General features: G+C 64.9%; 108 protein-coding genes, 5 tRNA genes and 1 pseudogene (2 of these 114 cut by a window edge). 45 read left to right on the top strand and 69 right to left on the bottom strand.

Annotated features, from left to right (window positions below):
• Positions 1-608: the 5' portion of a UDP-3-O-(3-hydroxymyristoyl)glucosamine N-acyltransferase gene (gene lpxD / locus EI545_RS20215; RefSeq protein ID WP_125327153.1), read on the bottom strand. 484 nt of this gene lie to the left of the window's left edge; the window shows 608 of its 1,092 coding nt (coding positions 1-608); the start codon lies at positions 606-608; its stop codon lies beyond the left edge, outside the window.
• 33 nt (positions 609-641) lie between these two features.
• Positions 642-2,243 (bottom strand): L,D-transpeptidase family protein, encoded by a 1,602-nt coding sequence (locus EI545_RS20210; RefSeq protein WP_125327152.1) that lies wholly within the window; start codon positions 2,241-2,243, stop codon positions 642-644.
• 359 nt (positions 2,244-2,602) lie between these two features.
• Here EI545_RS20210 and mepK point away from each other — a divergent pair, with 359 nt between their 5' ends.
• Positions 2,603-3,172: a peptidoglycan L,D-endopeptidase MepK gene (mepK, locus tag EI545_RS20205; RefSeq protein ID WP_125327151.1), complete on the top strand. Its 570-nt coding sequence runs from the start codon at positions 2,603-2,605 to the stop codon at positions 3,170-3,172.
• A gap of 148 nt (positions 3,173-3,320) precedes the next feature.
• Here mepK and EI545_RS20200 read toward each other — a convergent pair whose 3' ends face one another.
• Both EI545_RS20200 and EI545_RS20195 read right to left on the bottom strand, forming a co-directional pair.
• Positions 3,321-4,043, bottom strand: coding sequence for an RlmE family RNA methyltransferase (locus EI545_RS20200; protein ID WP_125327150.1), 723 nt, complete (start codon positions 4,041-4,043; stop codon positions 3,321-3,323).
• Positions 4,040-5,182 (bottom strand): Ppx/GppA phosphatase family protein, encoded by a 1,143-nt coding sequence (locus tag EI545_RS20195; protein WP_125327149.1) that lies wholly within the window; start codon positions 5,180-5,182, stop codon positions 4,040-4,042. Before EI545_RS20195 ends, EI545_RS20200 begins: the two co-directional genes overlap by 4 nt.
• A 289-nt stretch (positions 5,183-5,471) precedes the next feature.
• Between EI545_RS20195 and EI545_RS20190 the strand changes: the two genes are divergently transcribed.
• From EI545_RS20190 to EI545_RS20175, 4 genes are all read left to right on the top strand, one after another.
• Positions 5,472-5,774 (top strand): virulence factor, encoded by a 303-nt coding sequence (locus EI545_RS20190; protein ID WP_125327148.1) that lies wholly within the window; start codon positions 5,472-5,474, stop codon positions 5,772-5,774.
• 49 nt (positions 5,775-5,823) lie between these two features.
• Positions 5,824-6,738 (top strand): methylenetetrahydrofolate reductase, encoded by a 915-nt coding sequence (locus tag EI545_RS20185; protein ID WP_125327749.1) that lies wholly within the window; start codon positions 5,824-5,826, stop codon positions 6,736-6,738.
• 2 nt (positions 6,739-6,740) lie between these two features.
• A complete protein-coding gene (locus EI545_RS20180; protein WP_125327147.1) occupies positions 6,741-7,721 on the top strand; it encodes a methyltetrahydrofolate cobalamin methyltransferase in 981 nt (326 codons plus the stop codon).
• 108 nt (positions 7,722-7,829) lie between these two features.
• Positions 7,830-8,861, top strand: a complete 1,032-nt coding sequence (locus EI545_RS20175) for a hypothetical protein (RefSeq protein WP_125327146.1) — start codon at positions 7,830-7,832, stop codon at positions 8,859-8,861.
• A gap of 106 nt (positions 8,862-8,967) precedes the next feature.
• On the opposite strand, the gene EI545_RS20170 is transcribed toward EI545_RS20175, so the two are convergent.
• On the bottom strand, positions 8,968-9,696 hold the full coding sequence (locus tag EI545_RS20170; RefSeq protein ID WP_245990218.1) for a GNAT family N-acyltransferase: 729 nt from the start codon (positions 9,694-9,696) through the stop codon (positions 8,968-8,970).
• A gap of 59 nt (positions 9,697-9,755) precedes the next feature.
• Between EI545_RS20170 and msrB the strand changes: the two genes are divergently transcribed.
• Entirely contained in the window at positions 9,756-10,148 is a 393-nt protein-coding gene (msrB, locus tag EI545_RS20165; RefSeq protein WP_125327145.1) for a peptide-methionine (R)-S-oxide reductase MsrB, read from the top strand.
• A gap of 8 nt (positions 10,149-10,156) precedes the next feature.
• Here msrB and EI545_RS20160 read toward each other — a convergent pair whose 3' ends face one another.
• Complete coding sequence (locus EI545_RS20160; RefSeq protein WP_245990216.1) at positions 10,157-10,579, bottom strand: outer membrane protein assembly factor BamE; 423 nt, start codon at positions 10,577-10,579, stop codon at positions 10,157-10,159.
• Positions 10,580-10,794: 215 nt separating this feature from the next.
• On the opposite strand from EI545_RS20160, the gene EI545_RS20155 reads away from it, so the two are divergent.
• The 8 genes from EI545_RS20155 to EI545_RS20120 all read left to right on the top strand — a co-directional run bounded on the left by EI545_RS20155 (position 10,795) and on the right by EI545_RS20120 (position 16,271).
• Positions 10,795-11,358, top strand: a complete 564-nt coding sequence (locus tag EI545_RS20155) for a YceD family protein (protein WP_125327144.1) — start codon at positions 10,795-10,797, stop codon at positions 11,356-11,358.
• 172 nt (positions 11,359-11,530) lie between these two features.
• Positions 11,531-11,737, top strand: coding sequence for a 50S ribosomal protein L32 (gene rpmF, locus EI545_RS20150; RefSeq protein ID WP_125327143.1), 207 nt, complete (start codon positions 11,531-11,533; stop codon positions 11,735-11,737).
• A gap of 26 nt (positions 11,738-11,763) precedes the next feature.
• Positions 11,764-12,903, top strand: coding sequence for a phosphate acyltransferase PlsX (plsX, locus tag EI545_RS20145; RefSeq protein ID WP_125327142.1), 1,140 nt, complete (start codon positions 11,764-11,766; stop codon positions 12,901-12,903).
• Positions 12,900-13,871, top strand: coding sequence for a beta-ketoacyl-ACP synthase III (locus EI545_RS20140; protein ID WP_125327141.1), 972 nt, complete (start codon positions 12,900-12,902; stop codon positions 13,869-13,871). The genes plsX and EI545_RS20140 overlap by 4 nt, the downstream gene beginning before the upstream one ends.
• Before the next feature lie 102 nt (positions 13,872-13,973).
• Positions 13,974-14,276, top strand: coding sequence for an integration host factor subunit alpha (gene ihfA, locus EI545_RS20135; RefSeq protein WP_125327140.1), 303 nt, complete (start codon positions 13,974-13,976; stop codon positions 14,274-14,276).
• Positions 14,277-14,290: 14 nt separating this feature from the next.
• Positions 14,291-14,968 (top strand): MerR family transcriptional regulator, encoded by a 678-nt coding sequence (locus EI545_RS20130; protein WP_125327139.1) that lies wholly within the window; start codon positions 14,291-14,293, stop codon positions 14,966-14,968.
• A gap of 72 nt (positions 14,969-15,040) precedes the next feature.
• A tRNA-Pro gene (locus EI545_RS20125) sits at positions 15,041-15,118 on the top strand.
• 70 nt (positions 15,119-15,188) lie between these two features.
• The gene (locus EI545_RS20120; protein WP_125327138.1) at positions 15,189-16,271 is read left to right on the top strand and encodes a 2'-deoxycytidine 5'-triphosphate deaminase; all 1,083 of its coding nucleotides are present in this window, start codon (positions 15,189-15,191) and stop codon (positions 16,269-16,271) included.
• Here the strand turns inward: EI545_RS20120 and EI545_RS20115 are convergent.
• The 11 genes from EI545_RS20115 to epmA all read right to left on the bottom strand — a co-directional run bounded on the left by EI545_RS20115 (position 16,268) and on the right by epmA (position 25,825).
• Entirely contained in the window at positions 16,268-16,468 is a 201-nt protein-coding gene (locus EI545_RS20115; RefSeq protein ID WP_125327137.1) for a hypothetical protein, read from the bottom strand. The two genes, EI545_RS20120 and EI545_RS20115, sit on opposite strands and share 4 nt — an antisense overlap.
• A 7-nt stretch (positions 16,469-16,475) precedes the next feature.
• Positions 16,476-17,114, bottom strand: a complete 639-nt coding sequence (scpB, locus tag EI545_RS20110) for an SMC-Scp complex subunit ScpB (protein ID WP_125327136.1) — start codon at positions 17,112-17,114, stop codon at positions 16,476-16,478.
• On the bottom strand, positions 17,111-17,902 hold the full coding sequence (locus EI545_RS20105; RefSeq protein ID WP_125327135.1) for a segregation and condensation protein A: 792 nt from the start codon (positions 17,900-17,902) through the stop codon (positions 17,111-17,113). Before EI545_RS20105 ends, scpB begins: the two co-directional genes overlap by 4 nt.
• Positions 17,895-18,890: a glycoside hydrolase family 3 N-terminal domain-containing protein gene (locus EI545_RS20100; RefSeq protein WP_125327134.1), complete on the bottom strand. Its 996-nt coding sequence runs from the start codon at positions 18,888-18,890 to the stop codon at positions 17,895-17,897. The genes EI545_RS20105 and EI545_RS20100 overlap by 8 nt, the downstream gene beginning before the upstream one ends.
• On the bottom strand, positions 18,887-19,921 hold the full coding sequence (locus EI545_RS20095) for an SPOR domain-containing protein (RefSeq protein WP_125327133.1): 1,035 nt from the start codon (positions 19,919-19,921) through the stop codon (positions 18,887-18,889). The genes EI545_RS20100 and EI545_RS20095 overlap by 4 nt, the downstream gene beginning before the upstream one ends.
• Positions 19,922-19,995: 74 nt before the next feature.
• Positions 19,996-21,738 carry an arginine--tRNA ligase gene (argS, locus tag EI545_RS20090; RefSeq protein ID WP_125327132.1) on the bottom strand — a complete coding sequence of 581 codons (1,743 nt, stop codon included), beginning with the start codon at positions 21,736-21,738 and terminating at the stop codon, positions 19,996-19,998.
• Between the two features lie 61 nt (positions 21,739-21,799).
• The gene (locus EI545_RS20085) at positions 21,800-22,270 is read right to left on the bottom strand and encodes a holin family protein (protein WP_125327131.1); all 471 of its coding nucleotides are present in this window, start codon (positions 22,268-22,270) and stop codon (positions 21,800-21,802) included.
• On the bottom strand, positions 22,261-22,872 hold the full coding sequence (locus tag EI545_RS20080) for a holin-associated N-acetylmuramidase (RefSeq protein WP_125327130.1): 612 nt from the start codon (positions 22,870-22,872) through the stop codon (positions 22,261-22,263). Before EI545_RS20080 ends, EI545_RS20085 begins: the two co-directional genes overlap by 10 nt.
• Before the next feature lie 66 nt (positions 22,873-22,938).
• Positions 22,939-23,415 carry a cytochrome c maturation protein CcmE gene (gene ccmE / locus EI545_RS20075; RefSeq protein ID WP_125327129.1) on the bottom strand — a complete coding sequence of 159 codons (477 nt, stop codon included), beginning with the start codon at positions 23,413-23,415 and terminating at the stop codon, positions 22,939-22,941.
• 104 nt (positions 23,416-23,519) lie between these two features.
• Positions 23,520-24,548, bottom strand: coding sequence for an N-acetyl-gamma-glutamyl-phosphate reductase (argC, locus tag EI545_RS20070; protein WP_125327128.1), 1,029 nt, complete (start codon positions 24,546-24,548; stop codon positions 23,520-23,522).
• Between the two features lie 224 nt (positions 24,549-24,772).
• Positions 24,773-25,825 (bottom strand): EF-P lysine aminoacylase EpmA, encoded by a 1,053-nt coding sequence (epmA, locus tag EI545_RS20065; RefSeq protein WP_125327127.1) that lies wholly within the window; start codon positions 25,823-25,825, stop codon positions 24,773-24,775.
• Between the two features lie 96 nt (positions 25,826-25,921).
• Here epmA and efp point away from each other — a divergent pair, with 96 nt between their 5' ends.
• Both efp and EI545_RS20055 read left to right on the top strand, forming a co-directional pair.
• The gene (gene efp, locus EI545_RS20060) at positions 25,922-26,488 is read left to right on the top strand and encodes an elongation factor P (protein ID WP_125327126.1); all 567 of its coding nucleotides are present in this window, start codon (positions 25,922-25,924) and stop codon (positions 26,486-26,488) included.
• 161 nt (positions 26,489-26,649) lie between these two features.
• Positions 26,650-27,438, top strand: a complete 789-nt coding sequence (locus EI545_RS20055; protein ID WP_125327125.1) for a formate/nitrite transporter family protein — start codon at positions 26,650-26,652, stop codon at positions 27,436-27,438.
• 117 nt (positions 27,439-27,555) lie between these two features.
• Here EI545_RS20055 and EI545_RS20050 read toward each other — a convergent pair whose 3' ends face one another.
• Positions 27,556-28,299, bottom strand: a complete 744-nt coding sequence (locus EI545_RS20050) for a DUF1684 domain-containing protein (protein ID WP_125327124.1) — start codon at positions 28,297-28,299, stop codon at positions 27,556-27,558.
• The gene (locus EI545_RS20045; protein ID WP_125327123.1) at positions 28,296-29,108 is read right to left on the bottom strand and encodes a glutamate racemase; all 813 of its coding nucleotides are present in this window, start codon (positions 29,106-29,108) and stop codon (positions 28,296-28,298) included. The genes EI545_RS20050 and EI545_RS20045 overlap by 4 nt, the downstream gene beginning before the upstream one ends.
• A 192-nt stretch (positions 29,109-29,300) precedes the next feature.
• Between EI545_RS20045 and EI545_RS20040 the strand changes: the two genes are divergently transcribed.
• Positions 29,301-30,206, top strand: coding sequence for a LysR family transcriptional regulator (locus EI545_RS20040; RefSeq protein WP_125327122.1), 906 nt, complete (start codon positions 29,301-29,303; stop codon positions 30,204-30,206).
• 205 nt (positions 30,207-30,411) lie between these two features.
• On the opposite strand, the gene EI545_RS20035 is transcribed toward EI545_RS20040, so the two are convergent.
• Both EI545_RS20035 and EI545_RS20030 read right to left on the bottom strand, forming a co-directional pair.
• Positions 30,412-31,614 carry an RNA polymerase sigma factor gene (locus EI545_RS20035; protein WP_125327121.1) on the bottom strand — a complete coding sequence of 401 codons (1,203 nt, stop codon included), beginning with the start codon at positions 31,612-31,614 and terminating at the stop codon, positions 30,412-30,414.
• Positions 31,615-31,620: 6 nt separating this feature from the next.
• Positions 31,621-31,968 (bottom strand): YciI family protein, encoded by a 348-nt coding sequence (locus EI545_RS20030; protein ID WP_125327120.1) that lies wholly within the window; start codon positions 31,966-31,968, stop codon positions 31,621-31,623.
• 176 nt (positions 31,969-32,144) lie between these two features.
• On the opposite strand from EI545_RS20030, the gene purL reads away from it, so the two are divergent.
• From purL to grxD, 7 genes are read left to right on the top strand one after another with little or no spacing between them, the layout of a single operon-like run.
• Positions 32,145-34,307 (top strand): phosphoribosylformylglycinamidine synthase subunit PurL, encoded by a 2,163-nt coding sequence (gene purL, locus EI545_RS20025; protein ID WP_125327119.1) that lies wholly within the window; start codon positions 32,145-32,147, stop codon positions 34,305-34,307.
• Between the two features lie 16 nt (positions 34,308-34,323).
• A complete protein-coding gene (locus EI545_RS20020) occupies positions 34,324-34,833 on the top strand; it encodes a GNAT family N-acetyltransferase (RefSeq protein ID WP_164517357.1) in 510 nt (169 codons plus the stop codon).
• A gap of 59 nt (positions 34,834-34,892) precedes the next feature.
• Entirely contained in the window at positions 34,893-35,129 is a 237-nt protein-coding gene (locus EI545_RS20015; RefSeq protein ID WP_125327117.1) for a BolA/IbaG family iron-sulfur metabolism protein, read from the top strand.
• Positions 35,126-35,299 (top strand): hypothetical protein, encoded by a 174-nt coding sequence (locus tag EI545_RS21460; protein ID WP_164517356.1) that lies wholly within the window; start codon positions 35,126-35,128, stop codon positions 35,297-35,299. Before EI545_RS20015 ends, EI545_RS21460 begins: the two co-directional genes overlap by 4 nt.
• A 4-nt stretch (positions 35,300-35,303) precedes the next feature.
• The gene (locus EI545_RS20010) at positions 35,304-35,615 is read left to right on the top strand and encodes a hypothetical protein (RefSeq protein WP_125327116.1); all 312 of its coding nucleotides are present in this window, start codon (positions 35,304-35,306) and stop codon (positions 35,613-35,615) included.
• Positions 35,616-35,645: 30 nt separating this feature from the next.
• Positions 35,646-35,903, top strand: coding sequence for a hypothetical protein (locus tag EI545_RS20005; RefSeq protein WP_125327115.1), 258 nt, complete (start codon positions 35,646-35,648; stop codon positions 35,901-35,903).
• Positions 35,900-36,259 carry a Grx4 family monothiol glutaredoxin gene (gene grxD, locus EI545_RS20000; RefSeq protein WP_125327114.1) on the top strand — a complete coding sequence of 120 codons (360 nt, stop codon included), beginning with the start codon at positions 35,900-35,902 and terminating at the stop codon, positions 36,257-36,259. The genes EI545_RS20005 and grxD overlap by 4 nt, the downstream gene beginning before the upstream one ends.
• 62 nt (positions 36,260-36,321) lie before the next feature.
• Here grxD and EI545_RS19995 read toward each other — a convergent pair whose 3' ends face one another.
• From EI545_RS19995 to EI545_RS19985, 3 genes are read right to left on the bottom strand one after another with little or no spacing between them, the layout of a single operon-like run.
• Positions 36,322-36,645, bottom strand: coding sequence for an MliC family protein (locus tag EI545_RS19995; protein WP_125327113.1), 324 nt, complete (start codon positions 36,643-36,645; stop codon positions 36,322-36,324).
• Entirely contained in the window at positions 36,642-37,007 is a 366-nt protein-coding gene (locus EI545_RS19990) for a cell division protein ZapA (protein WP_125327112.1), read from the bottom strand. The genes EI545_RS19995 and EI545_RS19990 overlap by 4 nt, the downstream gene beginning before the upstream one ends.
• Positions 37,008-37,019: 12 nt before the next feature.
• Complete coding sequence (locus tag EI545_RS19985) at positions 37,020-37,532, bottom strand: hypothetical protein (RefSeq protein WP_125327111.1); 513 nt, start codon at positions 37,530-37,532, stop codon at positions 37,020-37,022.
• A gap of 225 nt (positions 37,533-37,757) precedes the next feature.
• Between EI545_RS19985 and tkt the strand changes: the two genes are divergently transcribed.
• Positions 37,758-39,773 carry a transketolase gene (gene tkt, locus EI545_RS19980; protein WP_125327110.1) on the top strand — a complete coding sequence of 672 codons (2,016 nt, stop codon included), beginning with the start codon at positions 37,758-37,760 and terminating at the stop codon, positions 39,771-39,773.
• 126 nt (positions 39,774-39,899) lie between these two features.
• A complete protein-coding gene (locus EI545_RS19975; protein ID WP_245990213.1) occupies positions 39,900-40,910 on the top strand; it encodes an HPP family protein in 1,011 nt (336 codons plus the stop codon).
• Between the two features lie 4 nt (positions 40,911-40,914).
• Here the strand turns inward: EI545_RS19975 and EI545_RS19970 are convergent, their stop codons facing one another.
• Both EI545_RS19970 and EI545_RS19965 read right to left on the bottom strand, forming a co-directional pair.
• Complete coding sequence (locus EI545_RS19970) at positions 40,915-41,289, bottom strand: DoxX family protein (protein WP_125327108.1); 375 nt, start codon at positions 41,287-41,289, stop codon at positions 40,915-40,917.
• Positions 41,286-42,260 (bottom strand): DUF808 domain-containing protein, encoded by a 975-nt coding sequence (locus EI545_RS19965; RefSeq protein ID WP_125327107.1) that lies wholly within the window; start codon positions 42,258-42,260, stop codon positions 41,286-41,288. Before EI545_RS19965 ends, EI545_RS19970 begins: the two co-directional genes overlap by 4 nt.
• Before the next feature lie 123 nt (positions 42,261-42,383).
• On the opposite strand from EI545_RS19965, the gene EI545_RS21455 reads away from it, so the two are divergent.
• From EI545_RS21455 to EI545_RS21450, 3 genes are all read left to right on the top strand, one after another.
• Positions 42,384-42,527, top strand: a complete 144-nt coding sequence (locus EI545_RS21455; RefSeq protein ID WP_164517355.1) for a hypothetical protein — start codon at positions 42,384-42,386, stop codon at positions 42,525-42,527.
• A gap of 88 nt (positions 42,528-42,615) precedes the next feature.
• Complete coding sequence (gap, locus tag EI545_RS19960) at positions 42,616-43,617, top strand: type I glyceraldehyde-3-phosphate dehydrogenase (RefSeq protein ID WP_125327106.1); 1,002 nt, start codon at positions 42,616-42,618, stop codon at positions 43,615-43,617.
• Between the two features lie 176 nt (positions 43,618-43,793).
• Positions 43,794-43,964 carry a hypothetical protein gene (locus EI545_RS21450; protein WP_164517354.1) on the top strand — a complete coding sequence of 57 codons (171 nt, stop codon included), beginning with the start codon at positions 43,794-43,796 and terminating at the stop codon, positions 43,962-43,964.
• Between the two features lie 53 nt (positions 43,965-44,017).
• Here EI545_RS21450 and coaD read toward each other — a convergent pair whose 3' ends face one another.
• From coaD to EI545_RS19940, 4 genes are all read right to left on the bottom strand, one after another.
• The gene (gene coaD / locus EI545_RS19955) at positions 44,018-44,509 is read right to left on the bottom strand and encodes a pantetheine-phosphate adenylyltransferase (RefSeq protein ID WP_125327105.1); all 492 of its coding nucleotides are present in this window, start codon (positions 44,507-44,509) and stop codon (positions 44,018-44,020) included.
• Positions 44,510-44,673: 164 nt separating this feature from the next.
• Complete coding sequence (locus EI545_RS19950) at positions 44,674-45,108, bottom strand: CBS domain-containing protein (protein WP_125327104.1); 435 nt, start codon at positions 45,106-45,108, stop codon at positions 44,674-44,676.
• 55 nt (positions 45,109-45,163) lie between these two features.
• Positions 45,164-46,069 (bottom strand): LysR family transcriptional regulator, encoded by a 906-nt coding sequence (locus EI545_RS19945; RefSeq protein ID WP_125327103.1) that lies wholly within the window; start codon positions 46,067-46,069, stop codon positions 45,164-45,166.
• A 1-nt stretch (position 46,070) separates the two neighbouring features.
• Positions 46,071-47,234: a glycosyltransferase family 4 protein gene (locus EI545_RS19940; RefSeq protein ID WP_164517353.1), complete on the bottom strand. Its 1,164-nt coding sequence runs from the start codon at positions 47,232-47,234 to the stop codon at positions 46,071-46,073.
• A 136-nt stretch (positions 47,235-47,370) separates the two neighbouring features.
• Here EI545_RS19940 and EI545_RS19935 point away from each other — a divergent pair, with 136 nt between their 5' ends.
• Positions 47,371-48,870 carry a CoA-acylating methylmalonate-semialdehyde dehydrogenase gene (locus EI545_RS19935; RefSeq protein ID WP_125327101.1) on the top strand — a complete coding sequence of 500 codons (1,500 nt, stop codon included), beginning with the start codon at positions 47,371-47,373 and terminating at the stop codon, positions 48,868-48,870.
• A 178-nt stretch (positions 48,871-49,048) separates the two neighbouring features.
• Positions 49,049-49,387, top strand: coding sequence for an excinuclease ABC subunit A (locus tag EI545_RS19930; RefSeq protein ID WP_125327100.1), 339 nt, complete (start codon positions 49,049-49,051; stop codon positions 49,385-49,387).
• Here EI545_RS19930 and uvrA read toward each other — a convergent pair whose 3' ends face one another.
• The 8 genes from uvrA to EI545_RS19890 all read right to left on the bottom strand — a co-directional run bounded on the left by uvrA (position 49,388) and on the right by EI545_RS19890 (position 61,966).
• Positions 49,388-52,252: an excinuclease ABC subunit UvrA gene (gene uvrA, locus EI545_RS19925; RefSeq protein WP_125327099.1), complete on the bottom strand. Its 2,865-nt coding sequence runs from the start codon at positions 52,250-52,252 to the stop codon at positions 49,388-49,390.
• Between the two features lie 85 nt (positions 52,253-52,337).
• Entirely contained in the window at positions 52,338-53,498 is a 1,161-nt protein-coding gene (locus EI545_RS19920) for an MFS transporter (protein WP_125327098.1), read from the bottom strand.
• 76 nt (positions 53,499-53,574) lie between these two features.
• Entirely contained in the window at positions 53,575-54,132 is a 558-nt protein-coding gene (locus EI545_RS19915; protein WP_125327097.1) for a methyltransferase domain-containing protein, read from the bottom strand.
• Positions 54,132-55,529 carry a dihydrolipoyl dehydrogenase gene (gene lpdA, locus EI545_RS19910; RefSeq protein WP_125327096.1) on the bottom strand — a complete coding sequence of 466 codons (1,398 nt, stop codon included), beginning with the start codon at positions 55,527-55,529 and terminating at the stop codon, positions 54,132-54,134. The genes EI545_RS19915 and lpdA overlap by 1 nt, the downstream gene beginning before the upstream one ends.
• A 113-nt stretch (positions 55,530-55,642) precedes the next feature.
• A complete protein-coding gene (locus EI545_RS19905) occupies positions 55,643-56,212 on the bottom strand; it encodes a DUF924 family protein (RefSeq protein ID WP_125327095.1) in 570 nt (189 codons plus the stop codon).
• Between the two features lie 60 nt (positions 56,213-56,272).
• The gene (locus EI545_RS19900; RefSeq protein ID WP_125327094.1) at positions 56,273-57,517 is read right to left on the bottom strand and encodes an MFS transporter; all 1,245 of its coding nucleotides are present in this window, start codon (positions 57,515-57,517) and stop codon (positions 56,273-56,275) included.
• A 31-nt stretch (positions 57,518-57,548) separates the two neighbouring features.
• Positions 57,549-58,592, bottom strand: a complete 1,044-nt coding sequence (queA, locus tag EI545_RS19895) for a tRNA preQ1(34) S-adenosylmethionine ribosyltransferase-isomerase QueA (RefSeq protein WP_125327093.1) — start codon at positions 58,590-58,592, stop codon at positions 57,549-57,551.
• Positions 58,589-61,966 carry an AsmA-like C-terminal region-containing protein gene (locus EI545_RS19890; protein ID WP_125327092.1) on the bottom strand — a complete coding sequence of 1,126 codons (3,378 nt, stop codon included), beginning with the start codon at positions 61,964-61,966 and terminating at the stop codon, positions 58,589-58,591. The genes queA and EI545_RS19890 overlap by 4 nt, the downstream gene beginning before the upstream one ends.
• Positions 61,967-62,114: 148 nt before the next feature.
• Between EI545_RS19890 and EI545_RS19885 the strand changes: the two genes are divergently transcribed.
• The 5 genes from EI545_RS19885 to EI545_RS19865 all read left to right on the top strand — a co-directional run bounded on the left by EI545_RS19885 (position 62,115) and on the right by EI545_RS19865 (position 66,910).
• On the top strand, positions 62,115-62,576 hold the full coding sequence (locus EI545_RS19885; RefSeq protein WP_125327091.1) for a peroxiredoxin: 462 nt from the start codon (positions 62,115-62,117) through the stop codon (positions 62,574-62,576).
• 29 nt (positions 62,577-62,605) lie between these two features.
• The gene (locus EI545_RS19880; RefSeq protein ID WP_125327090.1) at positions 62,606-63,400 is read left to right on the top strand and encodes a ferritin-like domain-containing protein; all 795 of its coding nucleotides are present in this window, start codon (positions 62,606-62,608) and stop codon (positions 63,398-63,400) included.
• 219 nt (positions 63,401-63,619) lie between these two features.
• Positions 63,620-64,957 carry a M23 family metallopeptidase gene (locus tag EI545_RS19875; RefSeq protein WP_125327089.1) on the top strand — a complete coding sequence of 446 codons (1,338 nt, stop codon included), beginning with the start codon at positions 63,620-63,622 and terminating at the stop codon, positions 64,955-64,957.
• A complete protein-coding gene (locus tag EI545_RS19870) occupies positions 64,947-65,459 on the top strand; it encodes a bactofilin family protein (protein ID WP_125327088.1) in 513 nt (170 codons plus the stop codon). Before EI545_RS19875 ends, EI545_RS19870 begins: the two co-directional genes overlap by 11 nt.
• A 44-nt stretch (positions 65,460-65,503) precedes the next feature.
• Positions 65,504-66,910: an MFS transporter gene (locus EI545_RS19865; RefSeq protein ID WP_245990210.1), complete on the top strand. Its 1,407-nt coding sequence runs from the start codon at positions 65,504-65,506 to the stop codon at positions 66,908-66,910.
• Here the strand turns inward: EI545_RS19865 and EI545_RS19860 are convergent.
• From EI545_RS19860 to EI545_RS19840, 5 genes are all read right to left on the bottom strand, one after another.
• On the bottom strand, positions 66,903-67,670 hold the full coding sequence (locus tag EI545_RS19860; protein ID WP_125327086.1) for a DUF2189 domain-containing protein: 768 nt from the start codon (positions 67,668-67,670) through the stop codon (positions 66,903-66,905). The two genes, EI545_RS19865 and EI545_RS19860, sit on opposite strands and share 8 nt — an antisense overlap.
• Before the next feature lie 45 nt (positions 67,671-67,715).
• On the bottom strand, positions 67,716-68,741 hold the full coding sequence (locus tag EI545_RS19855) for a hypothetical protein (protein WP_125327085.1): 1,026 nt from the start codon (positions 68,739-68,741) through the stop codon (positions 67,716-67,718).
• 69 nt (positions 68,742-68,810) lie between these two features.
• Positions 68,811-69,938: a peptide chain release factor 2 gene (gene prfB, locus EI545_RS19850; RefSeq protein ID WP_125327084.1), complete on the bottom strand. Its 1,128-nt coding sequence runs from the start codon at positions 69,936-69,938 to the stop codon at positions 68,811-68,813.
• 106 nt (positions 69,939-70,044) lie between these two features.
• The gene (locus EI545_RS19845) at positions 70,045-72,594 is read right to left on the bottom strand and encodes a penicillin-binding protein 1A (protein WP_125327083.1); all 2,550 of its coding nucleotides are present in this window, start codon (positions 72,592-72,594) and stop codon (positions 70,045-70,047) included.
• 120 nt (positions 72,595-72,714) lie between these two features.
• Complete coding sequence (locus EI545_RS19840) at positions 72,715-73,932, bottom strand: N-acetylmuramoyl-L-alanine amidase (protein WP_125327082.1); 1,218 nt, start codon at positions 73,930-73,932, stop codon at positions 72,715-72,717.
• A gap of 201 nt (positions 73,933-74,133) precedes the next feature.
• Here EI545_RS19840 and EI545_RS19835 point away from each other — a divergent pair, with 201 nt between their 5' ends.
• Positions 74,134-74,895, top strand: a complete 762-nt coding sequence (locus EI545_RS19835; RefSeq protein WP_245990208.1) for a DsbA family protein — start codon at positions 74,134-74,136, stop codon at positions 74,893-74,895.
• A 23-nt stretch (positions 74,896-74,918) separates the two neighbouring features.
• Here EI545_RS19835 and ispG read toward each other — a convergent pair whose 3' ends face one another.
• The 3 genes from ispG to hemA all read right to left on the bottom strand — a co-directional run bounded on the left by ispG (position 74,919) and on the right by hemA (position 78,735).
• A complete protein-coding gene (ispG, locus tag EI545_RS19830) occupies positions 74,919-76,058 on the bottom strand; it encodes a flavodoxin-dependent (E)-4-hydroxy-3-methylbut-2-enyl-diphosphate synthase (RefSeq protein ID WP_125327081.1) in 1,140 nt (379 codons plus the stop codon).
• 94 nt (positions 76,059-76,152) lie between these two features.
• The gene (locus EI545_RS19825; RefSeq protein WP_125327080.1) at positions 76,153-77,385 is read right to left on the bottom strand and encodes a helix-turn-helix domain-containing protein; all 1,233 of its coding nucleotides are present in this window, start codon (positions 77,383-77,385) and stop codon (positions 76,153-76,155) included.
• Positions 77,386-77,505: 120 nt separating this feature from the next.
• Entirely contained in the window at positions 77,506-78,735 is a 1,230-nt protein-coding gene (gene hemA, locus EI545_RS19820; RefSeq protein ID WP_125327741.1) for a 5-aminolevulinate synthase, read from the bottom strand.
• A gap of 232 nt (positions 78,736-78,967) precedes the next feature.
• Here hemA and EI545_RS19815 point away from each other — a divergent pair, with 232 nt between their 5' ends.
• Together EI545_RS19815 and EI545_RS19810 are read left to right on the top strand one after the other, a co-directional pair.
• Positions 78,968-80,341, top strand: a complete 1,374-nt coding sequence (locus EI545_RS19815) for a M20/M25/M40 family metallo-hydrolase (RefSeq protein ID WP_125327079.1) — start codon at positions 78,968-78,970, stop codon at positions 80,339-80,341.
• Positions 80,342-80,351: 10 nt separating this feature from the next.
• Entirely contained in the window at positions 80,352-80,792 is a 441-nt protein-coding gene (locus tag EI545_RS19810) for a GNAT family N-acetyltransferase (protein ID WP_125327078.1), read from the top strand.
• A 22-nt stretch (positions 80,793-80,814) separates the two neighbouring features.
• Here EI545_RS19810 and EI545_RS19805 read toward each other — a convergent pair whose 3' ends face one another.
• The 12 genes from EI545_RS19805 to tgt form a co-directional block, all read right to left on the bottom strand.
• The gene (locus EI545_RS19805; protein WP_125327077.1) at positions 80,815-81,033 is read right to left on the bottom strand and encodes an RND transporter; all 219 of its coding nucleotides are present in this window, start codon (positions 81,031-81,033) and stop codon (positions 80,815-80,817) included.
• An 81-nt stretch (positions 81,034-81,114) separates the two neighbouring features.
• Positions 81,115-81,191, bottom strand: a tRNA-Asp gene (locus EI545_RS19800).
• A 214-nt stretch (positions 81,192-81,405) separates the two neighbouring features.
• A tRNA-Asp gene (locus EI545_RS19795) sits at positions 81,406-81,482 on the bottom strand.
• 83 nt (positions 81,483-81,565) lie between these two features.
• Entirely contained in the window at positions 81,566-82,504 is a 939-nt protein-coding gene (locus tag EI545_RS19790; RefSeq protein ID WP_125327076.1) for a pirin family protein, read from the bottom strand.
• Positions 82,505-82,799: 295 nt separating this feature from the next.
• A tRNA-Val gene (locus tag EI545_RS19785) sits at positions 82,800-82,875 on the bottom strand.
• Between the two features lie 154 nt (positions 82,876-83,029).
• Positions 83,030-83,173, bottom strand: a complete 144-nt coding sequence (locus EI545_RS21440) for a DUF4287 domain-containing protein (protein WP_164517352.1) — start codon at positions 83,171-83,173, stop codon at positions 83,030-83,032.
• Between the two features lie 24 nt (positions 83,174-83,197).
• Entirely contained in the window at positions 83,198-83,734 is a 537-nt protein-coding gene (locus EI545_RS19775; protein WP_125327075.1) for a dihydrofolate reductase family protein, read from the bottom strand.
• Between the two features lie 67 nt (positions 83,735-83,801).
• Positions 83,802-83,876, bottom strand: a tRNA-Val gene (locus EI545_RS19770).
• A 22-nt stretch (positions 83,877-83,898) separates the two neighbouring features.
• Entirely contained in the window at positions 83,899-84,357 is a 459-nt protein-coding gene (locus EI545_RS19765) for an HU family DNA-binding protein (protein WP_125327074.1), read from the bottom strand.
• A 163-nt stretch (positions 84,358-84,520) separates the two neighbouring features.
• The gene (gene lon / locus EI545_RS19760) at positions 84,521-86,926 is read right to left on the bottom strand and encodes an endopeptidase La (protein WP_125327073.1); all 2,406 of its coding nucleotides are present in this window, start codon (positions 86,924-86,926) and stop codon (positions 84,521-84,523) included.
• A gap of 197 nt (positions 86,927-87,123) precedes the next feature.
• On the bottom strand, positions 87,124-88,218 hold the full coding sequence (locus EI545_RS19755; protein WP_125327072.1) for an alkene reductase: 1,095 nt from the start codon (positions 88,216-88,218) through the stop codon (positions 87,124-87,126).
• Between the two features lie 142 nt (positions 88,219-88,360).
• A complete protein-coding gene (gene tgt, locus EI545_RS19750; protein ID WP_125327071.1) occupies positions 88,361-89,491 on the bottom strand; it encodes a tRNA guanosine(34) transglycosylase Tgt in 1,131 nt (376 codons plus the stop codon).
• Between the two features lie 174 nt (positions 89,492-89,665).
• Here tgt and EI545_RS19745 point away from each other — a divergent pair, with 174 nt between their 5' ends.
• From EI545_RS19745 to EI545_RS19735, 3 genes are read left to right on the top strand one after another with little or no spacing between them, the layout of a single operon-like run.
• The gene (locus tag EI545_RS19745; RefSeq protein WP_245990206.1) at positions 89,666-90,280 is read left to right on the top strand and encodes a TetR/AcrR family transcriptional regulator; all 615 of its coding nucleotides are present in this window, start codon (positions 89,666-89,668) and stop codon (positions 90,278-90,280) included.
• A 6-nt stretch (positions 90,281-90,286) separates the two neighbouring features.
• Positions 90,287-91,477, top strand: a complete 1,191-nt coding sequence (locus EI545_RS19740) for an efflux RND transporter periplasmic adaptor subunit (protein WP_125327070.1) — start codon at positions 90,287-90,289, stop codon at positions 91,475-91,477.
• 10 nt (positions 91,478-91,487) lie between these two features.
• Positions 91,488-94,811 (top strand): efflux RND transporter permease subunit, encoded by a 3,324-nt coding sequence (locus EI545_RS19735; protein WP_125327069.1) that lies wholly within the window; start codon positions 91,488-91,490, stop codon positions 94,809-94,811.
• 76 nt (positions 94,812-94,887) lie between these two features.
• On the opposite strand, the gene EI545_RS19730 is transcribed toward EI545_RS19735, so the two are convergent.
• The 7 genes and pseudogenes from EI545_RS19730 to EI545_RS19700 form a co-directional block, all read right to left on the bottom strand.
• Entirely contained in the window at positions 94,888-96,567 is a 1,680-nt protein-coding gene (locus EI545_RS19730; protein WP_125327068.1) for a hydantoinase B/oxoprolinase family protein, read from the bottom strand.
• A 91-nt stretch (positions 96,568-96,658) separates the two neighbouring features.
• Entirely contained in the window at positions 96,659-98,689 is a 2,031-nt protein-coding gene (locus tag EI545_RS19725; RefSeq protein WP_125327067.1) for a hydantoinase/oxoprolinase family protein, read from the bottom strand.
• Positions 98,690-99,271, bottom strand: coding sequence for an amino acid synthesis family protein (locus tag EI545_RS19720; RefSeq protein WP_125327066.1), 582 nt, complete (start codon positions 99,269-99,271; stop codon positions 98,690-98,692).
• The gene (locus tag EI545_RS19715) at positions 99,264-100,226 is read right to left on the bottom strand and encodes a UPF0280 family protein (protein WP_245990205.1); all 963 of its coding nucleotides are present in this window, start codon (positions 100,224-100,226) and stop codon (positions 99,264-99,266) included. The genes EI545_RS19720 and EI545_RS19715 overlap by 8 nt, the downstream gene beginning before the upstream one ends.
• Positions 100,227-100,240: 14 nt before the next feature.
• A pseudogene (locus EI545_RS19710) lies at positions 100,241-101,676 on the bottom strand (6-hydroxynicotinate reductase).
• Positions 101,677-101,764: 88 nt separating this feature from the next.
• Positions 101,765-104,434 carry a molybdopterin-dependent oxidoreductase gene (locus EI545_RS19705; RefSeq protein WP_125327065.1) on the bottom strand — a complete coding sequence of 890 codons (2,670 nt, stop codon included), beginning with the start codon at positions 104,432-104,434 and terminating at the stop codon, positions 101,765-101,767.
• Positions 104,431-105,303, bottom strand: a complete 873-nt coding sequence (locus tag EI545_RS19700; protein ID WP_125327064.1) for an FAD binding domain-containing protein — start codon at positions 105,301-105,303, stop codon at positions 104,431-104,433. The genes EI545_RS19705 and EI545_RS19700 overlap by 4 nt, the downstream gene beginning before the upstream one ends.
• A 107-nt stretch (positions 105,304-105,410) precedes the next feature.
• Here EI545_RS19700 and EI545_RS19695 point away from each other — a divergent pair, with 107 nt between their 5' ends.
• Positions 105,411-105,842 (top strand): MarR family winged helix-turn-helix transcriptional regulator, encoded by a 432-nt coding sequence (locus EI545_RS19695; RefSeq protein WP_125327063.1) that lies wholly within the window; start codon positions 105,411-105,413, stop codon positions 105,840-105,842.
• Here the strand turns inward: EI545_RS19695 and EI545_RS19690 are convergent.
• Positions 105,790-106,458 (bottom strand): TetR/AcrR family transcriptional regulator, encoded by a 669-nt coding sequence (locus tag EI545_RS19690; protein ID WP_125327062.1) that lies wholly within the window; start codon positions 106,456-106,458, stop codon positions 105,790-105,792. The two genes, EI545_RS19695 and EI545_RS19690, sit on opposite strands and share 53 nt — an antisense overlap.
• A 126-nt stretch (positions 106,459-106,584) precedes the next feature.
• Between EI545_RS19690 and EI545_RS19685 the strand changes: the two genes are divergently transcribed.
• Both EI545_RS19685 and EI545_RS19680 read left to right on the top strand, forming a co-directional pair.
• Positions 106,585-108,618, top strand: a complete 2,034-nt coding sequence (locus tag EI545_RS19685; protein WP_125327061.1) for an NADH:flavin oxidoreductase — start codon at positions 106,585-106,587, stop codon at positions 108,616-108,618.
• 63 nt (positions 108,619-108,681) lie between these two features.
• Entirely contained in the window at positions 108,682-109,170 is a 489-nt protein-coding gene (locus EI545_RS19680) for a flavin reductase family protein (protein WP_125327060.1), read from the top strand.
• Here EI545_RS19680 and EI545_RS19675 read toward each other — a convergent pair.
• The 3 genes from EI545_RS19675 to EI545_RS19665 all read right to left on the bottom strand — a co-directional run.
• Positions 109,167-109,586: a Fur family transcriptional regulator gene (locus EI545_RS19675; RefSeq protein ID WP_125327059.1), complete on the bottom strand. Its 420-nt coding sequence runs from the start codon at positions 109,584-109,586 to the stop codon at positions 109,167-109,169. The two genes, EI545_RS19680 and EI545_RS19675, sit on opposite strands and share 4 nt — an antisense overlap.
• 266 nt (positions 109,587-109,852) lie before the next feature.
• Complete coding sequence (locus tag EI545_RS19670) at positions 109,853-110,080, bottom strand: DUF2188 domain-containing protein (protein WP_125327058.1); 228 nt, start codon at positions 110,078-110,080, stop codon at positions 109,853-109,855.
• 210 nt (positions 110,081-110,290) lie between these two features.
• A protein-coding gene (locus tag EI545_RS19665) for a vitamin B12-dependent ribonucleotide reductase (protein ID WP_125327057.1) crosses the window boundary here: on the bottom strand, positions 110,291-111,800 show its 3' portion. The gene runs 2,189 nt beyond the window's last position; only the last 1,510 of its 3,699 coding nucleotides appear in the window; its start codon lies beyond the right edge, outside the window; it ends in the stop codon at positions 110,291-110,293.

Below are 111,800 nucleotides of genomic sequence, written 5' to 3'. Positions count from 1 at the left end.
CTGCCCAAGGTTTCGCGGATCTCCTCCACCCCCGATTTTTCGGGTGTCACAAAGCTGAATCCGTCCGCGCCGATCACCGCCCCGGGCTGGCAGATGAACCGGTCACCGATGGTCACCCGCGCCCCGATCCGCGCGCCGTGCAGGATCAGGCAATCCGCCCCGATCCGCGCACCCTCGGCGATTGAGGTGTGCGACGCGATCCGCGCATTAGGTCCGATCACTACACCCGCACCGATGGTGACGAACGGGCCAATCGCCGCCCCGCTCCCGATAACGGCTGAGGGATGCACAATCGCCATCCCATGCACGCCGGCGTCAATATCCGGCCCCGGGTCCATCAGCCGCGTCAGCCCCGCCATGGCCAGCCGCCCGCGCGGGGCAAAGATAGCGGCCTTCAGGCCCATCGCCTGCCAATCCGCCCCGGGCCACAGCATCGCGGCTTGCGCCTGCCCCTTGGCAATCCCGTCCGCATAGCGCGGGTCCATCGCCAGGGCCAGATCGCCGGGCCCCGCCGCCTGCGGTTCGGCCGCGCGGGCCACGGTCAGGTCAAGATCACCCGCCGCCTCGGCCCCCAGGGCCAGCGCGATGTCGCGGATCGTATGCGGCATGGGGAACCTCCGTCTCAGCCCGTGACGGAAGGATTAGCCCTGAACCCCGCCCAAGGCCACCCCGGCCTCTTCCAGCGCCCGAAACAGCGCCGCGTCCCGCCCATAGACGTCACGACGATAGCCGATGCGGCCCTTGCTGTCCGGATAGGCGGTGAAATAGACCAGATGCACCGGCACGGTCTTGTCCAGCTTCACCGTGGTTTCGTTACCCGTGTCGAGATGCGCCTGGAACTCGGCTTCCGGGTCATCGGATTGCAGCGCCAGCAGCGCATAGGCAAGGTCAAACGGATCGGCCACCCGGATGCAGCCATGGCTGTAGGCGCGCACGTCATTGCCGAACAACGACTTGGACGGGGTGTCGTGCAGGTAGATGTTGTACTTGTTCGGGAACATGAACTTCACCAGCCCCAGCGCATTGCCGTCCGAAGGCGGCTGACGCAGGCCATAGGGAAAGCTGCGCGCTGAATAGGCCGAGAAATCGACCGACCCGCGCGGCACGACCCGTCCACGCCCGTCGATCACCTGCAAATGCCCCACGGCATTGGGGTTCTGCTGCAAAAGCGGCAGGTATTCCTTGACGATGATCGACCGCGGCACCCCCCAGGACGGGTTGATGACCATATGCTCCATCTCGTCGGAAAACTCGGGGCTGCGCTGGTCGGGCACGTTCTTCCCGATCACCACGCGCGTATCAAAGACCGTGCGGCCGTGCTCGATGATCTTGGCGCGGAAGTCCGGCAGGTTGACCCAGATGTGGCGCACCGACTGGTCGATATCCAGCCAGCGTTCCCGCTCCAGCGCCACGATGACCGATTTCAGCCGGTCCCCGGCGCTGATGTTCATCTCAAGGATCGTGCCTTCGCCGGCGCGCCCATCGGCCACCAGCCCATGCGCCAGTTGGAACGCCTGCACCGCCGCCTGCACGGCGCGGTCATAGCTTGCCGTCGCTGTCGGTGCCAGATAGCCCATCCGCACCAGCCGGTCGCGCAGCGCCACGACGGCAGCGCCCGTGTCGCCCGGCTCAACCGGAGTCACCGCCAAAGGTTCCCCCCAACCCCCCGCGGCAATCTGCGCTTCAAGCCCGATCTTGGCCTTCATCAGGTTCAGATAGGCCGGAGATTTCGGCATCAGCCAGGTCATGACCGCCTTGGGGTTCCCGGCGGCAATGCGCGTCAGCAGGATCTGCGGATCAATCCGGTCGATCTCGCGCACGATACCCGCATCCACCTTGGCCGGATCAATCGCGCCCGAGGTCAGATCCCGCGCCCAGGCCAGATAGGCCCGGGTCATCGCCACTTCGATCCGGCCCCGGTCCCCTTCGGATTCCGCCGCGCGCAGCGCGTTGGTCAGGGCCACCGCATCATAGCGCTGCACTGGCAGGCCATGATCGGCGGCACTGGCGATCGCCGCCAGAAACGCCTGCCGGCGTTCGGCATCATCGCTCCCCGTCCACAGGGGTTCATACCCCGTCTTGCCATACCAGTCGGCAATGACCGCATCATCGGTCGCCGCGGCGGCAAGGGATTGAGAAAATGCGCTCGGTTGCGCCGCAGCCGGAGCCGACAGGAACGCCCCCAGGGTCAAGGACAGCACGATGGTAAGGGCAGGCAACTTGTAAGGGGCAGACCGGGTCATTCAACTCTCATTTCCAAGGACTTGGCAGCGTTTGGGCAGCGTTTGGGCAGCGTTTTGTCATCGTTTCTTGAAAATCGCGCCGCTGTCCATTCACAAACCGGTAGGACAGTGACTTGACCCCTTGACTGTGTCCAAAATCGCGACAGTGACCGGGCAAACCGATGCAGCGACACAACACTGGGCAACTTTCAGGCACGTTCAGCGAAAATTTGCCGATTCAGGTTGTGGTGGGGAACCAAGGAACAATCGAGGCTTGGGCTTCGATTCGACTTGTGCCATAACCCAGTGGCACTTGGGGAAGAAGTTGCACGAAAGCTGCACTAAGGCAGTCGAAGACAGCAACGGGGACAGGCGTAAGAATGACTGACCAGACAAGTTTCGGCGTCACACGGCGTGGCCTATTGGGTGCGTTTGCGGCAACGGCCGTGATTGCGGCCCCGACCTACTCGAATGCCTTCGGGCTTTTGAAAGGGTCCGGCGACATTCGCCGCATCCGCATGTACTCGGGCAGAACCGGGGAAAGCATCGACACGATCTACTGGATCGAAGGGGAATACATCCCCGAAGTCATGAAGGAAATCAATTACTTCATGCGCGACTGGCGGTCTGATGATGCCATCGGGATCGACATGCGCACAGTGGACATCATGGCCGCGTCGCACCGGCTGATGGATGTCAGCGAACCCTACATGCTGCTGTCGGGCTTCCGCAGTCCCAAGACCAACGCGATGCTGCGGTCCAAGTCGCGCGGCGTGGCGAAGAACTCGCTGCACATGAAGGGCCAGGCGGCAGACCTGCGGCTGAAATCGCGGTCGGTCGGCCAGATGGCCAAGGCGGCGGCGGCCTGTGCTTCGGGCGGCGTCGGCAAGTATTCGCGGTCGAACTTCGTCCACATGGATTGCGGCCCGGTCCGCAGCTGGGGCGGCTGACACCCCGAACAATTGGAAAAGCGGCGCCTTCGGGCGCCTTTTTCATTTCTGCACCAGCCTCCCGCTCGTCGTCGACTTCGTCGCTCCTCGCTCTTCCCGACGAGAAGACGAAGTCGAACGAGGAGGGTTAGGAGGATGAGGAGGATCGTCAGCCCTCGCCCACCTCGCGCCCGCGAAAGCCCATCGCCACCACGAACTTCTCCGAACTGTCGGCGCGGCTGGCGGGTGGTTTGACGTTCGCCACCTTCTTGAAGTTCTTCTTCAACACAGCCTGCATCTCGTTCTCGGCCCCGCCTGCCAGCACCTTCGCGACAAAGGTCCCGTCATCCTCCAGCACGTCGAAGGCGAAGGCCAACGCCGCCTCGACCAGCGCCACAATCCGCAAGTGGTCCGTCGCCTTGTGTCCGCTGGCCGCCGCCGCCATGTCGGACATCACCACGTCGGCCCGGCCCCCAAGCCAGCCCTTGACCAGATCATCCGCCTGATCCGACAGGAAATCGAGCTGGTGGAGTTCGGCCCCCGCAATCGGCTCCACCTCTTGCAGGTCCACGCCAATCACCCGGCCCACCGGCTTTTTCGGGTTCTGCCCCAGCGCATTGACCCGGACCACCGCCACCTGGCACCAGCCCCCCGGCGCGCAGCCAAGATCCACCACCCGCGCCCCGGGCTTCAGAAACCCGTAGCGGTCGTCCAGATCCATGATCTTGTAGGCCGCCCTGCCCCGGTAGCCTTCCTTCTTGGCGCGGATCACATAGGGGTCATTCAGCTGCCGCTCCAGCCACAGCGTCGAAGACAGCTTGCGCCCCTTCGCCGTCTTGACCCGCACCCGCAATTCGCGCTGGCCCCGGCCCGAGCCTGGTTTTTCCGTCATGTGTAAGGCCCGTCCTCAAGAATGCCGTCGCTGCTCATCTGCGCGTACAAGAGGCCCTCCCTAAGGCCCCTGTCGGCCACCGACAAGCGGTCCGTCGGCCAGATCCGCATCAGGGCCTGCAGGATCGCAGCACCCGACATGATCAAGGCGTGGCGATCGCGGCCGATCCTCGGGTCATTCCGCCGCCCTTCCGGGCCCAAAGACAGGTAATCGCGGATCACCGTGTCGATCTGGTCGGATGTCATCTGCAGCCCGTCCACCTTGGTCCGGTCATAGCGCTTGAGGTTCAGGAAACTGGCCGCGACCGTGGTCACCGTGCCGCTGGTGCCAACAATCTGAAACCCCTCACGCGGGTTTTCGGCGTTGTAGGGGCTGAAGCTGGCCAGGTTCTCCTCGAAAAACCAGCTCATCAGGGCAAAGCGCGCGGCATCGTCATCCACGTCGATGAACTGGTCCTTCAGCGTCGCCACACCAAGCGGCACCGAAATCCAGTCCACCACCCGGGCCACGGCCCCCTCGCCCTGCGCGTCAAACCCCATGTGCAACCGCATGATCGCTTTGGGCCGGTCCGGCGGGGCCACAGCGGACAGGTCGATCCAGACCAGCTCCGTCGATCCGCCGCCGATGTCCACCACCAGCAACTGCTCGGTCGTGTGGCTGACCAGAGGCGCGCAAGAGATGACCGCCAGCCGCGCCTCTTCCTCGGGGGCGATGATCTCCAGCTGCAGACCCGTCTCGCGCCGCACCTGACGGATGAAGTCGCGGGCGTTGCGCGCGCGGCGGCACGCCTCGGTCGCGACCAGCCGCATCCGGCGGACGTTGTGCTTTTCCAGCTTCTTCTCGCAGATCCGCAGCGCCTGAATCGTGCGCGCCATCGACGACCGGCTCAACCGCCCGGACGCTTCCAGCCCGACGCCCAGCTGGACCGACTTGGAAAAGCTGTCAACGATCACGAACTGACTGCCCGTGGGTTGGGCAATCAGCATCCGGCAACTGTTGGTCCCAAGATCAAGCGCCGCATAAAGCGGAGCTGACCCCGGGTCAGATAGGGCAGACGGTGCATCAGCGCGGGAAACATCCAGGGAAGTCTCGACCTGCGCGTCAGTCGCGTCCGCCCTACGGGGACGCTCGGGCGTCATGATCGCCCTCCATGTGTGGTTGAGGAAAAGGTAGTCGGGAACCAAGGATGGTGCAAGTGGTGTGACAGCGCCCCAAGGCGGCAGTGCCGCGCGGGCAGGCGACCCTGGGGCCCGGCCTGCGCGTCCCGACATGATGTTCATGGGAAGATTTCATCTTCGAACCCATGGCAGGGTCTTGCGCAATCGGGATAGGATGCCAGCGTCGCTTGACGCCTGTCCAAGGTCGGAAATCGACATGGGGCGTCGCCGCCCGGCGATTATCTAGCAGGAAAGTCAAAGGATCTGCGCCATGACCACCGTCACCATCGTTTACTGGCGCGACATCCCGGCGCAGGTCATCGTCGGCACCGGCCGCCGCGCCTCCAAGGTCCAGCTGTCCGAACGCTTCGAACAGGCCATCGACCGCTGCGCCATGAAGATCGGCGCCAAGGACGCGGACGCCTACCTTGCCGAATGGCGCAAAGCCCCCATCGGCGATGTCGAGGGCGAGCCTGACACGATTGCCGCGACCGAAGCCGCCCGGCTTGAGGCCGAATTCGACACTGACCGCCTGAAAGCCCTGATCGCAACGGATGGTTGGGCCAAGGCCTGACCAGATGCCCCTGCCGCCCGCCAAGCCCCTGACACTCAAGGAAACCGTGATGGCCCTGTTCAACTTCCGCCGCAAGGACGAACCCGCCGCCGCCCCGCTGGAGGCGTTCCTCAAGGGCTACTCGATCGAGGTGATGCCCCGCACCGCCGAAAAGGTGGACAGCCTCCGCGACATCCTCCCCACCGGCACCCGCGTCTACATCGCCCATATCGACGGCACGCCGATCGAGGATATGGTGGCCACCGCCGCGCGGGTCACGGCGGAAGGCTACAGCGCCATGCCGCACTTTCCCGCGCGGATCATCAAGGACAAGGCCACGCTGACCGACTGGGTCGCGCGCTACAAGGACGTGGGCGTGCGGCAGGGCCTTCTGCTTGCCGGCGGTGTCGCCCAACCCGTGGGCGACTTCGCAACCTCGATGCAACTTCTTGAATCCGGGGCCTTTACCGGCTTTGACCGCCTTCATGTCGCAGGCCACCCCGAAGGCAACAAGGATATCGACCCCGATGGGTCCGACCGCATGGTGATGGAAGCCGCGCGCTGGAAATCCGCCTTCATGGACCGCACTGATGCGCAGATGGCCATGGCCACCCAATTCTGCTTCGAGGCGCAGCCGGTCATCGACTGGGTGAACCGCCTGCAGGCCGAAGGCGTCAAGCTGCCGGTCCATATCGGCATCGCTGGCCCCGCGAAACTGCAGACCCTGATCAAATTCGCCATCGCCTGCGGTGTGGGGCCAAGCCTCCGCGTCTTGCAGAAACGGGCGATGGATGTCACCAAACTCCTCCTGCCCTATGAGCCGACCGAGGTTCTGGCCGATCTTGCCGCCCACAAGGCCGCAAACCCCGGCTTTGGCATCGAACAGGTCCATTTCTTCCCCTTGGGTGGCATCAAGACCAATGCCCAATGGGTCACCGACAATGGCGGCGCCTCGGGCGTCCCTGCAAACGCTGAAAAGGTTTAAGAATGACCCGTACTGTCATTGAATCCAAAACGAAAACCGTCATCATCGGTTTCGACGAACCCTTCTGCGTGATCGGCGAACGGATCAACCCCACCGGCCGCAAGAAACTCGCGGCCGAGTTGGAGCAGGGCAATTTCGAAACCGTCATCAAGGACGCGCTGGAACAGGTCGCCTGCGGGGCCACGGTCCTTGACGTGAACTCCGGCGCTGTCTTCACCAACATGATGGCCACCGACCCGCGCTATGCCGACAACAACTTTGTCGAACCGCCGCTGATGAAGGCTCTGATCGAGATCATCCAGCAGACCGTCGACGTGCCGCTCTGCATCGATTCGTCGGTTCCCGGGGCGCTGGAATCCGGCCTGATGGCCTGCGAAGGCCGGCCCCTCCTGAACTCCGTCACGGGTGAGGAGCACCGGCTGGAACTCGTGCTGCCGCTGGTCAAGAAATACAACGTGCCGGTCGTGGCGATTTCCAACGACGACACCGGCATTTCCGAAGACCCCGACGTGCGCTTTGCCGTGGCCAAGAAGATCGTCGAACGCGCCGCCGATTTCGGCATCCCGGCGCATGACATCGTGGTTGACCCGCTGGTGATGCCGGTCGGCGCCATGGGGTCCGCTGGTCAGCAGGTCTTTACCCTCGTCCGCCGCCTGCGGGATGAGCTTGGGGTGAACACCACCTGCGGGGCGTCCAACATCTCCTTCGGCCTGCCCCACCGCCATGGCATCAACGGGGCCTTCCTGCCCATGGCCATTGGCGCAGGCATGACCTCCGCCATCATGAACCCCGTCCGCCAGCAGGAAATGGAAGCGATCCGCGCCGCCAACTTCCTGATGAACCACGACCCGAACGGCGGCGAATGGATCCGCTTTGCCAAAGTGCTTGAGGCGGTCGAGGGCGGCATGACCTTCGCCGAAGCGTCCGCTGCGGCCAGCCAGGCCTCGGCCGGGCGGCGTGGCGGGCGTAAAGGCCGGGGGTAGGCAACACCCCTAACCCGCTAAAGATGAACGCAATTCACGCGTTTATCCTTGCAGTTGCGCTGCCCGATCCGCTAGGCTTTTGCTGACCAGCACGGATCGGGCCGCCCTATGTCCAACTCGGATTTCGAAGAGCGGCTCAACCGGATCAGGTCTGGCGCGGGACAGAACCCGAACCAGCCCTTCGCCGCGACAAAGACGAAACGCCGTTTGCCCAAGGGCTTATTTTTCGGCCCGATCATGGTCAATGCCGGAGCGTATCTGGTCGCAGTCATCAACCTCAACTACGAATCGATCAAGGACCAGTATGGCCTTGCTGCCGCCCTGGGCCTGGGATTTGGCAGCATTGCGATCATTATATTTGGCGTGGTGCTGACGATCCGCGCAATTGGCGGTGTTCGCAAAGCGCATTCCGAGCGTTCCTCTAATGCGCCGGCCGTCTATTCCCCGCAAGCTTCTGCGACGGCTGCCTCGCCGATCCAGATGCAGCCGACACGTTCGCGCTTTCGCTGGCGGTACCGGTTTGGCCTTGTCATTCTTGGGGGCTTAGGCTGTGCAGTGGGCATTCAAATGGCAAGGATTGCCATGGATGACTACGTGGTGATCCGGGATGACTATGGTGGGGGGGCAGCAGCGGGTTTGGGGCTTGGCGGCATTGCGATCGTGTCGCTTGGCGTGGCGTTGTTCATCCGGGCGATCTTTCCCGGCAACACCGCGCCAGCTGAACAGGGGGCGCCCGTATACACAGTCGCGATGACCAGACCTCCGGTGCAAACCTCCGGAGGCGCGCGCGCAATCTTCTCGCTTCTTGGGCTCGCGATGGGCGGAATTGCCTGCTTCTTCTTGTATTTCGGCAATGTTGTCGCGCACTTGCGTGCCATCGGTGAGGTGGACGCGAGGACGGCAAATGCTGTGCAAATGGGCAGCGCTGTCATCGCGTTCGCGCTGGTGGCGCTGGCGCTGTTGATCGGATTTCTGGGCATTTTCTTCCGCGGACTGCCGCTGCGGCGCGTGCCGGTGTTTTTCCTTCTGGGCAGCATGCTGCTTTATGTAAGCTTCCAGACCCTGCGCATTCATCCGTTGAACTGGCCAAGCTTCATGGCCGAAGTCACCAGACAGTTGAATAGCCGGTCCGCCGAATAGGCACCTTGCGGCGGCTGGCTGCGCGTTCAAACCCTAAGAAAGTCTGAACGGCGACCTGTAACCCCTTGATTCGCCACAAATGAGCCCCTGTCCCTGCCCGGGACACCTACCCCGCCACCACCCGCAAACTCGCAGCCCGCGCCTTCGGGACCTTGTCGACCTCGACACAGGTAAAGACGTGCAGGGTATCCAGCTCCCGGTCCACCACCGCGTGGTCGCTGACCCACCCCCCCATCCCCAGATAGGTCCGCAGCAAGGGCGGCAGCGCGGCCAGCGACGCCCGCCGGTCCGTGACCGGCCCCACCAGCGCGGGATAGTTGACCACCTCAGCCGCCTTCCGCCCGGGCCGGTGTTCCTCTGGCCCCAGATGACCCGCGGCCAGCAAGGCAAGCCCCGACCGGTGCAGCCCCCAGTCCGCCCCCCGGAACGAGGTGCAGCCGACCAAGAGCCCCGCCTGCCCCTCATCCACCAGCCGCGTCATCGCCCCCCAGGCCATGCGCAGCACATCGGGGTGGACGCCTCCGGGGGCCAGGCAGAACCGCCCCATCTCGGCGATGGGAAGCGCGTATCCGGCAAGCGGGGTCACATCATAAAACCGCGCGGCATAGCCTTGCTCCAGCCCGGCCCCCCAGCCGAACAGCATGACGCGGAAGTAGCCCAGCAGCTCACCCTCGGCGGATTCGACCATGACATGGGCCGACAGCGCGTCCTGCGCGTCCTCTTCTTCGCCGACATGCCGGGGAAAGGCGGCGCGGCGAAAGTCCATGATCCGGCCCAGATCCCCCGGACCCTCCGCCAACCGCGCGATCAGTCTGCCCCGTACCAAAGGCTGCACGCCCTTTTCCCCCGCTGCACCACGCCCTAGATAGAACCTGTAAAACAGGAGTCCCCGAAATGGACAAGATCATCAAGACCGAAGCCGAATGGCAGGCCCAACTGTCCGACCTCGCCTACAAGGTCACGCGCAAGCACGGCACTGAACGCGCCTTCACGCATGATGACTTCCCGAAAGCGCCCGGCACCTTCCGCTGCATCTGCTGCGACGCGCCCTTGTTCGATCATACCACAAAATTCGAAAGCGGGACCGGCTGGCCGTCGTTCTATGCCCCGCTTGACCACGAGATGGTGGGCGAGCAGTCCGACAACAGCTGGTTCATGCGCCGCACCGAAGTACACTGCAACCGCTGCGAGGCGCATCTTGGACATGTGTTCCCGGACGGTCCGGCCCCGACGGGCCTGCGCTACTGCATCAATGGCGTGGCCTTGCGGTTCGAACCGGAGGATTGACCTCCGGCCTATTCGCCGATGAAGTCACTCGCCTGGAAGCGCCCGAAGTTGCCCAAAAGCTGCCGGATCAGCGAGATGCCCTTGATGTTCGTCTCGGTCACGCGGCGTGAAATCTGCACGACCTTGCCGTCTTCAAGGCCATAGCGCGCAATGTTTTCCACCGTGCCGGAGGCGTTGAAGGTGACGGCCAGAACCTCACGCTCGATCTCGCGGGGTTGGCGGGGGCCGCGATGTTCATAGCGGCTTTGGACATAGAACCAGCCTTCGTCATTCAGAAGGCCCGAGGTCGAGGGGCGGCCGATCTTCTGGCCAACAGTCTCGCGCGTGTCGACACCCACTTCGACGAGGGCGAGTTCATCCTCAGCCGGCACATAGCCATGGTTGCGATAGACCGACGAACAGGCGGCGATGCCTGCCACGAGGACCAGCATTGCACCTTGCTTGCGCGTCCTATGGCACATCGCCAGGACCGTCCGCGCCAACCGGAATACCGCCATACCTGCCCTCATGCCCGCCAAAAACGCCGCTCGCGACGCGGGTTCTTCAAAACCCTTTGCAAAGGGGATAACAGAAGGGTGGCCCCTTGTTCAAGAATGGAACGCCTGACCGGGGCTGCCTGCCATCATTCCCTTGTGAAGGCCCCACCATGACCGATGCCGCCCCTGCCCGCCCGACCCGGTTTCGCACCGGCGGCCTTAGCCCGCGCAAGCCGACGCGCTTTCACTATGCCCCCGATGCCGAGGTGCAAGCCAGTCTGGCGCAGGACCTGGGCCTGCTGGCGCTGCGCAAGCTGGAGTTTGCGGGCCAGATCACGCCGGACGGGCGTGACGCAATGGTGCTGACCGCCACGCTGACGGCCGAATGTGATCAGGCCTGCATCGTGACCCTGGCCCCGGTGCGCGCACGGATCAGCGAAGAGGTGCGGCGCAGATATGTCGTCGATCTGCCCGCGCCCGATGCGGATGAGATGGAAATGCCCGAGGATGATACCGTCGAACCGATGCCCGAGGTCATTGATATTGCCGACATCGCGGCCGAGGCGCTGATGCTGGCGCTGCCGCTTTACCCCAGGGCGCCGGGGGCGGAACTGGGCAACCTGACACTGGCGCCGGACGGGGTGACGCCGCTGGAGGACAGCGACCTGAAGCCCTTTGCGGGGCTTGCCGCCCTTGCCGGACGGATGGCGGCAAAGCCTGACAAAGAGGGCTGAAACCCGCCGCCTACCGGGCGAAAAGGGCTTGCGCATGCCAGAAATGCGAGTATGTATCGCGCCTCATTCAAGCTGTGAAGCAGCACCGGTCGGCTATTGCCGAGGCATCCTCTGACCGCGTTGCTTTGCAAAGGAAATCCAGGGGCCTGTCCCCACTGCCTGAGGTTGTGACATGGCTGTCCCGCAGAACCGCACTACGAAATCCAAGCGCAACATGCGCCGCGCGCATGACTCGCTGGTTGCCGCGAATCCGAACGAATGCCCGAACTGTGGCGAGCTGAAGCGCCCGCACCATGTGTGCCCGTCCTGCGGCCACTATGATTCGCGCGAAGTCGTGTCGATGGCCCGTGAAGTGGATCTTGACGAGGATGCGGCGTAAGCCGCGCCTTTCGCGCGACATATCCCATGGCCACCGGACCCGATTTTGCGTCTGCCACGGCCTCTGTATCGGCTTCTGATCGCGTCGTCATTTCGGTAGATGCCATGGGGGGTGATCGTGGACCGGCAGCGGTTGTTGCCGGTCTTGCTGATTCCATGGCCCAACATCCCCAGATGGACGCGATCCTGCATGGCGACGAGGCGGTGGTTGCACCGCTGGTCGCCCGCCATCCGATTCTGAGCGGTCGTTGCACCTTGCGGCACGCCCCGCGCGTCGTGACGATGGAGGACAAGCCCGCCCAGGTGATGCGCCACGGGGCCGGCACGTCGATGTGGTCGACGATCGACAGCGTCAAGGACGGCGAGGCGACGGTTGCCGTGTCCTGCGGCAATACCGGTGCGCTGATGGCCGTGTCGATGCTGCGCTTGCGGAAGTTGCCTGGGGTGAACCGGCCAGCGATTGCCTGCCTTTGGCCGTCGCGCAATCCGGGCGGGTTCAACCTGATGCTGGACGTGGGCGCCGATGTGAAGGCCGAAGCCGACGATCTGCTGCAATATGCCACGATGGGCGCGTCCTATGCCCGCAACGGCATGGGCCTGGCACGGCCACGGATTGGCCTGCTGAATGTCGGCACCGAAGAACACAAGGGCCGGGCCGAGTTGAAGGAAGCGCATGACCGGATGACCGCTGTGGCCAAGGTCGGCAGCTTTGACTATGTCGGCTTTGTCGAAGGTGGCGATCTGCCATCGAACCGGGTGGATGTCATCGTGACCGATGGTTTCACCGGTAACGTCGCGCTGAAGACGGGTGAAGGTACGGCCAAGCTGATCTCGGACTTTCTGCGAGACGCGTTCGGGGCGGGCATCTTGTCAAAATTTGCGGCCCTGTTGGCAATGAATTCGCTGAAACGCTTTCAGAAACGCATCGATCCGCGCCGCGTGAACGGTGGGGTCTTTCTGGGGCTGAACGGCACTGTGGTGAAATCTCACGGCGCTGCCGATGCCACGGGTGTGGCTGCGGCCATCGGCCTTGCCTATCAACTCGCGCAAGTCCGTTTCATCGAACGGCTGGCGGCCCGGGTTGCATCGGCCGAAGGTGCGGGGCAGGATGCCGCGCAGGAAGCGCCCGGCAGCGACGCCGGGTTGGGGAGCAGTCCGACCGCATGACGATACGCGCCACAGTCAAGGGCGTCGGGCACTACCTGCCCGACCGCGTAGTCCCGAACGCCGAGTTCGAAGCCATTGTCGATACCTCGGATGAATGGATCAAAAGCCGATCAGGGATCGAGCGCCGGCATTTCGCCGCCGAAGGCCAGCTGACCTCAGACCTTGCCACACGGGCGGCCTTGGCCGCCTTGGCCGACGCAGGGATGGCGGCTACCGATATCGACGCGATCATCGTCGCCACCTCGACCCCGGATTTCACCTTTCCCTCCGTTGCAACCATGGTGCAGGCCGCGCTTGGGATGACCAAGGGCTATGCCTTCGACGTGCAGGCAGTGTGCGCGGGTTTCGTCTATGCGCTCACCAACGCCAATGCGCTGATCCTGTCGGGTCAGGCAAAACGCGTGCTGGTGATCGGGGCCGAGACGTTCAGCCGTCTGATGAACTGGAAGGACCGGGGGACCTGTGTGCTGTTCGGTGACGGTGCCGGGGCGCTGGTGCTTGAGGCGGTTGAGGCCAGCGGCAGCAGTGCCGACCGGGGCATCCTGGCGGCTGACCTCAACTCGGACGGGCGGTTCCGGGACCTGCTTTATGTGGACGGCGGGACATCCACCGGGACCACCGGGCATCTGGTGATGGAAGGCAAGGAAGTCTTCCGCCATGCCATTGAAAAGCTGGCAGAAACCGCGCATACCGCGCTGGAGAAGGCTGGGCTCACGTCGGACGATGTTGACTGGATCGTGCCGCATCAGGCCAATATCCGCATCATCGAAGGCACCGCAAAACGGATGCAGGTGTCGATGGACCGGGTGATCGTCACGGTGCAGGATCATGGCAACACATCAGCCGCGTCGATCCCACTGGCCCTGTCGGTTGGCAAGGCGCGCGGCCAGATCAAGCCGGGCGATCTTCTGGTGACCGAGGCGATTGGCGGCGGGCTGGCCTGGGGCTCGGTCGTCCTGCGCTGGTAGGCGCCTTTAAGCCCGCGCCCCAAGTGGTTGATATTGACTCGGAAATCCATCCGCCGCATGGTCGTGGAAAGAGCCGTGTTCACAAGCTCATGGGGGGACGAGATGAGCGAGAAGACCCTGACCAGAATGGACCTCAGCGAAGCCGTTTTTCGCGAAGTGGGCCTGAGCCGCAACGAATCTGCCAATCTTGTCGAAGCGGTGCTGCAGCATATGTCGGACGCGCTGGCCTCGGGCGAGACGGTGAAAATTTCGTCCTTCGGGACCTTTTCGGTCCGTGCCAAATCCGCCCGGGTGGGCCGCAACCCCAAGACTGGCGAAGAAGTTCCGATTTCCCCGCGCCGCGTCCTGACCTTCCGCCCCTCGCATCTGATGAAGGATCGCGTTGCTGCCGGAAAGAAGCGCTGAAGGGGCTGTAGCGGATGGACAAGTCGCCTGACGCCTTCCGCACGATCAGCGAAGTGGCCGAAGTTCTGGAAACCCCGGCCCATGTGCTGCGGTTCTGGGAAAGTCGGTTTACGCAGATCCGCCCGGTCAAGCGTGCCGGGGGGCGGCGGTATTATCGTCCTTCCGACGTGGCGTTGCTGGCAGGCATCAAACGGCTGCTGCATGATGAAGGTCTGACGATCCGGGGCGTCCAGAAGATCCTCCGTGATCAGGGTGTGCGCCATGTGGCGGGCCTTTCGGACGATTCGGTGTCGGTTGAAGGACTGATCGCCCCGGCTGTGACGGCCGAGGTCATCCGCCTTGACAGCCGACAGGATGCCGACGCGGAAGACGCGACAGCGTTCGCGCCGGATCCGGTCGAAGAAGTAATCCCAGAAGCCGGATTCATCGCCATCGAGGATGATGAGGATCTGGCGCCTGCCGCCCCCGCAACTCCGGTGCAATCTGTCCTGCCACTGTTTGATACACCTCCCGCGCCGAAAGCTGCCCCGCGACAGCCAACCCGCCGGGAAGATGAAACTTTTGCCAGCTTGATCAGAGCCTTGCCGCCCAAAGCTCTACGACTGTCAGCGCCGGAAATTGCTGTTCTGGCCCGCCGTCTGGCCGCCTTGCGCGCGCAACTTGCCAGCCGGTCCGAAGGCGGCGAGGGCTGAGCGCATCATGTGGATGACCGGATGCTTTCCCGCTTGCCCCGGCCCGGAATATCAGTATGTATCGCCCCGTGTCGGGCCGTAGCGCAGCCTGGTTAGCGCGTCCGTCTGGGGGGCGGGAGGTCGAGAGTTCGAATCTCTCCGGCCCGACCATTGCAAAACCGCCCGCCTGCCCTGCGGCAGCGCGGGCGGTTTCGTTTTCACCATCCGGGGCGGGGATCTGATGACACATGGCGTTCTCCCCTCACAGGCCCTGCGCGGGTTGATCGCTGCGGGTGGCATTGCCGCCAGTCCCGATGTTCTGGACGACCAGTTGCAGCCCGCCAGCCTTGACCTGCGGCTTGGCACGGTGGCCTACCGGGTGCGCGCGTCGTTTCTGGCGGGCAAGGGCCGCCGCGTGCAGGACCGGCTGGACGAATTCACCATGCACAAGGTCAACCTGACCGAAGGGGCGGTGCTGGAAAAGAACTGCGTCTATGTGATTCCCCTGGCCGAACGCCTGGCCCTGCCGCCGGGTGTGACAGCGGTAGCCAACGCCAAAAGCTCATCCGGTCGGCTGGACCTGCTGACCCGCACGATCACCGATGGCGGGATTGAGTTTGACCGCATCCCCGAAGGCTATGCCGGGCCGCTTTATGCCGAGGTGTGCCCACGCAGCTTTTCGGTGCTGGTGCGGGCCGGGCAGCGGCTGAACCAGATCCGCTTTCGCAGCGGTCAGGCGGTGCTGTCGGACGCCGAATTGACCAGCCTGCACGCCGCTGATCCGCTGGTGACCGGCGAGGCGGTGATTTCCGAAGGTCTGGGCTTTTCCGTGGACTTGCGCCCTGCAAAAGGCACTCTGGTCGGCTACCGTGCCAAACCCCATACGGGGGTGGTGGACCTTGACCGGATCGGCCACTATCCGGCGCAGGACTTCTGGGAAGAACTGCATTCCACGGATGGCCGCATCATCCTTGACCCCGGCGCGTTCTATATTCTGGTCAGCCGTGAGGCTGTGACGATCCCCCCCGACTATGCCGCCGAAATGGCCCCCTATCTGGCCATGGTGGGCGAATTCCGGGTGCATTATGCCGGGTTCTTCGACCCCGGTTTCGGCCATGCTGCAGCCGGGGGCAGCGGGTCGCGCGGGGTGCTGGAGGTGCGCTGCCACGAAGCGCCCTTCGTGCTGGAACATGGGCAGGTTGTGGGCCGTCTGGTCTATGAGCGGATGAGCGAACGGCCGGAAACCCTTTACGGCGTTGGGATTTCTTCGAATTACCAAGGTCAGGGGCTGAAGCTGGCCAAGCAGTTCCGGACGAGGCCCTAGCGCAAGAACCTGCGGCTTAGTCGGGCCGCCTTTTGCGCCTTGTCGGCCATCGCCTTGGCGGTCTTGGCCTGCTTGCGCTCTTCCGGGGTCATATCTGAGGCGGGCTTGCCACTGCGCGCGGCAAAGTCCACGCCGGTCTTTACCGCCGACCGGATGAACAGTCTGGTCCGCATCGTGATAAGCCGATTGAGATCCATGCTGGCCTTAATCCTCAAACAGCTCGGTCTGGCCGGCTGTGGCTTCGTCATCGTCATCGCCGGCCAAAGCCTGACCCGGAGCCGGGCGATTGTCCAGCAGGCCGGCGGCGCGCAGTTCTTTCAGGCCCGGCAGATCGCGGGCAGATTCTAGGCCGAAGTGGTCAAGGAAGGTTTCCGTCACGACAAAGGTCACAGGGCGACCCGGGGTCATCCGGCGGCGGCCAAGGCGGATCCAGTCCAGTTCCAGCAGTTGGTCGACAGTGCCGCGGCTGACTGCAACGCCACGAATCTCTTCGATCTCCGCGCGGGTGACGGGCTGGTGATAGGCGATAATCGCCAGCGTTTCGATTGCGGCACGGGACAGCTTCCGCGTCTCGACCGTTTCGCGCCGCATCAGGTGGCCAAGATCGGGCGCGGTGCGGAACGCGTAGGCGTCGCCCACCTTGACCAGGTTCACACCCCGCCCCTCATAGCGTTTGCGCAAATGGACCAGCGCTTCGGCCGGGTCCGACCCATGCGGCAGGCGGGCCGCCAGTTCGGCAAGGGTCACGGGTTCCGACATGGCGAAGAGGATCGCTTCGACCATCCGCTCCTGTTCCCCCATCGGGGGCGCGTCGAACAGGCTTTGTTCGTCAAGGTCGCTCATGGCTCCCTCCGCCGCAGCTGGATGGGGGCGAAGGTGTCGCCCTGCCGCAGGGTGATCTGCCCGGCCTTGGCAAGCTCCAGGACCGCCGCGAAATGGGCGGCAGTGGCGGACCGGCGGGCCATGGGGGTGACGTTCCAGCCTTCGGGCAGGAAGCTGGTCAGATCGGCCCAGTCACCCGCATAGCCGATCAGCCCGCGCAACCGGTCCAGCGCCTGTTCCATGGTGAAAACATGTTCGCGGTCCATCACGAAGGGGCGGAATTCATCCTTGGTGCGGATGCGGGCATAGGCGCGCATCAGGTCAAGCAGCGTGGCGGTATAGGTGACCTTGCGGTGATGGGTGACATCCTCGGGCACGCCACGCACAAAGAAATCGCGGCCAAGTTGGTCACGGCCCATCAGACGGGCGGCGGCATCGCGCATGGCCTGCAACCGTTCCAGCTGGAACGCCAGATGCGCGGCAAGGTCTTCGGCGCTGGGGCCCGCCTCGCCCGGTTCGGGCGGCAACAGCAGGCGTGACTTCAGGAAGGCCAGCCAGGCCGCCATCACCAGATAATCTGCCGCCAGTTCGATCCGCAGGCTGCGGGCCTGTTCGACAAAGCCAAGGTATTGTTCCGCCAGCTTCAGGACCGAGATCTTGCGCAGGTCCACCTTCTGCGTCCGGCTGAGGGTCAGCAGCAGGTCCAGCGGCCCTTCGAACCCGTCGACATCCACGATCAACGCCTCGGCGGCGATCCGGTCTTCGACGGGCAGGCGTTCCGGTTGGTCCCAGCTGTCGACATCAGCCATCGGCCAACTCCGCCAAGAGGGCGGGCATGTCAGCGGCAACCTTGCGCCGCAGGGCCAGCGCCGCCCTGCCCCGCGCCATGGCGGCTGGGGTCATCTGCCCGGCGGCATCGACCACGGCCGCCATCTCGGCCAGATCGCCCTTGCAATGCAGGGCCACGTCAACCCCCGCCGCCATCGAGCGTGCGGTGCGGTCTGCAAGGCTGCCCGAAAGCGCCTCCATGTTCAGGTCATCGGTCATGAGCAGGCCCTGAAAGCCGATCTCGTCGCGGATCTGGCGGATCATCGTTGGCGACTGGGTGGCGGGCAAGTCAGGATCAAGCGCGGCAAAGACCAGATGCGCTGTCATCGCCATCGGCAGGTCGGCCAGCGCGCGGAAGGGTGCGAAGTCCACCGCGCGCAGGTCGTCCAACCCGGCGGTGACTGTCGGCAAGGACAGATGCGTGTCCAGATGCGACCGGCCATGCCCCGGCATGTGCTTCAGAACCGGCAGGACACCCCCGGCCAGCAACCCGTCAGCCACCGCGCGACCGATGGTGGCGACGCTGGCAGGGTCAGTCCCATAGCACCGGTTGCGCAGGAAAGGGTGGGTCTGGGCAAAGGCCACATCAGCCACCGGCGCGCAATTGGCGTCGATCCCGACCGCCGCAAGTTCCGCTGCAATCACCTGCGACCGCAAGCGCAGGATCCGCGCGGCTTCGGCCAGCGATCCGGCGCGTTCCACCGTCTCAAGCGGCGGGTCCCAGTCGTGCCAGTGCGGCGCACGCAGGCGTTGGACGCGGCCCCCTTCCTGATCGACCAGGATCGGCGCATCGCGGCCCACCGCATCGCGCAGGTCGCCCGTCAAGCGGCGCAGCTGGTCCGGCGTTTCGACGTTGCGGGCGAAGAGGATGAACCCGAACGGGTCGGCTGCGCGAAAGAAGGCGCGCTCCTCAGGCAGCAGCGCAGGCCCCGCGCAACCAAGGATCGTCGCGCCAAAAGCGGCAGTCATCGCTGCGGAACCGGGATGCAGGTCGCCTCTTGCGCAACGAAGGCCGAGCAGAAGCGGCGGGCGTCGGTTTCATCCTCAAACCCATGGGCGCGAAGGCGAAAGAAGGTGCGTCCGCCGCTTTCGGCCGGTTGCACGACCATGGCCTTTTCCGCCAACAGATCGCCAAAGCTGCCTTGCAAGCGCGCCCATTCGGCCCGAGCCTCATCCGCGCTGTCGAAGGCGCCAAACTGCACCAGCCGGGTGCCAAGCGGGATCGTCGCGGGGTCGATCTCATTGACGGCCGACATATCCATGGCCTCGGTAGGCGCAGGGGCTTCAGCGGCGCGCAACGGGCGGGCTCTCGGGCGCGGCGACAGGGTGATCGCCCCGGCAGGCGCAATCTCGGCCGTTGCAGGCATCGCGTCACTCAGGGAGTCAGCAAGAGGGTCACTCAGCGGGTCAGTGGAGGCTGCAGCCAAGGAACCGGCATTCGCAGCGGGAGCAGGGTCAGGGTCCAGACCCAAAGCCTCGGCCAAGGCGGCATCTACGGCCAGTTCGGTCGGGCTGGCGCTTTCGACAGGCGGTGCGGCGGCCAGCGCCAGATCGGCGCCGGCGGGGTCGACCACGCCGGGGTCGGGCAGCGGGGCCGACACCTCAGCCAGCCCCGGCATCTGCGGCGCGGCAAGACCGGCGGTGTCTTCGGGCGCAAGCTCGACCGGGCGCGGCGCAAGGATCAGCGTTTCGGGCACCGCGGCGGCAACGCCGGACTCGGCGACATCATTCACCGACAGACCCTGATGACTGGCAATCTCGCCCCCCGGGTTGTCGGGGGCAATCCGCATCGGCCCGTCCAGCGCCTGCACCACCGGCACCCCGGTGACATCGCGTACGGCAAGCCGGTAGCCCCAGAAGCCAAGCCCCACAACCAGCCCGACAGAAGCCACCGCCCCTGCCAGTGTCACCCAGCGCTGAAACTTGTGCGCGCCCGGCCAGTGCGGCGGCGCATCTGCGTCATATTGGCCGCCATGATCTTCGTAATCTGCGTCCGCCATATGCTGCCCCTGCCTGCGGGACGGTTTGTCCGTCCCTGCCTTTGCGCCTCATCCCCGGCAGGGCGCTTTTTCAGTCAGCGCATTTCCTCAACCGGAGTGACGCCAAGGATACCAAGGCCTGCGCAAATGACAACGCCCACGGCCCTTACAAGGGCGATTTTCGCCTGAGAAATGGACTGATCCTCTTGCAAGAACCGCAAGCTGGCATCGTCATTGCCCCGATTCCACAGCCCATGGAAGTCTGACGCCAGTTCAAAGAGGTAAAACGCCACCCGGTGCGGTTCATTCCCCTTGGCGGCGATTTCCACCAGACGCGGCCATTCGGCCAGCTTTCGGATCATCTCAAGCTCGGCCGGATGCGTCAGACTGGTCAGTACAGACCCGGCAAGACTGGTATCCCGGACATCCAGCCCCGCCTCGCGCGCCTTGCGCAGGATCGAGTTCACGCGCGCATTGGCATATTGGACATAGAAGACCGGGTTGTCCTTCGACTGTTCCATCACCTTGTCAAAGTCGAAGTCCAAGGCCACGTCGTTCTTGCGCGTCAGCATCATGAACCGGGTGACATCCGCTCCGACTTCGTCGACGACGTCGCGGAGGGTGACAAACGTCCCGGCCCGCTTCGACATCTTGAAGGGCTCGCCATTCTTCCACAGCTTGACCAACTGGATCAGCTTGATGTCCAAAGGCACCCGGCCGTTGGACAGGGCCGCCACGGCCGCCTTCATTCGCTTGACATAGCCGCCATGGTCAGCGCCGAAAATGTCGATCAGCTCATCAAAGCCGCGCTGGACCTTGTTGTAGTGATAGGCGATGTCGGGGGCAAAATAGGTCCAGGACCCGTCAGACTTCTGCACGGGGCGGTCAACGTCGTCGCCATGCGCGGTGGACCGGAACAGGGTCTGGACGCGGGGTTCCCAATCGTCGGGTTCCTTGCCCTTCGGGGGTTCAAGGACGCCTTCATAGATCAGGTCCATGTCGCGCAATGCCTTGATCGCAGCCTCGATCTGGCCGGTGCCGTACAGCGCCTTTTCCGATGAATAGACATCCATCTGCACGCCAAGCGCGGCCAGATCCTCACGGATCATCGCCATCATCATCTCGGTCGCGAAATCGCGGACATCGGTCAGCCAATACTGCTCGCCCTTGTCCAGCAGGCTGTCGCCATACTTGGCCTTCAGCGCCTCGCCCACCGGAATGAGGTAATCGCCGGGGTAAAGCCCCTCGCGGATTTCGGGTTCAAGGCCGTTCGCCTCGCGGTAGCGTTCATAGGCCGACCGTGCCAGCACGTCGACCTGCGCCCCGCCGTCGTTGATGTAATATTCCCGCGTCACGTCCCAGCCGGCATAGGCCAGAAGCCGCGCCAGCGCATCGCCGACCACCGCGCCCCGGACGTGGCCGACGTGCATCGGCCCGGTGGGGTTGGCGCTGACAAACTCCACATTCACCTTGCGCCCGGCACCAAGGGTGGACCGGCCATAGGCTGTACCCTGCTCCAAAACCGCGCGGACCAGACCGTGCCAGGCCGCAGGCTCCAATCGCAGGTTCAGGAACCCCGGCCCCGCCACATCGGCCCCGGCAATCCGCGGGTCCTCCATCAGCTTGACCGCCAGCGCATCGGCAATCGCGCGGGGTGGCATCCCCGCCGGTTTGGCCAGCACCATCGCCGCATTCGTCGCCATGTCGCCATGGCCCGCATCGCGTGGCGGTTCCACCGCGACAGCAGCAAGGTCAAGGCCCGCAGGCAGCACGCCCGCCGCCATAAGCGCCTGCAGTTCGGCCACGACAAGCGCGCGGATATCGGCGAAAAGGTTCATTTGATCACATCCTCTGACGCCCTTCGCCATGCCAGAGGGTGCGGCAGAGGTCAAGGATCGCTCAACCCTGCCGCCAGTCTGCCAGCGCGGCATTTTCCTCGGCCGGGGCTTGGGCTGCGAAGGGCGACACCACACCCCGCGTGCGGAAATAATGCGTCTCGCGCGCGCCGAAGTAGAAGGCGACAATCGCCCCCAACAGCCACCAAAGCGGCTCTGGCACGGCACTGAGGCCTACCATCCGCCGCGCAAAAGCCTCGGGGTCCACCATCGCATAGGTAAACAGCCCCAGCGTGCCAAAGGCCAGCAAGGGCCGCGGCAACCGGTTCAGCCCGTTCACCAGCCGGTCGAACCAATTGAGGGCGGGATGCTGATACTCCTCCCCCAGCTGCCGCAGCGCCGCCATCTGTGCCTCGGCGCTCAACTCCATCTTCCGCGTGGCTGACGGCAGGAACACCTCCGCCACCCCCTTCGCCGCGTCCCCCAGTGCCGACACGGCACCGGGCGACCCCACCAGCCTGCCGATCACCCCCATGCCGCCACCCGAGCCGCATGCTGCGCCGTTGTCAGGTGATAGCGCGGCGCGATGAATTCCTCCGCCCGCTTGATCCAGCCGCCCTTGCCGCCATCCCTTGCCCGGGCAAACTTGCGGCTGGCAGGCCGCCGATCCGCCAGCGCGTAATAGTAGTTCCGCCGCGCGATCCCGTAGGCATCCGCCAGATGCGTCGGCGCCGCCTCTTGCGCCAGCTGTGCCGCGCGAATGGTCTGGGGCCCGATCTCGCCATCCGGGTCGCAGGGAAAGCCCATGTCGGTCAAAAGCCGCTGCAGGATCTTCACCGCATTGCCGCCCGCGTTGACATACATGTCAAACACGCCTGCCTGAATCGCCTCAGGCAAAGCGGCGATGCCGGGGCGGGTGTAGTAGTGTTCCAGATAGATCTCGACGGCCTGCGCCCGGGTCAGGGCGCGCACATCGGCCAAGTCGATCCGCCTATCCCGGGTCACGTCAATCCCCAGACGCCGCAGCGTGTGGATCGTCACGCCATGGTTCGTGGCCCCTCCCGGATCATCGGGGTCATTCACAAACCCGCCCTCACGGGCGACAATCGCTTCGGCAATCTCGCGGACATCTGGCATCGGCACCCCCATTTGCGGGGCTACCCTGCCGATCTGCCGTTAACGCCGCCCTGACCGGGCGCGCGCTCAGCTTTCGGGGGCCGGTTCCTGATAGACGCCCTGTTCTTTCAGCGCGTCCACCACCTCTTTCGGCATATAGGTTTCATCATGCTTGGCCAGCACTTCGGTCGCGACGAACGTGTCGCCCTCCATCCGGCCAAGTGCCACCATGCCCTGCCCTTCGCTGAACAGGTCCGGCAGCACCCCGGTATAGGTCACCGGCACGGTCGCATTGGTGTCGGTCACCGCAAAGGCCACCGTCGCCCCCTCCCCCCGCTGGATTGATCCTTCGACGACCAGCCCGCCAATCCGGAACGTCTCACCGGGTTCGGGCGGCTCGCTCATCACCTGGCTTGGGCTGCGGAAGAAGTTGATCCCGTCGCGCATGGCATAACCGATCAGCGCGGTCGAAGCGACCAGCGCCACTGCCGCAAGGGCGATGATCTGCACCCGCCGCTGCTTTTTCAGCCCCTTAAGGCCCCGGAATTCCTGCTTCACGCTCATCTGCCGCCGTCCTTTCCCCTTGGGGGAAGCTTGTCCCACCTAAAGTGGGGATGCCTTGATCCCGGTCAAGGGCTGCAGGATGCCGCAGCCTGCCCGAGGCCAGATCACGGGAAGATCGGCGCCAGCATCAGCCCCGCCGTTTCCTCGATCCCCAGCATCAGGTTCGCATTCTGGATCGCCTGACCCGAGGATCCCTTGGTCAGGTTGTCCAGCACTGCCACCACCACGGCACGCCCGGCGATCCTGTCGCCGACAACACCCAGATGGCAGAAGTTGCTGCCGGCAATGTCACGGGTCGACGGCAGCGCACCAAATGGCAGCACGCGCAGGAATGGCTCATTTTCATAAGCGTTTTCAAGAGTCTGATGCACGGTCTTTGCGTCGCCTTTGACATAGACCGTGGCCAGAATCCCCCGGTTCATTGGCAGAAGATGCGGCGTGAACTGCACAAGGACCGGCCGCCCCGCCACCTTGGAGAATTCCTGATCAAACTCGCCCAGATGCCGGTGCTTGCCCCCGGCGGAATAGGCATGCGTGCCGCCCGAAAGCTCGGCGTGCAGCAGGTTTTCCTTCAAGGACCGCCCGGCCCCGGACACACCCGCCTTCAGGTCGATCAGGATGTCGTCCAGATCAATCACCCCGGCAGCGATCAGCGGCCGCAGCGCAAACTGCCCCGTCGCCGCATTGCACCCCGTCCCCGCAACCAGCCGAGCCGACCTGATCTCGTCGCGGTAGAACTCGGTCAGGCCGTATACCGCCTCGGCCTGCAGGTCCTGCGCAGCATGGGGTTGCCCATACCACTTTTCGTAAGCCGCAGGGTCGCGCAGGCGAAAATCGGCGCTCAGGTCCACGATCTTCAGATCGCGCGGCAGCCGGGCCACCACCTCCTGCGTCGTCGCATGAGGAAGCGCGCAGAAGCACAAGTCCACATTGGAAAAATCGATCTCGTCGATCTTGACCAGCGGTGGCAGGTCCAGATGGCGCAGGAAGGGAAACACCTCCGACATCGCCAGCCCAGCCTTGCGGTCCGCCGACAGGGCGACAATCCGCATCTCGGGATGGGTGGCAATCAGCCGCACCAGTTCCGCCCCGGTGTAGCCCGATGCGCCAAGAATGGCGATACGATGGGTCATGGCAACCTCCCGTCCAACAAACGTGCCCTCTTTGCGCTCCGCGTCCCGCCTTTGCAAGACCACACCCCCCTTTGTCTGCAACCCTTTCACATTTGCCCAAATATCCTCCGGGGGTGGAAAACCCCCGCTGCCCGAGCCGGTTGCGCGCCTCTTGCGCGCAGAGGCGAGACAAAGGCTTGCGCGGCACGCGCTCTATTTCACAACCGACGCAACAGGCGAAAAGGTCAGGGAACCGGCGTCCAGACCACATCATCGATGCGCGGCGCCCCGGTTGCCAGCATCACCACCCGGTCGAACCCCATTGCAATTCCCGCTGCCGGGGGCATCAGCGCCAAGGCGGCCAGAAAATCCTCGTCCAGGGGATAGCGCAGCCCGTAGACCCGTTCCTTCTCGTCCATCTCAGCTTCAAACCGGCGGCGCTGTTCGGCGGGGTCGGTCAATTCTCCAAAGCCGTTGGCCAGCTCCACCCCGCAGGCATAGACCTCAAACCGCTCCGCAATCCGGGCATCGCCGGGGACCTTGCGGGCCAGCGCCGCCTCGGCACTGGGGTAATGGTCAAGGATGGTGATCCGCCCCTGCCCCAGATGCGGTTCCACCTTCTCTGAAAGCACCCGGCTCAGCATGTCGGACCAGGTGTCATCCGCCGCCCGGCGCAGGCCGATCCCGTCCAGTGCGTCCCCCAAGCGGGCCGCATCGGTCGTGCCATCGGGGTTGATCGTGGCCAGCAGGTCCACCCCGGCACGGATGCGAAAGGCCTCGGCCACCGACAGCCGCTCCGGCTCGGCAAAGGGGTCGCAGGTCCTGTCCCGGAACTGCAGCAGGCGCGCCCCTGCCTCCCTTGCGGCCAGCCGCAGGAAGGTGACGCTGTCCGCCATCAGCACCTCGTACCCCTCGCCCACCCGGTACCATTCCAGCATCGTGAACTCGGGGGAATGCAGCGCCCCCCGTTCCCGGTTGCGCCAGACATGGGAAAAGGCGTGGATCCGCGTCTCCCCCGCCGCCAGCAGCTTTTTCATCGCAAACTCGGGCGAGGTGTGCAGATACATCTGCCGGGCCACCCCGTCATTGCCGATCGCGTCGGTGCGGAACCCGTGCAGATGCGCCTCGTTCCCGGGTGAGGTGGCAAGGGCGGCCGGGTCCACCTCGGTGAAGCCTTCCGCCGCGAGCCAGCCCCGGATGCCCGCCTGAATCCGGTTGCGCGCCAGCAGGATCGGCCTGCGGTCGGCGTGGGTGGCGGGGGTCCACCAGGGGCGGTCCGGCGTGCTGTCGGGTTTCATCTGGAAATTCCGGTCAGGATGGGTTAGGTCGCGCCATCCCCGTCAAGGGACCGGGTCCGTTTAGGGACCCTGCCCGTCATTCACAAGGACCGCGCTTTGAAAGTCATCGCCTCCTCGCTCCGCAAGGGCAACGTCGTCGAACTGGATGGGCGGCTTTATGTCGTCCTGAAGTCCGAAAACTTCCACCCCGGCAAGGGCACGCCGACCACCAGCGTCGACATGCGGCGGATCTCGGACGGGGTGAAGGTCGCGGAACGCTGGCGCACGACCGAGATGGTCGAGAAGGCCACCGTGGACGAGCGGGAGTATGACTTCCTTTATGAAGACGGCGAAGGGTTCCACTTCATGGAGCCGGAGAGCTATGAGCAGATCACGGTCGACCCGGACGTGGTGGGCGATGGCAAGGTGTTCCTGACCGACGGGATGAAGGTCTACCTCAAGACCTTCGAAGGCGTCGCCATCGCCATCGAATTCCCCCAGCGGGTCATCGTCGAGATCACCGAGACCGAGCCGGTAGTGAAGGGGCAAACCGCCTCATCCTCGTACAAGCCGGCGATCTGTTCCAACGGGCTGCGGGTCATGGTGCCGCCGCATATCGGGCCGGGCACGAAGATCGAGATCAATACCGAAGACAACTCTTACGTTGGCCGGTCCAAGGACTGATGTCCCTTGCAGGGACACTGGGCCCGAACCATTGAAATCAATGGCTTGGGCGTGGGCGTTAAGGAAATGGCAAGGTTTGACAGGCACGCCGCAGGGCGTGCCTTTTCGCTTTGCGAAAGCCGTAGAGCGGGTAAGTTGAACACCGGATCACGGAGGCCGCGATGCCCGCAGAACAGCCGCAAAGCCATGACGCCTATCGCCCCGCCGAGATCGCGGCGCTGATCGAGACGGCGGGGGTTGCCAAGGCCGCCCTGCCCCTGCACCGGATGGCGACACTTGCGCTGCTGGCGGGGGCCTTCATCGGCTTTGGCGCGGCGTTCTGGTGTGTGGCGATGGCGGGGGTGGACCCAAGCTATGGCCCTGCCCGCGTGCTGGGCGGCGTGGTCTTTGCGCTGGGGCTGATCCTTGTGGTCGTCGGCGGGGCCGAACTTTTCACCGGCAATGCGCTGATGGTGATGGCGGCGGTGGATGGCCGGATCACGCCCGGCGCCCTCCTCCGCAACTGGGGGATTGTCTGGCTGGGCAACTTTGTGGGGGCGGTCGGGCTGGCGGCGGCCTTTGGCCTGTCGGGCCTGCTGGATGGGCCGATGGGCGACACGGCAGCGCGGGCGGCAGAGGCCAAGGCGGGGTTGGACCCGGGGGCGGCGTTCCTGCGCGGAGCGTTATGCAATGCGCTGGTCTGCCTTGCGGTCTGGCTGAGTTTTGCCGCCCGCACCGCGACGGACAAGATATTGGCGGTGCTGTGGCCGGTGGCGGGGTTCGTCGCCATGGGGATGGAACATTCGGTGGCCAACATGTTCCTGTTTCCGGCGGGGATCTGGGCGGGGGCCGAAGTTACGGCGGGCGGCGTGGCGGGGAACCTGCTGTGGGTCTCCTTGGGCAATATCGTGGGGGGTGCGGGGGGTGTGGCGTTGGCTTATCGCTATGCTTTTGGGGCGAAACGGGGGTGATTGCGGGGGGAGTCGGGCTGAAGCCCGACCTACGTGGCAGTGCGGGGGTGAAGGGAGAGTCGGGCTGAAGCCCGACCTACAGGGCCGTGCGGGGTGAGGGGCAAGGGGTTTGGGGCGTCAGGGGGCCAGTTCGCCAGCCTCAACCCGGAAGGGCAGGATGTTGCCGGGGGGCGGCAGCGGGCAGATCGCAAAATCGGTGAAGCCACAGGGCGGGGTGAAGGCGCGGTTGAAATCGAGGGTGATTTCCGTGTCGCTGGCCTCTTCGCCGATCAGGAAGCGGCAGGCGGGGTAGGTTTCGCCTGCGGTTGCATCGCGGAAGACGAACATCGGTTTGCCTGATTTCCAATGCGTCGGCGTCAGGGTGACGGTCTGGCCCTGATAGGGAAAGCTGGCGCGATGGGTCAGCGTGACGGTGGCGGTAGAGCCGTCTTTCATTTTGATTTCCGTAGCTTCCGGGGCGAAGCTTACCCAAGTTGCGCGGATCACCCAATCTGGGGCTACGGGAAAATAGCCCAGCGTGACTTGCGGGCGAAGCGTCAAGTCACGGACGCGCAAGGCGGGGGTGCCGTCGACGGTGTGGATCTCCAGCAGGAAGGGATCAACCTGCAGCTGCGGGAAGGCATCAGGGACCGAACTGAAAGGCTCGACTGCGGCACCCGGACGGGCGAAGCTGGCACCCTCCGGGCCAAGGGTAAGTGTGCCGAGGAGGTCAGGGCCAGAGGGCAGTTCAACCGCCTGAGTGCGACCGACGGGATGGCTGCCGGGGGTCAGGTCGATGCGGGCGACAAGGTTCAGCCAACCGTCCGGGGCGGTCAGCGCCGCCAGCCGGGCAGCGCGCCAGTCAGTCAGGGTGGATGTCATGCCGCCTCGAACACGATCCTGCGGCGCAGGAACTGGGTGGCCTTGTTCGTGACATTCACCGGATCGCCCGTGGTGATGGCTTTGGACTGCGTGCCGCTGCCGCGAAATTCGGGGCGGCGGGTCAGGTAGTCGGCAAGGCTTTCAGCCACAAGGTTGGCTTGGGAATAGACCTTGACCCCCTGCCCCAAGGCCTCTTGAAAGACCTTGTCCATCAAGGGGTAATGGGTGCAGCCAAGGATCGCCGCCTCGGGGTGGGGCATCCGGCGTTTCAGGGCTTCGACATGGGAGCGGACGAGGGCTTCGGCAAGGATTTCGTCACCCTGTTCGATGGCATCGACGACGCCGCCGCAGGGCTGCGCCTCAACATCCACACCGATGGCGCGGAAGGCGAGTTCGCGCTGAAACGCGCGGGAGGCGACGGTGGCGGGGGTGGCGAAAAGGGCGACGTGCTTCACGGCAACTTCCCGCGGGGGGGAGTTGTCGCCCCACTGGCGTTCAGTCAGCGCCTCGATCAGCGGGACGAACACGCCAAGGACGCGCTTTTCCGGCGGGACCCAGGTTTCCTGCATGCGCTTGAGGGCTGCGGCAGAGGCAGTGTTGCAGGCAAGGATCACCAGATCGCAGCCTTCGGCCCAGAGGCGTTCGGTCGCGGCACAGGTGAGGTTGAAGATGTCATCGGCGGTGCGGACGCCGTAGGGGGCATGGGCATTGTCACCAAAGTAGACAAAGGGCACGTCGGGAAGGCGCTTTGTTACTGCATCAAGGACAGTCAACCCGCCAAGACCCGAATCGAAGATGCCAACTGCCATGCCGTTTCCCTTCTGGTCGCGCGCAAACGGGCCACGCGCTGCCGTTTTGTCGATCATACGGTGGAGCGTGCGCCCGCGAAAGGGCCAAGCGGAGGGGCAGTTTGGGCCTGAGGACGGGGTGCAATTGTGATCGGGTTTCCCTATCTAGGGCCGGGCATGCTAGGGTGCCGCTGGTATTTTGAGGGGACGGTTATGGATTGGGACAAGCTGAGGATCTTTCACGCGGTGGCGGAGAAGGGCAGCCTGACCCATGCCGGCGATGTGTTGCACCTGTCGCAATCGGCCGTCAGCCGCCAGATCCGGGCGCTGGAGGAAAGCCTCGCGGTCACGCTGTTTCATCGCCATGCGCGGGGGCTGATCCTGACGGAACAGGGGGAACTGCTGTTTGACGCGACGCAGGCCATGGTCAAGCGGCTGGATGCGACGGCGGCGCGGATCCGGGATTCCGAGGACGAGGTCTTTGGCGAATTGCGGGTGACGACGACGACGGGGTTCGGGACGCTGTGGCTGGCCCCGCGTCTGGCGCGGTTGTATGAGAAATACCCGGCGCTGAAGATTGACCTCATGCTGGAGGAACGGGTGCTGGACCTGCCGATGCGGGAGGCGGATGTGGCGATCCGGATGAAGGAGCCGTCGCAGGCCGATCTGATCCGCAAGCGGTTGATGAACATCCAGATGCGGCTTTACGCGACGCCGGAATATATTGCCGTGCATGGCAAGCCCGAGGTGCTGGACGACCTGAGCGCGCATCGCCTGATCAGCCAGCATGCCGGGACACCTCAGGTCGCGGCGGGGGCGGTGCTGGTGCAGGACCTGATGTCGCATGACATTCCGTCGACGCTGACGGTGAACAACTACTTTGGCGTGCTGCAGGCCGTGTTGAACCATCTGGGCGTGGGCGTGCTGCCGGACTATCTTACCGAGGATTTCCCCAATCTTGTCCGCGTCTTGCCCGATGTGCAAAGCGCTGAGGTGCCGGTGTTTCTGGCCTACCCCGAGGAGTTGCGCCATTCCAAGCGGGTGGCGGCGTTCCGCGACTTCGTGACCGAGGAGATCATGGCCTACCGCCGCCGCCAGCAGGATGAGGCGGCGGCCTGACGGAGGGTGCCATTGGCGGGCTGAGGGGGGCGTGGATTGCTGCCATGCAGCAAGTGCATATCAGCAATGCCGAATAAGCGGGCAGCCTGCCCTTGTTTGCGCCATCATGTGCCTCTATTTCGAGCCATGAAGAAACGATGACTTTGCTCTCGTTGCTTCATACCTCCCTGTTGGACTTGGCCGAGCGGAAGCTCGGCCTTTTTTTTCATGATCGCAGCCGGTCGCGGCGGCGGGTCAGGAAGGCCGCATCCGCAGGTGAGGCGGCGTGGGTGATGGCAGTGGCATAAGCCGCCAGCGCATCCGCGGTGCGCCCGGCGCGGGCAAGGTATTCGGCGCGGGCGGCGTGATAGGGCTGGTAGTCAGCCAAGGCTTCGGCAAGGCCGTCCAGCGCGGTCAGGGCGGCTGGCAGGTGGCCCGCCTCTGCCTGAGCCACGGACTGGTTCAGGCGGATGATTGGTGTCGGCTCATACCGGTAAAGGCCTGCGTAAAGGGCAGCGATCTGGGGCCAGTTGGGGGGCTGTTGCGCCTGACAGGCGGCGATCGCCGCCTTGATCTGAAACGGCCCCGGGGCGCGTCGGGCCAGGGCGGTGTCAAGGGTGGCAAGACCCTCGTCCAGCATCGGCTGGTCCCAGAGACTGCGGTCCTGATCGGCCAGCGCCACGGTTTCCCCGTCCCTTATCCGGGCTGCGCGTCGGGCGTGGGTCAGAAGAAGGAGGGCAAGGCAGCCTTCCACCTCGGCCTGAGCGGGTTGCAGTGTGCACAGCATCCGGGCCAGCCAGATCGCCTCGTCACAAAGGTCGCGGTCCTGCGCGGGGCCAGCGGTATAGCCTGCGTTGAAGATCAGGTAGACCACGGTCAGGACCGAATTCAGCCGGTCGGGCAGGTCTTCGGCTTCCGGCAGTTTGAAGGGAATACCGGCGGCGGCGATCTTGGCCTTGGCGCGAGACAGGCGTTGGCCCATCGTGGGTTCGGCATCAAGGAAGGCGCGGGCGATCTGGGCGGTCGAAAGGCCACCTAGTGTGCGCAGTGTCAGGGCCACGCGCGACTTGGGGTCAAGCGCGGGATGGCAACAGGTGAAGATCAGGCGCAGGCCGTGATCGGGGATCATCTCGGGGTCTTCCTCGGCCTCATCGCCGGACAGGACGGCGGCTGCGGCAGCCTTGTCGCCCTCGCGCCGCATGCGGCGCAGCCGGTCGATCGCCTTGGTCCCTGCCACCTTCAAAAGCCAGCCCTGCGGCGAATGCGGCGGGCCAGTGCGGCCCCAATGGACCAAGGCCGAAGCCGCCGCGTCTTGCAGCGCATCCTCGGCCAGCTGGAAATCGCGGAACCGGGCCATGAGGGCGGCCAGAAGCCGCCCCCGGTCCTCGCGCAGCACGGCCTCGACGGCGCGGGCGACGGTGTCCTGCATGCCGACCTAGAAAACCATCACAGGCCGCAGCTCGACCGTGCCATAGCGTGCGGTCGGGATCATCGCGGCATACTTGAGGGCTGTATCCAGATCGGGCACCTCCATAAGATAGTAGCCGCCAAGATATTCCTTTGTTTCGGCAAAGGGGCCGTCCATCGTTTCGACCTTGCCGCCACGAATGCGCACGGAGGTGGCAGTCTCAACCGGCTGCAAGCCATCACCCCCCTTGAACGCCCCCTGTTCCTTGAGGAAAGCGGTGAAGGCAAAATAGCCCTTCATCAGCTCTTCGAACTCGGGGGTGCCGTAGGCAGGTTCGGCGGCAGGGTCGGTGTAAAGGAGTGCCAGGTATTGCATCTTCGTTTCCTGTTTGTAGGCGTTGGGTTGATCGTACCCCAAGGACGCAGGACGAGAGCGAATTTCGACAGGCACAGCAAAATTATTCGGTGAAAAAATTTGGCGGCGGTTGGAGGTGCTTCCCCTCTCCTGCCCCATGGCCTATGACGCTGGCCAAACGTTGTGGAGGCCTGCCGATGTCCGAACCCGCAATCACGCCCGAGCTGGTGGCCGCCCATGGGCTGAAGCCGGATGAATATGACCGGCTTCTGGACATCATCGGGCGGGTGCCCTCGTTCACCGAACTGGGCATCTTTTCCGCGATGTGGAACGAACATTGTTCCTACAAGTCGTCAAAGAAATGGCTGCGGACCCTTCCGACCACCGGGCCTCAGGTGATTTGCGGGCCGGGTGAGAACGCGGGTGTAGTGGACATTGGTGATGGGCAGGCGGTGATCTTCAAGATGGAGAGCCATAACCACCCGTCCTACATCGAACCCTATCAGGGCGCTGCGACCGGCGTCGGCGGCATCCTGCGCGACGTGTTCACCATGGGCGCGCGGCCGATTGCGGCGATGAACGCGCTGTCCTTCGGGTTGCCGTCGCATCCCAAGACCAAGCATCTGGTCAAGGGCGTGGTTGAAGGTGTGGGCGGCTATGGCAATGCCTTTGGCGTGCCGACCGTGGGCGGTGAGGTGCGCTTTCACGCCAGCTACAACGGCAACTGTTTGGTCAACGCCTTTGCCGCCGGGTTGGCGGATGCGGACAAGATCTTCTACTCTGTCGCGTCCGGTGTGGGGATGCCGGTGGTCTATCTTGGGGCCAAGACCGGCCGGGATGGGGTTGGCGGGGCCACGATGGCCAGCGCTGAGTTTGACGACACGATCGAGGAAAAGCGCCCCACGGTGCAGGTTGGTGACCCCTTTACGGAAAAGCGGTTGCTGGAGGCCTGTCTGGAGCTGATGGCATCGGGTGCGGTGATCTCGATCCAGGACATGGGGGCTGCGGGGCTGACGTGCAGCGCGGTCGAGATGGGCGACAAGGGCGGGCTTGGCATCAAGCTGCAGCTGGATGACGTGCCGCAGCGCGAAACCAACATGACGGCCTATGAGATGATGCTGTCGGAGTCTCAGGAACGGATGCTGATGGTGCTGAAGCCCGAGCTTGAGGCCGAAGCGCGGGCGATCTTCCGGAAGTGGGATCTGGATTTTGCCATTGTCGGCGAGACGATCCCCGAGGACCGGTTCCTGATCCTGCATGGCAATGAAGTGAAGGCTGATCTGCCGCTGTCGAAGCTGGCCTCCAGCGCGCCGGAATATGACCGGCCCTGGGTGGAGACCCCGGCGGCGGCGGCCTTGGGCCCGGTGCCGGAGATTTCGGCGCTGGACGGCTTGCGCGCGCTGATCGGGTCGCTGTCCTATGCCCACAAGGCCTGGGTCTATGAGCAATATGACAGTCAGGTTGGCGCGGATACGGTGGTGACCCCGGGCCTTGGCGCCGGTGTCGTGCGGGTGCATGGCACGGGCAAGGCGCTGGCGTTTACCAGCGACGTGACGCCGCGCTATGTGAAGGCAAACCCGTTCGAAGGCGGCAAGCAGGCGGTGGCTGAGGCTTATCGCAACCTCTGTGCCGTGGGCGCGCGGCCGCTGGCGACGACGGACAACCTGAACTTCGGCAACCCCGAAAAGCCCGAGATCATGGGGCAGTTCGTCGGCGCGATCAAAGGGATCGGCGCGGCGGTGGCGGCTTTGGACATGCCGATCGTGTCGGGCAACGTCAGCCTTTACAACGAAACCGATGGCAAGGGCATCCTGCCGACGCCCACGATCGGCGCGGTGGGGATCTTGGCCTCGCTGGACGAGCTGATTGCCGGGCGGCCGGTTGACGGGGATGTGGCCGTGGTCGTGGGGGCGACGCTGGGGCATCTGGGCCAATCGGCGCTGCTGGCCGAGGCGTTCGGGATCGAAGCGGGCGACGCCCCGCCGGTGGACCTTGCCGCCGAGCGCCGGAATGGCGAGTTCGTGCGGGCGAACCGTGGGCTGATCCGGGCCTGCGCTGACCTGTCGGACGGTGGCCTTGCGCTGGCCGCGTTCGAGATGGCGGAAGCCGCGGGCGTGGGGCTGGTGCTGGAGGCGGGGGATATCCCGACGCTGTTTGGCGAGGATCAGGCGCGCTATCTGCTGGCGGTCGCGGCAGGCGATGTGGCTGCACTGGTTGCGGCAGGCAAGGCGGCAGGCGTGCCGGTTGCCCCGGTGGGGCAGTTCGGCGGGACCAATCTGGCCTTCGGGGCAGAGGTCGCGCCGATGGCGGCGCTCTCTGACCTTTACCGCAGCGCCTTTGCGGCGGCGCTGGGTGGGTGATGCTTCTGGTAAGGGCGTGGCGACCGTGACCCTGCGTGCGGCGACGCTGGAGGATGTGCCCTTTATCCGGGGGCTGACCACGCGGGCGGAGTATGCGCCCTTCATCGGCGATTCGGATGAGGCGACGCTGCGCGACTGGCTGCACAGCCCGGCGGCGCGTGTGCTGATCTGGGACGGCGGCGATGCCCGGGGATTTGCGGTCTTTCGTGAGATCGGCACGCCCGGAGGTGTGGTCGAACTGTTCCGCATCGCGCTGGACAAGGCGGGCACCGGGCGCGGGGATGCGTTCTTCAACGCGCTGCTTGACCATGCTTTCACGGAGCTGGCGGCGGAACGGGTCTGGTTTGATGCCAGCGGCGAAAACCCCCGGGCCATGACGGTCTACGACCGCGCAGGCTGTCGCCGCGAAGGCGTTCAGCGGGCGCATTGGTGGCGCCCCGCCCTGGGCCGGGCGGTTGATCTGCATCTGTTTGGCATGCTGCGGACCGAATGGCTGGCCCGGCGCAGTGGGTCCGACGCCCGGTGACGAGCCTTGCAGGCCCCCGCCCCCTGCGCTTACATTTGTGCTGACAGACAGGAGTGGCCATGCCCATCGACGCCCGCGACATCGAAGCCTTGCTGCGCGCCAGCTTTCCCAACGCCAAGATCAGCGTGCAGGGCGATGACGGCGCGCATTTCGCCGCCGAAGTCATCGACGAAAGCTTTCGCGGCCTGAACCGGGTCCAGCAACAGCGCGCGGTCTATGCGGCGCTGAAGGGCAAGATGGACGGCGCGCAGGGCGAATTGCATGCGCTGGCGCTGACGACGAAGGCGCCGGAATGACCGTCCTTGCGATGCCCCAGTTCTGGCTGACCGTGGTCACAGTGCTGGGTGCGTCGCTGATCGTTCTGGCACGACGTGAACGGGCGTGGAACCTTTGCCATGCCTTTCACCTGACCACATATCCGCAGACCAAAGCCCTGATCCCTGTTCCCTTTCACCCGAAGGAGTAAGCAGATGTCCCCAGCACAGGCAAAGCAGGAACGGTTTGCCGCGGTCGTGATGTCCATCGGGTCGATCTTCATCGCGGCGATGGAGTGGATCGACCGGCCCGAACCCGGCGAAATCGTCGAGGCCGTGCCGGATTGGTATCTGCTTTTCAATCAGGTGCTGCACGGGGCGATCCTGGCGCTGTTGCTTTTCTCGCTTGCCCGATTGCCGCAATCGACGGCGGACCGCCCCGGCCTGCGCGCGCCATTCACGCTGATGATCCTTGTCGGCATCGTGGCGGCAGCTTATGTGCTGGGTCGGGATCTGGGGATGGTGTGATGCCCCAGACTGGCAAGGAACAGGGCTGAGATGGCCACGGGACCAGGCTTGGGCGCGTTGATACCAGTGGCGATGACGCTGGTCGGCATCGTCACGATGCTGCGGGCCCGCGCCAAACGGCGCAATGGCCCCGTGCAAGTGGATGAGGATTTCGAGCGTCGGCAGGCTGCCGCCGCCGAGGTGGAACGGCGCATGGCGTCCTATCTGGCGGGGCGCCAGTCGGACAGCCGATACATGGCGCCCGTTGATGCGCCAAATGGCGAGAACGCACAGGAGAGCAGGCGATGAGCGCGCAAGACACGATCAAATCCACGATCGAAAAGAACGATGTGGTGCTGTTCATGAAAGGCACCAAGATGATGCCGCAATGCGGGTTTTCCTCCCGCGTGGCGGGGGTGCTGAACTTCATGGGGGTAGAGTTTGCCGATGTGAACGTGCTGGCAGATGCCGAGGTGCGGCAGGGGATCAAGGATTTCAGCGACTGGCCGACGATCCCGCAGCTTTATGTCAAAGGCGAATTTGTCGGCGGTTGCGATATCGTGACCGAGATGACCCTTTCGGGTGAGCTGGACCAGTTGTTTGAAGCCAAGGGTGTCAGCTTTGACAAGGCGGCGGCAGACAAGATCCGCGAAGCGAATGCTTGATCGGGGCCTGATCCGGGCGTGATGGGTGGGCCGGACGGCCCACCTTCGACCGCTAGGGGGCGTTACTGCGTGTCGGCGCAGGTCAGAAGCGGCGTTTCGACCCCGGCTTCTTTCCAATAAAGCGTGGCGTCCTTGCCCTTGGTCCACCAGACGTAATTCGCACCATCAGATGGCCAGCCATAGCGCACGCCCGAGGCTGCTTCCTCTTGATAGAGCGTGATCTGCGTGCCATCGACGTTGATGACGGCAATCGCCAGATCGTCGGCGGTCACATAGGTTGCCGGAACCTCGACCCCACGGTCGCAGGCGTAGCGGGTGGAAGCCACCTGCGTCTCAGCCAATGCTGGCGTCGCCGCCAGAAGCATGAGTGCCGTCCACCGCATCATGCCGGGGTCCGTTCTTCGACGCGGGCGGCCATCGCTTCGGCCCGGGCGGCGATTTCGGCAAGGGTTTCCATCACTTGCGGCGGGATCACGGCGACATCGCGGGTGGCGACGGGGCGCGCCTCAAGCTCGGCGACGCGGGCGCGCAGGGCGCGCAGTTCGTCGTCCTGCGCGGCGGTCTTGTCGGCCAGCATCAGCCCGGCCATCAGCAGCATCTTGGCATCCGGCAGCCGCCCAAGCTGGGTGATCAAGGGTGCCGCTTCGGCATCCAGCATGGCGGCGGCGGAGCGCAGAAAATGCTCCTCACCGGGCTGGCACGAGACCTGAAAGCCCCGTCCGCCAATCATCACTTCAAGATCAGGCATGTCTGGCCTCCATCAGTTGGGGTTCAGGTGGGGTTCAAGGGCGGCGAGGATTTCGTCCATCTCGGCCACTTCGGTCAGGCGAATGGCGCGCAGGGCGTCAAGTTCGGCCATGAGGGATTTGTTGATCAGCTGGGGTTCGGCGACGCCGGCCATCTGCGCCTGGCGCAAGGTGGCCAGCTGATCGCGCAACGCGGTGTTGGAGCGGCGCATCCGCTGCAGTTCCAGCCCCTGCACATCCAGCTGCTGGGTCAGGCGTTCGACCTTTTCCTGCAGATCGCCTTTCGGTTCGCGGTCCTTGAGCGCGCGCAGCCGTTCCTGCAACTGGGCGGTGAGGGCCTTTTCTTCCTCAAGCTGGGCGCGCAGGGCAGCATCGGCGGACGCCGCATTGGCGCCAGTCGCTGCCGGCGCAGGCGGGGTGGCGACGGGCGGCGCGGGGCGCGGCATGGCGGCAAGCCGGTCCACGCCCTTGCCGATCCGTTCCAGTGCGGCGGTGATCCGCCCTTCAAGTTCGCTGATGTCCTGCATCCCCTACCCCTTGGTCCCGGCGCTGTGGCGCGCCTGTGCATTGCCCGGTATCCGGCCGTTGCGAATCGGCCAGTCTGGATTGATCCTGATCTTAACGCGAAACGGGGGAAAGGGGACGGGCCTTTCTTGCCAAGGTGTTGGCCTGCGCGCTTGATCTTGCCGGTGGCGGTGGATAGGACGCGGGACAACACTTGCCCCCGTTTCCAAAGCCAAAGGACCGCTGCCGTGGACATCCAGACCCTTCGCCAGACGCACCCCGACCATTGGATGCGGGCAACCGCGATCCGCGCCCTGACGCTGGATGCGGTGGCGGCGGCGAACTCCGGCCACTCGGGCATGCCGATGGGCATGGCGGATGTGGCGACGGTGCTGTTTGCCAATCATCTGAAGTTCGACCCCAAGGCCCCACGCTGGGCGGATCGCGACCGGTTCATCCTTTCCGCCGGCCATGGGTCGATGCTGATCTATTCGGTGCTGTACCTGACCGGGTACGCCGACATGACGCTGGACCAGATCAAGGCCTTCCGGCAGTGGGGGTCGATCACGGCGGGGCACCCGGAGTATGGCCATGTGGCCGGGGTTGAAACCACGACCGGGCCCTTGGGCCAAGGGATTGCCAATGCCGTCGGCTTTGCGATGGCCGAAGAATCCCTGCGCGCCCGCTGGGGGGCCAAGGTGCAGGACCATTATACCTGGGTCATCGCTGGCGACGGTTGCCTGATGGAGGGCGTCAGCCAGGAGGCGATCGGTCTGGCGGGCAAGCAGCAGCTGTCGCGGCTGATCGTGCTGTGGGACAACAACGGCATCACCATCGACGGCAAGGTGTCGCTGTCCGACGTGACGGACCAGCAGGCGCGCTTTGCCGCCAGCGGTTGGGACGTGTTCGACTGTGACGGCCACGATCCGGTGGACATCGACCGGGCGCTGACGGCGGCGAAGGCATCTCCTCGTCCGGCGCTGGTGGCTTGCAAGACGCATATCGCGCTGGGCCATGCCGCGCAGGACACGTCGAAAGGCCATGGCGCGCTGACCGACAAGGCGCAGCTGCAAGCCGCCAAGGACAGCTATGGCTGGACCGGCGGCGCGTTCGAAGTGCCGGCAGAGATCAAGCGCTGGTGGGAATCGCTGGGGGCCAAGGGCGCCAAGGCCCGGGCTGAGTGGGAGGCGCGGATGGCCGCCCTGTCCCCGGCCAAGCAGGCCGAATTCGCCCGCATCTTCGCGCTGGAGGCCCCGACGAAGCTGGCGGCAACCGTGCGCGCGGTGAAAAAGCAGGCCGTGGCCGACATGCCGAAGCTGGCAACCCGCGCCTCGTCGGAAAAGGTGCTGGCGGCTTTGAACCCGGTCTTGCCGGAAACCATCGGTGGCTCGGCCGACCTGACCGGGTCGAACAACACCAAGACGGCGGATCTGGGTGTTTTCACCGCCGAAGATCGCAAGGGCCGCTACGTCTATTTCGGCATCCGCGAACACGGGATGGCTGCGGCGATGAACGGCATGGCGCTGCACGGGGGCGTGCGGCCCTATGGCGGCACCTTCATGTGCTTTACCGACTATGCCCGCCCGTCGATGCGCCTGTCGGCGCTGATGGGTATTCCGGTCGTCTATGTGATGACGCATGACAGCATCGGGCTGGGCGAAGACGGCCCAACCCACCAGCCCGTTGAGCATCTGGCAATCTCGCGCGCCACGCCCAATACTCTGGTCATCCGCCCCGCCGATCTGGTGGAGGTTGCCGAGGCTTGGGAAATTGCGCTGACCGAAAAGACCCGGCCCACGGTGCTGGCCTTGTCGCGGCAGAACCTGCCTGCGGTCCGCAAGGCCCATACGGCGCAGAACATGGTTGCCAAGGGCGGCTATGTGCTGGCCGAAGCGACCGGCAAGCGTCAGGTGATCCTGATGGCGACGGGGTCCGAGGTGGAAATCGCTTTGAAAGCCCGCGAAACGCTTGAGGCGGAGGGGATCGGCACCCGCGTCGTGTCCATGCCGTCGATGGAGCTGTTCGCGGCGCAGGACGAGGCATGGCGCAAGCGTGTGCTGCCTGCCGGGCCCGTGCGGGTGGCGATCGAGGCTGGCGTCCGTCAGGGCTGGGACCGCTGGCTTCTGGGCGAGCGCGGGCGCGAGGCGAAAGCGGATTTCGTGGGGATGTCGTCCTTCGGCGCCTCGGCCCCGATGGAGCGGCTTTATGCCGAGTTCGGGATCACCGCCGACGCCACCGTGGCCAAGGTCAAAGCCCTGCTCTGACCCCTGCCCCATGGCGAAAACGGAGCGGCCGCCCGGTTTGGGCGGCCTTTTCATTGGCGTCGGCTTCCGTCAACCTGCCGCAGGGGGGAACCACGCATGGCAGGATGGCGGGCATACGGTCCAGCAATGGCGGGGCCGAAGGGCATTGATCTGGCCCGGGCCGGGATTGGTGCGATGACCGGGCTTTTGCTGGCGGGGCTGGCCTTGCGGGGTCTGTCGCTTGGCTGGCTGATCGCGCCCTTCGGGGCGTCGGCGGTGCTGGTCTTTGCGGTGCCGAACAGCCCCTTGGCGCAGCCGTGGTCGGTGGTGGTGGGCAATGGCGTCTCGGCCCTTGTGGCGCTGGCTGTCGTCGCAGTGCTGCCTGCGGCACCTTGGGTGATGCCGGTGGCCGTGGGCCTTGCCATCATCGCCATGCTGGCCTTGCGGGCGCTGCACCCGCCAGGCGGGGCCGTGGCACTGCTGGTGGCCCTTGGCACAACGGAAGGCTGGGCCGTGACGCTGGGCAGCGTGGTGCTGGGGTCTGCGGTCCTGATGCTGGCAGGGGTGCTGTGGAACAGGGCGGCGGGACGGGCCTATCCGTTCCGCCAGCCCGATGGCCCCGGCCCCCATGGCACGACCGACCCCACCCCGCAGGCGCGGATTGGCGTTGACCCGGCAGGGCTGCAGGCGATTCTGGAGGACTACCGCCAGTCGGCCAACCTTGGGGTGGCCGACCTTGCCCGTCTGGTCGGCGCGGTGGAAGAGGCTGCCGCCGCGCGGCGGCTGGAGGGGATCAGCGCGGCAGATATCATGTCGCGCGATCTGGTGACCGTCGGGCTTGATACTCCCTTGGCTGAAGTGGCGGAGCTGTTCCGCAGCCATGGTTTCACGTCCCTGCCCGTGGTCGACGGGGACCGTTTGGCCGGTGTGATCTTTCAGATCGACGTGATCCGCCGCGCCGACACAATGACCGCTGCCGAGATGATGCAGACCGATGTGCCGCTTGTCCGCGCGGAGACGCCGGTGGGGGCCCTGCTGCCGATCCTGTCCGATGGCGGGACCGAGGCGGTGCCTGTCGTGCAGGATGACCGGCTGGTTGGCATCGTGACGCGGACCGATCTTGTCTCGGCGCTGGCGCGTCGGTTGGCGGGCGGGTGAGGGGTCAGGGGCGCAGGGCGTAGCGCCCTGCCCCATGCGCAGCAAGGATCAGGCAGCCGCCGGCGATGGCCCAGTTCTTGACGAAGATCGACATCTGCCACGGATCGCCGGGGATCCAGTGAAAGAGGCTGGTCACTGCGCAATAGCCCGCCAGGGCAAGGGCAACGGTCCGTACGGCCACCCCAAGGACCAGCGCAAGACCCGCCAGCAGGTTGAAGGCCAGCGCAGGCCAGACAAGGGCGGTTGGCAAGCCGCGAATGGCCAACAGCGCCTCAACCGCGCTGGGGTCGATGGCCTTTTGCGCGGCCCCGCCCAGAAACAGCGCCGCAAGCAGGATGCGACCGACCAGCGTGGCAAGGTCGCCCCAGGCAGGGGTCATGCGGCGCGCTTCTTCTTCGGCCAGACGGCGGCGATGGCCGGGCCGATGACCCGCGTGGCCAGCGGGATCAGAAGCGTGCCAAGGATCAGCCCGAAGATACCGTCCAACGTGGCCGTGACCACCCAAGCCACAAAGCCCTGCGCCGCCGGAACGGCTGCGGCGGCGATATCGGCGATGTGGTGGATCGTGTCATAGGGCCAGGCCCAGAGATGCGTCACCTCAAGCCCGTGCAGCACGATGTTGCCGCCAACCCACAGCATCGCCGCCGTCCCCACCGTGGACAGGAACGCCATGAGCTTTGGCATCGCCAGCACCAGCCCCCGTCCGAAGGCCCTGCCCCCGGAGGTGCGCCCGGTGGCGGCAAGATGCAGGCCCAAGTCATCCATCTTCACGATCAGCGCGACTGCGCCGTAGACCAGCGCGGTGATGAAGGCCCCGACCACCGCAAGTGTGATCGCCTGCATCCAGAAGCTGGGGCTTTCGATGGTGGCAAGCGCGATGGTCATGATCTCGGCCGACAGGATGAAGTCGGTCTTGATGGCCCCTGCCACCTTTTCCTCTTCCAGATGGGTCGGATCCTTGGTGTCAAAATCCGCCTCGACCGCATGGTCGGCGTGCGGGGCAAAGGCGTGCACCACCTTTTCCGCCCCTTCAAAGCACAGATAGGCGCCACCCAGCATCAGCAGCGGCGTGATGGCCTGCGGCAGGAAATGGTCCAACGCCAGCAATGCGGGAAGGAGGACGACAATCTTGTTACGCAGCGATCCTTGCGCGATGTGCCAGATGATCGGCAATTCGCGGTCGGCCGAAAAGCCGTGCACATACTTTGGCGTGACCGCGGCATCGTCGATCACCACCCCCGCCGCCTTCATCCCGGCCTTGCCCGCAGCGGCTGCGATATCGTCAACCGAGGCTGCGGCCACCTTGGCGATGGCAGCCACATCATCCAGAAGGGCGAGAAGTCCGCTCATGCCAATCTCCGTTCTTGTTCGGGTCCATCTAGCGCGTTGCGATGGTGGTGGAATAGCCCCCCTTCACGCCAGCTTCAGAATTGCCGTATAGACCACGTGCAGCAGTCAAACGACAAGGCGGCCATGACAAACACCATCGCCTTATTCCTTGGCCTTCTGCTGGTCGCCGCCATCGGCCTTGATTTGCTGGCCAATGACGGCGCCGCCCTCACCTTTCTGACGCGCAAGTTCCTGCGGCTGGTGGAATGGGTGGCATTCTGGCGCTGACCGCGTCAAACTGTGGTTGCAATCGGCGGGCATAGATGGATGTTACCGCTAACAGCGACGTGAGTCGCATCCGGACGGAGGGAAGATCATGACGGTCAAAGTCGCCATCAACGGGTTCGGTCGCATTGGCCGCAACGTGCTGCGGGCAATCGTGGAATCAGGGCGCACCGACATCGAGGTCGTGGCGATCAACGACCTTGGTCCGGTTGAAACCAACGCGCATCTGTTGCGCTACGATTCGGTCCACGGGAAGTTCCCGGCCACGGTGACCACGGGGGCAGACTGGATCGACGTCGGCCGCGGCCACATGCTGGTCACGGCGCTGCGGAACCCGGCCGATCTGCCGTGGTCGGATGTCGACATCGTGATGGAATGTACCGGCATCTTCACCTCGAAGGAAAAGTGCCAGGCGCATCTGGAAAACGGGTCAAAGCGGGTGCTGATCAGCGCCCCGGGCGACGGCGCGGACAAGACCATCGTCTATGGCGTGAATGACCACACGCTGACCAAGGACGACATCGTCGTGTCGAACGCATCCTGCACGACGAACTGTCTGGTTCCGGTGGCCAAGGTGCTGCACGACGCCATCGGCATCGAAAAGGGGATGATGACGACCATCCACAGCTATACGGGCGACCAGCCCACACTCGACACCATGCACAAGGACCTGTACCGCGCCCGCGCGGCGGCGCTGTCGATGATCCCGACCTCGACCGGGGCGGCAAAGGCCGTGGGTCTGGTCCTTCCCGAGCTGAAGGGCAAGATGGACGGCATGTCGATCCGCGTGCCGACGCCGAACGTATCGGTCGTGGACCTGAAGTTCATCGCCAAGCGGGCAACCACGGTGGAAGAGATCAACGCCGCCATCAAGGCCGCGGCGGATGGACGGCTGAAGGGCATTCTGGGCTATACCGAGGAAAAGCTGGTCAGCTCGGACTTCAACCACGATCCACATTCTTCGGTGTTCCACATGGACCAGACCAAGGTGATGGACGGGACCTTCGTGTCGATCCTCAGCTGGTATGACAATGAATGGGGCTTCTCCAATCGCATGGCTGACACGGCTGTCGCCATGGGCAAGCTCATCTGAACCCACTGAAATCGCATCGGAAAGGGCGCCTTCGGGCGCCCTTTTTGCATGATCAAGCCATGCAAGCGCTGCATAGCCACAGCGCAGCATTGGCCGTTGTTGGCGCTAACGCCTTTCCTACATACTGACCATGCGAGGAGGACAAGCAGACCCCCGCAGTGAAAAAGGACGATAAAATGATTACCGTGTTCGACATGCTGAAAACCGCCGCCCGCAATTATGCGGCCTATCGCTCCACCCGGGACGAGATTGCCAACCTGCCGCTGGACGTGGCGCTGGACATCGGCATCTATCCCGGCGACGCAGAGCGCATTGCCCGCGAAGCCGTGTACGGCAAGGCCGCCTGAGGGTAGCCAAATCCTGTGCGACGATCCGGGGGCCATTCGGCCCCCTTTGCATGTCAGCCGTACTTGGCCTGCAACGCCAGCACAACCGGCGGTGTGACGAATTTCGACACGTCACCGCCGAGCCGGGCAATTTCCTTGACCAGTTTCGACGCGATGGCCTGCCGCCGGGCATCGGCCATCATGAACACCGTCTCGATGCTGGCATCGAGGGACCGGTTCATGCCAACCATCTGGAATTCATATTCAAAATCCGCCACGGCGCGCAGGCCGCGGATGATGATGCTGGCCCCTACGTCGCGGGCGCAGTCGATCAGCAGGTTCTCGAACGGATGGACGACAATCTCGCCCCCGGTCTTGGCCGTGATTGCAGCACATTCCGCCTCGACCATGGCGACGCGTTCTTCCAGGGTGAACAAGGGGCCCTTGTCGCGGTTGATCGCCACACCGATCACCAACCGATCGACCAGCGCCATGGCGCGCTGGATGATGTCGACATGGCCAAGGGTGACCGGATCGAAGGTCCCAGGATAAAGCCCGATGCGCATGGTTGTCCCCCGCCCTGCTGACACACGGCAAGCAACAAGATCACGCGCCCGCCTGCAAGGCCAAAAGTTTCACACGACGCCGGGCGTGGGAAGCGGAGTTTTCGAAAACTCCGCAGCGGAGCCTTTGAAGGCTCCGGTCCGATTCCTTGGAAGAAATCGGCGGGTCAGAAGCCCTTGATCATCCCTTCCAGCGCGTCCTTCTCGGCCGCCAGTTCCATCATCCGGGCCTTCACCACATCCCCGATGGAGATGAGGCCCACCATTTCGTCGCCCTCCATCACCGGCATGTGGCGGAAACGGCCCTCGGTCATGCGGCCCAGCACTTCATCCGTGCTTTCATTGCGGGTGCAGCCGACGATCTTTGCGGTCATCAGCGCATCGACCGTGTCGGTGAGGCAGGAAATGCCCCGGCGGCCCAGTTCCCGCACGATGTCACGTTCGGACAGGATGCCCGCCACGCGCTTGCCATCGGGCGACACGATCACCGCCCCGATCCGCCGGGACGACAGCAGTTCGGCCGCCTTGGTCACCGTCGTTCCGGGCGGAACCGTGACGACACCGTCATCGCCCTTGGATTTGAGGATTTGTTGCACGAGCATGGGGCGGCCCCTCCTCCTGACCGGAGGGCAAGGGTCGGACTGGTACGGGATTCTGTCAAGCACGCAGTTCAGAAGCGGCCACGGCGGCCTCAAGGCGCGCCATCTCGGACCGGACTTCGCGGGTCAGCTGGTCGGCAAAGCGGTTCAACCGCACGAGGCGGCTGTCGCCTTCATGCCGGATCAACCAGAAGGCGCGGGTCAGATGCACCCGGTCGGGGATGATCCGCACCAGATCCGGCGCAGAGGGCAGCGCAAAGTCATGCACAACGCCGATCCCTGCCCCATGCCGCAGCCAGTTCAGCTGCACCGAGACCGAGTTCGAGGTCAACGCGGCCGGCCCGGCCCCGATTTCGGAAAGATAATCCAGTTCCTTGTCAAAGATCATGTCGGGGATATAGCCGACAAAGCGGTGGTGCCGCAGATCTTCCGGGCCTTGCACGGGGTGGGCCGCCAGAAAGCTGCGGCTGGCGGCAAGGTGCAGGTGGTAGTCGGTCAGCTTTTGCACGGTCAGCCGCCCTGCCTCCGGTCGGCTGACGGCGATGGCCATGTCCGCCTCGCGCTTGGACAGGTTGAAGACCCGCGGCAGGGCGACGATCTGTACTTCCAGCCCCGGATTGGCATCGCAGATCCGGGCCAGCACTTGCGGCAGAAGATAGTTCGCACAGCCATCGGGCGCGCCAAGGCGGATCTGGCCCGTCAGGCCGCCGGGGCCCGAAAGACTTTCCACCGCGCCGAGCGTGGCCCGTTCGGCGGCTTCGGCATGGGGGATCAGGCGGGTCCCAGCCTCGGTCATGGCGTAGCCTTGGGGCGACCTTGCAAACAGATGCGCGCCGATCGCCTCTTCCAGCCGGGCGATGCGGCGGCCCACGGTGGCCGGGTCGATCTTCAACCGCTTGCCCGCCGCTGACAGGCTTTCCGTCCGCGCCACGGCCAGAAAGATGCGCAGGTCGTCCCAATCCATCTTAGCGCGATGGCCGTGAGGCGGCTTCGGCCACAACCTCATCCAGCAGGACGCGCCAACGGGCGTTGATCACCTCGGGCCGGAACTTGGTTTCCAGCTTTTGCCGGGCCGCTGCCCCCATCCGGGCCCGCAGCGCCGGGTCGGCCAACAGCTGGTCCACCCGCTCTGCCATCGCTTTGGCCGACCGGATCGGCACCAGAAACCCGGTCACGCCGTCATCCACAACCTCTTCCAGCACCTTCGTCCGGTAGGCCACCACTGGCAAACCCGCCGCCATCGCCTCCAGCACCGATTTCGGCAACCCCTCACCATGGGTGGAGGGGAACAGGAACACCGACGCCCCGGCCAGGTGATCCGGCAGCTCATCATTCCTGACCGGCCCGGGCAGGGAATAGCGGTCCGCCACCCCCGCCTGCTGCGCATGGTTGAGCAGGCGCTGCTGGATCGCGGGGGATGCGGGGCCAATCGCTTCAAGCGTCGCCGTCCGATTCTTAAGCTGCGCCAGGACGTCGATCATCGGCAAGATGCCCTTGTCCCATGTCAGCCGCCCGACGAAGATCAACCGGGGCGGCTGGCCGGCGGGGGGCGGTTCCACCCGGTAGGGCGTGGTGTCAAAGCCATATTCCAGCGGAACCGCGCGCGGCGGCTGCCACCAGACCGCCAGCTTTTCGGCCTCGGCCAGCGCAGAGGAGTTGCACACCACCCGTGCCGCCGCCTGCTTGCACGCCCGCGTTTCGCCGTTCTTCAGCGCAAAGGCCGGGGCCAAGGCGCGCGCCACCGCAGGGGCCAGCGGCCCGAACCGCGTTTCAATCTTGTGAAGCCACTTGGGATAGGTCCCCTCATGCAGCACCAGCGGCACCCGCGCCGCGTTGGCGCTTTGGCTGACAAAGCCCCATACCGACTTTCCCCGCCCGAAGGTCAAGTCAAACGGGCGCTTTGCGTGCAACGCATCAAAGGCCCGCGCACTGGCCGCATAGAACGCCGCATCCAGCCGGTCAGCCTTCGTTCCGGCCAGATAGTGAACCTCGGCAATGCCTTCCTGCCGGACCCCCGACGCGCCATCCGGCATCACCGTGGTCAGAACCGTCACCTCATGCCCCAATTCGCGGAACATCGGCGACAGGATCGAGATCAGCGACGGGTAATGGGGACGATGCTCTCCCATGATCCGCGAGAAGGCACAAATTCGCATTCGATTCCCATTCACATAATGCATTTCCGCAAAACGTTAATGGTGTATTGCCACTGTTTCCTGCGCGATTGCAAGGCTATGGTGCTGCCGAACAGTTTGGGAGGCTTCCATGCAAGAGATCGGTCACTGGATAAACGGGCAATTGGTCAAAGGGACGTCCGGCCGTTTTGCCGATGTCATGAACCCCGCCACGGGTGAGGTTCAGGGCCGGGTCGCGCTGGCCACGGTCGAAGAATTGGACCATGCGATTGCCGAAGCCGCCAAGGCTCAGGTCGGCTGGGCCGCCACCAACCCCCAGCGCCGGGCGCGGGTGATGATGGCCTTTGGTGCTTTGATCAATGAAAACATGGACAAGCTGGCTGAACTTGTCGCGCGGGAACATGGAAAGACCATCCCCGACGCCAAGGGTGACGTGCAGCGCGGCCTTGAAGTGATCGAGGTCTGCATGGGCGCCCCCGCGATGCTGAAGGGCGAGATGATGGATTCGGCCGGCCCCGGCATCGACCTCTTCGCCATGCGTCAGCCGCTTGGTGTGGTCGCCGGGATCACCCCGTTCAACTTCCCCGCGATGATTCCCTTGTGGAAAATCGGCCCGGCGCTGTCGTCCGGCAATGCGATGATCCTGAAGCCGTCCGAGCGTTGCCCGTCAACCTCGCTTTACCTGGCCGAGCTGTTGCAGCAGGCCGGTCTGCCCGACGGCGTGCTGCAGGTGGTGAACGGCGACAAGGCGGCGGTGGATGGTATTCTGGACCATCCGGTCATTCAGGCCGTGGGCTTTGTCGGTTCGACGCCGATCGCGCAGTACATCTACGGGCGCGCGGCCACGAACGGGAAGCGGGCGCAGTGCTTTGGCGGTGCGAAGAACCACATGATCATCATGCCGGATGCCGATCTGGACAAGGCGGCAGATGCTCTGGTGGGCGCGGGCTTTGGCGCGGCGGGCGAACGTTGCATGGCGATTTCCGTGGCGGTCCCGGTGGGCGAAGCGACGGCGGATGCGCTGATCGAAAAGCTGATCCCGAAGATCGAGAAGTTGAAGGTCGGCCCCTATACCGCTGGAAACGATGTGGATTTCGGGCCGCTGATCACCAAGCAGGCGCAGGAGCGGGTGCTGGGGCTGATCGCCTCGGGCGTGGATCAGGGCGCGAAGCTGGTGATCGACGGGCGTGGCCTGAAGATCCAGGGCTATGAGAATGGGTTCTTTGTTGGGCCCAGCCTGTTCGACAACGTCACCCCGGACATGGAAATCTACAAGCAGGAGATTTTCGGTCCGGTGCTGTCGACCGTCCGCGCCGGGTCGTATGACGAGGCGCTGCAACTGGTGATGGACAACGAATACGGCAACGGCACTGCGATCTACACCGCCGATGGCGACACCGCGCGGGACTTTGCGTCGCGCGTCAATGTCGGGATGGTGGGGATCAACTTCCCGATCCCGGTGCCATTGAGCTACTTCAGCTTCGGCGGCTGGAAACGGTCGGCCTTTGGCGACCTGAACCAATACGGGCCGGATGCCTTCAAGTTCTACACCAAGACCAAGACCGTGACCGCCCGTTGGTTCAGCGGCATCAAGGATGGCGCCGCGCTGAATTTCAAAGCACTGGACTGACCCTTACCCAGATGGGGCACATGACGTGTGGCGCGGAACCGACCCAGGTTCCGCGCCATTTTGTTGCTCCCGGCCCCACGGCAGCAAATGGCTCATGCATGGCACCTGTCGGTGCCGGGATATGGAACCTGACCGCCGGTTGAGGCATTTGCCCTTACAGCCTTCGAAGGAGCCTGCCATGTCCCGCCTACGCACACTGCTTGTCACCGCTCTGTCCGTCAGCGCCCTTCTGGCCAGCGTTCCGGCTGAGGCAAAGCAGAAGCATTGCCCCCCCGGATTGGCGAAGAAGAACCCGCCTTGCGTGCCACCGGGACAGGTTGGCAAATCCTGGAACCGGGGCGACCGGATCCGTGGTGACTATGCCTGGATCCCGCGCGAAGATTGGCGCCGGTGGAACCTGCGCGACTATCGCGACGGCAGCACCTATCTGCGCGTAGATAATCATATCTTGCGCGTCGTCCGCGACACATTGGTCGTGATCGAGGCGGTACGGATCATCGACGATGCCCTGAACTGACTATTCCGCCGCCACCCGACGCGGCTTCAACAGGTCCTTCAGGTAGCGGCCGGTGTGGCTTGCTTCGACCTTGCAGATGGCTTCCGGCGTGCCGGTGGCCACGATCTCGCCCCCGCCATCTCCGCCTTCGGGGCCGATATCGATCACCCAGTCGGCGGTTTTGACCACGTCAAGGTTGTGTTCAATGACCACGACCGTATTGCCTTGATCCACCAGGGAATGCAGCACTTCCAACAGCTTGCGCACGTCTTCGAAGTGCAGTCCCGTGGTTGGCTCATCAAGGATGTACAGCGTGCGGCCCGTGGCACGGCGGCTGAGTTCCTTGGACAGCTTCACCCGCTGCGCTTCACCGCCTGACAGGGTGGTCGCCTGCTGGCCGACCTTGATATAGCCAAGCCCGACTTCAACGAGGGCATCCATCTTCTCGCGGATCGCGGGGACGGCCTGGAAAAAGTCCTTCGCGTCTTCGCAGGTCATGTCAAGAACGTCGGCTATGCTTTTGTTCTTGAACTTTACTTCCAGAGTTTCGCGGTTGTAGCGCTGACCCTTGCAGGTCTCACAGGTCACATAGACATCGGGCAGGAAGTTCATCTCGATCTTCAAGACGCCATCGCCCTGACACGCCTCACACCGCCCGCCCTTGACGTTGAAGCTGAAGCGGCCCGGCTGATAGCCCCGGGCCTTGGATTCCGGCAACCCGGCGAACCAGTCGCGGATCGGAGTGAAGGCCCCCGTGTAGGTGGCCGGGTTCGACCGCGGAGTCCGCCCGATGGCGCGCTGGTCGATGTCGATCACCTTGTCGAGGTGCTCAAACCCCTTGATCGTCTCGCAAGGCGCGGGCGTTTCATGTGCGCCGTTCAGGCGGCTTGCGGCGGTCTTGAACAGGGTCTCGATCGTCAGGGACGACTTCCCGCCGCCAGACACGCCGGTGACGCAGACAAACATGCCCAGCGGAAACTCGGAGGTGACGTTCTTCAGGTTGTTGCCCGTCGCACCCACAACGGTCAGTTTCTTGCCACTGCCCTTGCGGCGCACTTTCGGCACCGGAATTTCGCGCACGCCAGAAAGGTACTGCCCGGTCAGACTGGCCGGGTCGGCGGCCACCTGCGCCGGGGTTCCGTGGCTGACGACCATGCCGCCATGCACGCCTGCGCCCGGCCCCATGTCGAACACATAATCCGCCTCACGGATGGCGTCCTCGTCATGTTCCACCACCAGCACGGTGTTCCCGGCATCGCGCAGGTTCTTGAGCGTGGTCAGCAAACGGTCATTGTCGCGCTGGTGCAGGCCGATGGAGGGTTCGTCCAGCACATAAAGCACGCCCGTCAGCCCCGAGCCGATCTGGCTGGCCAGCCGAATGCGCTGTGATTCCCCGCCCGAAAGCGTGCCCGCAGCGCGGCTCATCGTCAGGTAGTTGAGGCCGACATTCACAAGGAATCCAAGGCGTTCGCGGATTTCCTTCAGGATCGCCCGGGCGATTTCGTTCTGCTGTTTGGTCAGCGTGTCGGCCACGCTTTCGATCCAGGCATAGGCTTCGGTGATCGACATCTGCACCACCTGTCCGATGTGCAGTTTGGCGATCTTCACCGCCAAAGCCTCTGGCTTCAGCCGGTAGCCACCACAGGCCCCGCAGGCGCGGTTGGCCTGATACCGCTCCATCTCCTCACGGCTCCAGGCGCTGTCGGTTTCGCGGTAGCGGCGCTCCATGTTGGGGATGATCCCCTCATAGACGCGCTTGACCTGATAGACCCGGCCGCCTTCATCATAGCGGAACTGGATTTCCTCGCCCTTGGAGCCTTGCAGGAACAACTCCTTCACGCTGTCGGGAAGGTCTTTCCACTTGGCCTTGAGGTTGAAGCCATAGTGTTTGGACAAGGCCTCCATCGTCTGGGTCAGGTAGGGGGATTTCGACTTGGACCATGGCGCGATGGCCCCTTGCATCAGGGTCAGGTTCTGGTCGGGCACGACAAGGCGTTCGTCGAAGAACAGCTCCATCCCCAACCCGTCACAGACCGGGCAGGCACCGAAGGGGGCGTTGAAGGAAAACAGACGCGGTTCAATCTCGGCGATGGTGAAGCCACTGACTGGGCAGGCGAATTTTTCGGAATAGGTGATACGTTCGGGCGCTTCGCCCTCTTTCGCTTCGGCGAGTTCGATGACCGCGATGCCGTCGGCAAGGTTCAGGGCGGTGCGGAAACTGTCGGCCAGCCGCGTCTCGATCCCCTCTTTCACCACGATCCGGTCGACCACCACGTCGATGTTGTGGCGGAACTTCTTGTCCAGGGTCGGCGGGTCCTCAAGCTCGTGAAACGTGCCGTTGACCTTGACGCGCTGGAAACCCTGTTTGCGCAGGTCGAGGAATTCCTTTTTATACTCGCCCTTCCGGTCGCGAATGATCGGGGCCAGCAGATAGGCGCGCGTGCCTTCCGGCATCGCCATCACGGCATCGACCATGTCCTGCACCTGCATCGCGGTGATCGGCAGGCCGGTGGCTGGCGAATAGGGCGTCCCCACCCGCGCGAACAGCAGGCGGAGGTAGTCGTAAATCTCGGTCACCGTGCCGACGGTGGAACGCGGGTTCTTCGACGTGGTCTTCTGTTCGATACTGATCGCAGGCGACAGGCCCGAGATGTGGTCGACATCCGGTTTGCCCATCATGTCAAGGAACTGGCGGGCATAGGCCGACAGCGATTCGACATAGCGGCGCTGGCCTTCGGCATAGATCGTGTCGAACGCCAGACTGGATTTGCCCGACCCCGACAGCCCGGTGATCACCACCAGCTGGTCGCGCGGAATGCTGACATCCACGCCCTTGAGGTTATGTTCGCGGGCACCCCGCACCTCGATGAACTTCTGTTCGGCCATGGTTTACCCCCGGATGCCGCCGCAACAGATAGGGCGTTGCGGCCGAGTCTCCAACCCGATTTTGTGAACGAAAAGTGAACGCTCGTCAAATGGTGAAAGCGCCGCGCCGCCGCGCCTGCACGGCGTGCAGCAAGATGCCAAGCGCGCAGAGCAGCGTGGCCGCAAGGGTCAGTCCGCTGGGGCCCGTCGCGGCCAGCAGGGCCGCCAGAACCGGGGTTCCCGTCGTTGTCCCAAGGTTGCCCAACTGGGCCACCGCCCCGGCGGCGCGGGCGCGGTCATCGGCGCTGGTGTTCAGCTCGGGGATCGACGCGAAGCTGGCCCCCTGAACGATGCCAAGCGCCGCCGATAGCCAGAAGCCGCCAAGGATCATCCCCGCGCCATTGCCCCAGAACGCCCATAGGATCACAAAGCCCGGGATCGCCACCAGATACCCGGCTTGCACCAACCGCACCGCCGACATACGCCGCAAGAGCCAGACGCCCAGTGTCAGCGACACCAGGATCGACGCCAGCGGCATCCCGGCAGCAATCAGCGCCCTGTGGGTCAGCGGGGTTTCGGGCGGCAGCAGGGTCAGGATCGCGACGTAAAGGAAAGTGTAGCAGCAAAACCCCATCGCCGGGGCCGCCAGACGGGGTGAGGCATAGATGGTGGCATGCTGCGCCAGCAGGTTGCGCATGGGGGCCGGGGCACCCTTTGGATCAGGCGGCAAAGTCAGCGCCAGAACCACTGCCAACACGGCCATATAGGCGGCATGGCCAAGGAACAGGCCCGTCGGCGTGGCATAGGGACCGATCAGCGCAAGCGCGGCATAGGTGACACCAAAGAAGCTGGACCACAGCGTCATCGCCAGCGGGCGCGACTTTTCGGGGGCCAAGGTGGCAATCATTGTTGGCCCAACGACCACGATGGCCAGATGTGACGCCCCCTCGACTATGCGGGAAAACAGCATCAGCGGGTAAACCGGCATCAGCACCTGGATCGCCGACATCGCCGCCCCGGCGGCAAGGGCCGCCACGATGGCCCGGCGCGGGCCGATGCGGGCGACCAGAAGCCCCGCCGTCGTGCCGAAGATCAACCCGACCATGCCGACGATGGACACGACAAGGCCAAGCGCCACCTCGCCATTCGCGCCATAGGTGGCGCGCAGGGTTTCGTAGAGGATCGAGATCTTGCCGAACTGTGCCGCAGCCCCAAGGCCGGCGCACCAGAGAAGCAGGACAAGGATCATCGGGGGGAATGGGCGCATGTCGGTTTGGTAGCCAGTCCTGCGCCAAAGCGCCAGTGGCGGCGTCAGGGCCTTTGGCGCGGGCTACGGTTTCAATCTAGACCTTCTGGCCCATCGCCCAGGCAACGATGGGAAACTCGGGATCATCGGTCAGATCGTCGTCAGGCCGCAGTTCCGGGGGCCAGGGGGTTTCAAGGTTGCGCAGGGCGGCAGCGCGGTTGCCCCATTGCGCCGCGCGGATCGAGGCTTCGTCAAAGCCACCCTCAACCAACAGATTACACAGGCCGCGTGCCGTCCAGCGGCTGCAATCAACCGGCACCGCGTGGTAGGGGATGAAGAACGGCACGGCCAGCCAGAACCACCCACCCTTGCGCAGCATCTTCCAGACATTGCGCGTCGCGGCATGGGGGCGGTCGACATGTTCCCAGACCTGATTGGCCAGAATCAGATCAACCTTGATGACCCGACCCTCATCATCGCGGAACGGTGCGGCGCAGGGGTCGAACTCGGGGTAGCGGTAGGTCTTGTAGGACCGAAAGCCATAGCCCTTGCCCCATTCCCCCGAAATCTCGGCCGCATCCAGCTTTTCCGGCCCCAGCGCGCGGATCCAGTCGCGGCTGGTCTGCTGCATCACCACCCGGTTCAGATAGCGCATCAGATATGCAGCGCGCGGCCGTAGGCATCCAGCACGGCTTCGTGCATCATCTCGGACAGGGTGGGGTGCGGGAAGACTGTGTTCATCAGGTCTTCCTCGGTCGTCTCCAGCCCGCGGGCGACGACATAGCCCTGGATCAGTTCGGTGACTTCCGCGCCGACCATATGGGCACCCAGCATCTCACCCGTCTTGGCGTCGAAGATGGTCTTGATCATCCCCTCCGCCTCGCCCAGAGCAATTGCCTTGCCGTTGCCGATGAAGGGGAAGCGACCGACCTTCAGCGTATAGCCCGCCGCCTTGGCCTTTTCCTCCGTCAGGCCGACGGAGGCGATCTGCGGCTGGCAATAGGTGCAGCCGGCGATGGAATTCGGCTTGATCGGGTGCGGGTGCTTGCCCGCGATCAGTTCGGCCACCATCACGCCTTCATGGCTGGCCTTGTGCGCAAGCCACGGCGCGCCCGCGATGTCACCGATGGCGTAAAGCCCGTCTACCCCGGTGCGGCAGTATTCATCGGTGACCACATGGGTGCGGTCGATCTTGACGCCCAAGGCCTCAAGCCCAAGATCTTCGACATTGCCGACGATCCCGACAGCCGAGATCACGGTATCAAACTCCATCGTCTCGGTCTTGCCGCCAGTCTCGATATGGGCGGTGACGCCCTGCCCCGGCTTGCGGTCAAGTTTCTTGACCGTGGCCTTTTCCATGATCTTCATGCCCTGCTTCACGAAAGACTTTTTCGCAAAGGCCGAGATTTCGGCATCTTCGACGGGAAGGATGCGGTCCATCACCTCAACCACCGTGGTATCTGCACCCAAGGTGTTGAAGAAGGACGCAAATTCGATGCCAATCGCGCCGGAACCGATGACCAGCAATTTCTTCGGCATCCGGCTGGCCACAAGGGCGTGGCGGTAGGACCAGACCAGATCGCCATCCGCCTCCAGCCCCGGCAGTTCGCGGGCCCGCGCGCCGGTGGCAAGGACGATGGACTTGGCCGTCAGGGTTTCCGTGCCCTTGTCAGTCTTGACGCTGACGGTCCCCTTTGCCGGGATGGTCGCCGAGCCCATGAACACGGTCACCTTGTTCTTCTTCATCAGATGGCCGATGCCGCCCGACAGCTGCTTTGCCACTCCACGGCTGCGGGCGACGACGGCGGGCAGGTCATAGCTGATCCCCGTGGCGCCAAGGCCAAATTCCTTGGCGCGGTGCATCAGGTGGAACACTTCGGCACTGCGGAGCATCGCCTTGGTCGGGATGCAGCCCCAGTTCAGGCAGATGCCGCCCAGATTCTCACGCTCGATGATGGCGACCTTCAGGCCCAGCTGGCTGGCACGAATGGCCGCGACATAGCCCCCCGGTCCGGCACCTATCACAACTACGTCGAAACTCTGGCCTGCCATTCTTCCCTCCCCCACTCTTTTCCCTTAGCCGAAAAAGTAGTTTGCCCTTAAACCAATTTGGAACCCCAAGCAACAAAGGCGCCGCCACAGGCCTATGCGCCTGACGCATGGCTTCAGGTCTTCAAGCGTTCCACCAGCGCGCCATAGCCGCCCGTATCCAGATAGGCCTGCTCCTCGGGCGATGAGACGCGGCCGAGTGCGGCATTCCGGGTTGGAAAGCGGCCATAGCGGCGGATCACCTCTTGATGGGCGCGCGCGTGCAAGGCCTTGTCCGGCTCGGACGACAGGCGTTCCGTCAGATAGGCGACCGAGAGTTCCTGATCCTTCGGGTCTTCGGAATGTTCGAAAGGCATGTAGAAGAACTGCCGCTCGGGCTCCGGGGCCTTCATGTCCCAGCCCATCGCCACGGCCTTGCGAGCCGCATCGCGGGCCCGGGCGTCGGTGGCAAAGGCCAGCGGGCTGTCACGGTGGATGTTGCGGGGGAACTGGTCGGTGACGATCAGATAGGCCAGCGTTCCGACCGTGCCATCAACCCAATGCTCCAGCCCGCCGTCATGGGCCGCCTGCCACAGATCGCCGAACCGGTCACGGCAGACCGTGTCGATCGCGTCCCCCCCGGCGTACCAGCCCTTGGGGCCGATCTCGTGCAGCCAGAACTCCAGAACCTCCATCGGGTCTGCCATGCGCCCCTCCCTTTTGCGGTCAAGCCTTGCAGGGAATGCGCCGCCCTGCAACCGCCGATGTCAGGGACGGGCGGCCTGAACCTCGACCGAAGCCTCGTCGAGCACGGCCCCAACGGCCAGTGGCGAGGCCGTGGGGGTGACCCCGCGGAAGGCCCCCGTGACGCTGGGTGCGGCGCGGCGGGTCATCCGCCACATGGCATAGGCCGACAGCAGCACGAACAGCACGCCGATGAACAGGAAGAAGCCTGAGGGGCCAACCGTTTCCATCATCCAGCCGGTGACAAGGGGGCCAAAGATCGCGCCGAACCCGTTCAGGAAGATCAGCCCCGCCGATGCGGCGGCCATCTCCTCGCGCGGGAGGAAGTCGTTCGTATAGGCGATCAGCAGCGCATAGACCGGGTTGGTGATCCCACCCAACAGGACGGCCACCCCGATCAGCGCGGCAAAGGGCAAGTCCACAAAGGCCGCCATCAGCATCACCGCCGCCGCCACCGCCGACAGAACGGTGATCAGCATCCGGCGGTCCATCCGGTCAGACGCCAGCCCGATCGGGTATTGCAGGACCAGCCCTCCCACATACATCGCGCCCACGAAGATCGAGATGTCGCGCACCGAAAGCCCGACCTGCGCCCCCCAGACCGAGGCCATGCCGAACATCGCCGAGAACACGCCCCCGGTCAGCAGCATCCCCACACAGCCAAGCGGCGAGATGCGGAACAACTCGGTAAAGGGCAGCCGGCGCGTGCTGTCGAAGGCTGGGGCGGGAACCGGCGCCAGCAGGATCGGCATGAAGGCCAGCGACACCAGCACCGATGGGATGATGAACAGCGCAAAGCCCGACGGGTCCGGCACGTTGATCAGTGCCTGGCTTGCGATGATCCCCAGCATCTGCACGATCATGTAGGCGGAAAGCGCCTGACCCCGGGTGTCATTGCTGGCGGTGTTGTTGATCCAGCTTTCCGCCGTGATGTAGATGCCGGAAAAGCAGAACCCCGCCAGCACCCGCAGCGCTGTCCAGGCCATCCAGTCGGGGAACACCGGGTAGATCACGATGATCGCCGAGATCAGCGACCCAAGTGCTGCGAACACCCGCACATGCCCGACTCGGCGGATCATCTTTGGCGCGATCCAGGACCCGAAGAGGAACCCAAGGAAATAGGCCGCCATGACATAGGACAGCTGATAGGTCGTGAACCCTTCCAGATTGCCGCGGATGCCCAGCAGCGTGCCCTGAATGCCGTTGCCGACCATCAGCAGCATGACGCCCATCAGAAGCGGCCAGGAATGGGACAGAACTTTCAGCATCGGGCGACTTTCAGGGTCAGAGGGAACAGACTCAGGCTTTGGCTGGAATCAGCAGCGAACTGTCGCCGTATGAGAAGAAACGGTAGCCCTGATTGATGGCATGGTCATAGACCTTGCGGATCGTCGTCTCGCCCATCAGCGCCGCAACCAGCATCACCAGCGTCGATTTCGGCAGGTGAAAGTTGGTCATCAGCGCATCGGTGATGCGAAAGCGGTAGCCCGGATAGATGAAGATATCCGTCTCACCCTCCCAGGGGTGCAGGGTGCCGTCCGGGCTGGCCGCACTTTCAATCAGCCGCAGCGCTGTGGTGCCGACAGGGATGATCCGGCCCCCTGCCCGCTTCGTCGCGTTGATCTCATCCGCGGCGGCGGCGCTGACGCGGCCCCATTCGGCGTGCATCTTGTGGGTGGTCACATCCTCCACCTTCACCGGCAGGAAGGTGCCTGCGCCGACATGCAGGGTCACTTCGGTGAAGTCGACACCCTTGGCCGCCAGCGCGCGCAGGAGCGGTTCGTCAAAATGCAGCGAGGCAGTTGGCGCGGCGACGGCCCCGGCATGGCGGGCAAAGACGGTCTGGTAATCGGTCCGGTCCTGGTCATCGGCGGCGCGTTTGGCGGCGATATAGGGCGGCAGCGGCATCACCCCGGCCTCGGCCAAGGCGGCGTCAAAGTCATCCCCCGTCAGATCGAAGGCCAGCGTCAGGTCCGTTTCCGTCTTTGCTGCCACGCTGGCGCTCAGTCGGTCGGAAAAGCGGATCACCTCGCCCAGATTCACCTTGCGCAGGGGCTTGGCCAGCGCCCGCCAGCCCAGGGGCTGGGGTTCCAGAAGCGTGATCTCGACCTTGGCCACCGCATCGCCGCGTTGGCGGGTGCCGAACAGGCGGGCCGGGATGACCTTGGTGTTGTTCAGGACCAGCCGGTCACCGGGGCGCAGGATGTCCTGCAGGTCAAAGACATGCCGGTCACTGATCCGGTCGCCTTCGGCCAGCAAAAGCCGGGCATGGGTGCGCGGCCGGGCCGGTCGGGTGGCAATCAGGGTCTCGGGCAGATCAAAGTCGAAATCGGCAAGCTTCATCCGCCGCTGTCCTTCAGGTTCGGGGGGGCTGTACGAAAGATTTCGCGGAACAGGCCGGGCGTCAGGACGGACAGCGGGTTGACAGAAACATTGGGGTCCGCAGCCGTGCCGGTCAGCCGGTAGTTGAAGCCGAACAACCCCTCCCCCCGGCGCGAGAAGATTTGCCCCACGCCGTTCAGCAGATAGATCGGCGAGATCACCCCTTGCAAGTCAAGCCGCCCGCCTGCTGTCTGGTAGATCCCGGCAAAGGAAATCCCCAACGACGCGCCTACGGCCGACCCTTGGGTGATTTCCACGGCATCGGGGGTCAGGATGAAATTCACCTCGCCATTGTTGAAGGCCAGCCCTTCGCCGTCCATCTGCTCCAGCAGGCCCACGACCGACACGGCGGACAGAAGCTCGGCCAAAGCCGGTGCATCCTGAATCCGCAGCCGGGTAAAGAGGGCGCGACCGTTAAACTGGCCCGCCGGCCCCCGTGGGCTAAGCGTCAGGTCCAGACTGCCGCCACGACCATTCTCGAAGATGCCTGCCGCCGCCATCACCTCGCCCGCATTGTCGGACGTGATCCGAAAGGCGCTGCCGCCCTCGGCCGGTGCCATCACCCCTTGAACCGGCCCGCGACCATTGACCGTGGCACTGAAGCGGCCATTCAGCCCGCCGTTGTCAGCGAACTCACCCTGAAATCCGGTCAGCGTGATCCCGTCCGAGATGACCAGCCGGTCAAGACTGACGCTAAGCGGGCTACCCCCCTGCCCGCCACTGTTGCCCTTGGGCATGGCGCGAATGTCCAGCCTGCCGCCGGTAATTGCCACATCCGGCGCACGGTTCCGCCCGGTGCCGGTCAGGGTCACCGGGGCATCCAGCCAGTTGCCCGCCTTGACCCGGGAAAAGCGGGCACGCTGCAGCCCGCCACCTTCGGCGGTGGTGATGTCGCCTTCCGCCTCAAGGCCCGGGGCGGTCAGGATCAGGCGGTCCACGCGGGGCTCACGCGTCAGGCGCGCTTCAAGGTCCAGACTGGCGCGCGTGTCCGCGTCCTTCGACCAGCCAAGCGGGTCAAGCCGCAGGGCAAGGCCGACAAGGTTTGACGTCAGCGTCAGTTGCGGTGGCAGCCCCTTGATCAGGGCAATGTCGATTGCCGCCGGTCCTTCACCACGGACCGACCCTTCGGGCAGTTCGATCCCCAGATCCCGCAGCGCCGCATCCGACAGCATGACCGTGCCATTCACCCGCGCGCGGCCATTCTGTTCGGGGCCAAAGCCCTGCAGATAGGTCAGATCGACCGGCAGCAGGTCCAGCATCCCCTGCCCTGACAGGCTTAGCCCCTTGGTATCGACCGCCACCGCGATTTCCGGCGCGCGCAGGATGCGCCCCGGCACCAGCGCGGGCGAGGTGAAGTCGACGATCCGCCCGGTGACGACAAAGCTGACATCGGGCAAGGTCACGCGGGTGATCAGCGGCATGTAAAGCGTCGTGCGCAGTTCGGCCCGCCCGTCGCCAAGGTTCACCGGCTGCCCGGCTTTCGAGAAAAAGCTGAACGGCGCCTGATCCAGCAGCGACAGCGTCGCCGTCAGGGTGGAGGATGTGACCAGAGTGATTTTCGCCGTGGCGGGCCGCTGGGTGATGTCGACGACCTGAAAGACCGAACCCGCCGCCTCGATCTGCCCGCCTTCGGGCGGCACGACATGGCCCCGGTCCAGCTGGACGGTATAGGTGCTGCCCTCCAGCGTGGCATGGCCGCGTGCATCAAGGACAGGCGGCAAGGTGCGGACAAACCGGACCTCGGCCTCGGCGAATTCATAGCCCAGACTGAAACGCGGCGCGGTGCCGGGCGTCAGGCGCAAGGCCGCGCGCACATCGGTCAGCATGGCCTGACCCACGTTGCCGGCAAACCAGTCGCGGGTCTTTGGCACGACCGAAATCGGCCACAGCTTCAGCAACCGGTCGGCGTCGATCTGGTCAAGCTCCACGTCAAGGGCACCGCCCCAGCCGCCCGATTCCGCCTCGACCGCGCCCGACAGCAAAAGCCGCTCCCCGCCCTCGACCAGCGCCAGTTGGCCGATATCAAGGCGGAACGGGGCCAGCCGCAGGCGCAGGTCCAAAGCCCCTTGGGTAAAGCGCACCGGCTCCTCGAACAGGCCCTCGGGGTCGACCATCACTTCGGCAAAGGCGATCTGCGCCAGCACGCTGGCCGGCAGATCGCCCGCCGCAAGCGGCCCACCCTTTGCATCCAGCAGATCACCATGCCCGCGCGCCCGCAGCCGGAGTGAGGGGCTTTCAACCGCAAGCTCGGTCAGCTCCAGACGTGCCGTCACCGGATCATAGCCAAGCGACAGCGAAGCGCGGTCAAAGTCCACGGGCCGCGCCCCCGCCCCGGGCGAGATGCTGCCTGCGGCCAGCGACAGGTCAGCCGTCAGGTTGGCCACCGTGCCGTCGGGTGCCACCTCCGCCACAAGCCCCCCCGACAGCGGGGCCTTCACAAAGCCAAGCCATGCCAGCGGCGGCGCCAGCGCGGCAAGGTCAGCAGCCGCCATGTTGTCCAGCCGGGCATTCATCCGCGCGCCGCCGCCGCCTTTGGTCAGGACCATGGTCAACGTCGCCTGTGCCGGAACCTCACCGTCCAGCAGCGTCAGGCCAAGTTCTGCCGCGACCGTTGCTGCTTGATTGTCGATCGTCAGCCGCCCGTCGCCCACTTGCCACGACCGCCCCGCACGGTCATCCCGCAGCGTCAGGGTCAACGCCTCAGCCTCGATCACACGAAGCGCGGACAATCCGGGCGACGCAAGCGCGTCATCGACCATCTCAAGCACGTCCGCCGGGCTTTTTGGCCCCGCCCCGGCAGTGCCGCCAAACTCCAGATCCAGACGCCCGTCGGCATCGCGCCGGACGGCCAGCCGCGCCCCGATCAACCGGACTGAGCTTGGCCGGATATAACCCGAAAGCATCGCCATCGGATCAAAGGTGACCTGCGCCTCAGGCAGGGCCAGCAGCGACCTGCCGCTGGGATCGATCAGCCGCACATCTTCCAACTGAAAGCGGGGGACAAAGCTGCTGTCCACAGCAAATTCGACCCCCCCCAAGGACACGGCCGCGCCTTCCGGCAGGCGCGCGCCGACAAGGCCTGCATTCAGCCGCGCCTCGACCTCGGCGACGGCAAGGACCGGAAAACGCAAGGTCTTCCCGCTGTAGGCGAGGGTCAGATAGCCAAAGCCAAGCGCCAGAAGCAGCAGCGTCAGGATCACGGTCAGGCTGAATCGCGTGCGCCGATGCCGCCTGCGCCCGCCCGCACCGGTCGCCAGACCCAAGCCACGCGCCCCACGGGCCGGACGGTCGGTGGGCGTGGTCCCATCGTCCTGGCCCGCCGGTTCGTCCTGCATCTTGCCTTGCGTGCCTCGCTGCCTGTGTCCGCCGCCGTGGTCGGGTGCCTGATCTCATGGCGTGCGGGTAACCCCGTGCTTGCCTTTATCTTTGCGCGAAGGCAACTAGAACCAAAATCACATATCCTGACAAGGCAAGGAGCCGCCCATGCTGTCCACCGGATCGCCCGCCCCCGATTTCACCCTGCCGCGCGATGGCGGGGCCACCGTCACCCTGTCGGCGCTGCGGCCCGGCAAGGTGGTGCTGTACTTCTACCCCAAGGACGACACCCCCGGCTGCACGCTGGAGGCGCAGGATTTCAACGCCCGTCTGGCCGATTTCACCGCCGCTGGGGCGACGGTGATCGGCATTTCCAAGGACAGCGTCAAAAGCCATGACAAGTTCTGCAAGAAGCACGGGTTGTCGATCGTGCTCGCCTCGGACGAAGCGGGGACCACCTGCGAAGACTACGGCGCCTGGGTGGAGAAAAGCATGTATGGCAAGACCTACATGGGCATCCAACGGATGACCGTGCTGATCGACGGCGCGGGCAACGTGGCCCAGGTCTGGCCCAAGGTCAGCGTCAAGGGCCATGCCGATGAGGTTCTGGCTGCGGTCAAGGCGCTGTGACGGGCGCCACAGGGCCGACGCTTGCCGAAATGGCGGTTGAGGTCCTGACCACCGCAGATGGCCGCGCCAAGACCGCCCTCGGTCGTGCTCATTCCGCGCGTTGGTTCGCCGCCCGCGCGGCGGGCCAGCCCTTGCCCGTCGGTCATGCCACCCCGCCCGACCAACCAGCCCGCCCTGCCCAGCCGGACCTGTTGAACCCGCGCGACGTGCCCCGCCGCCGCCCGGGCAGCCCGCTCGGCCGCATCGCCCTGCTGCATGCCGTGGCGCATATCGAACTGAACGCCGTCGACCTGCATTGGGACATCATCGCCCGCTTCACCGATCAGCCGATGCCCATGGGCTTCTATGACGACTGGGTGAAGGCCGCTGACGAAGAAGCCAAGCATTTCAACCTGATCTGCGACTGTCTTGAAGCACTTGGTAGCCACTACGGCGCGATGCCCGCCCATGCCGGAATGTGGCGCGCCGCCGAAGACACCGCGCATGACCTGCACGGCCGCCTTGCCGTCGTGCCCATGGTGCTGGAGGCGCGCGGGCTGGACGTAACCCCCGGCATGATCGACATCTTCCGCGCCGCGGGCGAAACTCAGGCCCTGACCGCGCTTGAGGTGATCTATGCCGAAGAAGTGGCGCATGTCGCCTATGGCTCGAAATGGTTCAACTGGCTGTGCGGCCGGGATGGGACAGACCCGAAAGACGTGTTCCACACACTTGTCCGGCGTTATTTCCACGGCAACCTGAAGCCGCCGTTCAACGAGGCGAAGCGCGCCGATGCCGGGTTGCCGCCTGATTTTTACTGGCCCCTTGCCGGCACCGGGACCTGAACCCCTCACAACACCCTTGACCGGACCAGCGTCCCGAAACCCGCCCCGGATCGGCGGTTTTCTGCCGAAAAGCCCCTGCTTCGGGCGGAAAAACCCACCTTCCGGTCAAAATTGTTGCGGGGCTGTAACCGGGTGGCTAATCAGTTGCAACCGCTGCCAAGGATGCCCTTCGGGCGTCTAGGCCTGCGCGCCCGGAAGCAATAAACGGATGACCGCAACGTGCTGAACCGCCTCGCCTATCGGTTTCACCAAAGTCTGGAGCGGCATTTTCCCGAACAGCGCCTGTTCCTGAAATCCGATACCGAGACCCGGTTCATCCGTCTGCGCCCGATGACCCAGATCATCGCGCTGGCTGGATTTACCCTTGCCCTGTCTTGGACCATCGTCGCGACCGCCCTGATCATGATGGACAGCATCGGCGCCGGGTCGGCCCGCGAACAGTCCGTCCGCCAGCAGGCGCTGTACGAAGAACGGCTGAACACGCTGTCCACCGACCGCGACCTGCGCGCGGATGAGGCGGCCCGCGCCCAGGAACGCTTCAACGTCGCACTGGCCCAGGTGTCCGAGATGCAGGAACGCCTGCTCGCGTCGGAAGATCGGCGGCGGGAACTGGAAACCGGCATCGACGCGATTCAGGAAACCCTGCGCCGCACCATCAAGGAACGCGACGAGGCCCGGGGTGAGGCGGACCGTGCAACGCTTGCCCTGAATGAACAGTCCGGCGGCGCTACCGAAATGGGCCGCGCCCGCGATGCGATCGCCACGCTGGAAATCCTGACCGACGCGCTTGGCCTGACCGCCCAGGAACGCGATGAAATGCTGGCCGAAGCCGAAATCGCGCGGGAGGAAACCCGCGAAATCGCCGATGCCAAGCGTCTGGTCGAACAGCGCAACGACCTGATCTTCGCCAAACTGGAAGAAGCCGTCACCATCTCGATGGAACCGCTGGACAACATGTTCCGTGAAGCGGGCATGTCCCCCGATGACCTGCTGGATTCGGTGCGCCAGGGCTATTCGGGCCAGGGCGGCCCCCTGACGCCGATTTCCATGTCAACCTCGGGCGGGGTGCTGACGCCTGAGGAAATGCGGGCCAACGCCATCCTTGGCGGGCTTGACCGGATGAACATGTACCGGATCGCCGCCTTCAAGCTGCCCTTCGCGATGCCGGTCAAGGATAGCTTCCGCTGGACCAGTGGCTTCGGCTATCGCCGCGACCCAAAGGGCGCAGGCAACCGGATGCATGAAGGCACCGACATGGCCGGCGCCTATGGCACGCCGATCTTTGCCACCGCCGATGGCGTCATCACCCATGCGGGATGGGATTCGGGCTATGGCCGTCTGGTGAAGATCCGCCACGACTTCGGGATCGAGACGCGGTACGCACATCTCAGCCAGATCCGGGTCGAGGTGGGCCAAAGGGTCTCGCGCGGGGACAGGATCGGTGATATGGGCAATTCAGGCCGGTCGACCGGCACGCATCTTCACTACGAGGTCCGCCTCGACGGCTCTGCCGTTAACCCGATGACCTTCATAAAGGCAGCGAAAAATGTTTTCTAAAAGCCGCATCAACGAGCCGGGCCCGAAAGCCGAGGCCGAGAAGCCCAAAGCCCCGGAGGCCCCGATGACGAAACCCAGCATGGACTTCACCCCCTCGGCTCCGAAGGGCAAGGCTGCGGTTTCGGTACTGTCGTCCGACCTGACCGTGGTTGGCAACCTGCGCACCACCGGCGACATCCAGGTCGAAGGCACGGTTGAGGGTGACATCCGCGCCCATCTGCTGACCGTCGGCGAAAGCGCCACGATTCGCGGCGAAATCGTCGCCGATGACATTGTGGTCAACGGCCGCGTCATCGGCCGGGTCCGTGGCCTGAAGGTCCGCCTCACCTCGACCGCGCGGGTCGAAGGCGACATCATCCACAAGACCATCGCCATCGAATCCGGCGCGCATTTCGAAGGCTCAGTCCAGCGGCAGGAAGATCCGCTGTCGACCGGCCGCGCCCCGGCACCGTCGATGCGTCTGGACAGCCCGGCTGCCCCATCCGCCGGCGAAGCTGGCTGAATTGACCTGACATGACGCTTTCGCGGGCATCGGGGGACCCCTCGGTGCCCGTTTCCTTTTGTGCGCCCGAAGATCGGCGGGTGATCCTGTGGGCGGCAATCCTTGCCTCCTCCATGGGGTTCATCGACAGCTCGGTCACCTCAATCGCCATGCCCGCGATGCGCGCCAGCCTTGGCGCGACGCTGGAGCAGGCACAATGGATCAACGCGGCCTATCTGCTGACCCTGTCGGCGCTGGTGCTGGCCGGCGGGGCGATGGGGGACCGGTTCGGCACGGCGCGGGTGTTCTCCATCGGGATCTGCATCTTCGTCGCAGGCTCCATCGCCTGCGCCTTTGCGCTGGACCCCGGCCAGATGATCGCCGCGCGGGCGGCCAAGGGCGTGGGGGCGGCGCTGATGGTGCCGGGGTCGATGGCCATGGTGTCCCGCGCCTATCCGCGTGCGGAACGCGGCCGCGCCTTGGGGCTATGGGCCGCCGCCTCGACCATGACGACAGCACTTGGCCCGGTGCTGGGCGGCATGCTGGTCACCTGGGGGGGTGAGGTTGGCTGGCGCATGATCTTCGCACTGAACCTGCCGCTTGGCTTGGTGGCGCTCTGGCTGGTCCGGGGCCGCACGCCGGGCGACCGGGGCCGTCCGGGCGTGAGGGTTGATCTGGTCGGCGCAGCGCTGGCCTCCATCGGGTTGGGGCTGCTCGCTTGGGTCCTGACAGATGCGGCGGCGGGCCTGTGGCATTGGGCGCTGGCGCTGGCCGCCCTTGCCACCTTCCTGATTTGGGAGGCAATGACCCCTGCCCCGATGATCCGCCTTGGCCTGTTCCGAAACCGCAGCTTTGCCGTGACGAACATCGTGACGCTGGCGCTCTACTTCGCCTTGAACGGGGTGATGTTCTACCTGCCGATGACCGCAGTCTCGGCCTGGAACGTGACGGCGCTGGAGGTGACGGCGGCATTCCTGCCGATCTCCCTGATGATCGGGCTGCTGTCCGCCCCCGCTGGCCGCTGGGCAGACCGGCTGGGGCCCGGGCCGCTGATGGCCGCAGGGTCCGTCCTTGTGGCGCTGGCCTATGGCGGCCTGTCGATCTTTGCGGCCGAGGGCGATTTCTGGGGCCGCATCGTGCCCTTGATGGTGCTGGCCGGGATCGGGCTTGGCCTTGTCGTCGCCCCCCTGACCGCCGCCGTGATGCACAGCGCCGAGGAAGGCGAACAAGGCGCCGCCTCCGGCATCAACAACGCGGTGGCGCGGGTGGCAGGGCTGATCGCCGTGGCGCTCCTGGGCCGGGTGGCCGCCGCGACCTATGGCGCGGGCGGTGCGGGATTTGGCACCCTTGGCGGCGATGCGGCGCATCTGGCAGCAACGGGGGCGGCCTTTGCACAGGTGGCGCTGATCGCTGCGGTGATGGCGGGGCTGGCTGCAGCCCTTGCACTGACCACGGGCCGTACCGTCAGGTGATCGCCCGGCGGTACAGGTGCCATGTCGCATGGCCGAACAACGGCAGCACCAGGAACAGCCCCAGGAACCCGGGCAACATCCCCAGAAACAGCGCGCCCCCGATCAGCGCGCCCCAGCACAGCATGACGCCGGGGTTTTCCCGCACCAGCGCAAAGCTGGTCAGCATGGCGGTGACAAAGTCCACCTCGCGGTCCAAGAGCATCGGCAGGCTGACCACCGTCAGGCTGAACAGAAGCGTCGCGAAGACCGCGCCGACAGCGGTTCCCACCACCAGCATCGCCATGCCTTCTGTCGTGGCAAACACCGCCAGCGAGGATGACACGTTGGTCATCGGCGCATTGCCCAGAAAAAGCGCAAAGATCATATGGGCCAGAAAGTTCCAGAACAGGAAGAACACCACGATCACCGCCGCCATCGACGGGATCTGCCGATCCTTCTGCTGCCAGATCACCCCGAAGATCCCGCGCATGTCCAGCGCCTCACCCGCGTCCAATCGGCGCGAGATTTCATAGAACCCGCAGGCGATGAACGGGCCAAGGATGGGAAACCCGGCACTTGCCGGCAAGGTCCACCAGATCTGGCCCTTGGTCGTCGTGGCCCAGAAGATCAGCCAGCCGCCCAGCACATAGACCGCCGCAAAGATCAGCCCGTACAGGGGCGCGCGGCGCAAGTCCTGCCAACCCAGCGACAGGCTGGCCTTCAGGTCCGACAGGTCCAGTTCGTTGATTTCAGGCGTGGCGGGCGGATGCACTGCGGTCATGCTGAAATGTTAGGCGGCCTGCCCGACAGGACGCAAGTCCTTGCGTCAGGGCGCGGGCGAAAACAGTGTCAGCACACTCAGGTCCGGCAGCACCGGGTGCGGCTGCAGGATCACCAGCGCGCCGTCCGGCGTCCAGCGGTAGACCGGCCACCGCGCCTTGTGCCAAGCGACACTCCCCCGCCAGATCTCACCGCCCGAGGCCATGTCCAGCGCGACGAGGATCGGGCCCGGCGCAGCCTCGCCCAGTTGCAGCACGGCCAGACGTGCGGCATCGGGTGACAGGACCGGGCCAAAGAACTCCACCCCATAGGCCGAGGCTGAACCCGGACTGCCCGATGCAATCAGCGTCCGGTCAGCCTCTGCGCCTTGCAGGATGACCGTGGAAGGGCTGCCGTCGCGGGCGTAGGTGGCGACCACCGTAGCGTCGTCGTGCTGCCAGCTTCGGTCCCGGTCGAACAGCGCGTCGTAAAGCCACATCCCGTCCGGGATCAGCGCGCCACCCTCGACTTTGCCGCTGTCATAGCGGACCGAGACTGCCCCCGCCACGCCCAAGGGCGCAAGGTCAAGCGTCACCCGGCCGGGCGCAAAGCCAAGGCGGTTTTCGCCAAAGGCATCTGCCATCGCGCTGACGGCCAGCCCCTCTGCCGCGCCGATCTGCTGGCCGGTGGCATCGAAGACCAGCAGGGTTTGCGGTGCTATCGCATCCAGTTCGGGTTCCGCCACGGGGTCAACCACCAGCAGCACCGCCCCGTCCGGCGAAAGCTCGGTCACTGCCGTCAGCGGCACGCTGGGCGGCAACGGCACGACGGCCAGAACCTCACCCCCCGGCAGCGCCAGATCAAGGATCACCGCACGGTCATCGCCGGGCAGGCTTTCCACTCCGGCAAGGCGAAGCCTATCGGCAAGCACAGCAATGCCCCCACTTGGGACAAAGCCCCAAAGCTCCGCCGCGCGCTGGCAGGCAGGGGCCGCCGTGACCTGATCACAGGGCAGCACGCGGCCACCGATGTCTGCCATAAGGCTGGTGGGAAGAACGGTTGCCAAAAGGCCAAGGGCAGCAGCCAGATGCATCAGACACCCTCACGGTTGCCGAAAGCCTAGCCCGCTACGGGTTCGCCCCGCAACTCAGGGGTTCCGGACCTAGTCGACGTCGTCAAAATCGCTGCGCTTCTTGCCGCTGGCCTTCATCGCCAGTGTCGCCGACATGAACCCGTCCAGATCACCATCCAGCACTCCGGCGGTGTCCGAGGTTTCATACCCCGTGCGCAGGTCCTTCACCATCTGGTAGGGCTGCAGCACATAGGACCGGATCTGGTTGCCCCAACCCGCATCGCCCTTGCTTTCATGCGCCTCAAGAATGGCTGCGTTCCGCTTGTCCAGCTCCAGCTGATACAGCCGCGATTTCAGCGCCTGCATGGCGATGTCGCGGTTCTGGTGCTGCGACTTGAGGCTGGAGGTCACAACGATATTGGTCGGAAAGTGGGTGATCCGCACTGCCGAGTCGGTCTTGTTGACGTGCTGCCCGCCTGCACCCGAGGATCGGTAGGTGTCGATCCGGATATCCTTGTCATGCACTTCGATCTCGATGTTGTCGTCGACCACCGGGTAGACCCAGACCGATGAGAACGACGTGTGCCGCCGCGCCGCGCTGTCATAGGGGCTGATCCGCACCAGCCGGTGCACCCCCGCTTCAGACTTCAGCCAGCCATAGGCGTTCTTGCCGCTGATCTTGTAGCTTGCCGACTTGATCCCCGCGCCGTCGCCATCACTTTCAGACTGCAACTCTACCGTAAAGCCGTGCTTTTCGGCCCAGCGGACATACATCCGCGCCAGCATGCTGGCCCAGTCGCAGCTTTCCGTGCCGCCAGCACCTGCGTTGATTTCAAGGAAGGTGTCGTTGGCATCCGCCTCACCATCCAGAAGCGCCTCAAGCTCCTTGCCCGCCGCCAGCTTGGCAAGGTCGGTCAGGGCGGCCTCGGCCTCGGTGACGATCTGGGTATCGCCTTCAGCCTCGCCCATCTCGATCAGTTCCACGTTCTCGCGCAGGCCAGTGTCGATAAGCTTGTAGGTCCCCAGCGCGTCAATCAGCGCCTGCCGGTCGCGCATCAGCTTCTGCGCCTTGGCCGGGTCGTTCCACAGGTCCGGCGCTTCGATCATCGCGTCGAATTCTTCCAGACGGTGCGGCGCGGTTTCCCAGTCCATCCGCTGGGCCAGAAGCTTAAGCGTCTTTTCGATCGCTTCGATGTTGCCTTGAGTTTCGGCGCGCATGTCGGGTCAGGTCCTGAAGATCGGTTTTCTAAGATCGGTTTGCTGCGGGCGTGATAGCCTCAAGGCCGCGCCCCGGCAAGGGTGCGGCCCGGACGGCATGGCAGTGTCAGTAAAGCCCGCCGGAGGAAACGGTGCCGAAATCGGCCTTCTTCGGCACGACCACGGTTTCGCCTTCGGAATTGGTGATGGTGGTGCCATTGTCCACCTCACCCTCGCCATAGGCGAAGAGGGGCAGGTTTTCCCCCATGGCAAAGCCGCCATCCACCATGGCCCCCAACCCGAAGATCGGCACTTCGCCCTCGCGGAAATACTCGGCCACCACGAAATCCCCCGTGGCATCATCGGGCAGTTGCTGGCCCGTGAACCGGTCGATCTTGATGAAATAGCCGCCCGGCGGCACGGCGAACTTGGCCCCGCCGTATTTCTTGATCGCGACCTTCATGAAGTCTTCGAACACCGGCCCGCAGAACCCCCCGCCCGAGGCACCCTGCATCGTGCGCGGCTGGTCATAGCCGATGTAGCAGCCCGCCGCGATGTTGCTGGTGTAGCCGATGAACCAGACATCCTTGCTGTCGTTGGTCGTCCCGGTCTTGCCCGCCACTGGCACCGGCAGGTTGATCCCCGCCGCCGTGCCGCGCTGCACAACGCCTTCCATCATGCTGGTCAGCTGATAGGCGGTGATCGCGTTCATCACCCGTTCGCGGTTGGAGGTGATTTTGACCCCCTGCCCCGGCGCAAGGTCAGCTGCGGCGCAATCTTCACAGACCCGCTGGTCATGGCGGTAGATCGTGCGGCCAAAGCGGTCCTGCACCCGGTCAACCAGCGTGGGCTCCACCCGCTCACCGCCATTGGCGAACATGGAATAGGCGGCGACCATCTTGAACAGCGTCGTCTCCTGCGCGCCAAGCGAGTTTGCCAGGAACGGCCCCATCCGGTCATAAACGCCGAACCGTTCGGCATAGCCCGCCACCGTCTGCATCCCGATTTCCTGCGCGATCCGCACGGTCATCAGGTTCCGGCTTTGCTCGATCCCGGTCCGCAGGGGCGTTGGCCCGTAGAAGCGGTTTGAGGCGTTCTTTGGCGTCCACAGCCCCTGCGGCGTTTCAAGCTCGATCGGCGCGTCGACGACGATGGTGGCGGGGGTGAACCCGCTGTCCAGTGCGGCGGCATAGACGAAGGGTTTGAAGCTGGATCCCGGCTGCCGCGTGGCCTGGGTCGTGCGGTTGAACACCGAATCCTGATAGCTGAACCCGCCCTGCATCGCCAGAACACGGCCCGTGTTCACATCCATCGCCATGAAGGCGCCCTGCACTTCCGGCACCTGCCGCAAGGACCAGCGCCGGAACGTGCCGTCATCATTCGTGACCGCGCGGACCAGAACCACTTCGCCCACGGCCAGCAGGTCACCCGCCACACGGGCACGGCGGCCAAGTTCACCGCCTTCAAGCTGCTTGCGGGCCCAGGTCACGTCATCCGCCGGGATGAAATGGCCGTCTTCATCATCCATCACGCCTTCAATGCCGATGCGGGCGTCATTTTCGCCCACCTCAAGCACAACGGCCGGGAACCATGTTGCAACGTCCCGCGGCAGGTCCAGCGCGGCCAGCGCCTCACGCCAGCTGGCCTCGGACTCCAGCACATCGGCGGGCAGCACCTGCCCGGTGCCGCGCCAGATGCCCTGCCCGCGATCATACTTCTCCAACCCGTCGCGCAGCGCGGCGGCGGCGGCCTCTTGCAGATCGGCGTCCACGGTGGCGCGGATCGTCAGACCGCCGGAAAAGAACTCTTCCTCACCGAAGGTGCCGGAAAGCTGGCGGCGGATTTCGTCGGTGAAGTAGTCGCGCGGCGGCAGCGATTCCCGGAACGCCTCATAATCGCCGCCCTGCACGGTCAGCAGCGGTGCCGCCTTCGCCTCTTCATAGGCGGCCTCATCGATATAGCCGTTGTCCTGCATTTCCCCCAGAACATAGTTCCGGCGGGAAATGGCATCGTCCTTCTGGCGCACCGGATGCAGGTTGCCCGGCCTTTGCGCCAGCGCTGCCAGATAGGCCACCTCAGCCACGGTCAGGTCTTGCAGCGCCTTGTTGAAATAGGTCTGCGCCGCCGCCGCCACCCCGTAAGAGTTCTGACCAAGGAAAATCTCGTTCAGGTAAAGCTCAAGGATCTTTTCCTTCGACATCGCGGTTTCCACGCGGGTCGCCAGAATGATTTCCTTGATCTTGCGTTCCGCCGTCCGGTCCGACGACAGAAGGAAGTTCTTCATCACCTGCTGGGTGATCGTCGAGGCCCCGCGCACCCGTTCGCCCCGGGTCTGCACCGCCTCGATAAAGGCGGCCACCATGCTGCGGGTGTCATAGCCGTGGTGGTTGTAAAAGTTCTTGTCCTCGGCGCTGATGAAGGCCTGCTTGACCAGATCGGGAATATCCTCGGACGCGACAAACAGACGCCGCTCCTCGGCGAATTCGTCGATGATCTGGCCTTCGCCGGAATAGATTCGGCTGATCGTGGCGGGCGTGTATTGCGCAAGGCTTTCGTGGCTGGGCAGATCGCGGGAATACATGAAGAAAATGCCGCCCACCGTCAGCGCGGCAAAGATCAACCCCAGCGTCGCCGCCGAGAAGATTCCCCCCAAAGCCGATCCGATAAAGCGAAGCACTCGCAGCCTCCGTTGCCGTGAACCCCTGCACTATACCAGACGCGCGCTGCCGTCAAAACCTTGGCCGATCACGATTTGTCTTTGTGGCGGGGTTTCGCGGCACACCGCCTGGTTTGCGGTTCAGTCCTCGCTCAGGTTTCTGATCGCGGCTTCCTCGGCATCCCACGCGACCAGCGCCACGCGGATGGCCTCGGCCATCTTGGCCCGCCAGTCCGGATCGATCAGCCGGGTGTAATCCCGTTCAGATGACAGGAACCCCAGTTCCAGCAAGACCGACGGGATGTCGGGGGATTTCAGCACCGAAAAGCTGCCGCTCTGGCTTGGGCGGCGGTGCATGCGGATTTCCGCCGCCTTGATCGCGCCGACAATCGCGCTGGCCAGCCGGTCGGTGCGCGGTTGGGTTTCGGTGCGCGCCATGTCCATCAGCACTTCGGCCACCACATCGTCCTGATCCGTCAGGTCAACCCCGGCCAAAAGGTCATCGCGGTCATGGCGCTCGGCCAGCGCTGTGCTGGCCGCGTCGGTCGCCTGTTCGTCCAGCGTATAGACCGTGGCCCCCTGCGCCTCACCCTCGGCCAGCGCGTCGGCGTGCAGGGACAGGAAGATATCCGCCCCCGCCTCCCGCGCGATGGAGGTGCGGGTTTCCAACGGCACGAACACATCGTCATCCCGGGTCATCACCACGGCAAAGCGGCCGTCGCGCAGCAAGACCTCTTTCAACTCGCGTGCGAAGGTCAGCATCAGCGCGGCTTCGGTTTGCCCGTCACGCTCTGCGCCGGGGTCGATCCCGCCATGGCCGGGGTCCAGCACCACAACGATGGGCCCCGCCCCTTCCGGCAAGGGCGCCATGATCTCGGCCGGGTCCGGCGCCGCCCATTCCGGCAGGTCGGGGCGCGCGGCTTCGGTGGCAAAGCTCTCGGCGTCGGTCGGTGCAAGGACGACCCGGATCACCGTGCCACCCTCCCCCGTCACCATCTCGGACGCCACCACCTGCTGCGGCCCTGCCAGTTCCACCACCAGCCGTGACCAGCCCGGCCGGAAACTGCCCGCCCGCATCGCCACGACCGGGTCGCGCAGCGGCAACCGGTTCAGGCCGGTCCAGTCGATCGTCCGCGCGTCCAGAATCAGCCGCGGCGGGCCATCCGCAAACCGCAGCCGCCAGGGAACCGGCTGGCTGACCGCCAGCCGCAGCTCCAGCCCCGCAGCCTTGCGGGTGACCGTCGACCCCTCCACTTCCAGCCGCGCCAGCGCGGACAGCGTCTGCGCCGCCGCAGGACCTGTCAGCGTCAGACAAAGCAGCGCCAGCCGCACAAGGAAGGACAGTCCCGGAATCCGCATCGCGCGACTTATCCCCGCTTCCCGCCGAAAAGGCAAATCCCGCATGGCATGAACATTCATCCATCACAAATGGGGGAAGTTGGCGTTCCCCGCCTTGATCTTGCCTGCCACCGCCCCTTACGGTTGCCGCGCCGCCGTACAGGTGCGACTGGCCACGACCTGGCCCGCCAACGCCTTGCGAAACCCCTGAAGGAGCTTTCCATGCGCCGTCTTGTCGCCCTTGGCATCATGACCACCCTTGTCGTCAGCCTTGTCACAGTCGCCGCCCATGCCGAAGGCGCCGCCGACATGACGGCTGAGGAACGCGCCACCTTCCGCGCCGAAGTGCGCGCCTATCTGCTGGAAAACCCGGAAGTCCTTGTCGAGGCGATGGACATCCTGCAGTCGCGCGAAGAAACCGCCAGCGCTGAACGCGATGCCATGCTCCTCCAGGCCAAGTCCGAGGAAATCTTCACCAGCCCCGCCGACTGGGTCGGTGGCAACCTAGAAGGCGACGTGACGCTGGTGGAGTTCATGGATTACCGCTGCGGCTACTGCCGCAAGGCCCATGACGAGGTGCAGACCCTTGTCGAATCCGATGGCAACATCCGCTATGTCATCAAGGAATTTCCGATCCTTGGCGAAGGCTCGCTTCTGTCGTCGCAATTCGCCATCGCCGTGCGGCTGTTGCATGGCGACGCGGCCTACAAGGCCGCGCATGACGCGCTGATCACCCTGCGCGGCGATCCCACTCCGGAAACGCTGGGCCGCCTAGCTACCGATCTCGGCCATGACCCGGCCCCGATTCTGGCCAAGATGCCCAGCGATGAAGTGATGGCCGTGATCTCGGCCAACCATGCGCTGGCGGATGAGATGCAGATTTCCGGTACCCCGACCTTTGTGATGAAGGACATGATGGTGCGGGGCTATGTGCCGCTGGAAGGCATGCAGCAGATCATCGCCGACGTCCGCGCAGACGGCTAAGCTTCCGCCGGGTCGCTGGCGGCCTACTCGGCCGCCAGATCCTCCGCCGCGCGCTTCTCGGCAGCGTCAATCTCGGCAGCCTTTGCTTCGACAAGTTCGACGATGTGGTCGACCATCCGGTCGTTCGACAAAGTGTGGTCCTGCTTGCCCGCCAGATAGACCATCCCCTTGCCCGCCCCGCCGCCGGTAAAGCCGATGTCGGTCATCAGCGCCTCGCCCGGGCCGTTCACCACGCAGCCGATGATCGACAGGCTCATCGAGGTGGTGATATGCCCCAGCCGCTCTTCCAGCGCGCTGACCGTCTTGATCACGTCAAACCCCTGCCGCGCGCAGGACGGGCAGCTGATGATCGTCACCCCCCGGTGCCGCAGGCCAAGGCTTTTCAGGATCTCGAAGCCCACCTTCACCTCTTCAACCGGATCGGCGGACAGCGAGACACGGATCGTGTCACCAATCCCGAACCAAAGCAGGCTTCCCAGCCCGATGGCCGATTTCACGGTGCCGGACATCAGCCCGCCAGCCTCGGTGATGCCCAAATGGATCGGGGCATCCGTCACCCCGGCAAGCTGCTGATAGGCCGCCGCCGCCATGAACACGTCCGACGCCTTCACGCTGATCTTGAATTCGTGAAAATCGTTGTCCTGCAACAGCTTGATATGATCCAGACCCGATTCCACCATCGCGTCGGGGCAAGGCTCGCCATACTTATCCAGAAGGTGCTTTTCCAATGACCCGGCATTCACCCCGATGCGGATGCTGCACCCATGGTCCTTGGCAGCCCGCACCACCTCGGCCACGCGCTTGGCGTCGCCGATGTTGCCGGGGTTGATCCGCAGGCAGGCAGCCCCCGCCTCGGCCGCTTCGATCGCGCGCTTGTAGTGGAAATGGATGTCCGCCACGATCGGCACCGGGCTTTCTGCCACGATCTCGCGCAGCGCCGCCGTGCTTTCCTTGTCAGGGGTCGAAACGCGGACGATATCCGCCCCCGCCACTGCGCAGCGCTGGATCTGCTCGATGGTCGCCGCCACATCCGTGGTCAGCGTATTGGTCATCGTCTGGACCGAGATGGGCGCATCCCCGCCGACAAGCACCTTGCCCACCCGGATCTGGCGCGACACCCGGCGGTCGATGTTGCGCCAGGGGCGGATGGGGTTATGGGACATCTGATCGGCTCCGCTGCAATTCTGGCGGCAGAATAGGCGCAGCCGTCAGCGACGGCAACAGCGCGCAACCATTCGGTACGTCAGTCAAGGTGGATTAGTCTGTCGCACCCTCGACCGCAGGGGCCACCCCGGTCGCGTCAGCGGTGGCAAAGCGAGCCAGATCTTCGTCCGCGGTCAGGTCGGCCGCAGCCATGGTCTGGGTCAGCGCTTCGGGCGACAGAGCGATGTTGCGCACCACATTGGCACCCGGCGCCACCGGGCCAAGGGTCGCCCCGTCGACCACAAAATAGACCGACCCGGAATTGCCGGTGCGGAAGACTGGCGGTTCTTCCAGCGCGGGCACGGCATAGCGTTCGCCAGCATCAAGGATCTTTTCAAACAGCACAGTGCCATCAGCGGCATCAACCCGCACCCAAGCCGGGCGCACGGCCAGAACCTCAACCCCCTGCTGGGCCGAGGCGACGACCTGCACGTCCGGACCCAAGGCCTCGGAAATCGCGGCATCCACAGCCGCCGCTTCACCGGCATCGGCCAGCACACCAGTCTGGCGCGGGTCAATCGCGGCAATCGGGCCGTCGCGCGACGTCAGCACCGGCACATCCAGCGCCTGTGGCCGGTAAAGCCGGTCCATCATGTCAGACCCCGAGGTCGTATCCGCCTCAGCCAGATCAACCGTGGTTTCCGAAGTTGTGTCGGCCCTTGTGGTCACCAACTGCGGCGCAGCGTCACCCGCATTGGCCAGCGGGTCGATCTGGGCCACCACGGTAGGAGCCTCATCCACCGGGGCCAGTTGCACGCGCTGCACTTCTTGCAGGACCGACCAGCCACCATAGCCGATGGCCCCGATCAGGGCGATCAGCACCGCAATCGACCCGACCGCCCCGGGTTCGACCCGGGCGAACATCGCCTCGCCCCGCGGAACGAAACTGGCGTTCGGGTTGCCAAGCGGATCGGAAAATTCGGACCGTGCCCGGGCCTTGATGATTTGCTGCGGTGCAGCAGCCGCCGAAAGACCATGCGACACAGCATAGCCCGCTTCGGCGCAGAAGCGTTCGAAGGCCCAGTCCGGATCCATCGCCAGATAGCGCGCATAGGACCGGACATAGCCAGCCACAAAGCCGGGGGTTTCAAAGGCGGAAAGGTCGGCGTTTTCGATGGCGGCAATGTAGGTGGCCTTGATCTTCAGCTCACGCTGAACATCAAGCAGCGATTTGCCCAGCGTGGCGCGTTCGCCCCGCATCAGATCACCAAGACGCAACTCAAAGTCGTCAAAGCCCTTGGGCTTGTCCTCTTCGGTTGTCGAAGGTTTCGACCTCCAACCGATCATATGCCCCTGTCCCCTTTGGTGCACCGCTCTCGAGAAGTCGCCTTCCCGAACGACTCACTCAATTTTTCGTATTGAGGAAACGGTAGCACAGGGCAAGGGCCTTTGCACATGCAGGATAGCTTAAGCCACCGCCTCGGCACGATTCAGCGCACAATGGCTCCACAATGCATCCATCGCATGCACCAGCGCCTCGACATCCTTCGGGCCATGCACCGGCGACGGGGTAAAGCGCAGCCGCTCCGTCCCGCGCGGGACGGTGGGAAAGTTGATCGGCTGGACATAGATGCCGTGATTCTCCAGCAGCATGTCCGAGATCAACTTGCAGTGGTGCGGATTGCCGACATGGACCGGCACGATATGCGACCCGTGGTCGATGATCGGCAGGCCCATCCCCTTCAGCCGCAGCTTCAGGATACTGGCCTGCGTCTGGTGCCGCGCGCGCAATGCCTGACCGCCCTCGCCCTTCAGAAACCGCACCGACGCCGCAGCCCCGGCCGCCACGGCAGGCGGCAGCGAGGTGGTGAAAATGAACCCCGGCGCGTAGGACCGCACCGCATCCACCATCTTCGCAGATGCAGCAATATACCCGCCGAACACCCCATAGGCCTTGGCGAGTGTTCCGTTGATGATGTCGATCCGGCCCATCTGGCCATCACGCTCCGCCACCCCCGCCCCGCGCGGGCCATACATGCCCACGGCATGCACCTCGTCGATATAGGTCAGCGCGCCGAACTCCGCCGCCAGATCGCAGATTTCGGCGATCGGGCCAAAGTCGCCATCCATCGAATAGATCGATTCGAACGCGATCAGCTTCGGCGCCGCTGGATCATCCGCCGCCAGCAGCGCGCGCAGATGCGCCACATCGTTGTGCCGGAAGATCCGCTTCTCCCCGCCCCCGCGCCGCACGCCTTCGATCATGCTGGCGTGGTTCAGCGCGTCGGAATAGATGATCAGCCCCGGAAAGATCGCCCGCAGCGTGCTCAGCGTCGCATCATTCGCGATATAGGCACTGGTGAACACCAGCGCGCCTTCCTTGCCATGCAGATCGGCAATCTCGGCCTCCAGCCGCTTGTGATACACCGTCGTGCCGCTGATGTTGCGCGTCCCGCCGGACCCTGCCCCCGTCGCCTCCAGCGCCTCATGCATCGCGGCCAGCACCACCGGATGCTGCCCCATCCCCAGATAGTCGTTCCCGCACCAGACGGTGATGTCCTTCTGGCTGCCATCCGGCTTGGTCCAGACCGCATGGGGGAACTGACCCTGCCGGCGTTCGATGTCGATGAAGGTGCGATAGCGCCCTTCGTCATGCAGCCGTTGCAGGCTGGCGTCGAGGGCGGCTTCAAAATCCATCATGCGTCTGGTCCATTACTGGCAGGTCTTGCGGGCTTGCATGGCCAACTTGAGCCGCCTTTTGCAGCCTTGCCTTGATCTTGGTCAACCCGACTTAAGGCCAACAGGGCGATTTGTCGCCCCCAGGCCCCCTCACGTCCTTGCGAGCGGCGGCCTGCTCTGGACACCCCCGGCCTGCCTGCTAGGCTTGGCCACAGGCTGAAACAGCCGGATCGACAGGAAAGCCCGCCCGATGACCCTAGACGCCGTCCTTGCCCGTATCGATGACACCCTGCCCGACGCCCTTGACCGGCTGATGGACCTGCTGCGCATCCCCTCCATCTCCACCGATCCGGCCTTCAAGCCCGATTGCGCCCGCGCGGCGGACTGGCTGGTGGCCGATCTTCAATCGCTGGGCTTTGACGCCCGCGCCGCTGCCACGCCGGGCCATCCGATGGTCGTGGGCCATGGCGGCACCGGCAAGCGGCACATCCTGTTCTACGGTCACTACGACGTGCAACCCGTTGATCCGCTTGACCTTTGGGACCGCGACCCCTTTGATCCCGAACTGCAGGACACCCCCAAAGGCAAGGTCATCCGCGCCCGTGGTTCGTCCGACGACAAGGGCCAGCTGATGACCTTCATCGAGGCGTGCCGCGCCTGGAAACATGTCCATGGCACCCTGCCCGGCAACCTGACGATCTTTCTTGAGGGCGAGGAGGAATCCGGCTCCCCCTCCCTCATCCCGTTCCTCAAGGAAAACCGCGCCGAACTGTCGGCCGAACTGGCGCTGATCTGCGACACCGGCCTGTTCGAAAGTGCTGTGCCCGCGATCACCACCATGCTGCGCGGGCTTTGCAAGGCGGAATTCACCATCCGCGCCGCCGCACGCGACCTACACTCGGGCATGTATGGCGGTCTGGCGCGCAACCCGCTGCATGTGATGTCCGCGCTGCTGGCGGGGCTGCACGATTCCACCGGTGCCGTGACTATCCCGGGCTTTTATGATGACGTGGCCGAACTGCCCGACACCCTGCGCCAGCAATGGCAATCGCTGGCCTTCGACCATGCCACCTACCTTGGCGACGTGGGCCTGTCCCATCCCGCCGGGGAACAGGACCGGACCCCGCTGGAAATGATCTGGTCCCGCCCGACGGCCGAGGTGAACGGCATGTGGGGCGGCTACACCGGCGCGGGCTTCAAGACCGTCCTGCCGGGCGAGGCGCATGCCAAGGTCAGCTTCCGCCTTGTGTCGAACCAGGACCCGTCCAAGATCCTGACCGCCTTCCGCGCTTGGGCCGAGGCGCAGATGCCCGCAGATTGCGAAATCATCTGGCACGACGGCATCGACGGTGCCCCCGCCTCGGTCATGGCCATCGCCGACCCGGCGTTTGAGGCTGCCCGTCAGGCCCTGACCGACGAATGGGGTCGCCCCGCCGCCTTCATCGGCTCGGGCGGGTCGATTCCGGTGGCGGGCTACTTCAAGTCGATCCTCGGGATGGATGCGATGTTGATCGGCTTTGGCAAGGATGACGACCAGATCCATTCCCCGAACGAAAAATACGATCTGGCGTCCTTCCACCTCGGCATCCGCAGCTGGGCGCGGATTCTGGCCAGAATCGCCTGAGGGGCACCGCATGACCACGATCCAAGACGCCACCCCGGGCGATGAGGCCGCATGGCGCGCCCTCTGGGACCAGTATCTGGCCTTCTACAAGGTCGACCTAGCGCCCGCCATCTCTGCGGCCACCTGGGCGCGGTTGATGGACCCCGCCTCGCCGGTCAAGGCGCGGCTGGCGCTGGTGGATGGGCAGGTCATGGGATTCGCCATCCACATGCACCACCCTTCCACCTGGGTCGCGACCGAGGATGCCTATCTGGAAGACCTTTTCGTCACCGATGCTGCCCGTGGCCAAGGCCTCGGCCGCGCACTGATCGACGATCTGATCACCATTGCCCGCGCCAAGGGCTGGGCGCGGCTTTACTGGCATACCAACCAAGGCAACAACCGCGCCCGCGCGCTCTATGACCAGTATGTCGCCTCAGACGGCCATATCCGCTATCGGATGGCGCTTTGACCCTGTTGGCAACCTTGGCCAGCTAGGCCTTGGTTGCCAGCCGCAGCAGCTTGGCGGCCAAAAGCAGAACTGGCGTGGCATGCAACAGCAGGTCAAACACGTCGACCGGCTTCACCAGCGTGCCTGCTGCCAGCATCTTCAGCTTTTCCCAAAGGTGCGGCTCGGGCACAAACGGCGCTAGCCCCAAGGCCAGCGCGGCAATCAACAGGACAGACAGTGGCAGGCGGTCAAGAAGGAACATTCAATGTTTCCCGGGATCTGTCTTGCCCTTGGTGACGACAGCCACACAAGGCGTCGTGTACATCATTCAAGGGGAAGAAAGTGGCGCGGTGGACGGGGCTCGAACCCGCGACCCCCGGCGTGACAGGCCGGTACTCTAACCAACTGAGCTACCACCGCGCGTGGAGGGCGGAATAAGGCCTCCCGCGTGGGGCGTCAAGCGGGAAACGGCAGCTTTTATGCGCTGGTTTGAAGATGCTGCCTGCGGCGGTTCAGGGCCTCAGGACGTTAACAAAAGCTGAACTGCGCCCTGCAAGTCCTTGAAAAGCCTCAACCGCAAAAGGTGCCCTGCCCGGGACATCCTGTGATCGCAATCTTGGGAAGGATCGAAGAGTGGCGCGGTGGACGGGGCTCGAACCCGCGACCCCCGGCGTGACAGGCCGGTACTCTAACCAACTGAGCTACCACCGCGCATCTCTTCGTTCGCAGGTTGCCCCCGAACAGCCGCCGTCTTACGCAAGGGGTCGGGCGCCGTCAATGGGGCTTGCAGTAAATTACTGCTCCGGCGCCGGGATGAATTCGGCATTGTCCTCCGGCGGCAACTGGAACCGCCCATGCGCCCAGTCCCCCGCCCGCCACGCCTCTTTCGCGGCGTCGATCCGGTCCTTCGACGAGGCGACGAAATTCCACCAGATCAGCCGCGGCCCGTCCATCGTGGCCCCGCCCAGCAGCATGATCCGCGCGCCCGCCGGACCGGCTTTCACGCTGATCCGGTCACCGGGCCGAAAGACCAGCATCTGCCCGGTGGGGAAGGTCTGACCCGCCACCGTGACCTCACCTTGCAGGATATAGACCCCCCGATCCTCCTGCCCGTCCGGCAACGGGATCGCGGCACCGGGGGCAAGGGTCGCATCGGCGTAGAACATTTCGGACGGGGTCTCCATCGGCGCGGTTTCGCCCCAGGCCTGGCCAAGGATCAGCCGGACTGTCTTGCCCTCACCCTCCAGCACCGGCAGGTCGGCGGAAGGGGTGTGAATGAACGCCGCCGGATCATCCTCCTGCGCCTTGGGCAGGGCCAGCCAGGTCTGCAGGCCAAACAGCGTCTGCCCGGTCGCCCTGACCTCGCCATCGGTGCGTTCGGAATGGGTGATGCCCCAACCCGCCTTCATCCAGTTGACCGCGCCGGGTTCGATCCACTGGTCGGTCCCCAGACTGTCGCGGTGGTGCATGCGGCCTTTCAGAAGATAGGTGACCGTCCCCAGCCCGATATGCGGGTGAGGCCGCACATCGATGCCCTGCCCCGTCAGAAACTCGGCCGGGCCCATCTGGTCGAAGAAGATGAAGGGGCCGACCATCTGGCGCTTGCCCGAGGGCAGCGCCCGGCGCACCTCAAACCCGCCAAGATCACGGGCGCGCGGGATGATCACAGTCTCGATCGCGTCGACCGCGTCGCCGATCGGGATCTGCGGGTCGAGGATGGGGTTCCAGCTCATGAGGGTCTCCTTTGCAGGAAAGGTAGACCTTTCGCACCCCAAATGCACCCCAAGGGTCGCGCGCGCCGGGTGTGCGGGGGTGAACAGAGGGGCGTTTAGGGCCTTTCTCGCAGAGTGGCCGATGGCGGGGCGGGGACCAGCCCCCCCACCGCCGGGATATCTTCGCAGAAAGGATGACGCGAACGGTGGTTATCAGAGGCGGCGAAGCGGTACTCGCTGTCTGGCCGCAGGAAAGAGCAGGGAGAACACAGGAGGACCTGCAGCCAGCAGCGGGGCAGACAACAATGGATGCGGATGGTGGGCGGTGAGGGACTCGAACCCCCGACATTCTCGGTGTAAACGAGACGCTCTACCAACTGAGCTAACCGCCCGCGACGTGGGGTCTACACCGACCAGCCGGTGCATGGCAAGGGAGGAGAGCGGGCCGCGTGGGACGGGTGATCACCGCCCTTTTGCAGAAGCCTTGGCATGGGCGACGATTGCGTTGGCATGGCCGTGGCCAAGGCCATGGTCGGCTTTGAGGGCCTATACCTTCTCCATATGTGTCCTGTCACCCATCGCGGCCACAAGTTCCAGCCAATGCGCTATCGGCTGACCATAGGTCTTTTCGATCGACGGGAAGTAGGAGGCCGGACCTTTGGGGGCGGCCGGGTTTGCTTTGCTGGTCATCACCTTCCCTGCGCACCGGGCGGCTCAGCTGCCGACCCGATAGGAAGATTGCACGAGGCCGGAGGGGAAGGCCACGGTCCTCAGATGGGTCAGCGGAATGTCGGCTGGCGTGGGACCAAACAGCCGACGACCCGCGCCAAGCAGGACGGGGACGCTGGTGATGATCATGTCGGCGATCAGACCCTCGGCAAGGAAGGATTGCACCAATTGGCCGCCGTCAACGTAGACGCGGGCCATGCCATCAGCCGCGCAAGCCTGCAGCGCGGCCTTGGGCGAGAGGTCGGCAAAGCGGACACGGCCAGAAAGGCGGTCCGGGACCGGGGTATTGGCAAGGGTCTTTGACAGCACCAGAACCGGCTTGTCATAGGGCCAAGGGTCGAACCCTGCGACCGCCTCATAGGTACCGCGGCCCATCACCAGGCCGTCGATCCCGGACATGAAAGCATCATAGCCGTGGTCTTCGCCGGGCACGTCGCGGCTGAGCAGCCAATCAAGCGTGCCGTCCGGGCGGGCGATGAAACCATCAAGGCTGGTGGCGATGAAGACGTGGCCAGTGGTCATCCGCGGGGTCCTTTCCGGGCGCAGGGAAGGGAAAAGGCGCACCGTTTCTGGCGCGCCTTTCGGGAAATGGTGGGCGATAACGGATTTGAACCGCTGACATCTTCGATGTGAACGAAGCGCTCTACCGCTGAGCTAATCGCCCGAAGCTATTCGGTGGGCGGTGTTTAGTCGTCCTCGCTATCCTTCGCAAGAGGCTTTGAACCACCTTTTCCAGCGCCGCCGCCGTGCCGCAGTTTCAGGGTCATCATCGTGGCATCGCCCTTTTCCGCCAGCTTCACGACGCGGATCTTGCCCAGTGGCGGCAAGGTCATGTCGGACCCGGCCTTCAGCGCCTCGGCAAGGGCGGCAAGCGTGGCCTCGACCGCGATCTTGGCGTCGGGTTTCTTCGCGCCGGTCGCTGCGGCGACGCTGTCGATCAGGTCGCGCAGCTTGAGACCCGCGGCAAGCGAGCCGGCCTTCGCGGCAGCTTTGGCTTCGGGCTTTGGGCGGGCCTTGGCGGGTGCGGCAGCCGCGGCGGCAGCAACCGCTTCGCCCGCAGGCTTGGCCGCACGGGCGGCCTTTGCGGCGGCAGGTTTGTCGCCCCGGGCGGGTTTGGCGGGTTTGGTGTCAGGGGATTTGGGCATGCGAGGGCCTTGGCTGCTTTCTGGCAAGAGTGGGAAAGTTGCGCCGTGACCTTAGTGCGCGTTCCCCCCCTTTGCCACAGCTTTCAGGCACAGCCGGCTTGCGTGAAAAAGGCCGGCGCAACCAAAGTTGCGCCGGCTGGTGCAGGCCCCAAGGGGCGCTGGTTCAGTGTGCGGTCTGCGCCGGAGGCGGCGTTTGCGACGCCCGTGCGGCGGCGGCAGCCTCTTCCGCGGCTTCGTCCCATTCCACCGGCTCGGGCTGTCGGGTCAGGGCCTGGGCCAACACCTCACGCACATGCTTTACGGGGATGATCGTCAGCCCCTCTTTCACATTCGCGGGGATCTCGGTCAGATCCTTGGCGTTCTCTTCCGGGATGAAGACCGTCTTGATCCCCCCCCGCAGCGCGGCCAGAAGTTTTTCCTTCAGACCGCCGATTGGCATCGCATTGCCACGCAGCGAAACCTCGCCCGTCATGGCGATGTCGCGACGGACCGGAATCCCGGTCAGGACCGAAACGATGGAGGTGACCATCGCAAGGCCGGCCGAGGGGCCGTCCTTTGGCGTCGCCCCATCCGGAACGTGGACGTGGATGTCCATCGTCTCGAACTTGGGCGGCTTCACCCCGATCTGCGGCGAGATGGACCGCACATAGCTTGCCGCGGCGTCGATGGATTCCTTCATCACATCGCCCAGCTTGCCAGTCGTCTTCATCCGGCCCTTGCCGGGCAGTTTCAGCGCTTCGATCTGCAGCAGATCACCGCCGACGCTGGTCCATGCCAGACCGGTGACGACGCCGACCTGATCCTCTAGCTCAGCCAGACCATAGCGGTGGCGCTGGACGCCCAGATATTCCTCGACCTTGGCGGGGTCCACGTCGACACGCTTGGTCTTGCCCTTGAGGATGTCCGTCACCGCCTTGCGCGCAAGTTTTGCAATCTCGCGCTCAAGGTTCCGCACCCCGGCTTCGCGGGTGTAGTAGCGGATGGTGTGGGTCAGGGCTGCGTCACTGACGCTGAATTCACCCTTCTTCAAACCGTTCGCCGCGATCTGCTTGGGCAGCAGGTGCTGCTTGGCAATCTCGCGCTTTTCATCCTCGGTGTAGCCAGCCAGCGGGATGATCTCCATCCGGTCCATCAGGGGGCCCGGCATGTTGTAGGAGTTCGCCGTGGTGATGAACATCACGTTGGACAGGTCATACTCCACCTCAAGATAGTGGTCGACGAAGGTGGAGTTCTGTTCGGGATCCAGCACCTCAAGCAGGGCGCTGGCCGGGTCGCCCCGGAAATCCTGGCCCATCTTGTCGATTTCATCCAGAAGGATCAGCGGGTTGGTGGTCTTGGCCTTCTTCAGGTTCTGGATGATCTTGCCCGGCATCGACCCGATATAGGTCCGCCGGTGACCCCGGATTTCGGATTCATCGCGCACGCCGCCCAGCGAAATGCGGATGAATTCGCGCCCCGTGGCCTTGGCAACCGACCTGCCAAGCGAGGTCTTCCCGACGCCCGGAGGGCCGACGAGGCAGAGGATCGGCCCCTTGAGCTTGGTCGAACGGGCCTGCACAGCAAGGTATTCGACGATGCGTTCCTTGACCTTTTCCAGACCGAAATGGTCCTTGTCCAAGACCTTTTGCGCGGCGGGAAGGTCCTTCTTCATCCGCGACTTGACGCCCCATGGCACGCCCAAGAGCCAGTCAAGATAGTTGCGCACCACCGTTGCCTCGGCCGACATCGGCGACATGGATTTCAGCTTCTTCAGCTCGGCATCCGCCTTTTCGCGGGCCTCTTTCGACAGGGCGGTCTTGGCGATGCGGGCCTCAAGTTCGGCCACTTCGTTCTGGCCATCCTCGCCGTCGCCAAGTTCCTTCTGAATGGCCTTCATCTGCTCATTCAGATAGTACTCGCGCTGCGTCTTTTCCATCTGGGTCTTGACGCGGGACTTGATCTTTTTCTCGACCTGCAGGACCGAAAGTTCGCCCTGCATGTGGCCGTAGATCTTCTCCAGCCGCTCGGACACGTTGAGGGTTTCAAGAATCTCCTGCTTTTGGCGGACGTCAACACCCAGGTGGCCGGCGACAAGGTCAGCCAGCCGCGCAGGATCGCGGGTGTCTGACACAGCGGCCAGCGCCTCTTCGGGGATGTTCTTCTTGATCTTCGAATAGCGTTCGAATTCTTCGCCCACGGCGCGGACCAAAGCCTCGACCGCGGTTTCATCGCCTTCGACTTCATCCAGAAGTTCGGCGGTGGCTTCGAAATATGCAGGGTTCTCGACAAACCCCGTAATGCGCACGCGTGCCTTGCCTTCGACCAGAACCTTCACGGTTCCGTCAGGAAGCTTGAGCAATTGCAGCACGTTGGCCAGAACGCCGGTGCGGAAGATGCCGTCAGTTGACGGATCGTCAACCGTCGGGTCCTTCTGCGAGGCGAGGAGGATCTGCTTGTCGTCCTGCATCACCTCTTCCAGCGCGCGGACCGATTTTTCGCGTCCGACGAACAGGGGCACGATCATGTGGGGGAACACCACAATGTCGCGGAGGGGGAGGACGGGATAGCTGGGGGACAGCTGGTCAGTCATCTGATGTCCTTTTGCTGCGGCAACGAACGGGGCCCCGACCATCGGCAACCCGGCGCGCTCCGCCTTTGGGATACGTTAACTTGTGGTCCCGTGCGTGGGATTCAAGTCTAGGCCAATAGTCGCAATCTGAACGTCTGCGTGTGCGGCTGCAAGGGGCGATATCAGCAGGCACGCCCCTTGCATGGTTTGTCTGCCGATCAGGCGGCGATGTCTGCCAATGCCGGATAGTCGGTATAGCCCTCGCGCCCACCGCCATAAAGGCCACTGGTCGGCAGCGGGTTCAAAGGCGCATCCGCGGCCAGACGCTCGGCCAGATCGGGGTTCGAGATGTAAAGCTTGCCGAAGGCGACCAGATCGACCTTGCCCGAAGCGACAGCGGCGATGGCCGTATCGCGGGTATAGCCATTGTTGGCGATATAGGTGCCCTCAAACCGGTCGCGCAGAGTTTCCAAAGCGCCAGCCGGCCAGTCACGCGGGCCGCCGGTCTGGCCTTCGACCATGTGCAGGAAGGCGACCTTGGCCGTGTTCAGCACGTCGATAGCAGCCCCGAACGTGGCAAGAGTGTCGCTGTCGATGCCAACGTTGTTGGCGTTGGAAAACGGGCTGAGGCGCACACCGACGCGGCCCGGCCCAAGGATTTCGGTCACAGCGGTCACCACCTCGGCCAAGAAACGCACCCGGTTGGCGATGGACCCGCCATAGGCATCTGTCCGGGTGTTCGAGGTGTCGCGCAGGAACTGGTCGATCAGATAGCCGTTGGCGGCATGAATCTCGACCCCGTCAAAGCCCGCCGCATCGGCGTTGCGGGCAGCTTGGCGGTAATCCTCGATCAGGCGGGGGATCTCAGCCAGATCCAGCGCGCGCGGAACCGAGGTTTCGACAAAGCCGGTGCCGTCAAAGGTTTTCGACGCGGCGCCAATGGCCGACGGCGCCACGGGGGCGGCACCATCCAGCTGCAACGAGGTATGGCTGATCCGGCCGACGTGCCAAAGCTGGGCCGCGATCTTGCCGCCCTTGGCATGGACGGCGTCGGTGACGGCTTTCCAGCCAGCGACCTGTGCTGTGGAATAGATGCCGGGGGTCCAAGCATAGCCTTTCCCCTCAGGCGATATCTGGGTGCCTTCGCTGATGATCAGGCCGGCCCCGGCCCGCTGGGCGTAGTATTCGGCATGGAGGGCGTAGGGCGTGTCATCCTCGGCCCGGGCGCGGTTGCGGGTCAGGGGCGCCATGACAACGCGGTTCTTGACCGCAATGTCGCCAAGGGTGGTGGGGGTAAAAAGCAGGTCGGTCATCTGGTTAGTTCCTTGAATTCCAAGTGTACGGATTTCAAGGTAAGCTCTGCAAAAACCGCCACAACCCGCGTTTGCGCCCTGCCTGCTATGCATTTTTGCACAAGATTGTTTCGCGATCGGAACCCTTTTCCGGCAGCGGACCCTAAAGCGGATCGATGTCCCCCGACGCGCGCCCGGCATGGAACGACGCGACAAAGCCGGCAAGTCTGCCCACCGCGATGGCATCACGCAGCCCCTGCATCAGCACCTGATAGTAATGCAGGTTGTGCCAGGTCAGCAGCATCGACCCGATGATCTCGTCCGACTTCACCACATGATGCAGATAGGCGCGGCTGTAGCCGGTGCAGGCCGGGCAGGTGCAGCTTTCATCCAGCGGGCGGGGGTCGTCCTTGTGGCGGGCGTTGCGCAGGTTGACCTGCCCCCGCGGGGTCCATGCCTGCCCGGTACGACCCGAGCGGGACGGCAACACGCAATCCATCATGTCGATGCCGCGTTCGACCGCCCCCACGATGTCGTCAGGCTTGCCCACCCCCATCAGATAGCGCGGCTTGTCTGCGGGCAGGAACCCCGGCGCATAGTCGAGGACAGAGAACATCGCCTCTTGCCCCTCGCCCACGGCCAGCCCGCCGACGGCATAGCCGTCAAAGCCGATGTCGGTCAGCGCCTTGGCGGATTCCTGGCGCAGGTCGCGGGTGACGCCGCCTTGCATGATGCCGAACAGCGCGTGGCCCGGCCGGTCGCCAAAGGCATCGCGGCTACGCTGCGCCCACCGCATCGACAGGCGCATGGATTTCGCCACCTCGGCCTCTGTCGCGGGCAGGGCGGGACATTCGTCGAAACACATCACGATGTCAGACCCGAGGAGCGCCTGAATCTCCATGCTGCGTTCGGGTGTCAGCATGTGCTTGGAGCCGTCAAGGTGCGAGGAGAAGCGCACGCCCTCCTCGGTCAGCTTGCGCAAGGGGCCCAGTGACATGACCTGAAACCCGCCGCTGTCGGTCAGGATCGGCCGGTCCCAGTTCATGAACCGGTGCAGGCCGCCCAGGGCCGCGATGCGTTCGGCCGTCGGGCGCAGCATCAGGTGATAGGTGTTGCCCAGCAGGATATCAGCCCCGGTGGCGCGCACGCTTTCGGGCAGCATCGCCTTTACGGTGGCAGCCGTGCCGACCGGCATGAAGGCCGGGGTGCGGATCTCGCCCCGCGGGGTCTTGATCGCCCCGGTTCGGGCCGCGCCATCGGTTGCCGCGACCGTGAAGGTGAAGCCTGTCGCCATTGCCTGATCCCAGTGCGTCCAACGGAAGATCGTACCTTGTCTGCCGCCCGTTTGAGCTAATTGACGGAAAAAGCCAAGGACCGGTGGTGGCAGATCGTCAAACTTCTTGACCTTTTGCAGTCAATCGCTAATTGCGTGAATGAACGTTCATTCCCAACCTGAGTCGTACCCAAGGTGTCCCTGCCCCAGCCTACCCCTGCCGCCGAAGAACGCAGCCACGAGATCCTGTTCTCGATCCGTCAGGCCTTTGCCGAAAAGGGCTTTGACGGGGCGTCGATGCAGGACCTTGCCCGCGCGGCGGGGATGAGCGTGGGCAACTTCTACCGCTACTTCCCCTCCAAGGCTGCCATCGTCGAGGCGATGGTCGGGCTGGATCTGGCAGAAATACAGGGCGATTTCGCGGAAATCCTTGTATCGGATGACCCCCTTGGGCGGCTGCGCGAAAAGATCCTGGCCCGCCTGACCGAAGACTGCATGGGGGACGGCGGGCTTTGGGCTGAAATCACGGCAGCCGCGATCCGCAAGCCCGAAATCGGCGTGGCCGCGCTGCAGATGGAACGGACAGTCGTCACCCATATGGCAGAGGTTTTTGCCCGTGTGACCGGACGCAGCATGGACGATGTGCAACAGCGCTATGCCGGGCACAGCCAGATGCTGGTGATGCTGGTCAAGGCCGTGGCGATGCGGACCAGCCAATGCGGCCCGGCCAGCCCGGCGCTGGCCGCGATGGTCGTGCGGACCATCGACCTGATCATGAAAGACATTTCGAACGATATCCCAAAAGGCTGAGACACGATGCGCCTGATACCAGTCCTGACCCTGACGGCCCTTATGGCCCTGCCCGCCCCCGCCCTTCGCGCGCAGGAGGCGGAGGCGGCGGTGGACGCGCCCGCCCCCGTTGCCGAAAGCCTGCCCGCGATCACCGTGGCCGAAGTGAGGGCCCGCCTCCTGACCGACCGGATCATCGCCTCGGGCCTTGTCGGCGCGATCGAGGAGGTGCAGGTCGCCCCCCTGATCGAGGGCCAGCCGCTTGAGGCTTTGGCGGCTGACGTGGGCGACACCGTGACCGAAGGTCAGGTCCTGGCCGTCCTGTCACGGTCTTCGCTGGAATTGCAGCGCAGCGAGTCGGTTGCGTCCCTTGCCGCCGCCGCCGCTGCGATTGCCCAGGCCGAGGCGCAACTGGTCGAGGCCGAGGCAAGCGCTGCCGAAGCGCAGCGCGTGGCGGACCGGACGACGCTTTTGCGCGAACAGGGCACCGCGCCGCAGGCGCAGGCCGATACGGCCAACGCAAATGCCGTTTCGGCGGCAGCGCGGGTACAGGTTGCCCGGCAGGCACTGGAATCGTCGCGTGCGCAACTGGCGCTGGCCGAAGCGCGGCTGGAAAACGTCGACCTGCAGCTCAGCCGGACCGAAGTGAAGGCTCCGGTCGCGGGCAAGATCGTCGCACGGAACGCGCGGATTGGCGCCATCGCCACGGCGGCGGGCGAGCCGATGTTTGTCATCATCCGGGACGGCGCGCTGGAACTGCGCGCGGACGTGGCCGAGTCCGACATCCTGCGCCTTGATGAAGGCCAGCCCGCCCGGCTGCGCACGGCCGGCATGATCGGTGCGCTTGAAGGCACCGTCCATCTGGTCGAGCCGACCATCGACACGGTCACCCGCTTGGGCCGCGCCCGGATTGCGGTGGCCGACCCTGAGCTGCTGCGCGCAGGCATGTTCGTCGAAGCCGAGGTCATCGTGGCCGAACGTGAGGCGCTGGCAGTGCCGCTGACGGCAATCGGCTCTTCGGCCGAGGGGATCACGGTGATGCGGGTACGCGACGGGCTGGTGGAACGGGTCGTGGTCAAGACCGGCATCCGCGACGGCGCCTTTGTGGAAGTGATCGACGGCCTTGCGGCGGGCGATCTGGTGGTGTCGAAGGCCGGGGCCTTCGTTCGGGCCGGTGACCGGATCAATCCGCTACTCGACCCGGCAAAGACGAATTGAGGGCTGAGCCATGAACTTTTCCGCCTGGTCGATCCGCAATCCTGTCGCGCCGCTGCTGGCCTTCTTTCTGTTGATGGTGCTGGGCTGGCAAAGCTTCAACTCGCTGCCAATCACCCGGTTTCCGAACATCGACGTGCCGCTGGTCGCAGTCAGCGTGTCACAGTCGGGCGCCGCCCCGGCCGAGATGGAAACCCAGATCACCAAAGAGATCGAGGATGCCGTTGCAGGCATCACCGGGGTGAAGAAAGTCAACTCGACCGTCACGGACGGGCTGTCCAGCACGGTGGTGGAATTCCGGATGGACGTGCCGACCGACAAGGCGGTGCAGGATGTGAAAGACGCGGTGGACCAGATCCGCGGCGACCTTCCCGGCGACGTCGAAGCGCCCATCGTCACCCGCATCGACGTGGAGGGTCAGGCGATCATGACCTTCGCGGTCCGCGCGCCGGACATGACGATGGAGGAAATCAGCTGGTTCGTTGACGATACCGTCACCCGCGCCTTGCAGGGCCGCCCCGGCATCGGCCGCGTCACCCGCATCGGCGGCGCTGACCGCGAGATCCGGGTCGAGCTTGACCCGGTGAAGATGGACAGTCTGGGCGTCACGGCCCAACAGGTCAGCGCGCAGATCGCCGCCACGAACGCCAACCTTGGCGCCGGCAAGCTAAGCCTTGGGTCGGGCGAACAGGTGATCCGCACGCTTGGTGACAGTGGCACGGTCGAAGCCCTTGCCGCGACGACAATTGCCTTGCCCTCGGGCCGCTTCGTGCGGCTGACCGACCTTGGTCAGGTGATCGACAGCTACGAGGAACTGGTCAGCTTTACCCGGGTCGACGGCGAACCGCTGGTCAGCTTCCTGGTCTTCCGGTCGAAAGGCGCGTCAGAAGTCAGCGTGGCCGAAGTCACCAATTCGGTGATCGACCAGCTGCGGCTGGAAAACCCCAACGTCGACATCTCGCTGATCGACGATTCCGTGTTTTACACCTACGGCAACTACGAGGCGGCGATCCACACCCTGCTGGAAGGGGCCCTTTTGGCCGTGCTGGTGGTCTTTGCCTTCCTGCGCAACTGGCGTGCGACGCTGATTTCAGCGGTGGCGCTGCCCTTGTCGGCGGTCCCTACGTTCCTCTTGATGGACATGCTGGGCTTTTCGCTGAACCTCGTGTCCTTCCTTGCCCTGACGCTGGCCACCGGCATCCTCGTCGACGATGCCATTGTCGAGATCGAAAACATCGCCCGCCATATCAGGATGGGCAAGACCCCCTACCGCGCGGCCATCGAAGCCGCGGATGAGATCGGCCTTGCGGTCATTGCCACCACCTTCACCATCGTCGCGGTCTTTGTGCCGGTCAGCTTCATGCCGGGGATTCCGGGGCAGTACTTCCGGCAATTCGGCCTGACGGTGGCCATTGCGGTCCTGTTTTCCCTGCTCGTCGCGCGGTTGATCACGCCGATGATGGCGGCCTATCTGATGCGGGCCAAGGACGCCGTGCACGAAGGCGGCGAACGGGACGGGCTGGTCATGCGCGGCTACATGGGCCTGGTGCGGACCACCACGCGGGTCTGGCGTCCGACGAAGATCCGTTGGCTGGGGCTGCCGACCTATTACCTGACGGTCGTGGCGGCAGTGGTGCTTGTGATCTTCTCGGTGCAGGCGATGCTGGCGGTGCCCGGCAGCCTGTTCCCACCCGAAGACGAAAGCCGCATCGTCGCCTCCGTCGAACTGCCACCGGGCAGCACGCTGGACGATACGGCAGCCACGACCGAAGCGATGCGCAGGCTGGTCACCGATATCGACGGGGTGAAATCTGTGCTGGTGGTCGGCGGTTCAACGCCTCTGGGCGACCGGGATATACGCCGGGCAACCTTTACCATCATTCTGGACCGGCTGGACAACGGCCTTGGACGCAAGCTGTCCGACGTTGGTCAGGCGATTCCGGTGATCGGGCCTTACTTGCCGGAAACCCCGGTCAAGGGCCGCATCCGTCCGCAGGCCGAGATCGAGGAAGAGGTCTTCACCGCCCTGCGCGCCATTCCGGATGTGCGGGCCTTCAAGATCGGCGGGGCGGCCGGCGGCTCGCGGCCGTTCAGCTTTGACCTCTTGTCGATCGACGAGGCCGACCTGAACGAGGCGATCCAGAAGATCGAAACCGCGCTGCTGGACGAACCGACGCTGTTGAACGTCTCGACCGAGGCGGCGCTGCCGCGCCCCGAAATCCAGATCACGCCCAAGGCCGAAGAGGCCGCGCGTCTGGGGGTCACGGTGCAACAGATCGCCACGGTCGTGCGGGTTGCGACCATCGGCGATGTGTCGGCGGCCCTTGGCAAACTGTCGATCGACAACCGGCTGGTGCCGATCCGGGTGCAGTTGGACGAAGTCTCGCGCGACAATCTGGCAAGGCTGTCGGCGCTGAAGGTGCAGACGGCGATTGGTCCGGTCCCGCTCTCTGCCGTCGCAACGGTCGAGGTGGCCGAGGGCCCTTCGGTCGTGAAACGCCTGAACCGCCAGCGCGTTGCCACCATCGGCGCCGACATCGCGCCGGGCTTCGTGCTGGATCAGGCCACCGCGCGGTTCATGGAAATCCTGCCGACGCTGAACCTGCCACCGTCCGTGAAGATCACGCCCTCCGGCGATGCCGAGGTGCAGGCGGAACTGGTCGGCAGTTTCGTGAATGCCATGGTGCTGGGCGTGCTGCTGATGATGTTCGTGCTGATCTTGCTGTTCCATTCCGTGGTGCAGCCGGTGACGATCATCTTCTCGCTGCTGCTGTCGGTCGGCGGGGTGGCCGCGGCGTTGATCATCACGCAGAACCCGCTGTCCATGCCGGTGCTGATCGGCATCCTGATGCTGATGGGGATCGTGGCGAAGAACGCCATCCTCCTCATCGACTTCGCCATCGAAATGCGGGCCCGCGGGATGAAACGGATCGACGCGGTGATCGAGGCCGGGCACAAGCGCGCGCGGCCCATCGTGATGACCTCCATCGCGATGTCGGCAGGGATGCTGCCCTCGGCGCTTGGCGTGGGCGAAGGGGGGGCTTTCAGGGCGCCGATGGCGATTGCGGTGATCGGGGGGATCATCGTGTCCACCGTGCTTAGTCTGGTGGTCGTGCCGTCGATGTATCTGGTGATGGACGATCTGTCGCGGCTGTTCGGCTGGGTGCTTGGCCGGTTCATCGGCAAGAAAGAGGCCGAGCCGGAGAACCCCGAAGCGCATGTGCTTGCCGAACGGATCGAACGGGGACGCGAGGATATGGCGCTGCTGCAAGGCAGGCTTGCCGCGCTGGAACAGGCGTTGTCCCGGCGAAAGACCACGCCCCACGCGGCGGAATAGGGGGGAACTTCCGGGCGAGGGGACCGATTTTCTTCGAAGAAAATTGCAAAATTCTTCGAAGAATTTTGGCCCCAGCTCAGCCGTTCGGCCAAAGCCTGTCGGCCTGCGCCTGCGTGTACCGCCCAAGGCGCACATCTTCCGCCACCAGCGCCGGATCGCGCGCGGCAGGCGGCCCATAGCCACCGCCACCCGGGGTGCGTACCCGGACACGGTCACCGGGGGTCAAGGCGATGTCCTGTGCCTTGGACAGATGTTCCGGGATCAGCGTCACACCGCCTTGCGTCACTTCCACCCGGTTGACGGCACCGTCGCTGCCCCCCAGCGCGCCTTGTGGCCCGACCCGCCCATGGTCCATCACGAAACTGGCCCGTGCGGTGCCGCGCAAAAGCTCGATCTCGTAATCCAGCCCCAGCCCGCCCCGGTGCTGCCCCGCCCCGCCCGACCCTTCGTGCAAGGCATAATGGCGGTAGAGGACGGGGTAGGTCTGTTCCATGATCTCCACCGGCGGGGCCTTGGAGATGCCGATGGTGGAACAGCCATTGGCGATGCCATCCCCCCCGGCAAAGCCGCCATAGCCCCCGCCCGAGATCTGATACATCACATAATCACGGCCCTTTTCCGGGTCATGCCCGCCAAGCCCGAAGTTGCCGCTGGTGCCCGCAGGTGCCGCCGTGACCCGGTCCGGGATCGCCTGAACGAGGGCTGCAAACACCGCCTCGGCAATGCGCTGGCTGACCTCGGCGGCACAGCCCGACACAGGGCGGGGGTATTGGGCGTCAAGGAACGTGCCTTCGATGCCGGTGATGGTCAGCGGTTCAAACGCGCCGGCGCTGATCGGCACATCCGGGAAGATGTGGCGCATGGCGAGGTATATCGACGACAGCGTGGTGGCGCGGACCGAATTCATCGGCCCCATACAGGGCGGCGAGGTGCCGGTGAAGTCGAAGGTCAGCCCCTCGGCCGTGGTGGACACGGTCAGCGCGATGGTCAGGGGCTGGTTCACCACGCCGTCGCTGTCAATGATCGCCGTGCTGCGCCAGGGGCCGGGCGGGATCAACCCGATGAGCGTCCGCATCTGCGCCGCCGCCAGACGACGCATTTCGGCAATCGCCTCGGTCACCGTGGCATCACCATAGCGGTCAAGCAGTGCGGCCAGTCGTTCCGCCCCGACCAGCAGGGCCGAGGCTTGCGCCTGCACATCACCGATCCGCTGGTCCGGCACCCGGATGTTGGAGCAGATGATCTGGTAGATTTCGCTATCCAGCACACCCTTCTTGAACAGCTTCACCGGGGGAATGCGCAGGCCTTCCTGTTCGGCGCTGATGGCGCTGGCGCTGAAGCCGCCCGGAACCGCGCCGCCGGTATCCGGCCAATGGCCGGTATTCGAAAGCCAGCAGAAAATGACCCCATCGCGCCAGACCGGCATGGCAAAGCGCACGTCCATCAGATGCGTACCGCCCAGGTAGGGGTCGTTGACGATGTAGATGTCCCCCGGCTCCGGCGCCGCGGTCAGTCCCTTGGCGATGCGGTCCAGAATGGTGCGGGTGGAAAACTGCATGACGCCGACAAAGACCGGCAGACCCTTGGCCCCCTGCGCGATCAGGCTGCCGTCATCGGCGGCATAGATTCCATCCGACCGGTCATCCGCCTCGGCTATCACGGGGGAAAAGGCGGCGCGGGAAAAGGTCAGGTCCATCTCGTCGCAAACCTGCTGGAGGCCGGCCTGGATGACGGCCAAGGTGACAGGGTCGATCATGGCTTGCCCTCACTATCCTTGGCCTGCAGCAATTCCCCGCACCCCGGCCCTCCCCCTTGTGGGGAGGAGATGGGGGTGGGGGGCCGGCCTGTCATGCACCTGCCTCGACAATCAGGTTGCCATCGGCATCCGAGGTGACGCGGGCGCCGGGGTCGATGACGATGGTCGTATCCATCTGCTCAATGATCGCAGGGCCATGCAGGTCCAGGTCCAAAGGCAGGTGGTCGCGCCAGTAGACCGGCGCATCGTGCCAGCCGTCGAACCAGACCTTGCGGGTTTCGGTTGGCACGGCGGTTGGCTTGCGCCCTGCGGGGTCGATCAGGCGCGACAGGTCAAACGCCGGACGCTCGCCGATGACCGAGCAGTTGAGGTTCACAAGATTGGCGCGGATCGTCGGCAGATTGACGCGAAAGCGGGCGTGATAGGCGGCCTCGAACCCCGCCTGCAGGTCCGCCCGGCTGGGGTTGGCTGAGACAACGGGCACCCGCAGCAGATGGGTCTGGCCGACAAATTGCATGTCAGCGGAAAAGGTCGTGCGCGTGGCACGCAGCGTGATCTTTTCGGCCCCGACCAGACGACGCCCCTCTGCCTCTTGCGCGGCAAGAATGGCGTGTACCTCGGCCATATCTGCCGCGTCCAGCGGACGGTTCAGGGTGCGCACGAAATCATGCCGCAGGTCCGCCACCACGCACCCCAGCGCATTGGTGATGCCCGGTCGCGCCGGGATCAGCACCCTTGGCACCCCCAACTCCCGCGCCAGCGCCACGGCATGCAACGGCCCTGCCCCGCCAAAGGCAAACAGCGCAAAGTCGCGCGGGTCCGCCCCAAGCGAGATCGACACCATCCGGATCGCCCCCGCCATATGGGTGTTGGCAATCCGGATCACCGCCGCAGCCGCCGCCTCGACCCCAAGACCAAGTGGCGCGCCGATCTGGTCAGCCATCGCCTGCCGCGCGGCGGAGGCGGCCTGACCGAAGCGGCTGGCCGGCAACCGCCCGAGGATCAGGTTCGCGTCCGAGATCGTGACCCGCGTGCCGCCAAGGCCGTAGCACACCGGCCCGGGAACCGACCCCGCACTTTCCGGCCCCACCCGCAGCATGCCGCCTGCATCAATCCGCGCAATGCTGCCGCCCCCCGCCCCCACCGTGCGCACATCCACCATCGGCACATGGATCGGCATGGCATATTCCACCTCGATCTCGTTCGACACGGGTGCCACCCCGCCCCGGATCATCGCCACATCAGTCGAGGTTCCGCCCATGTCATAGGTCAGCAGGTTGGTCATCCCCGCCCGCCTGCCCGTCGCCACCGCCGCCATCACGCCCGAGGCAGGGCCGGACATCACGGTCTTCACCGCCTCGCGCCCCACATCGCGGGCGGTCACCATGCCGCCATTGCCGTTCATCACCAGAAGGTCGCGCTGATAACCCTTTGCAGCCAGCTGATCCGCCAGCCGCGCCACATACCGCTCCAACAGCGGCTGGACCGAGGCGTTGACGGCCGCCGTCACCCCCCGTTCATATTCCCGGCTTTCCGACAGCAGCGCATGGCCAAGGGTGATATGGCCATTCGGCCAAAGCGCCTTGGCCAGTGCCCCGGCCCGCAGTTCATGGGCGGGGTTGGCATAGGCGTGCAGGAAATGGATCACCAGACTTTCGCAACCGGCAGCCAGCAACTGTCGCACGGCAGCCTCCACCGCCGCCTCATCCAGCGGCGTCAGGATCTGGCCGCGGGCATCCATCCGCTCGGGCACCTCAAGCCGCAGGTCGCGCGGGATGACGGGGGTAAAGTGGCCATGCATGCCATAGGCTTGCGGGCGGGTGCGGCGGCCAAGCTCCAGCACATCGCGGAAGCCTTGGGTGGTGATCATCCCCGTTCGCGCCAACTGGCGTTCAAGGACCGCGTTGGTCGTCGTGGTGGTGCCATGCACGATCAGGTCGATCCCGGCCAGATCCGCCTCCGCCGCCTCGAAGGCGGCCAACACCCCTTCGGCCTGATTGGGCAAGGTGGTCGGCACCTTGGCCAGCCGGACCGCGCCCGAGGCCGGGTCAAGGATCACCAGATCGGTGAAGGTGCCCCCCACATCGACCCCGGCCACCAGCCCCGGCGCGGCACGCGGCATCTAGCGCAGCCCGTCAAGGCCGGTGACCTGATCCACCTCAAGCCCACCCATCCGGCTGTGCACCCGCCCGCCCCGCGCCATGGCCAAGGCAAACAGCACCTCACCCGCACGCGGGCCATCGGCGCAACTGATGGTGATCGCGTCAAAGCGTGACCGGACATAGGCCGCGTTCAGATGCCCAAGCGGGATGTCCAGCGTCGCCCCCATGCCGCCGACCTTCATCGCCGAGGGCACGATGGCGCGCGCCTCACCCAGCCGGTCGCGCATGCCGTAGCCCCCCGCTACATGCCAAAGCGCCCCGTGTTCGCTTTCACCCGCCTCGCCCACCAGCGCGCCCTTGCCATAGGCGTCAATCCCGGCCCGACCGCCAAGGGCCGCGACCAGCCTGTCAGTCAGGTCCAGCGCCAGCGGTTTCAGCGCCTCCATCGCGGGCTGCAGGTCCGGCTCATAGCGCCCGGCAAAGGGGTTGTGGCAGATCGCATAGACCGCCCCGCGCAGCGGAGGGGGGGCGACCTGCGGCCCGCCTTCGTGCCGGATCTCCTCCAACTGCAGCACGATCTTGCGCACGGTGAAATCAGCCATGGTCCCCTCCATTGACAAGTCGTCCTGACAGCCCGGTCATGCGTATCTCACCCTGCAGATAAAGCGCCGCTCCGGCAATCAGCCCCTGGGCCCGGAACCCCTCCGCCACCGCCAGCCCCGCCGCCAGAGCCTGCGCGCGTTCGGCGGCACCCAGCGGCGCGACGGCGACGGTCACCAACCGGTGGCCAAGATCACTGTCGCTCTGCAGATCACTGGCCGGGCGGCGGGTGATCCCTGAATGTCCGGGCAGATCGACAGCATTGGCGATCATCGTCGCGGCGGCATCCGCCATCGCGGCTGTCGGGGCCAGCACTGTCACGGCATCCGCAATCCCCAGCGAAAAGCTTCGTCCCCCCCAGCCTGAGGTGGCAATACCCCGCACCCCATCCGCCGCCCGCAGCGTCACCCGGTCGCCCCCGCCTGAGACGGCCAATGCCGCCGTCAGTTCAGCCCCCGGCGTCAGCCAGACCGCAATATCGCCGCCATTGTTGGCATAGGCCCGGGTGATCCCCGGCCCAGCCATCGCCGCCACCACGGCATCCGCAACTGCCCCCGCCACCGCCGCCATGGGCGTGATGAAGGCCGGGCGGAACGGGGCCACCGCCGCCGCCATGGCCTGCCCGATCTCGTCCTGCACTGCCCCATTCACCGACCGCAGGGCAGGCAATTCAGCCACCAACGCGCTCAGCACCGGCGCAAACCGCCGCGCAGCGCGGGCATAGGCCGCCTCAACCGCCGCGGCCTCGCCAAAGGCTTCGGCGACAATGTCGATCGGTCCCTGCTGCAGATGCAGCCGCCCGTCCGGCAGACGCGCGGCCACGGCCGACCAGCCCCCGCCCCCCGAATTGCTCTTTGCCAAAATACTCCCGCCGGAGGCAGGCCCGAGCCGGTTGGCCGGAACGGCCAGAGGCGAGACAGGCTCTTGCAGCCGCGCGCGCATGCGCGGCTGCGCCATATGAAACGCAGCGGTCACCGGGCGGGCCATGGCAGGATCCGCGCGGCGACGGGGTATTCCCCGCCTTCCGACATCGTCTCGTCCAGCGTACGGATACTCGCCTCATGCCCGCCCATCGCCAGATAGGCGGCCCGCGGCAGGGTGAATTCCAGCGGCGCCACCAGCGCCGGGGTCGGGACATAGCCGAAAGCGCCGGGCGGCAGGCGCGTCACCTCCACCATGAAGGTGATCCCGCCCCCGGGCCAGACATAGGCCTCGGCCCCGCCCAGCGTCAGCCGGGTAGCCCCGGCCTGCACCGACCGTGTCAGCCGCACCGGGTTCTTCGCCACACCCGCCCGCAAGGACCCGCCTGCACCCGCCATGAAAAGCACGGTGCAGAGCGACGGCTCGCAGTTTTCCGCAATCAGCGCCACGGTGCGCGCCAAGCCTTCGGGCATGTCCTGGCGGATCGGTTGCAGGCTGTCATCCAGCACGAAATATGCGCTGTCCTCGCCCGTGGTCGACACCATCAGCAGCATCAACCCGGGCCGCGCACCCTTGGCCGGGTTCCAGGGGCCAAGGATCGCAAGCGGGTCGGTCAGCCGCGTGCCGCCCCAGCCAAGGCCCGGCTCGCTGACCCGGAAGTAGCGCCCGGGGGTGGAGCGGTGGCCCTTGATCCGGATGCCCGTCGCAGGCCAGCCCAGCACGCGGCCCGCCTGATGTTCGCTGACAACACCGGTGATGTGGTCATCCACCACAACGACCTCATCGACCAGCCCCTGCCATTGCGCCGCGAACATCCCGATGGTGGCCGACCCGCAGCCCACCCGCATCCGCCGTTCCCGCAGCCCGTCCACGATGGGCGGCTGCCCGGCCTGCACCACGACGCTGGAGCCGCCTGCAATCTCCATCGCGACCGGCGCACCGTTGCAAAGCGCCAGCATCGCGGCGCAGGTCACCCGGCCTTCGGCCTTTTCCCCGCCGGTCAGATGATGCACCCCGCCCAGCGACAGCATCTGGCTGCCGTATTCGGCTGTGGTGACATGGCCGATCACCTCACCCTCACAGCGCACTTCGGCACCTTCGGGGCCAAGGAAGCGGTCCGTGTCGATCTTCACCTTGAGGCCTGCGTAGGAAAAGATCGCCTCGGTCACCACGGTCACCATGTCGGCCCCGTCGACCGTGCTGGCAATGATGAAGGGCGCGGGCTTGTAGTCGGGATAGGTCGTGCCAGACCCGATGCCAGTCACGAAGGCATCCGCCGGGACGACCGAGCCGTCCCAGTCTCGCAACGCAAAAGGCACGACGCGCCCCCCGCCTCGACCGTGCGTGACAGCATCACCACCGGATCGGTCCGCACGATCCGGCCCGCGTCATTGGCATAGCGGTCGCAGGCGCCGGTCTGGCCCGGGGCAATGTAGCACATCACTGGACAGGCATCGCAGCGCAGCTTTTCGGGGGCATCGGTCATGCCGTGCCCCCTGCGCCGACGGTTGCAGCGGGGGTTTTCCACCCCCGCACCCCCGCAGGATATTTGGAGAAGAGAAAGCCACCTTGTGTCATGTCACGTCCCCGATGGCAGCCAGCATGCGATGCGGCAGGGCGGGCACCTGCGTGATCTGGGCCCCAGTGGCATGGCGGATGGCGTTCAGGATCGCGGGGGCGGTCGGGATCAGCACATGCTCGCCCAGGCCCTTGGCACCGAAGGGGCCTTCCGGATCAGGGACTTCGATCAGGAGGCTTTCGACGGGCGGCACATCGCCAAAGGTCGGGATCAGGTAATCGTGCAGGTTTTCCGTCCGGCGCGGCAGGTATTCCTCCATCAGCGCCATGCCGATGCCCTGGGCAATGCCGCCCTCGATCTGGCCGCGCGCCAGCACCGGGTTGATCACCCGGCCCAGATCATGCGCAGCCGTGATCTTGAGAAGGTTGACCGTGCCCAAGGCGGGGTCCACCTCCAGTTCGACCATCTGCGCGCCGTAGCCATAAAGGGCGTAAGGCACCCCCTGCCCATCCGCGTCGAGGGGCGAGGTCGGCGGGTCATAGGTCGCCTCGGCCGACAGCGCGAGGCCTTGGGCATCGGCTGGCAGGCTGGTAAGGTCGATCCGGGCGACCACTGTCCCCTCGCGCACCAGCACCGTTGCCCCATCCAGCGTCAGGGTCGCCCCCTGCCCTGCATTGGCCCGGCGCAGCAGGTCGGCCCGCAAACGCTCAGCCGCCGCCTTGGCCGCGCGGCCTGACACGAAGGTCTGTCGGCTGGCCGAGGTCTTGCCCGCATCCGGGGTCAGCGCGGTATCCGGCCCGATCAGCCGAACGGCAGACAGCGGCAGTCCCAGCGCTTCTGCCGCGATCTGCGCGATCACGGTGTTCGAGCCCTGACCAATGTCGGTGGCACCCTGATGCAGGACAACCTCCCCCCGCGCAGACAGGCCGATGCGGATGGTGGAGGGGTTGGGCAGCGCCGTATTCCCGCAACCGTACCAGCATGCAGCGACCCCCACGCCCCTTCCGGGCCGTCCGGCAGCGCTGGCCATTGCCCGGGTCCATTGCGGCCGTAGCGCCGTCAGACAGTCCTGAATACCCACCGCCCGCAGCACCTGCCCGGTGGCGCTGGCGTCGCCGTCCCGCAGGGCGTTCAGGATCCGAAACTCCAGCCGGTCAATCCCCGCCTTGTCCGCCAGCTGGTCATAAAGCGTTTCCTGCCAAAGCGCCCCTTGCGGCACCCCAAAGCCCCGGAACGCGCCAGAGACCGGGCCATGCGTATGGATCGCCCGGGCGGTGGCAGAGATGTTCGGCGTGAGGTAAGGCCCCGAGACATGCACCGGCACCCGGTTTGCCACCGTCGGCCCCCAGCTGGAATAGGCTCCGGTATTGAAGCGCCCCTCGAACTCCATCCCCGTGATCCGCCCGCTGGAATCGCAGCCGATCCGCCCCCGCATCTGTGCCGGGTGGCGTTTGGTGGTCGATGCCATGCTTTCCTGGCGATCATAGACCATCCGGCAGGGCCGCCCGGTCCGCAGCGCGACCAGACCGATCAGCGGCTGCAACGACAGATCAAGCTTGGAGCCGAACCCTCCCCCGACCGCAGACGGGATGATCCGCACCCGGTCAACCGTCAGGCCAAGGACGGCAGCGGTATCCTCACGGTCCATGCCGGGGGCCTGAGTGCAGGCGCGGATGACAAGCTGGTCACCGTCCATCCAGGCGGCCCCGGCCTCGGGTTCGATATAGGCATGTTCGACAAAGGCCGTGGTCATCGTGCCTTCAACGACATGGGCGCTGCTGGTCAGGGCTTTGGCGGCATTTCCCTTTCGGACCTGCCCTTCGATCAAGATATTGCCGGGGCGGTCCGGGTGGATGAGCGTGCCAGCTTCAGCCTCGGCCATCGTGGAAAGCGCAGGCAGGGGGGTCCAGAGGATCGGAAAGCCGGACAGATCGGGGTCGGCGTCAGGCTCGAACGCCACAAGCGCCACGCATTCGCCCCGAAACCGGGCGGGGGAGGTGGCAATTGCGGGCTGGTCGGCAAAGGGCGGGATCACGGAAAAGGCGTTGCGGCCGGGGATGTCGGCTGCGGTGAATACAGCCGCCACACCGGGGCGGGCGCGAAATGCGGCCAGATCGCCGATCTGGAAGGCGGCATGGGGATGCGGCGACCGCAGGGCCTTGACCAGCAGCGCGCCGGACGGCCATTCGTCGGCGCCAAAGCTGTCGCCGGCCACCTTGGCGGCCCCATCCAGCCGCTGAACCGCTGTGCCAACGCCGCCCTCGGTCACCACCGGCTCAATCGGCTGCCCTGCGGCCACCACAGCCGCGATGATGCTGCGATAGCCCGTGCAGCGGCAAAGGACGCCGCCAAGGGCGGTCTCAACCTCGGCAGCCGAGGGGTGGGGGGTTATGGTCAAAAGCTCGGCCGCTGTCAGCAGCATCCCGGGTGTGCAGATCCCGCATTGCGCGGCCCCATACGCCAGAAACGCCGCCCGCAGGCGGGTCAGTTCCGGTGTCTCACCTTCGACCGTGGTGAGGCATCGCCCGGCAGCGCGGACCACGGGCGTCAGACAGGCGCAGACCGCCGCACCGTCCAGCAGCACGGTGCAGGCGCCACAATCTCCCGCATCGCAGCCGACCTTGGTGCCCACCATCCCCAGCCGTTCCCTCAGGGTCAGGCTAAGGCGTTCGGTCGGCGGGGCATCGACCGTGGCAGGTTCGCCGTTGAGGGTGAAGGCGATCATTCCACCACCCCTGCCAGTGCCTCGGCCAAGGCGCGTCTCACAAGTTCCGCCGCGGCATGGTTGCGGTAAACGGCAGTCGCGCGGACATCGTCGATTGGGGACAGCGCCGCGGACACATCGGCATCAGTTACCCGCGAAAGGGCCTTGGACACCAGAACGCCCGACAGCGCCGCCTCAACCCCCGGCAGCCGGGTTGCCGTGGCCGAGCAGGACCCGACGGCCACGGCCACTTCAGCAAGGCGGCCCGCCTCCACCACCACGCGCACGGCAACCATCGCGATGGAGATCACCAGATGCCGCCGGGCGCCCAGCTTCACAAAGGCGGACTGGCCCTGCATTCCCTGCGGCGGGATCAGGATGGCCGTCAACACCTCGCCCGTCTGCAAGGCGGTCTGACGGGGGCCCAGCAGAAACTCGGCCAACGGCAGGTGGCGCACACCGGAGTGTGAGGCCAATTCCACCCCCGCCCCAAGAACCAGCAGCGGCGGCACCCCGTCCGCGGCGGGCGAGGCATTGCAGAGGTTGCCACCGATGGTGCCCGCCACCTGTACCTGCCGCCCACCAACTTGCCGCGCCGCCTGTTGCAAGGCGCAAAAGGCCCCGGGCAGCGATGCGCTGGCAAGGTCGGCCCAGGTCGTGGCCGCGCCGATCCGCAGGCCCTGCCCTGTCGCCCTGATCCCCGCAAGGTCGGCAAGCCCGGCCAGATCCAGCACCGGCCCCGACAGCTGCGCCCCGGCACCCGGGTATAGGTCCGTGCCCCCGGCAAGCACCCGCCAGCCGCCGCCGGACAACAGGCCCAACGCCTCGGCCAATGTGTCCGGACGGGCATAAGCTGGTCTGGCGTCAGGCGTCGCTACGGGCGGCGTCACGGGCTGGGCACCCCGGCACTTCGTTTGTGTAGAAACAAGTCTGCGACCCCGGCCCCGCCCCTGTCAACTGTCTTGCACCACGGCGGCGCAACGCGTATCGCAAAGACATGAGCGATGCCGCCGAAAGCCGCGCCGAGTACCGACTTGACGATCAGATCGGTTATGTCCTGCGCCGGGTCACGCAGCGGCATCTGGCCATTTTTGCCGCCCATATCCCCGAAGTGACCACCACCCAGTTCGCCGTTCTGGCGCGTCTGGCCGAAGTTGGCCCGCTGTCGCAAAACCAGCTTGGCCGCGCGACGGCCATGGACGCGGCCACCATCAAGGGGGTTGTCGACCGGCTGGCCCGGCTGGACTATGTGGCGACGGCTGCCGATACCGAAGATCGCCGCCGCCTGACCGTTTCCCTGACCGACAGCGGTGCGGCCCTGTTCGCCGCCCGCGCCGCGACAGCGCTGGCCGTATCCGGCGAAACGCTCGCCCCGCTTACGCCTGACGAACAGAGCCAGCTTCTGACCCTTCTGGCCCGACTGACCTGACCGCGTGGCGCATGCGGAAGGCCGCCACCTCCGCCGCGCTGGGGGCAACCCCTGAAAACGTCAGCACATAGGCCGGGATCCGGCCCATCCGCACGTCAAAGCTTTCCTCCGACCGCAGCGCGATATAGCCGACTTGCGTCAGGTACAATGTCCGCGCCCGAGTATCCGCCTCGGTCGCCGCATAGCCAAAACGCAGGAACAGCCGGGTGATCGCGGCCAACCGCGTTGCGTCCGCCTCGACCAAGGCGGCATCCACAGCCGGATCGGTCAAAGCCCAAGTGCGCATCGCGAATTCCAGACGGCTGTCAAACAGCCCCGGATCGACCCAGCAGTCGATCAGGTTCAGCATCGCCGCCGAGATGGTGGGTGCTGGTGCCTCGCACCGGGCCACAAGATTGCCGGTGTTCTGCGCCCGCCAGCGCGCCACAAGCCCATCCAGCAATGCCTCACGGTCGGGGAAATGCCAGTAGAACGAGGTGCGCGACAGGCCCAGCCGTTGCGCCAAGGGCATGACCTTCACCGCCTCGACACCGCCTTCGACCAAAAGGCCATAAGCCGCATCCAGCCACAATTCCGGCGTCCCCCGCCAGCCACGTTCCGACCGTTCCTTGTCCATGGCCTGACCCTATGCCTGCCCCTGCCCCGCGCACAAGACGACAAACTCGACACATGTGTCGATTTTTCTTGAGCGGCCTTCCCCCGCCGCTATCCTTGCGCCAAATCCTCAGCGCAAGGCCCGGCCATGTCGAACGATCCGCTTCTGCAACCCTACCAGCTCAAGCACCTGACGCTGCGCAACCGGATCATGACGACCAGCCACGAACCGGCCTACCCCGAGGATGGCATGCCCAAGGACCGCTACCGGCTTTACCATCTGGAGCGGGCAAAGGCCGGGGTTGCCCTGACGATGACCGCAGGCTCTGCCGCCGTGTCAAAGGACAGCCCCCCGGTGTTCAACAACATCCTCGCCTACAAGGATGAGGTGGTTCCATGGATGAAGCGCCTTGCCGATGATTGCCATGAGGCGGGGGCGGCAGTGATGATCCAGCTGACCCACCTTGGCCGCCGCACCCGCTGGGACAAGGGCGACTGGCTGCCCGTGGTCGCGGCTGGTCCGGCCCGCGAACCCAGCCACCGCGCCTTCCCGAAGGTGGTTGAAGATTGGGATATCACCCGCATCATCAACGACTACGCCGACGCCGCTGAACGGATGCAGGCCGCCGGTCTGGATGGGGTGGAATTCGAATGTTACGGCCATCTGATGGACCAGTTCATGTCGCCCTTCACCAATGCGCTGCCCGCGCCTTATGGCGGGTCGCTGGAAAACCGGGCGCGGTTCTCGATGGAGGTTCTGGCCGCTTGCCGCAAACGTGTGGGCGACCGGTTTCTGCTGGGCGTACGCTATACCGCCGATGAGGGCGAGCCGGGCGGGATTGATGCCGACGAAGGAATCGCCATCGGAAAGATGTTCCGCGACAGTGGCTTGGTCGACTTTCTTAACATCATCAAGGGCCGGATCCATACTGATCCCGCCATGACGGACGTGATCCCCATTCAGGGCATGCGCGCCGCCCCCCATCTCGATTTTGCCGGACGGGTGCGGGCTGAGGTTGGCCTGCCCACCTTCCACGCCGCCCGCATCCCCGATGTCGCCACCGCGCGCCATGCCGTGGCCACCGGGCAGCTTGACATGGTCGGCATGACCCGCGCCCATATGGCTGACCCGCATATCGTGCAGAAGATCACCGAGGGCCGTGAGGCTGACATTCGCCCCTGTGTCGGTGCCACATATTGTCTGGACCGGATCTATCAGGGTGGCATGGCGCTCTGCATCCACAACCCCTCGACCGGGCGGGAAGAGACGATGCCGCACAGCATCGCCCCGGCCCCCCGTCGCAAGAAGGTAGTAATCGTCGGTGCCGGCCCTGCAGGGCTGGAGGCTGCTCGGGTCGCGGCAGAGCGCGGCCACAGTGTTCTGGTCTTCGAAGCCGCGGCAGAGCCTGGCGGGCAGATCCTTCTGACCGCCCGCACCCCAAGACGGCGCGAGATGATCGGGATCATCGACTGGCGCATGGCCCAATGCGCGGCAAAGGGTGTTGAATTCCGCTTCAACACATTCGCGGAAGCCTCTGATGTTGTTGCCGAAAGCCCTGATGTCGTGGTCATCGCCACAGGTGGCCTGCCGACAACGGACGTGCTGTCGGCTGGCAATGATCTTGTGGTGTCGACCTGGGACATCCTGTCGGGTGACGTGAAGCCGGGCACGAATGTCCTGCTCTACGATGACGCGGGCGACCATGCGGCGATGCAGGCCGCCCAACTGATCGCCGAGACGGGCGCGAAGGTCGAGGTGATGACCCCCGACCGCACCTTCGCCCCCGATGTGATGGCGATGAACCTTGTCCCCTACATGCGCGCCATGCAGGACAAGGACGTGACCTTCACCGTGACCTACCGGCTGCTGTCGGTCGCGCGGGCCGGAAACCAGCTGCAAGCGACCATCGGGTCAGACTACATGAAGCTGGCCAAGACCGCGCTTTATGATCAGGTGGTCGTCAACCACGGCACCCAGCCTTTGGCAGAGATCTACTTTGATCTCAAACCCTTGTCGGCCAATCTTGGCATGGTTGACCACGACGCGCTGATCGACGGTCGCCCACAGCCCGACGGTGACGGCCCGCCCGGCTTTGCGCTGTACCGGATCGGCGATGCAGTGGCGGCCCGCAACACGCACGCGGCCATTTATGACGCGCTGCGATTGCTGCGGGTTGTCTGAAGGGTTTGCCGTTGATTGTCCGGCTTGGCGCAATATCTGGTGGGGTTCAGGAAAGGGACCACCATGCCAGACGGAACACCGCTACCCATCGACAGCCGCGGCCTGCGTGATGCCTTCGGTCGCTTTGCCACCGGGGTTTGTCTGGTCACGACGATGGGGCCGGATGGCCCGGTGGGCTTTGCCGCCAACAGCTTCTCGTCGGTGTCGCTTGATCCGCCACTGGTCCTGTGGTCGCCCGCCAAGGCCTCGCGGCGGTTCGGGGTGTTCACGGCCGCGACGCATTACGCGATCCATGTGCTGGGGGTCGAGCAGGCCGACTGGATCCCCCGCTTCGCCCGCACAGGTGAAGGCTTCGCCGGGCTTGACCATGTGGTGACCGACGAGGGCCTGCCGGTCCTTCCCACAGCCCTTGCCCGCTTCGACTGCGCGGCCCATGCCGCCCATGACGGGGGTGACCATGCCATCCTAGTCGGCCGGGTGCTGCGGGTCACGGTTCGCGACGGGGAGCCGTTGATTTTCAGCCAGGGTCGCTACGGCGGCTTTGGCGGTTAACGCTTCTTGCGGCAGTACAGCTCCAGCCGGTGATGGACGATCTCATACCCCATCTCCGCCGCGATTTCGCGCTGCAATTGTTCGATCTTTTCCGACCGGAATTCGGTGATCCGGCCGGTATCGAGATCGACGATATGGTCGTGATGCGGGGCGTCCGCGACCTCGTACCGCGCGCCGCCGTTTTCTAGGGCGAGCCGCAGCACGACCCCTTCGCGTTCCAGCACGGAAAGCGTGCGGTAGACGGTGGCCAGCGACAGGCTGTCGTCAATCACCCGGGCGCGGCGGTGGAGTTCGGCGGCGTCGGGGTGGTCCTGCGCCTCGGTCAGGACGCGCAGCAACGCCTCGCGCTGGCGGGTCACACGGACACCGGTATCGCGGAGGGTCTGGGTCATGATCTGGGTCGGGTCTGGCTTCATTCCGGGATGGTAGCCTTGGAGGCAGCCGGGGTCAAATGGGGTGTCCCGGGCGGGGACAGGGCCTGCCGCACCGGATTTCAACGGGTTAGAGGTGGGTGTTAAGGATTTGTCAGGAAATGGGGGCGGAGCGGCTGGGGCTGGCCCCGGAGGGTTTCACACCCTCCGGACCTCCCGTGGGATATTTGGGGAGGGAAAGGGCTAGAGCTGCGCAAATGGCAAACGGGCGAGGAGCAGTCCCCGCCCGTTCATTTGGCAGCGTCTTTCGATTAACCTTTGGACTTCTCAGGGTCGTGGCCGTAGGTGTTGCGTTCGCGGATCAGTCCATTCTGACCTTTGAGGTACGCTTCACCCTCGTGGGAACGCGCCAAGTCCTTCGTTCGATCCCAAGACTCGGCCTGCGTATCGAATACGTTCGTGGCGCGGCTTGCGCCCTCCCGCTTCGTTTCCCATTTTCCATCAGAGCGCTTTTGCGTCCAGTAGTCTTTGGTAACCATCTCAGTCGTCTCCAGATATTAACAGGCGTCCCCAGTTTTCTGTGGGCAAAACCTGTATAAGCGAGCACGCCATTGCCCGCCGTCCCGGAGTGCGCTTCAACGAGCGCATCGACCCACGAGGGCCGAGACAGCTTTTCCCGCAGCGTGCACAACAATGCGGGAGAGCCGGGGCGCGCTGGTGACACAGCGCGCTCCAACCCCAATCTCAAATCAGCTGCACCCCGTCGTTCCGCCGCAGGAGTTGCACTTCAGGCAGCTCCCGTTCCGCACCATCGTGTAGTTGCCGCATTCCGAGCACGAGTCCCCGGTGTAGCCCTGCAGTTTGGCCTTGGAGCGGGCGTCGGTGGTGGTCGTGGTGGTCGCAGCGCTGATGGCGAAGGTCGAGACGGATTCGGAGAAGCCCGTCATCCGGCCTTCGGGGACCAGCATGTTCAGGGTGGACACCGGGTCTGTCCCGTTGGCCAGCGCGGTTGCCCCCATGCCGCCTTGCAGGACGACAAGTTCCTGCGGCAGGCGTTTGCGCAGATAGCCGGTAGAGGAGATCTGCTTCAGCACCTCCAGCCCCCGGGTCGCGGCGGCGTCGGTGATTTCCGAGATGTTGCGCTTGCCTTCCTCTTCGCCGCGACCAAGGTCGTCGAAGCTGGCGCCTTTCGGGGCGACATGGGCGAGGTCGGTGCGGTCAAGGTAGCTGACAGCCAGTTCGCGGAAGATGTAGTCAAGGATCGAGGTCGCGTTCTTGATGCTGTCGTTGCCTTGGACCATGCCTGCCGGTTCAAAGCGGGTGAAGGTGAAGGCCTCGACGAATTCTTCCAGCGGAACGCCGTATTGCAGACCGACGCTGACTGCGATGGCGAAGTTGTTCATCATCGCGCGGAAGCCAGCGCCTTCCTTGTGCATGTCGATGAAGATTTCGCCAAGCGAGCCGTCCTGATATTCGCCGGTGCGCAGGTACACCTTGTGGCCGCCGACGATGGCCTTCTGGGTATAGCCCTTGCGACGCTCGGGCAGCTTTTCGCGGTTGCTGCGGACGATTTCCTTGATGATCACCTTTTCGACGATCTTTTCGGCAATCACCTGGGCCTTTTCCATCAAGGAGCCGTTGGTCAGAACCTCTTCGGCCTCCTCATCATCCTCGATCAGGGCACTTGCCAGCGGCTGCGAGAGTTTCGAGCCGTCACGGTAGAGCGCGTTGGCCTTGATGCCAAGCGAGTGGGAAAGTTCATAGGCCGCCAGCGTCTCCGCGATGGTCGCGTTGTTCGGCATGTTGATCGTCTTGGAGATTGCCCCCGAGATGAACGACTGGGCGGCGGCCATCATGTAGATGTGGCTGTCCACGCTGAGGTACCGCTTGCCGGTCTTGCCGCAGGGGTTGGCGCAGTCGAAGACCGAATAGTGTTCAGGCTTCAGATGCGGCGCGTTTTCCAGAGTCATCGTGCCGCAGACATGGTCATTGGCGGCGTCGATCTGGGCCTTGGTGAAGCCAAGGTGGCGCAGAAGGTCGAAGGTCGGATCGTTCAGCTTGTCCTCGGGGATGCCAAGGGTGCCTTTGCAGAAGTCGACGCCAAGGGTCCACTGGTTGAAGACGAACTTGATGTCGAAGGCGGAAGGGAGTGCCGCCTCGATCTTCTCGATCTCACGCGGGCCAAAGCCGTGGCCGATGAGGGAGGAGTGGTTGATCGCCGGCGCTTGGCCAAGCGAGCCGTGGCCGACGGCATGAGCC

The organism is Tabrizicola piscis, assembly GCF_003940805.1.
GTDB lineage: Bacteria > Pseudomonadota > Alphaproteobacteria > Rhodobacterales > Rhodobacteraceae > Tabrizicola > Tabrizicola piscis.
This window is presented reverse-complemented; position numbering and strand designations above follow the sequence as displayed.

Excerpts from the sequence above, each read along its gene's own strand:
- EI545_RS20210 (WP_125327152.1), bottom strand. The coding sequence starts at position 2,243 with ATGACCCGGTCTGCCCCTTACAAGTTGCCTGCCCTTACCATCGTGCTG.
- mepK (WP_125327151.1), top strand. The coding sequence starts at position 2,603 with ATGACTGACCAGACAAGTTTCGGCGTCACACGGCGTGGCCTATTGGGT.
- EI545_RS20200 (WP_125327150.1), bottom strand. The coding sequence starts at position 4,043 with ATGACGGAAAAACCAGGCTCGGGCCGGGGCCAGCGCGAATTGCGGGTG.
- EI545_RS20195 (WP_125327149.1), bottom strand. The coding sequence starts at position 5,182 with ATGACGCCCGAGCGTCCCCGTAGGGCGGACGCGACTGACGCGCAGGTC.
- EI545_RS20190 (WP_125327148.1), top strand. The coding sequence starts at position 5,472 with ATGACCACCGTCACCATCGTTTACTGGCGCGACATCCCGGCGCAGGTC.
- EI545_RS20185 (WP_125327749.1), top strand. The coding sequence starts at position 5,824 with ATGGCCCTGTTCAACTTCCGCCGCAAGGACGAACCCGCCGCCGCCCCG.
- EI545_RS20180 (WP_125327147.1), top strand. The coding sequence starts at position 6,741 with ATGACCCGTACTGTCATTGAATCCAAAACGAAAACCGTCATCATCGGT.
- EI545_RS20175 (WP_125327146.1), top strand. The coding sequence starts at position 7,830 with ATGTCCAACTCGGATTTCGAAGAGCGGCTCAACCGGATCAGGTCTGGC.
- msrB (WP_125327145.1), top strand. The coding sequence starts at position 9,756 with ATGGACAAGATCATCAAGACCGAAGCCGAATGGCAGGCCCAACTGTCC.
- EI545_RS20160 (WP_245990216.1), bottom strand. The coding sequence starts at position 10,579 with ATGCTGGTCCTCGTGGCAGGCATCGCCGCCTGTTCGTCGGTCTATCGC.
- EI545_RS20155 (WP_125327144.1), top strand. The coding sequence starts at position 10,795 with ATGACCGATGCCGCCCCTGCCCGCCCGACCCGGTTTCGCACCGGCGGC.
- rpmF (WP_125327143.1), top strand. The coding sequence starts at position 11,531 with ATGGCTGTCCCGCAGAACCGCACTACGAAATCCAAGCGCAACATGCGC.
- plsX (WP_125327142.1), top strand. The coding sequence starts at position 11,764 with ATGGCCACCGGACCCGATTTTGCGTCTGCCACGGCCTCTGTATCGGCT.
- EI545_RS20140 (WP_125327141.1), top strand. The coding sequence starts at position 12,900 with ATGACGATACGCGCCACAGTCAAGGGCGTCGGGCACTACCTGCCCGAC.
- ihfA (WP_125327140.1), top strand. The coding sequence starts at position 13,974 with ATGAGCGAGAAGACCCTGACCAGAATGGACCTCAGCGAAGCCGTTTTT.
- EI545_RS20130 (WP_125327139.1), top strand. The coding sequence starts at position 14,291 with ATGGACAAGTCGCCTGACGCCTTCCGCACGATCAGCGAAGTGGCCGAA.
- EI545_RS20120 (WP_125327138.1), top strand. The coding sequence starts at position 15,189 with ATGACACATGGCGTTCTCCCCTCACAGGCCCTGCGCGGGTTGATCGCT.
- EI545_RS20115 (WP_125327137.1), bottom strand. The coding sequence starts at position 16,468 with ATGGATCTCAATCGGCTTATCACGATGCGGACCAGACTGTTCATCCGG.
- scpB (WP_125327136.1), bottom strand. The coding sequence starts at position 17,114 with ATGAGCGACCTTGACGAACAAAGCCTGTTCGACGCGCCCCCGATGGGG.
- EI545_RS20105 (WP_125327135.1), bottom strand. The coding sequence starts at position 17,902 with ATGGCTGATGTCGACAGCTGGGACCAACCGGAACGCCTGCCCGTCGAA.
- EI545_RS20100 (WP_125327134.1), bottom strand. The coding sequence starts at position 18,890 with ATGACTGCCGCTTTTGGCGCGACGATCCTTGGTTGCGCGGGGCCTGCG.
- EI545_RS20095 (WP_125327133.1), bottom strand. The coding sequence starts at position 19,921 with ATGGCGGACGCAGATTACGAAGATCATGGCGGCCAATATGACGCAGAT.
- argS (WP_125327132.1), bottom strand. The coding sequence starts at position 21,738 with ATGAACCTTTTCGCCGATATCCGCGCGCTTGTCGTGGCCGAACTGCAG.
- EI545_RS20085 (WP_125327131.1), bottom strand. The coding sequence starts at position 22,270 with ATGGGGGTGATCGGCAGGCTGGTGGGGTCGCCCGGTGCCGTGTCGGCA.
- EI545_RS20080 (WP_125327130.1), bottom strand. The coding sequence starts at position 22,872 with ATGCCAGATGTCCGCGAGATTGCCGAAGCGATTGTCGCCCGTGAGGGC.
- ccmE (WP_125327129.1), bottom strand. The coding sequence starts at position 23,415 with ATGAGCGTGAAGCAGGAATTCCGGGGCCTTAAGGGGCTGAAAAAGCAG.
- argC (WP_125327128.1), bottom strand. The coding sequence starts at position 24,548 with ATGACCCATCGTATCGCCATTCTTGGCGCATCGGGCTACACCGGGGCG.
- epmA (WP_125327127.1), bottom strand. The coding sequence starts at position 25,825 with ATGAAACCCGACAGCACGCCGGACCGCCCCTGGTGGACCCCCGCCACC.
- EI545_RS20055 (WP_125327125.1), top strand. The coding sequence starts at position 26,650 with ATGCCCGCAGAACAGCCGCAAAGCCATGACGCCTATCGCCCCGCCGAG.
- EI545_RS20050 (WP_125327124.1), bottom strand. The coding sequence starts at position 28,299 with ATGACATCCACCCTGACTGACTGGCGCGCTGCCCGGCTGGCGGCGCTG.
- EI545_RS20045 (WP_125327123.1), bottom strand. The coding sequence starts at position 29,108 with ATGGCAGTTGGCATCTTCGATTCGGGTCTTGGCGGGTTGACTGTCCTT.
- EI545_RS20040 (WP_125327122.1), top strand. The coding sequence starts at position 29,301 with ATGGATTGGGACAAGCTGAGGATCTTTCACGCGGTGGCGGAGAAGGGC.
- EI545_RS20035 (WP_125327121.1), bottom strand. The coding sequence starts at position 31,614 with ATGCAGGACACCGTCGCCCGCGCCGTCGAGGCCGTGCTGCGCGAGGAC.
- EI545_RS20030 (WP_125327120.1), bottom strand. The coding sequence starts at position 31,968 with ATGCAATACCTGGCACTCCTTTACACCGACCCTGCCGCCGAACCTGCC.
- purL (WP_125327119.1), top strand. The coding sequence starts at position 32,145 with ATGTCCGAACCCGCAATCACGCCCGAGCTGGTGGCCGCCCATGGGCTG.
- EI545_RS20015 (WP_125327117.1), top strand. The coding sequence starts at position 34,893 with ATGCCCATCGACGCCCGCGACATCGAAGCCTTGCTGCGCGCCAGCTTT.
- EI545_RS21460 (WP_164517356.1), top strand. The coding sequence starts at position 35,126 with ATGACCGTCCTTGCGATGCCCCAGTTCTGGCTGACCGTGGTCACAGTG.
- EI545_RS20010 (WP_125327116.1), top strand. The coding sequence starts at position 35,304 with ATGTCCCCAGCACAGGCAAAGCAGGAACGGTTTGCCGCGGTCGTGATG.
- EI545_RS20005 (WP_125327115.1), top strand. The coding sequence starts at position 35,646 with ATGGCCACGGGACCAGGCTTGGGCGCGTTGATACCAGTGGCGATGACG.
- grxD (WP_125327114.1), top strand. The coding sequence starts at position 35,900 with ATGAGCGCGCAAGACACGATCAAATCCACGATCGAAAAGAACGATGTG.
- EI545_RS19995 (WP_125327113.1), bottom strand. The coding sequence starts at position 36,645 with ATGATGCGGTGGACGGCACTCATGCTTCTGGCGGCGACGCCAGCATTG.
- EI545_RS19990 (WP_125327112.1), bottom strand. The coding sequence starts at position 37,007 with ATGCCTGATCTTGAAGTGATGATTGGCGGACGGGGCTTTCAGGTCTCG.
- EI545_RS19985 (WP_125327111.1), bottom strand. The coding sequence starts at position 37,532 with ATGCAGGACATCAGCGAACTTGAAGGGCGGATCACCGCCGCACTGGAA.
- EI545_RS19975 (WP_245990213.1), top strand. The coding sequence starts at position 39,900 with ATGGCGGGGCCGAAGGGCATTGATCTGGCCCGGGCCGGGATTGGTGCG.
- EI545_RS19970 (WP_125327108.1), bottom strand. The coding sequence starts at position 41,289 with ATGACCCCTGCCTGGGGCGACCTTGCCACGCTGGTCGGTCGCATCCTG.
- EI545_RS19965 (WP_125327107.1), bottom strand. The coding sequence starts at position 42,260 with ATGAGCGGACTTCTCGCCCTTCTGGATGATGTGGCTGCCATCGCCAAG.
- EI545_RS21455 (WP_164517355.1), top strand. The coding sequence starts at position 42,384 with ATGACAAACACCATCGCCTTATTCCTTGGCCTTCTGCTGGTCGCCGCC.
- gap (WP_125327106.1), top strand. The coding sequence starts at position 42,616 with ATGACGGTCAAAGTCGCCATCAACGGGTTCGGTCGCATTGGCCGCAAC.
- EI545_RS21450 (WP_164517354.1), top strand. The coding sequence starts at position 43,794 with ATGATTACCGTGTTCGACATGCTGAAAACCGCCGCCCGCAATTATGCG.
- coaD (WP_125327105.1), bottom strand. The coding sequence starts at position 44,509 with ATGCGCATCGGGCTTTATCCTGGGACCTTCGATCCGGTCACCCTTGGC.
- EI545_RS19950 (WP_125327104.1), bottom strand. The coding sequence starts at position 45,108 with ATGCTCGTGCAACAAATCCTCAAATCCAAGGGCGATGACGGTGTCGTC.
- EI545_RS19945 (WP_125327103.1), bottom strand. The coding sequence starts at position 46,069 with ATGGATTGGGACGACCTGCGCATCTTTCTGGCCGTGGCGCGGACGGAA.
- EI545_RS19940 (WP_164517353.1), bottom strand. The coding sequence starts at position 47,234 with ATGGGAGAGCATCGTCCCCATTACCCGTCGCTGATCTCGATCCTGTCG.
- EI545_RS19935 (WP_125327101.1), top strand. The coding sequence starts at position 47,371 with ATGCAAGAGATCGGTCACTGGATAAACGGGCAATTGGTCAAAGGGACG.
- EI545_RS19930 (WP_125327100.1), top strand. The coding sequence starts at position 49,049 with ATGTCCCGCCTACGCACACTGCTTGTCACCGCTCTGTCCGTCAGCGCC.
- uvrA (WP_125327099.1), bottom strand. The coding sequence starts at position 52,252 with ATGGCCGAACAGAAGTTCATCGAGGTGCGGGGTGCCCGCGAACATAAC.
- EI545_RS19920 (WP_125327098.1), bottom strand. The coding sequence starts at position 53,498 with ATGCGCCCATTCCCCCCGATGATCCTTGTCCTGCTTCTCTGGTGCGCC.
- EI545_RS19915 (WP_125327097.1), bottom strand. The coding sequence starts at position 54,132 with ATGCGCTATCTGAACCGGGTGGTGATGCAGCAGACCAGCCGCGACTGG.
- lpdA (WP_125327096.1), bottom strand. The coding sequence starts at position 55,529 with ATGGCAGGCCAGAGTTTCGACGTAGTTGTGATAGGTGCCGGACCGGGG.
- EI545_RS19905 (WP_125327095.1), bottom strand. The coding sequence starts at position 56,212 with ATGGCAGACCCGATGGAGGTTCTGGAGTTCTGGCTGCACGAGATCGGC.
- EI545_RS19900 (WP_125327094.1), bottom strand. The coding sequence starts at position 57,517 with ATGCTGAAAGTTCTGTCCCATTCCTGGCCGCTTCTGATGGGCGTCATG.
- queA (WP_125327093.1), bottom strand. The coding sequence starts at position 58,592 with ATGAAGCTTGCCGATTTCGACTTTGATCTGCCCGAGACCCTGATTGCC.
- EI545_RS19890 (WP_125327092.1), bottom strand. The coding sequence starts at position 61,966 with ATGCAGGACGAACCGGCGGGCCAGGACGATGGGACCACGCCCACCGAC.
- EI545_RS19885 (WP_125327091.1), top strand. The coding sequence starts at position 62,115 with ATGCTGTCCACCGGATCGCCCGCCCCCGATTTCACCCTGCCGCGCGAT.
- EI545_RS19880 (WP_125327090.1), top strand. The coding sequence starts at position 62,606 with ATGGCGGTTGAGGTCCTGACCACCGCAGATGGCCGCGCCAAGACCGCC.
- EI545_RS19870 (WP_125327088.1), top strand. The coding sequence starts at position 64,947 with ATGTTTTCTAAAAGCCGCATCAACGAGCCGGGCCCGAAAGCCGAGGCC.
- EI545_RS19860 (WP_125327086.1), bottom strand. The coding sequence starts at position 67,670 with ATGACCGCAGTGCATCCGCCCGCCACGCCTGAAATCAACGAACTGGAC.
- EI545_RS19855 (WP_125327085.1), bottom strand. The coding sequence starts at position 68,741 with ATGCATCTGGCTGCTGCCCTTGGCCTTTTGGCAACCGTTCTTCCCACC.
- prfB (WP_125327084.1), bottom strand. The coding sequence starts at position 69,938 with ATGCGCGCCGAAACTCAAGGCAACATCGAAGCGATCGAAAAGACGCTT.
- EI545_RS19840 (WP_125327082.1), bottom strand. The coding sequence starts at position 73,932 with ATGCGGATTCCGGGACTGTCCTTCCTTGTGCGGCTGGCGCTGCTTTGT.
- EI545_RS19835 (WP_245990208.1), top strand. The coding sequence starts at position 74,134 with ATGCGCCGTCTTGTCGCCCTTGGCATCATGACCACCCTTGTCGTCAGC.
- ispG (WP_125327081.1), bottom strand. The coding sequence starts at position 76,058 with ATGTCCCATAACCCCATCCGCCCCTGGCGCAACATCGACCGCCGGGTG.
- EI545_RS19825 (WP_125327080.1), bottom strand. The coding sequence starts at position 77,385 with ATGATCGGTTGGAGGTCGAAACCTTCGACAACCGAAGAGGACAAGCCC.
- hemA (WP_125327741.1), bottom strand. The coding sequence starts at position 78,735 with ATGGATTTTGAAGCCGCCCTCGACGCCAGCCTGCAACGGCTGCATGAC.
- EI545_RS19815 (WP_125327079.1), top strand. The coding sequence starts at position 78,968 with ATGACCCTAGACGCCGTCCTTGCCCGTATCGATGACACCCTGCCCGAC.
- EI545_RS19810 (WP_125327078.1), top strand. The coding sequence starts at position 80,352 with ATGACCACGATCCAAGACGCCACCCCGGGCGATGAGGCCGCATGGCGC.
- EI545_RS19805 (WP_125327077.1), bottom strand. The coding sequence starts at position 81,033 with ATGTTCCTTCTTGACCGCCTGCCACTGTCTGTCCTGTTGATTGCCGCG.
- EI545_RS19790 (WP_125327076.1), bottom strand. The coding sequence starts at position 82,504 with ATGAGCTGGAACCCCATCCTCGACCCGCAGATCCCGATCGGCGACGCG.
- EI545_RS21440 (WP_164517352.1), bottom strand. The coding sequence starts at position 83,173 with ATGACCAGCAAAGCAAACCCGGCCGCCCCCAAAGGTCCGGCCTCCTAC.
- EI545_RS19775 (WP_125327075.1), bottom strand. The coding sequence starts at position 83,734 with ATGACCACTGGCCACGTCTTCATCGCCACCAGCCTTGATGGTTTCATC.
- EI545_RS19765 (WP_125327074.1), bottom strand. The coding sequence starts at position 84,357 with ATGCCCAAATCCCCTGACACCAAACCCGCCAAACCCGCCCGGGGCGAC.
- lon (WP_125327073.1), bottom strand. The coding sequence starts at position 86,926 with ATGACTGACCAGCTGTCCCCCAGCTATCCCGTCCTCCCCCTCCGCGAC.
- EI545_RS19755 (WP_125327072.1), bottom strand. The coding sequence starts at position 88,218 with ATGACCGACCTGCTTTTTACCCCCACCACCCTTGGCGACATTGCGGTC.
- tgt (WP_125327071.1), bottom strand. The coding sequence starts at position 89,491 with ATGGCGACAGGCTTCACCTTCACGGTCGCGGCAACCGATGGCGCGGCC.
- EI545_RS19740 (WP_125327070.1), top strand. The coding sequence starts at position 90,287 with ATGCGCCTGATACCAGTCCTGACCCTGACGGCCCTTATGGCCCTGCCC.
- EI545_RS19735 (WP_125327069.1), top strand. The coding sequence starts at position 91,488 with ATGAACTTTTCCGCCTGGTCGATCCGCAATCCTGTCGCGCCGCTGCTG.
- EI545_RS19730 (WP_125327068.1), bottom strand. The coding sequence starts at position 96,567 with ATGATCGACCCTGTCACCTTGGCCGTCATCCAGGCCGGCCTCCAGCAG.
- EI545_RS19725 (WP_125327067.1), bottom strand. The coding sequence starts at position 98,689 with ATGCCGCGTGCCGCGCCGGGGCTGGTGGCCGGGGTCGATGTGGGGGGC.
- EI545_RS19720 (WP_125327066.1), bottom strand. The coding sequence starts at position 99,271 with ATGGCTGATTTCACCGTGCGCAAGATCGTGCTGCAGTTGGAGGAGATC.
- EI545_RS19715 (WP_245990205.1), bottom strand. The coding sequence starts at position 100,226 with ATGGCGCAGCCGCGCATGCGCGCGCGGCTGCAAGAGCCTGTCTCGCCT.
- EI545_RS19705 (WP_125327065.1), bottom strand. The coding sequence starts at position 104,434 with ATGATCGCCTTCACCCTCAACGGCGAACCTGCCACGGTCGATGCCCCG.
- EI545_RS19695 (WP_125327063.1), top strand. The coding sequence starts at position 105,411 with ATGAGCGATGCCGCCGAAAGCCGCGCCGAGTACCGACTTGACGATCAG.
- EI545_RS19690 (WP_125327062.1), bottom strand. The coding sequence starts at position 106,458 with ATGGACAAGGAACGGTCGGAACGTGGCTGGCGGGGGACGCCGGAATTG.
- EI545_RS19685 (WP_125327061.1), top strand. The coding sequence starts at position 106,585 with ATGTCGAACGATCCGCTTCTGCAACCCTACCAGCTCAAGCACCTGACG.
- EI545_RS19680 (WP_125327060.1), top strand. The coding sequence starts at position 108,682 with ATGCCAGACGGAACACCGCTACCCATCGACAGCCGCGGCCTGCGTGAT.
- EI545_RS19675 (WP_125327059.1), bottom strand. The coding sequence starts at position 109,586 with ATGAAGCCAGACCCGACCCAGATCATGACCCAGACCCTCCGCGATACC.
- EI545_RS19670 (WP_125327058.1), bottom strand. The coding sequence starts at position 110,080 with ATGGTTACCAAAGACTACTGGACGCAAAAGCGCTCTGATGGAAAATGG.